We start from the raw sequence: 112,563 nt of genomic DNA on the forward strand, positions 1-112,563 counted from the left end.
CAGCAACGACAGGGTCAGCGCCGCCCACAGGTTGCCCGTGACGGCGTAGGCAACGGCCGCCGCTACCGTGATGTGCAGCACGTAGTAGGTGGCGGTTTTCAGCAGCGCCAAGCGGTGGGTGTGGACGATGCGACGGATGCGTGCCATGACCGTACTCCTCGATGTGCAGGGGATGATGGGGTCATGGTAGCGATTCTCAATACGATTATCAATCGATTCTGTTTAGCCCATCGATAGCGCTTATCACGCAGCCCCTGCCGAGTCCCGCACCAGCCGCCCGTCTTGCAAATACACCTGCCGATCACAGCGAGCCGCCAGCCCCGCGTCGTGCGTGACGATGAGAAATGCCGTGCCTTCGTCGCGGTTGAGCTCGCGCAGCAGGGCAAAGACCTCTTGCGCGGTGCGGGAGTCCAGGTTGCCCGTGGGTTCGTCGGCCAGCACCAATCGCGGGCGGTTCATGAGCGCGCGCACGATGGCCACGCGCTGCTGTTGGCCTCCGGAGAGCTGCACCGGCCGTTTATGCGCGTGCGCCGCCAAACCCGTGCGCTCCAGAAGCAGGCGGGCGCGGCGGCGGTCGTCGGCGTGGATGCGACCGCGCCCGGCCGCCAGCACGGGCATCAGCACGTTCTCTTCGGCGCTGAAAGCGCCCAGCAGATGGTGAAACTGGAAAATGAAGCCGAGGTATTGGTTGCGCCAGGCGGTGCGGTGCGCCTCCGAGGCGGCGTGGGCGGGCTGGCCGGCCAGCCAGATTTCGCCTTCCGACGGCGTCTCGAGCAGCCCGATGAGGTTGAGCAGCGTGGACTTGCCCGACCCCGATGGACCCACGAGCGCGGCAAACGCGCCGTCCGCCAGCGTCAGGTCGATGCCGTGCAGCACCTCGACGATCGGGGACGCGCCCCCGCCGTAGCGCTTGCGCACGCCCTGCAGACGCAGCACGTCAGCCACGGATCGCCTCCACGGGGTCGAGCCGCGCCGCACGCCGCGCGGGCAGCCAGGCGGCCAGTACCCCGACCAGCGTGGCCAGCGCGGCGCTGGAGACGAACAGCTCCGGCTGCAGCACGATCGGAAACAGCGGGCTGCCGTCGGCGTTGCGGGCCACGCGCGTAAATCCCACGGCCAGCGCCGCCCCCAGCGCCGTGCCCAGCAACGACCCGCCCAGGCCCACGATCCCCCCTTGCAGCAAAAAGACGGCCAGGATGCGCTGTCGGGGCGTGCCCATGGCGCGCAGGATGCCGATTTCGCGCTGGCGCTGCACGACCGACACCACCAACACGCTGGCGATGCCCAGCGCCACCGCCAGCGTCACGAAGAACCGGATCATCAGGCCCGACGCGCTCTGGCTGCGCAAGGCGGTCACCAGCTGGCCGTTGGCGGCCTGCCAGCTCTCGGCGGTCAACCCCGTGACCCGCGACAGATCCGCCGCCAGGCGCTGCGCCTCGAACAAGCGCTGCACGCGCACGTCGATTTCGGTGACCTCCAGCCCGTAGCCCAGCAAGCTTTGCGCATCGCGCAGCGGCAGCAACACACGCCGACGGTTGAGATCTTGCACGCCGTAATCCAACACCCCCGCGACGCGCACCGACAGCACCTCACCGGACGCGGACTGCAGCCGCACGCGCGCCCCAGGCGCCAGCCCCAGATCGGAGGCCAGCTCGCTGCCGATCAGCGCCTCGCCCGCGGCGAGCGAGAGCGTGCCCTCGCGGCGTTTGTCGTCCAGCCGGATGACCTGCTGAAAATCCGCCAAATCCACGCCCAGCACGACAATGGCCTTGCGCACCCCGCCCTGCTGGGCCACGCCCGGGCCGGACGCCACCGCTGCGGCGGCTTGCACCCCCGGCACGGCCCGCACGGCGGCGAGCACCGCATCGACATCGCCGATGGTGGCCTCGCGCTGGGTGCGCTTGCGCACGTCGGCCAGCGTGCGCACTTCCGCCCGCGCGTCCCAGGCCCGCTGGTTGAGCCGCTCGGCCGGGCGCAGCACCACGTGCGCCTGCGACGACAGCGTGCGGTCGATGATGTTGGCCTGCAAGCCATCGATGATGGCCGTGATGTAGACCACCACCGCCACCCCGATCGTGACCCCGCCGACGATGAGCCAGGTCTGAAACCGCCCATCGCGTAGCAGCCGCCACGCCACCGTCCAGACGAACCTCACGGCCGCACCTCGACGCGCCCACCTTCGGGCAAGTTCGGCGCGGGATCGATCACCTACACCCCCACGTCAACACCGGCGCGCACAGGCAACGCACCGTCCGTGGGTGCCCGCACGGTCGTCTAGTCCAGGCGAGCGCGCGATTGCCGCAGCGCAGCGTCGGCCTGGGCCACGCGCTGTCGGGCCGCCTGCCGCTCGGCCTCTGCCAGTTGATTGCGCGCGTCAGCCTGCTGCGCCCGTGCTTGTGCGACCGCCGCACGCCATTCGTCGCTGTCGAGCACCACGAGCGGGGTGCCGGCCCGGACCGCTGCCCCCTCGGCCACGGGGGTGGCCCATACCCGTGCGGTCACCGTGCTGGCCAGGGTCGTCTCGCGCGCCGCCGCTACGCGGCCGGCCACGACCACCGACATCTGCACGAGCCACGCCTCCAGGGTCACCACGCGCACCGGCACCGGATGCGTCATCCACCATGCCACGCCCCCATCAGCGCCAGCAAGACGATGACCCCTATCCATCGTTTCGTTCGTTGACCCATGGCCGGATTGTCGTTGATCGTCCGTCTGATGGCGGTATGCCGCAACGCTGGGCCCAAGTCCGCGGGGGCTATACTCGGCCGGCATCGTACCGCCAGCGAGGCACTCGCCGGTCCTGGGAGCTCGAAGGGAATCCCCGTCGAGTCACGCACCGGCACGCAGCTCAGCGGCGGCCGGCAACGATAAGGCTGACCCCGACTGACGACTGACCCGAGTCAAGAGGTCTAGGGTGGCTCGAATGTGTGCCTCCAAGGCCAACGCTGCGCGGGTCTCGTTACCCTCGATCACGGCGTCGTAGATTTGTCGGTGCTCGGCGGCGACGTCGCGCCCCTGAGAGTGGTGACAGGCGATCGCTTGGCTGCGGTACCGCTCGCCGTGACGCGCCAAAATGCGCCAGATGCGCAGCGTCCATGGCGATGGTCGGCCGGAGATCAGCAGTTCGTGAAAGCGCGCGTTGAGCGCCTCCCAGCGCTGTCGATACTGGGGATGGACCGGGCATTCGCTGAGCGCTCGATAGGCCTGCGTCAAGGCGAAACGCCATTGCTCATCGCCATGGCGCATCGATTGGCGCAGGGCATCGAGTTCGATGTGCAGCCGCAATTCGGTCAAATCGGCCAAATCTTCCAGGGACATCGGCGCGACGCGAAAACCCCTTTGTCCCTCGGCTACCACCAAAGCATCGCTGACCAAGCGCGTAATTGCCTCGCGCAGCGTCCCGGCGCCCACGTCATAGCGTTGCCGCATATGCTCGATGCGCAACTTCTCGCCAGGCAGCAACCGTCCCTCCACGATATCGTCTCGCAACCGGACGTACACCTGCTCGATCAGGGTACGCGACCCACCGTCCGGCGAGGGCACCCCTTCGCGTGGCGCGCGGCGCTTACTCATCTTCCCCCCGGACGGGCTGGCCATAGCGGTAGCGCAGCTGTGCGCGCGTCATGCCCAGGCTGCGCGCCGCGGCGGTGAGATTGCCTGCCGCGCGGCGAACCGCCTCCTCAATGAGCGCCTGTTGCAACCGCTCCCAGTCCAGCCCACGCCGCTGGATTTCGTCGAACAAGGCGGCTACGTCTGCGCAGGGGGGCGCCCGAAGTCGCCCGTTCTCACCGACGACGGCCTCGGGCGTGACGGCCAACGATGGAAACAGATGTTCGACATCGATTCGCGTACCCGATGACACGAGGATGACGCCGCGTTCGATCAGGTTTTCGAGCTCGCGCACGTTACCCGGCCAGGCGTAGTGGCGCATGACATCCAGCGCTCGATCCGTAATCCCGATGGTATGTTTGCCGTGCTGCGCGGCGAACCGTCGGATCATGTGCCGTACCAGCGGCTCGATATCCTCGGGACGCTCACGCAGCGGCGGTATGCGGATGGGGTAGACGTTGAGGCGATAGAGCAAGTCGCGCCGGAATCGACCCTGTGCCACGGCTTGTTCGAGGTCGACATTGGTCGCCGCCACCAAGCGCACATCCACCCGCTTGGGCGCAGTGGCCCCCAGCCGCTCGATTTCTCCCTCTTGCAGCACCCGCAACAGCTTGGCCTGCGCCGCGAGCGGCATGTCGCCAATCTCGTCCAGAAACAGGGTGCCGCCGTCGGCGCGCTCGAATCGCCCCGCGCGCGCCGCATGGGCCCCGGTGTACGCGCCGCGCTCGACACCGAAGAGTTCGCTTTCGATCAAGTCGCCCGGCAGCGCGGCACAATTGACGGCGACGAACGGTCCCTCCCGTCGGGAGCTCATGGCATGCAGAGAGCGGGCAAACCGCTCTTTGCCCACCCCCGTCTCTCCAGTCAGCAAAACGGTCACTTGCGTCGCCGCCGCCTTGCGCAACAACTCCAACGCCCGGGAAAAGGCGGGCGATTCACCGACCAGCGCGGCCGTCTCATGGCACTCGCACAGCGACGAGCGCAGCGTCTCGACCTGGCTGTGCAAGTCCTCCAGCCGCAACAGCATGGGGTCGGCATCGTAATCGGCGGCCAGCGCATCTCCATCGGGCCAAGCATCTCGGGGGCGCCCCTCGATACGACAGTGGTCGGCCCCACAGGCGGCGCATTGAACCTCTTTATACAAGATGGGTTGTCCGAAAAACCCACTCGTGTAGCCCGATGCGTATCCGAGCAACATCCAGCATACTGGTTCACGTTGGGGGCCAAAGTCACGCAGGTGGGCATCGACCTCCCAACTGTGATCCCATCGGTAAATACCGAGGTAATGTCCACGCTGGCCATCCCACTCGAACCGCTCGGGGGTCACTTGCACGGCACCTTCGAGCATGTGCAGCTGCGGCCCGACGGCAAACATCGCGAACATATCGGCGCCCGCACGGACTTGGCGCGCAAGCTGGGCATCCGCTTGCCCAGCCGCATACCCGGCGCGCAGCAGCAGCCGTCGGGTCGCATCGCGACCAATGGTCTGAATCAGTTCGCGCCGTAGGGCGCCCAACGCCGCCGCGTGAACGAGCAACATGCGCTGACCAGCCAACCAGATCCGGCCGTCGTGCGCGGAGAAGTGAATCAGGCGACGCAGGTCGTCGTCCTTGGGCAACGCGGGAACGGATGGGCGGCTCACAGCTCGATTATCGATAACCAGTAGACCCCAAGGATCAGGGTTTCCCCGCATTTTCAGTGGCTGATTTCAGCCAGCGCCCCATCACAACCTGGCCACACTCGTCACGCTGCAGTGCAACACAATGGGGTGAGGCGGCGCGCTCTCCACCCACGAAGCGCCATCGAATGGCGCCGACCACGGCTTTCGGCTAGGGAATACCCTAGTTTTATCGATATTTTCTAGCGATGCCGGTGAGCCTGGCATGGATCATGCGTGCTCTGTGGCACCTGTTCCGTGCGAGGTTTGCCATGTTGGTTTCATCGCCACCGCCATCACCGCCCGTCGTTTCGGTCGACATTTCTCGGCGCTTCGTGCGCATCACCGGCGAGCGCCGCGGATGCGTCGAGTTCGATTTCGCCATCGGCTGGCCCGAGCTCAGCGTCGAACTGGTGTTGCCGCGTGCCGCCTTCGATGACTTCTGCCGACGCAATGCCGTGACGTTCCTGGACCCCACACCCGACCCCCCCACCCCCGACGAAGAGGAGACCTGAAGGATGACCATCGACCTCAAAACCCGCAACATCGAACCGCTGCGAACCACGTACGCACACGTGGCGCAGTACATCGGTGAAGGCAAGACACCCAGCCGCTACGAGGAGGCCACCATGGGCGCACAGCCCATGGTCAACTTCCATTACCGACCAACGTGGGATCCCGATCACGAACTGTTCGACGCGTCGCGCACACGAGTCGTCATGAGCGACTGGTACAAGCTGCGCGACCCCCGCCAGTTCTACTACGCCAGCTGGACCATGACCCGCGCGCGGCAACAGGATGCCATGGAGTCCAGCTACCAGTTCGTCGAACAGCGCGGGCTGATCGACAAAATGCCCGCTGAGCTGCGGCAGAAGGTTTGTCGCGTGCTGATGCCGTTGCGGCATGTCGCCTGGGGCGCCAACATGAACAACGCCTCGGTATGCGCCTATGGCTACGGCACCGCCTTTACTGCCCCCGCCATGATGCACGCGCTCGACCACCTAGGCGCGGCGCAGTACTTGACGCGCCTAGGTCTGGCGCTCGAGGGACCCGACGCCTTGGACGAGGGCCGACAAGCGTGGCTCGAAGATCCCATCTGGCAGCCACTGCGTCGTTATGTCGAAGACACTTTTGTCGTCCAAGACCCCTTCGAGCTGTTCGTCGCCCAGAACGTGGCGCTCGACGGCTTGCTGTATCCGCTCATCTATGGCGCCTTCGTCGACGACCACGTCGCCATGCAAGGCGGCACCGCCGTCGCCATGCTGACAGCTTTCATGCCCGAATGGTTCGACGAGAGCAGCCGCTGGGTGGACGCGGTGATCAAGACAGCGGTCGCCGAGTCGGATGCCAACCGCGCCGTCATCACGCAGTGGGCACGTGCCTGGGGCACGCGTGCCCAGGCCGCGCTGCAGCCCGTCGCCGCCCTGGCCCTGGGCGACGCCGCCGACGCCGCGCTGACCGATGCGCGTGCCGAACTCGACACCCGCTTGACCAAGGCCGGTTTGGCCTGATACCCACCGGAGACACTCCATGTCCAATGTATTCATCGCATTCCAAGCCAACGAAGAGGCCCGCCCAATCATCGAGGCCATCCTCGCCGACAACCCAGGCGCTCAAGTTGACCATTCGCCCGCGCTCGTCAAGATCGACGTACCAAAGCGACTGACCATTAAGCGTCAGACCATCGAAAACCTGACCGGCCAGCCATTCGATCTCCAACAAATCCACGTCAATCTAGTGACCCTCTCGGGCCATATCGACGAGGATGACGATCAATTCACCCTGAGCTGGAAACACTGAACCTCACCCCGAGCAAGGAGCACGACATGGATACGCGCGTCAACAAGCGGAAACTGGGTCTCAAGGAACGCTATGCCGCCATGACCCGCGGCTTGGGTTGGGAAACCACCTACCAGCCGATGGACAAGGTTTACCCGTACGACAAGTACGAAGGCATCAAGATTCATGATTGGGATCGATGGCAGGACCCATTCCGCCTGACCATGGACGCCTACTGGAAATACCAGGGCGAGAAGGAACGCAAGCTCTACGCCGTCATCGACGCCTTCGCGCAGAACAACGGCTTCCTCGGCATCAGCGACGCGCGCTATGTCAACGCGCTCAAGCTGTTCATCCAGGGCGTCAGCCCGCTGGAGTACTACGCGCACCGCGGCTTTGCGCACGCGGGCCGCGCTTTCCGCGGCGAGGGCGCGCGCGTGGCCTGCCAGATGCAGTCGATCGACGAGCTGCGCCACTACCAGACCGAGACACATGCCATCAGCACCTACAACAAGTACTTCAACGGCATGCACCACGCGAACCACTGGTACGACCGCGTCTGGTACCTGTCGGTGCCCAAGAGCTTTTTCGAGGACGCCTGCACCGCCGGCCCGTTCGAGTTCCTCACCTCGGTGAGCTTTTCGTTCGAGTATGTGCTGACCAACCTGCTGTTCGTGCCGTTCATGAGCGGCGCGGCGCACAACGGCGACATGTCCACCGTCACCTTCGGCTTCTCGGCGCAGTCCGACGAGAGCCGCCACATGACGCTGGGCATCGAGTGCATCAAGTTCATGCTGGAGCAGGACGAGCGCAACGTCCCCATCGTGCAGCGCTGGATCGACAAATGGTTCTGGCGCGGCTACCGGCTGCTGACGCTCGTGGCCATGATGCAGGACTACATGCTGCCCAAACGCGGGCTGAGCTGGAAAGAGGCCTGGGAGATGTACGCCGAGGCCAACGGCGGGGCACTGTTCAAGGACCTGGCGCGCTACGGGATCCGCGAGCCGCGCGGCTGGGCCGACGCCTGCGACGGCAAACACCACATCAGCCACCAAGCCTGGAACACCTTCTACAACTACAACGCCGCCGCGCCATTCCACACCTGGATACCCAGCGACGAGGAGCTCGACTGGTTGAGCCAGAAATATCCGGACAGCTTCGACCGCTACTACCGCCCGCTGTTCGAGCACTACCGCGAGCAGCAGCAGGCCGGCAACCGCTTCTACAACAAGAACCTGCCGATGCTGTGCACGACGTGCCAGGTCCCGATGCTGTTCACCGAGCCGGGCGACCCGACGCGCATCTGCTACCGCGAATCGCAATATGAGGGTGATACCTATCACTTCTGCAGCGACCACTGCAAGGGCATCTTCGACCACGAGCCCGAGAAGTACGTGCAGAGCTGGCTGCCGGTGCACCAGATCTACCAGGGCCACTGCTTCAAGCCGGGGGTGGACCCGACCGCGCCGGGCTTCGACCCGCTGGCAGCGGTGCTGGACTACTACGAGCTGCAGTTCGGCCGCGACAACCTGGACTTCGAGGGTTCGGAGGACCAGCGCAACTTCGCCCGCTGGCGCGCCGGCGCGGCCTGAGCCCCCACACGACGAGGAGACCCCGACATGAGCGTTGCCGCCGTCAAGGAATACCGATTTCCCGCGCAGGACACGGTGGACAAGTTCCCCGCCCCGCTGCTGTACATCGGCTGGGAGGACCACCTGATGTTCTGTGCGCCGTTTTGCCTGCCGCTGCCGCCGACGATGCCGTTCGGCGCCCTGATCAGCGACGTGCTGCCCGGCCTGTACGGCTACCACCCGGACTTCGCGCGCATCGACTGGACACAAGCGCAATGGTTCAAGTCCGGCCAGCCGTGGACGCCGGATCCAGCCAAGTCGCTGGCCGACAACGGCCTCAAGCACAAGGACGCGATCCGTTTCCGCACGCCGGGCCTTACCGGCATCAAGGGCTCGCACCACTGAAACCGGCCGTGCGCGGTCCCGCGCCGCGCTCGGCCTCCCGACATGATGGCATGACGCACCAACTAACCATCGAGCCTCTGGGCGCGGCGCTGGACGTCGCACCCGGGCAAACGCTGCTGGACGCTGCCCTGCGCCACGGCATCTACCTGCCGCACGCCTGCGGTCACGGCCTGTGCGGCACCTGCAAGGTGCAGGTGCTGGCCGGCGAGGTCGACCACGGCCCGGCCAATCCGTTCGCCCTGATGGACGTCGAGCGCGAGGAAGGCAAGACGCTGGCGTGCTGCGCCACGGCCCTGTCCGACGTCGTCATCGAAGCCGACGTCGACGAGGACCCGGACGCCGAAGTGATCCCACTGCGCGACGTCACGGCCACCGTGGCGCGCGCCGAGATGCTGACCCCCACCATCCGCGGCCTGTGGCTGCGGATGGACGAACCGTTGCCATTCCAGGCCGGCCAGTATGTGCAAGTGCATGTGCCGGGGGTGGAGGGCACGCGCGCCTTCTCGATCGCCAACAGCCCGCAGGAGGTACAGGCCACCGGCCTGCTCGAGCTCAACGTGCGCCGCGTGCCGGGCGGCGCCGCCACCACGTGGCTGCACGAGCGGCTGGCGCCGGGCGACCGGCTGCGCCTGAGCGGCCCCAACGGGCGCTTCTTCGTGCGCCGCTCGGCCGGCAAGCCGCTGATCTTCCTGGCCGGCGGCTCGGGCCTGTCCAGCCCGCGCTCGATGATCCTGGACCTGCTGGCCACCGGCTGGGGTCAGCCGATCACGCTGGTCTACGGCCAGCGCACGCGCGACGAGCTGTACTACCACGAGGAGTTCGTCGCGCTGGCCCGGCGCCACTCTCACTTCCATTACGTGCCGTGCCTGTCGCACGAGCCCGACGGCAGCGGCTGGGACGGCGCACGCGGCTTCGTGCATGAGGTGGCCAAGGCCCACTTCGGCGGGCAGTTCGCCGGCCACCAGGCCTACCTGTGCGGCCCGCCGCCGATGATCGAAGCCTGCCTGGCCACGCTGATACAGGGCCGCCTGTTCGAGCGCGACATCTTCACCGAGCGATTTCTGACCGCAGCGGACGCGGCCAACGCCACGCGCAGTCCGCTATTTCATCGCCTGTGAGTCGATTTCGGAGCCACCGTGCGAGCGCACCGACGCCAAGAAAGCGGCCAAAACGGGGGACGGGTCGTCTCGCCGCCAAAGACAGCACAGTTCCAGCGTACCCAACGCGCGGCTGTGCAGCGGGCGAAAGATTACCCCGGGCAAACGCAGGTTGGTGGCCGAGCGCGTGGTGATCGCAGCACCAAACCCCGCCGCCACCAACGCCACCGCAGTCATGACGTCCTCGACCTCTTGCTCGACGTGCAGCCGCACCCCTTCTACTTGAAATGCCGCGCGCACTTCGTGCGCCAGCCCGTGCAGCGGCAGATTGGGGTAAAGGATCATCGGCACGCCGTCGAGCGCGCTCAGAGAGATGGGCTCTTCGTCGGTGGTATGTCGAACGAGCGGGTGTTGCTGGGGCAGCGCGACCACCAGCGGTTCGCGCAACAAGGTTTCGATGGCGATGTCGGGTTCCGGCGGCACCAGCCGGTTGAAGCCCACCGCGATGCGCCGCTCGCGCAGCGCCTGCAGTTGCTCGGCCTTGGTCAAGTTGTGCAGCACGATGCGCACGTGCGGCCGCTGGCTGTGAAAACGTGCCAGCAATCGAGGAATGACGTCCAGCACACCCGACCCAAACAGCCCCACGTCCAGTCGGCCGGTCATCCCTTGCCCTGCCAAACGCGTTCGCTCGGCGGTCTGCTCGCCCAGCGCGAGGAGATGGCGTGCCCCATCGGCCAGCACGCGACCCGCCTCGGTCAGCTGCATCCCCTTGGGCGTGCGCACGAACAATGCGACACCCAGTTCGTCTTCCAGGGCCTGGATGTGGCGCGACAACGGGGGCTGCGCCATGTGCAAGCGCTCGGCCGCTCGGCCGACATGGCCTTCTTCTGCCACCGTCAAAAACAAACGAAGCCGGCGTCCGTCCTGCAATGCTCGCGCCCATCTTTCCATACCTCAATGGTATCGGATCGGACCGACATGGTATTGGACGGTATCGGATGTCCCACCTAGACTGCTTCGACGATCATGTTCCAGACCCCCAAACCCACCGTTCGTGTCGAGGTCATCGACACCGGCGAGCAGTATCCGTGCGCACTCGACGAGAGCCTGCTGCGAGGCATGTTGCGCTTAGGCCGAAGGGGCATCCCCGTCGGCTGCGTCAACGGGGGGTGCGGCGTCTGCAAAGTCCGCATCCTCAGTGGCGAGGTCCGGCGTCTGGGACCGATCAGCCGCGCCCACGTGTCACAGGAAGACGAGGCCCTTGGGTGCACGTTGGCGTGCCGGGTCGCGCCCACCACGGAAGTGGTGTTGGCCGTCGAAGGCCGCATGAGCAAACCTTTCCGCGCCGGGGCCCTGGCCACCGGATTTTCTTCCCCCCAACCCAACCCTTGATAGGAGACAACCATGGGCATTTTGCGCATCGGACACGCCAGCTTGCGTGTCATGGACATGGCCGCCGCCGTGCAGCACTACGAAAAAGTGGTCGGCATGAAAAAGACGATGGAGGACAAGCACGGCAACGTGTACCTCAAATGCTGGGACGAGTGGGACAAATACTCGCTCATCCTTACGCCGTCCGACCAAGCCGGCATGAACCACGTCGCGTACAAAGTAGAAAAAGACAGCGACCTGGACGAGCTTCAGCGCAAGATCGAAGCCTACGGCATCGCCACCGAAATGCTGCCCGAAGGGACGCTACCCTCCACGGGACGCATGCTCAAGTTCAACCTGCCCAGCGGCCATGAAATGCGTCTGTATGCGTTCAAAGAATACGTGGGCACCGACGTCGGCACGACCAACCCCGACCCCTGGCCTGACGACATCCATGGCGCCGGCGCCCACTGGCTCGACCACTGCCTGCTGATGTGTGAACTCAACCCAGAGACGGGCGTCAACAAAGTCGCTGAAAACACGAAATTCGCGACCGAGGTGCTGGACTTCTTCCTGACCGAGCAAGTCGTGGTGGGGCCGGGGGGCGCCATCCAAGCCGCCACCTGGCTTGCACGCACCACGACCCCGCACGACATCGCGTTCGTCGGCGGTCCGCGCAACGGTTTGCATCACATCTCGTTCTTCCTCGACAGCTGGCACGACATCCTCAAGGCGGCTGACGTGATGGCCAAAAACAAGGTCAAGATCGACGTGGCACCCACCCGCCACGGCATCACGCGCGGCGAGACCATCTACTTCTTCGACCCCAGCGGCAACCGCAACGAGACCTTCGCCGGCTTGGGCTATCTGGCGCAGCGCGACCGGCCGGTCACGACCTGGACCGAAGACAAGCTCTGGAGCGGCATCTTCTACCACACGGGTGAGGCGGTGCCGTCGTTCACGGACGTCTACACCTGATTCCGCCCAGAAGCACGAAGGAGGACCCTCTCATGCAGACTCTCATGCAGAAACACATCGGTATTGCGGCCGTTGCCCTGGCGGGTGCCCTCGTTGGCACGTCGGCGCAGGCCGAAGGCCACTATGTGCCCGGCGTTGAAGGCCTGCAGGCGGCGAGCGTGCCCCCGCCTGGCACCTATTACGTGGCCTACCTCATCAACTACAACATCGACGACTTCCGCGCCCCTGGCACCAGTGACAACCTGCCCGGCCACAACCGTGGCACCGTCACGGCGCTGGCCAACCGCTTGGTGTGGATCTCCGAGCACAAGGTGCTGGGTGCCGACTACGGCGTGGAGGCCATCGTGCCGCTGATGCGCGCCTCGCTCACCATCAACGCGGCGGGCATTTCCGATACCCGCTCGGGCGTGGGCGACGTGTACCTGGGGCCGCTGGTGCTCGGCTGGCACGGCCCGCAATGGGACGCCGTGGCGGCCGCTGGCGTGTGGCTCGACAACGCCAGCACCAGCCACCCGGCCTCTGCGGGCAAGGGCTTTAAGAGCACCATGCTCACTGGCGGGCTGACCTACTACTTCGACACGGCCAAGACCTGGTCGGGTTCGGGGCTGGTGCGTTTCGAGCGCAATGGCAAGAACGACGCAGGCCTGCGCCCCGGCAACCAGGTCAGCCTTGAGTGGGGGCTGGGCAAGTCCTTCGGCGGCTGGCAGGCCGGGCTGGTGGGCTACAGCCAGTGGCAGACCTCTAAAGACAGCGGGCCGGGGGCCAGCAACCAGAAGTCGTCTCGCCACGCGATGGGCGCCGAGGTGGTGTACCCCGTTCCGGGCGCGGGCATGTTCCTGAAGGGCGCGCTCTACAAAGAAGTGAGCGCCGAGGCGGGCACCAACCCGCAGCCCAAGGGCACGCTGCTGCGCTTTACGCTGGTGAAGGCCTTCTGATGGCGCAGCACATGCCGCACCCGGCCTCGGTGCCCCAGCGCGTCATTGACGCGCCGGCCGCCCTACGCGCCATCGAGGCCGCGGTGCGGCATGCCACGGCGCTGGGCGTGCGCGTCAATGTGGCGGTGGTGGATGCGGCGGGCTTGCCCGTGGCGTTCGCCCGCATGGCTGGCGCGCCGCTGCACTCGGTGGACATTGCCAGCGACAAGGCCTACACCGCCGCCAGCTTCGGCCTGCCCACCAGCGCTTGGACGCAGGAGCTGGCATCGCACTCCGAGGCCGTGCGCCAGGGCTTGGTGCTGCGGCCGCGCTTCGTGGCCTTCGGCGGCGGGTTGCCGATCGTGGAGCAGGGCGTGCGAATTGGCGGCATTGGTGTGTCCGGCGGCAGCGAGGCGCAGGACGAGGCCATTGCCCAGGCGGGCCTGGCAGTTCTGGGCCTGGCCGTCGCAGCGGCCTGAGCGCCTACCCATGCCGAGCGACCCAAGCATGCACCGCCGTGGGACATCGCCCTCGCGCACCGGTGCGCTCGGCCGCGAAGGCGCGCACCATGTCCAGAAAAGCGGCGAGCACGGGCGATGGGTCGTCGCTGCGGTACAAGTAGCTGGGCTCGATGTGGTACAGGTGCCGCGAGCGCAAGGGTCGGTAGGTGACGCCGGGCAGGCGCAGACTGGTAGCCGAGCGGGTGGTAATGCAACAGCCAAACCCGCCGGCCACCAGCACCACGCAGGTCAGGACGTCTTCCACCGACTGCGCCACGTTCAGTCGCAGGCCCTCGCGGTGAAAGGTGCGGCCCACTTTCTGGGCCAGCCCGTGCAAGGGCACGTTGGGGTAGAGGATCATGGGCTCGTCGTCCAGCTCATGCGGCGCCACTTCGGTGCGCTCGCACAGGCGGTGGGTTTCCGGCAGGCCCACCACCAGCGGCTCTTGCAGCACCGGCAGCACGGCAAGACCAGGCTCCGGGGGAACTCGGCGGTTGAAGCCAATGGTGATGCGCCGCTCGCGCAGCGCCTGCAGCTGCTCGCTCTTGGTCTGGTTGTGCTGACCGATGCGAACCTCTGGCCGCGCCCGGTGAAACATGGCCAGTAGCCGCGGGATCACGTCGAGCATGCCCGAGCCGAAGGTGTCCACATCGAGCTGGCCGCTCAGGCCTCGGCCGGCGCGCAGCGTGCGTTCACGCGCACGCTCGGTCAGCGACAGGATGTTGGGCACCTCGTCCAGCAGCGCCTGCCCCGCGGCGGGGAGCTCTACGCCCTTGGGCGTGTAGGAACAGCGTGGTGCCCAGCGCTTCCTCAATGCCTCGGATCTGGCGCGTCAGCGGCGGCTGTGCCATGTGCGGGCGCTGCGCGGCCGAAGTTCAGCTCTTCGGCGAGCGCCAGAAAGTACTTCATCTCCCTCAGGTCCGTGGGAGTCCCTTAGCCGACCAATACCTTGGAGGTATTGATCCTAAAAAATTTGGTATTGGATGGTATGAAGCATCCGGTTCTATCATGGTCCCCGAACGTCGCAAGGTGGCAGGGCGCTAATGGGAGAACGGCCCCGCTCGCATCCGTGAAAGAGAAAGAAACCAACATGCTTGCCTCAAAGATCCTCAACTTCATCAACGGAGAATTTGTCGCTACCGACAAATGGTTCGACAACCGAACGCCAACCACCAACGCCGTGATCGGCCAGGTGGCAGAGGCCGGCAAGGCCGAGGTTGATGCCGCGGTGGCAGCCGCGCGCGCGGCGCTCAATGGCCCATGGGGCAGCATGCCGCTGGCCCGGCGCGTGGAGCTGTTGGAAGCCCTGGCGGCCGAGATCACGCGCCGCTTCGACGAGTTTCTAGAGGCCGAGTGCGCCGACACCGGCAAGCCCATGAGCTTGGCCTCGCAGATCGACATCCCGCGCGGTGCGGCCAACTTCAAGGTGTTCGCCGACGTCGTCAAGAACGTGCCTACCGAGTTCTTCGAGATGGCCACGCCCGATGGGCGAGGCGCAATCAACTACGGCTATCGGACCCCGGTTGGGGTGGTGGGCGTGATCTGTCCGTGGAACCTGCCGCTGCTGCTCATGACCTGGAAGGTCGGCCCGGCGCTGGCCTGTGGCAACACCGTGGTGGTCAAGCCGTCCGAGGAAACCCCGCGCACCGCCACCCTGCTGGGCGAGGTGATGAACCAAGTGGGCATCCCGAAGGGGGTCTACAACGTGGTGCACGGCTTCGGCCCCGGCTCGGCCGGTGAGTTCGTCACGACGCATCCAGGGATCAACGCGATTACGTTCACTGGCGAGACACGGACGGGCGAAGCGATCATGAAAGCCGCGGCCAAAGGGGCGCGCCCGGTCAGCCTGGAGATGGGCGGAAAGAATGCCGCGATCGTTTTCGCGGACTGCGATTTCGACGCCGCCATCGAGGGCACGATGCGCTCGGTGTTCGCGAACTGTGGCCAAGTCTGCCTCGGTACCGAGCGGGTCTATGTCGAGCGCCCCATTTTCGAGCGCTTCGTCGAGGCGCTCAAGCGCGGCGCCGAGGGGCTCAAGCTCGGTCGCCCCGAAGACCCGACCACCAACATGGGGCCCCTGATCAGCGCCGAACACCAGGCCAAGGTGCTGTCGTACTACCGGTTGGCGGTTGAGGAGGGGGCGACGATCGTTACCGGCGGTGGCGTGCCCGAGATGCCGGCAGACCTCGCCGGTGGCTCGTGGATCCAACCCACGATCTGGACCGGGTTGCCCGAGACGGCCCGCGTCGTGAAGGAAGAGATCTTCGGCCCCTGTTGCCATATCACACCCTTCGACTCGGAAGAAGAGGTGCTCGCCAAGGCAAACGACAACGACTACGGGCTGGCGTGCGCGATCTGGACCCGTGACGTCAGCCGCGCGCACCGCGTCGCCCAACGCATGGAGGTGGGGCTGAGCTGGGTCAACAGCTGGTTCCTGCGCGACCTGCGCACACCGTTCGGTGGCGCCAAACAGTCTGGCATCGGGCGCGAGGGGGGCGTGCACTCGCTGGAGTTCTACACCGAACTCAAAAACGTCTGCATCAAGCTTTGAACGCAGAATCGATACCTTTCAGGTATCCACGTAGACCCAATCAGTATTGGATGGGTATGACGGAAATCTCTAGGATGCCCCCATGAGTTCTGCACCTGTGAATCCCGAGATCGGCCTCAACATCGTTGCGGCGGGGATCTCGACCAACTACCACGAGGTGGGCCATGGCGACCCCGTGCTGCTCATCCACGGCTCCGGTCCGGGCGTCAGCGCGTGGGCGAACTGGCGCCTGACCATGCCGCGGCTGGCCACACGCTTTCGAGTGATTGCGCCGGACATGGTCGGCTTCGGGTTTACCGAACGCCCCACCGGTGTGCGCTACGACCTCGACACCTGGGTCGGCCACGCGCTGGGGCTGCTGGATGCGCTTCGAATCGACCGCGCCCACATCGTTGGCAACTCATTTGGCGGCGCATTGGCCTTGGCACTGGCAATCCGGCACCCCCAACGCGTGCGGCGGCTGGTGCTGATGGGCGCGGCCGGCGTGCCGTTCACGCTCACGCCGGGGCTCGATGCCGTGTGGGGTTATCAGCCCTCGGTCGAGGCGATGCGCCGTCTGCTCGACATTTTTGCCTACGACCGGCGGCTGGTGAACGACGAACTCGCCGAATTGCGTTACCGGGCCAGCATCCGTCCGGGAGTACAAGAGGCCTTTGCCGCGATGTTCCCCGCCCCCCGCCAACGCTGGGTGGACGCTTTGGCTAGTCCCGAGGAGGCGATCCGTGCCCTGCCCCACGAGACCTTGATCGTGCATGGGCGGGAAGACCGGGTCATCCCACTGTCCAACGCACTGACACTGGCGCGCTGGATTCACCGCAGTCAACTGCACGTCTTCGGCCGCTGCGGCCATTGGACCCAGATCGAGCACGCCGAGCGCTTCGCCACGCTCGTGGGTGACTTCTTGGCTGAAGCCAGCGCCGATGAGCCGCGCCCGCTCGACCCCCATGAACCTCGTATGGAACCACTACTGTGATGCAAGCCACCACGATCCAAACCCTGGGCGACGAGCTCTACGACGCCCTGCTCGGCTGCCGTACGGTCGAGCCGCTCACCAGCCGCTACCCCGACATCACCATCGAGGACGCCTACGCGATCCAGCAACGGTTGACGCAACGGCGTCTGGCCGCGGGACAGCGCATCGTCGGTAAAAAGATCGGAGTTACCAGCCAAGCAGTGATGAATATGCTGGGGGTCGATCAACCCGATTTCGGCATACTGACCGACACCATGGTCTATGACGAGGGCCAGGCCATTCCGGCCAGCGCGCTGATCCAGCCCAAGGCCGAAGGCGAGATTGCCTTTTTGCTCAAACGTGATCTGCAAGGCCCCGGGGTGACTGCGGCCGAGGTCCTGGCCTCTACCGAAGCGGTGATGGCCTGCTTCGAGATCGTCGACAGCCGCATTCGTGACTGGAAGATCCGTATCCAGGACACGGTTGCCGATAACGCGTCCTGCGGCGTCTTCGTCCTGGGCGATCGCCTGGTCGACCCGCGCGCGGTCGATCTGACGACCTGCGGCATGGTGCTCGAGAAAAACGGCGAAATCGTCGTCACAGGTGCCGGCGCGGCGACGATGGGCTCGCCGCTGACCGCCGTGGCATGGTTGGCCAACACCCTGGGCCGCATGGGCGTCCCACTCAAGGCCGGCGAGGTCATTCTCTCTGGGGCGCTCGGGGCGATGGTTCCGGTCACCCGGGGCGACAACCTTCGCGTCACCATCGGCGGTATCGGTAGCTGTTCGGTCCGCTTTGTTTAAGAGGCGTACGCAGTGGACCTCAAACTCCAAAACCGCACCGCCCTGGTGACGGGGTCGTCCGCGGGCATCGGCTGGGCGATCGCCCGCGAACTTGCCGCCGAAGGATGCCAGGTCATCCTCAACGGCCGCAGTGTCACCGGCACCGAAGCCGCAGCCGACCGTATCCGCAGCGAGCTGCCCGAGGCGCGCCTGATGGCCGTCGCCGCCGATCTGGGCACAGCGCAAGGGTGCGAGCAGATCCTCTCCCGGATACCAGCCGTCGACATCCTAGTCAACAATCTGGGAATTTTCGATCCGCGACCGTTCGAGGCCATCGACGACGCGGAGTGGCTGCGGTTTTTCGAGATCAACGTCATGAGTGGCGTGCGCCTCAGCCGTGCCCTGCTGCCGACGATGAAGGCGCGTGGATGGGGGCGAATCATCTTCATTTCGAGCGAATCGGGGATCTGCCCGCCAGCCGAGATGGTTCATTACGGCATGACCAAATCGGCGCAACTCTCGATCGCGCGCGGGCTGGCCGAGACCTGCGCCGGCACGGGCATCACCGTCAACTCTGTACTGCCCGGTCCGACCAAAACCGAAGGGGTGACCGAATTTTTTGCCAAGCTGGCCAAGGAGTCTGGACAGAGTTGGGAGGAGGCCGTGCAAGCCTTTTTCCAGACCGCCCGTCCAACCTCGTTGCTCAAGCGCCTGATTGAGCCCCGTGAGGTCGCAACACTGGTCGCCTACCTGTGCAGCCCACTGAGTGCCGCCACCAATGGGGCAGCCTTGCGCGTCGATGGTGGCGTGGTTCGTTCGTTGCTCTGACGGATCTTGCCGCGATGACTTCGTCGTACACCCACCAAACGCCGGCCCAAAGCGGGCAGGCAGCGATCGTGTCGATGCCTTGGTGAGTCGCAACGACGGCCAGCCGAACCCCGAACGCAAACATCCAACTTGAGTGAAAGGACTCGACATGTCAAAAAAAGTCAAATGCGCCCTCATCGGCCCGGGGAACATTGGTACCGATCTGCTGGCCAAATTGCGCCGCAGTCCGGTGCTCGATCCGATCTGGATGGTTGGCATCGACCCCGAGAGTGATGGACTTAAAAAGGCACGCGAACTCGGCCTCAAAACCACAGCCGAAGGGGTCGATGGGCTGGTGCCGCACATGCGAGAAGACGACATTCAAATCGTCTTCGACGCCACCAGCGCTTATGTACACGCCGAAAACTCGCGCAAGGTCAACGCGTGCGGGGCCATGATGATCGACTTGACGCCGGCGGCCATCGGCCCCTATTGCGTGCCACCGGTCAACCTGAAACAGCATATCGGCAAACGCGAAATGAACGTCAATATGGTGACCTGCGGCGGGCAGGCGACCATCCCGATGGTCTATGCCGTCAGCCGCGTCCAACCCGTGCGTTACGCCGAAATCATCGCCACCGTCTCCAGCCGCTCCGCGGGGCCTGGCACGCGTAAAAACATCGACGAATTCACCCGCACCACTGCTGGGGCCGTGGCCAAAGTGGGGGGCGCCAAGGAGGGCAAAGCCATCATCATCATCAATCCGGCCGAGCCCCCGATCATCATGCGCGACACGGTCCACTGCCTGGTCGAGGGCAAGCCCAAAGCTGCCGAGATCGAGGCATCGGTGCATCAGATGATCGCCGAAGTTCAAAAGTACGTGCCCGGCTACCGTCTGGTCAATGGCCCGGTCATCGATGGTGACCGCGTATCGATTTACCTTGAAGTCGAGGGCCTGGGCGACTACCTGCCCAAGTACGCTGGCAACCTCGACATCATGACCGCCGCGGCCGCGCGCACCGCCGAAATGTTTGCCGAAGAAATCCTGGCGGGTGCGCTCAAGCTGGAACCCGTCGTGGCCCAACCCACCGCCGCTTGATTGGAGAAACACATGAGCGAATCCCCGAAAAGCCCCCTTGCTGGCCGTCGCGTCACGCTGCACGAGATGTGTTTGCGCGATGGCATGCACCCCAAACGCCACCAGATCACCTTGGAGCAAATGACCACGATCGCACGCGCGCTGGACGAAGCCGGCATGCCGCTGATCGAAGTCACCCATGGGGACGGCTTGGGTGGTGCGTCGGTGAACTATGGGTTCCCGCGACACACCGATGAAGAATACCTGCGCGCCGTCATCCCCGTGGTCAAACGCGCCAAGATCTCGGCGCTGCTGCTCCCCGGCATTGGCACGGTAGATCATCTGCGTATGGCTCACGACGTGGGGGTGCACACGATACGGGTCGCCACCCACTGCACCGAAAGCGACGTGGGTGAGCAGCACATCAAGCTGGCACGGCAACTTGGCATGGATACCGTCGGCTTTCTAATGATGAGCCATATGGCCAGTCCGGAGCGGCTCGTCAAAGAAGCGCGACAAATGGAGAGCTACGGCGCCAACTGCGTCTACATCACGGACTCGGCCGGCTACATGCTGCCGCCAGATGTAACCGCGCGCATCCGAGCCGTGCGCGACGCGCTCAAGCCCGAAACCGAAGTCGGTTTTCACGGCCACCACAACCTGGCCATGGGGGTGGCCAACAGCGTGGCGGCGATCGAAGCGGGTGCCAACCGCATCGACGCCGCCTGCGCCGGCTTGGGCGCGGGCGCCGGTAATACGCCCATGGAGGTACTCGTGGCGGTGCTGGATCGTCTTGGCGTGGAAACCGGCGTCGACGTGTGGAAGATCCAGGACGTCGCCGAAGACCTCGTCGTGCCTATGATGGACTTCCCGATTCGTATCGACCGTGACGCCCTGACGCTGGGTTACGCCGGCGTCTATGGTAGCTTCTTGCTCTTTGCCAAGCGCGCCGAGCAGAAGTACGGGATTCCGGCTCGCGAGATCCTGGTCGAATTGGGCCGCCGCGGCATGGTCGGCGGCCAGGAAGACATGATCGAAGACACCGCATTGAGTTTGGCAAAGGCGCGGGGGCTCATCCCGGCCCGTGCCGCCTGAACCTGCCGTCGGGGGCCTGGGGCCCCGACGGCTCGGCAACGTATTTTCCCCAGTGTTGATCACGAATGAACAACCATGAAGCTCTACTACGCGCCCGGCGCCTGCTCCCTCTCGCCCCACATCGCGTTGCGCGAAGCGGGCTTGCCGTTCGAATTGATCAAAGTCGATCTGAAGACCAAACAAACGGAGACGGGCGAGGATTACCGGCGCATCAACCCCAATGGTTATGTGCCGTGCCTGGTTCTCGACGACGGTCGCAACCTGACAGAGGGACCGGCCATCGTGCAGTTCATCGCTGACCAAGCGCCCGAAAAGGGGCTCGCCCCCGCTGCCGGCGATTTCGCCCGCTACCAGCTGCAGCAGTGGTTGAATTTCATCTCGACCGAAATTCACAAATCCTTCAGTCCGCTCTTCAATCCGGCCGCGGGCGATGACGCCAAGGCACTGGCCCGGCAAATCCTGCAGGCTCGTTTGACGACGGTGGCGGAGCACTTGAATCACTCGCCATACCTGCTCGGTGAGCGCTTCAGTGTCGCCGACATTTACCTGTTCGTCACGCTGAGTTGGGCCAGCTACGTGGGCCTCGACCTCGCACCATGGCCAGCGCTGCAACATTTCGCTGCCCGCATCGGGCAGCGCCCAGCGGTTCAGGCGGCCCTCCGCGCCGAAGGCCTGCTGCCAAGAAGCTGAGTCTGTCATTTACCGACACCCCCTTCAAATATCATGACACTGGATCAACCCACGCTCGAGCGCCTAGCGGAGCATTTGGAAACCTGCCAACTCCAGGCGCAGGACACGCCCAAAATCACCGACGACCATCCCGAAATGGATTGGGAGGACGCGTACGCGGTGCAGGATCTCATCTTGGCGCGGAAACGGGCGCGTGGCGCACGCATCGTCGGCTACAAGTGTGGCTTGACCTCCCATGCCAAGATGAAGCAAATGGGCGTCGAGGAGCCCGTTTTCGGTTTTCTGGTGGATGAGTACGCAGTATCGGAGGGGGCCTCCATCCGCTGTGATGCGCTGATCCACCCGAAAGTGGAGCCGGAAATTGCCTTCGTCCTCAAGCACGAGTTGGCTGGCCCGGGCTGCCACGTCGGGGCCGTACTGGCCGCGACGGACTTCGTGTTACCCGGCATCGAGGTCATCGACAGCCGGTATCGCGACTTCAAGTTCGACCTCAAGAGCGTCATCGCGGACAACACGTCGGCGGCACGCTTTGTCGTCGGCGGCCAAGCCTGTGCACCACAGGCCATCGATCTGCGCACCTGCGGCGTCGTGCTCGAAAAAAATGGCCTGCCGGTAGCCCTGGGGGCCGGAGCCGCGGTTCTGGGACATCCAGCCGCTGCCGTCGCGGCGCTGGCCAACCACCTGGGCCGCCGCGGGCAGAAGATCCCTGCCGGCGCGCTCATCCTCTCAGGCGGGGTCACCGAAGCGGTCGCCGTCGCCCCCGGTGACCACGTGTGCCTGCGCATACAGGACATGGGGCATGTCAGCCTGCGTTTCGTCTGAATCTTCCAGAAGGAGCCCCGATGCCGTTCGCTCAAATCTACATGCTCGAGGGTCGCACGCCCGAACAGAAAAAAGCCGTCATTGAGAAAGTCACTCAGGCTTTGCAGGAAGCAACCAACGCCCCCAAAGAGAGCATCCGCGTCTGGATCCATGAGATGCCTAAGGAAAACTGGGGCATCGCAGGCGTCAGCGCGAAAGACCTGGGACGTTGACTTCGCCCGAGAACAGCTCGACAGCCCTGTGCTCGGGCTACCCCCTCACTCCAAAACCACCCACGGCAAATCATGCTGGCGCGCCAGCGCCCGCAGCTGCGCGCGCGTGCGTTGCCCGAACCAGCGCGCCAAGGCTTGCGCGGTGGCTGGCTGCAGGCACGCCTGCGGGGTCAGTGCGCCCAGCCCGGCCAGCTCGCCCAAGCGGTGGGCGAAGTGGGGCTCCAACGCTGCCACCGCCACCCGCCCGTCAGCGCAGCGGTAGATCCGGTACCCGGCGTGGGCACCACCCAGCAGCCCGCCGGGCGTGGTCAGGCCCCAGTCGCGCGGCAACGCCAGCCAGCGGGCGGCATCACTCAGCGCCACGTCATGGATCCCGCCATGACCGGTCCGTTCGCGCACGATGAGTACGGACAGCACCGCTTCGACGGCCAGCAGGGCGCCAGCCATGTCGGCCAGCAGGCTGGGCGGCATCGTCTCGCCATCGATCAGGCCCGCCTCGGCCTGATAGGTCAGATCGTGCCCGGCCTCCTCGGCCCGCGCGCCCGGCCCGCCGACGATGCGCACCACGCACAGGCGCGGCCAGCGGGCGCGCAGGGTATCGGCGTCCAACCCGAGCCGCGCCAGCGCCGACGGGCGAAAGGCCGTGAGCAACACGTCGGCGCGGTCGAGCCGGCGCGCCAAGCGACGCTGGCCGGCCACGCTTTTGAGATCCAGCTCGATCGCGTCCACACCCCGGTGCAGGCGTGCGTAGGCGGCAGCGCTGTAGTGCCGCATGGGATCGCCCGTGGGCGGCTCGATCGGGGTGCAGCGGGCGCCCAGCGCCCGCAGCCGCATCACGGCGGCCGGCCCAGGTAAGTTGAGCGCCAGGCTGACGATGCGCACGCCCGCCAACGGCTTGGCTGGCGGCCGTCGAGTGGGGCGTTCGGCGTTCATGCAGCCACTGTATCAAAGCGCTGTCCCCGGCGGCCACCCAAAGTGCTCCACTTATGGCCACCCAAATTGCTCCACCTGACCAGTGGTGACCTGATGCATTGAGCTTGGCATGTTGGTCGCCCGCTGGCCGACAGGCAGGACGTTACTTTCACCCCCTCACCAACGAGGGGACCACCGGAGTGAACGTCTTGAAGCCACACTTGCAAACCACCATATGGACGCTGCTGGAGGCCAACGCCAGCCAGCGAGAGATCGAGCGGGTCACAGGTATCTCCCGTCACACCATCCGCGCCTACCGGCAACGCTTTGCGGCCGAACGGGCAAACTGCCCCGGGGTGGCCACCGGCTCTGAGGCGGTGGCCAGTCAAACTGCCCCACCCCGGCCACCGGCTCCTGCTGTTGCCCCTGCGCCACTGGCCTCCTCCCTGTGCGAACCCCACCGTGAGTTCATCCAGGCGCAGTTGCGTCTCAAGCGCAACGCCATGGCCATCTTCCAGGACCTGGTCGACCAGCACGGCTTTGCCGGCCAGTACAACTCCGTCAAACGCTTCGTGGCCCGACTGCGCCAGAAGGAGCCCGAGCAGTTCGACCGCCTGAGCTTCCTGCCCGGCGAGGAGATGCAGGTCGACTACGGCGAAGGCGCTCCCACCCGGGTGCCGGGTTCTGATCGGTACCGCAAACCCCGCCTGTTCGTGGCCACGCTGCGCTACTCGCGGGCAAGCTTTCGCTGCGTGGTCTGGAAGTCCAGCCACCAGATCTGGGCCGAGCTGCACGAGCGGGCCTTTCGCTTCTTTGGTGGTTGCCCCCAGTACGTGGTGCTGGACAACCTCAAGGAAGGCGTCATCACGCCCGACCTGTACGAACCCGAACTCAACAAGGTCTACGCTGCCACCCTGGCGCACTACCATGTGGTGGCCGACCCAGCCCGGGTACGCGACCCCAACCGCAAGGGCACGGTCGAGCACGCTATCGGCCACACCCAGGCCACGGCCTTGAAGGGCCGGCGCTTCGAGTCCATCGAGGCCCACAACGAGTTCCTGGCGCACTGGGAGAAGAACTGGGCGGCCAAGCGCATCCACGGCACCGAGCGGCGCCAGGTGCAGGCCATGTTCGAGGAAGAACGCGCCTACCTCAAGGCGCTGCCGCTGTTGGGCATGCAGTATTTCAGCGAGGTCGAGCGCACGGTGTGCGATGACAGTTGCGTGCGCGTCGCGCACAGCAGCTACGCCGCGCGCCCGGCGGCCATCGGATCGAAGGTGCTGGTGCGCATCTACGCCCAGCGCATCGAGATCCGTGAGGCCAGCACGGGCGATCTGCTGCGCACCCACCCCAAGGCCGAGCGTCCTGGCTCTGTCGTGCTGCCCCAGGACGAGCGGGTGTTCAACCCCTCGCGCGAGACCCGCTACATCCTGCGCCAGGCCAGCGAGATCGGCGAACATGCGGCCCGTCTGTGTGAGCTGCTCTTTGCCATCGAGGGGCGGGTCGGGCAGCGCAAGCTCTGGGGCATCGTGGCTCTGGTGCGGCGCTACCCGGCCCACTGCGTCAACGCCGCCTGTGCCCAGGCCCTGGAGCAGGGCATCTACAGCTACAAGCGCGTGCTGGCTTTGAGCGAGGGTCTTTTTGCCCAGGCGCTCGCCGCCATTGAAGCCCATGCCAGCGGTGACAACGGCGCGGTGCTCACCACCCCAGAGCTGACCCAGCAGCACGGGCTCATCCGCGATGTCGATGAGTACGGTGATCTCTTCGCGCACGCCGCAGCCACGGCCACGGCAACCGTATCCAGTACCACCGCTGCCACCACCACCGCACCGGGGAGCCTGGCATGAACCTGGCCGAGATCGAACGCGCGCTGCGCGAATTGCGCCTCTCGGGCATTGCCGAGACCCTGTCGACCCGCGTGATGCAGGCCCAGGCCAGCCAGGAGCCGTTCCTGGAGACCTTCGCCGCCATGCTGCAAGACGAGCTGGACCGGCGCCGAACGCGCCTGATGGAGCGCCGCTACAAGCGCTCGGGGCTGGATGAGAAGGTCACGCTGGCCGACTTTGACTGGCGCTTCAACCCCAAGCTGCCCAGATCGGCCTGCTTTGAGCTGCACACGCTCAAGTTCATCGCAGAGGGCGCCAATGCACTGATCGTGGGCAAGCCCGGCACGGGCAAGAGCCACTTGGCCAAGGCGGTGGCCTACCAGGCCACGCTGGCCGGTCACGATGTGCGCTATCTGGAGGCGGACACCGAGTTTGGCCGCTACGCGCTGGGCAATGCCACCGAGCGGGGCTCACTGCTCAAGGAGTGGGTGCAGCCCGACCTGCTGGTCCTGGATGACCTGTTCCTGGCGCGGCGCATCAGCGAGCACGCCGCCGAGGTGTTGCAGGCCATCGTGCACCAGCGCTACAAGTTGCGCAGGTCGATCGTGGTGACCTCCAACCGGGTGGTGCAGGACTGGGGTAAGTATCTGGGCGACGCCACCATGGCCACCACCATCCTGGACCGCCTGATGCACCGCTGCGCGATGCTGGAATTCGAGGGCAAGAGCTACCGCCTCAAGGAGGCCGCCGCGCGCATCGCCATCAGCCCTGAAGCCTCATAATTCGACCGTCCTGCCTGGAGCAGTTTGACCGGCCACAAGTGGGGCAGTTTGGGGTGGCCATCGGGGGCGCTGTCACGCATGCGTACTACGATAGGGGGTGGAGAATACCCAAATCCGGCGCCACCACCCCCCGCGGGTGGTCCGCCCCAACCTTGCGAGGAGACCCCATGCCATTGCGCGCCACCAAAATCGTTGCCACCCTCGGACCCGCGTCCGATGCCCCCGACATGCTCGAGGCCATGCTGCAGGCGGGCGTCGATGTCGTGCGCCTGAATTTTTCTCACGGCAGCGCCGACGATCACCGCCAGCGTGCCGAGCGCGTGCGCGCCGCAGCACAGCGCCTGGGCAAAGAGGTGGCCATCATGGCCGACCTGCAGGGTCCCAAGATTCGGGTGGGCAAGTTCGCCCATGGCCGTGTCACCCTGCGCGAGGGAGCGCCGTTCGTGCTCGACGCCACCCGGACGGAGCCGGGCGACGAAACCGTGGTCGGCCTGGACTACAAGGAGTTGCCACGCGACGTGGTGCCCGGCGACATCTTGCTGCTCAACGATGGCCTGATCGAGCTGGAAGTGGTCCGCGTGGAAGGCGCGGCCGTGCACACCCGCGTCGTGGTGGGGGGCGAGCTGTCCAACCACAAGGGCATCAACAAGCGCGGCGGGGGGTTGACCGCCCCCGCGCTCACCCCCAAGGACATGGCCGACATCGCCACCGCCATGGCGCTACGGGCCGACTATGTGGCGGTGAGCTTTCCCAAGAACGCCGACGACATGCGCTTGGCGCGCCGCCTGTGCGATGAAGCCTCCACCGATGACCATCGCCCCGGCCTGATCGCCAAAATCGAGCGTGCCGAAGCCATCCCCGAGCTGGAAGCGATTCTGCAGGCCAGCGACGGCATCATGGTCGCGCGCGGCGACCTCGCGGTCGAGGTGGGTAATGCGGCTGTGCCGGCGCTGCAAAAGCGCATGATCGCGCTGGCACGCGAGCACGATCGGCTCGTGATCACCGCCACGCAAATGATGGAGAGCATGATTCACGCACCGGTGCCCACGCGCGCCGAAGTCAGCGATGTGGCCAACGCGGTGCTCGATGGCACCGACGCCGTGATGCTGAGCGCCGAGACCGCCGCCGGCAAATACCCGCTGCAGACGGTACAGGAGATGGCGCGCATCTGCCTGGCGGCGGAGCAAGCGTACCACGACGCGCTCGATGCCGACTTCATCGGCAAGACATTCGCGCGTATCGACCAATCGATCGCGCTCGGCGCGCTGTTCATTGCGTCGCACCTGCAAGCGCGCGCCATCATCGCGCTGACCGAGTCCGGCTCCACGCCGCTGTGGATGAGCCGCCACACGGTGGACATCCCGATCTTTGCCATCACGCCACGCGTGAGCACGGCACGGCGCCTTGCCCTGTACCGCAATGTGCACGCGCTGCGCATCGCGGGCGGCAGTGCCGATCGGGACACGGCGCTGATGCAGGCGGAACAACACCTGAAATCACGCGGACGCCTGCAGACGGGCGACCGGTACGTGATCACCGCCGGCGAGCCGATGGGCACGCCGGGCGGCACCAACATGCTCAAGGTGGGGCAGGTGGGATAAAACTGGAAGCGCACGATGCAGCGACCGCACGACGTCCAGCAACGATATTGGCGTTGCGTTCTGGTCATCACGAGCGCACTGCTGGTGATCTGGTTTGGGGTGACGTTCGTCGTCGCGTACTTCGCGCGCGAGCTGCGCTTCGATTTTTTCGGTTGGCCGTTCAGCTACTGGGTGGCCGCTCAGGGCGCGTTGCTGACCTATGTGGCCATCGTCGTGCTGTACGCCTATGTCATGCATCGGCTCGACGCTGTGCATGATGTCGATGCCGTCGACGATTGACCCGTGGAGACGGACAACGCAGTCACCAGCTGGCCCCGAGTCGAGATGCGCTACCATCGACGGCATGATACAAGCGGTGCACACCACCCAACTCCACTCGCTGCCGCTGCTCGCGCGCGGCAAGGTACGCGACAACTACGCGGTCGGTACCGACCGCATCCTCATGGTGGCCACCGACCGCATCAGTGCGTTCGATGTCATCATGGGCGAGCCCATCCCGGGCAAGGGCGAGCTGCTGACGCGCTTGAGTCTGTTTTGGTTCGACAAGCTGGGGCCCAAGGGGGCCAACCTTTGCCCCATCCACCTGACGGGTGAGGATCCGCTGAGCGTCGTGGCCCCCGATGAGCGCGAGCTGGTGCGCGGGCGCTCGATGTTGGTCAAGCGGCTGCAGCCCATCCCGGTAGAGGCGGTGGTGCGCGGCTACCTGGCCGGCAGCGGGTGGAAGGAGTACCAGCAATCGCAGTCGGTATGTGGCGTGCCCTTGCCTGCGGGATTGCGCCTGGCCTCGCGGCTGCCCGAGCCGATCTTCACCCCGGCGGCCAAGGCGGCCGTGGGCGAGCACGACGAAAACATCACGTTCGACGAAATGGCCGCCCGCATCGGGCCTGATCTGGCCGCGCGTATCCGTGACCTATCGATCCGCCTGTACCAAACGGCCAGCGACTATGCGGCCACGCGGGGTATCATCATCGCCGACACCAAGTTCGAGTTCGGCCTGGATGCGGACGGCACGCTGACGCTGATGGACGAGGTGCTCACGCCCGATTCGTCGCGTTACTGGCCCGCAGAGTCGTATCAGGAAGGCATCAATCCGCCGAGCTTCGACAAGCAGTACCTGCGCGACTGGCTGGAGACGGCACAGGTGGACGGACGGCCGTGGAACAAAACGCCACCGGCGCCGCGCTTGCCACGCGAAGTGATCGAGCAGACTGCGGCCAAATACCGCGAAGCACTCCAGCGCCTGATCGGTTGAGGTCAACGCAGCGGCAGCCGCAACACGAAGCAGCTGCCGCCACCGGGGCGCGGCTCGCAGTGCACGCTGCCGCCGTGCCGCTCGGCGATCTGGCGCACCAGACTCAGGCCCAGCCCCACGCCGCCCGCGCTCTCGCCATGGCCGCGCAGGCGGTAAAAAGGCTCGAAAATCCGCTCGCGCTCGGCCTCGGGCACACCCGGGCCGCGGTCACACACGCGCAGTTCGGCAGCGTCACCCACGCGCCGCAGCTGCACGTCGGGGGGCTGTGGGGGAGCGTGGCGGCGGGCGTTGTCCAGCAGGTTGCGCACCGCGCGCCGCAGCAGTCGCTCGTCGCCCAGAACGGTCAACATCACCCCCTCGACCTCCGCCCCGACAGCCGCTGCTTCCTCAGCGGCCAAGCCGAGTAACTCGACCGGCGCGCGCTCGAAGGCAGGCATCGCCTGCAGGCGGCTGGCCAGCAATACCTCCTCGACCAGCGCATCGAGCTCGGCCAGGTTGCGCTCGATCTCGCGCCAGCGCGCGTCAGCCGCTGCCGGGTCTTGCCGCAGCAGCGACAGCGCTAGGCGCAAACGGGCCAACGGCGAGCGCAACTCGTGCGAGGCGTTGGCCAGCAGCGACCGGTGCGCCTGCACCAGCGTCTCGATGCGCGCCGCGGCGGCGTTGAAGCTGGCCGCCAGTGCGGCCACTTCGTCACGCCCGCTGACGTCCACGCGCTGGCGCAAATCGCCCTGGCCGAACGCTTGCACGCCCGCGCGCAGCCGCTCCAATCGACGCGTGAGTGAGCGCACCACCGGATAGGCGACCAGTCCCACCAAACCCCAGGCGATGGCCAGCGATCCCACCATCCACAGGCCGCGGGAACGCTCGCCGTCGTCGTCGTAGAGCAGGGGGGTCAACAGCGGATCGCCCCAACCACCACTCCAGTCCGTCCACGCAGCCTGGGTCTCGTCGCGCTCGCGTTGCGCGTGGTATTGCGCCACGCCGTAGGCCAGCGTGCCGAACACCAGCAGCACGACCAACACCGCGCCATAGATGCGCCAAAACAACCGCGTCATGCCGCGACTTCGTCCGCGCTGCGCGCCAGCATATAGCCGCAACCCCGCACGGTCAGGATGCGCCGCGGCTGGCGCGGGTCGTCCTCGATGGCGGCGCGGATGCGCGAGATGTGCACATCGATCGAGCGGTCGAACGCCTCTTGCGGATGGCCCTTCAACGCATCCATGATCTGGTCACGCGTGAGCACCCGGCCCGCGTGGCGTGCCAACACGGCCAGCAGTTGGAATTGGTAGGGCGTGAGTTCGCGCGGCTGTCCATGCACACGCACCTGCAGCGCGCCCAAATCCAGCTCCAGCGCGCCCACGCGCAGACACGAATCTGCATCGTCGCGGGCGCCGTTGGCGCGCCGCAGCAGCGCGCGCAGGCGCGCGAGCAATTCACGCGCCTCGAACGGTTTGGCCAGGTAGTCGTCGGCGCCGAGCTCGAGCCCCACGACACGGTCGGCGGCCTCGCCCCGCGCCGTCAGCATCAGCACCGGCAGGGCGCGCGTGCGCGGTGCCTGGCGCAGCTCACGGCACAGATCCAACCCGTCGCCGTCGGGCAACATCAGGTCTAGCACCACGGCGTCGGGCAAGGGATCGGCACGCAAGCACTGGCGCGCTTGCGCCAGCGTCTCGGCATGCCGGGTGCGCAGGCCGGCGCTGCCCAAATAGTCGGCCAGCATGGCGGTCAGCCGGCCGTCGTCGTCAACGATGAGAATGGTGGGGGCGCTCATGCGGGCCCATCCCCGGACGGTGCTTGCCTTCGGCGCGCTGTTGCATGCGTTCGGCCCAGCGTTGCCGCTGCTCCGGCGTCAGCACCTTGGCCGCATCGATCATGAAACGGTTCATGCGCGCCGTCAAGCGGTCGTGCCAGGCCAGTTCGCGCTGGCGCAATGCCTCCAGCGCAGCTTCGTCCAGGGCTGGCGCGGCCAGCAGGCGCTGGCGCTCCTCGCGCAGCGCGCGGCCTTCCTGCCGCAGGGGTTGCATATCGGCGCGGGCCGCTTGGGCCAGGGTCTGCAGTTGTTCGCGCTGCGCCGGCTGGAGGTCGAGCCCGCGCATCCAATGTTCGACCATGCGCTCGCCCGCTCCTTCCATCGGGCCCATGGGCCCGCCCATGCCGTGGGCAGGGCCCGCCGCCCATACGCCAGCAGACGCCGTCACCAGCGCCAACCCCACCAAAACTGGGCGCCAACCGCGCCCCCACTGCCGTTCGTCGTTCATGGTCACACTCCTTCGATACCGTTGCCGGTGCCGAGCCCCCATGGCCCGTCCGACAACAGCAGTGTCGGCGGCCGCTGTCAAGCCCATTTGGCGGCTGCGTAAAGAAGTGTCAACGCGGCGCCCAATGGCCGCCTTCCCGTCATCAGCGTCGTCAGTACTGGCGCGCGGGCAATTCGACGACCAGTCCGTCGAGCGCCGGCCCGAGGCGGATTTGGCAACTCAACCGGCTGCCGGGCTGGCGCTCGACCGCGGTGTAGTCGAGCATGGTGTCCTCATCGGCCGACAGCGGTGGCAGCCGATCGCGCCACGCGTCGGGCACGATCACATGACACGTGGCGCAGGTCAGGTTGCCACCGCAATCGGCGGCAATTCCGTCGATTCCGGCCTCGACGGCGGCCTTCATCAGGCTGCGGCCATCGGCGGCTACCTCGACCTCGCGGTCGTCCACGGGGCCGTGGGGCCCCGGGGTCACGAAGCGCACGGTAATCACGGTTGTCATCAGTTCAACGCCATGCTGAGCTTGCGGCGGTAGCGAGACACCAGTTCGGCCTGCGGGTCTTCCTGTGTCGCCGTGTGGCCGGCGATCTCCAAGCCCGCTGCCGACTTCGGCGACGGTGCTCCATCGCGCCGGGCGGGCGTCAACAGCTCCAGCAGCGCGACCATGGTCTTGCGCGGGGCCTCGTCGGCCCACTTCTTGTCGCGCATGATGATTTCGAGCAGTTCATCCATCGCCGCGGGCCACTCGCCGCGGGCGATCAACACGCGCGCTTTGGCGAATCGGGTTTCGAAATCGCGCTTGTTGGCCGCGATCGCCTCGTCGAACTTCTCGAGCGGCCACTGTCCACGCGGGTCGTTGCGCACAAACTCGAGGGCGTTGAGCCATTGCGCCAGCGCCTCGAAGCGCAGCGGCACTGGAATCTTGCCCAGCGCGGGCGCGAGCGCGGCGGCCGCCTCGTCGAGCTGCCCCGCTTCGATGAGCAGGCGCACCAAATCGTAGCGTACGTCGTCGTTGTCGGGCGCTTGCGCCAGTGCATCGCGCAAGCGCTGCAAGGCCGTGCCCGCATCCCCTTGTGCCGCGGCTTGCTGCGCCTGGGCCAGCTCGGTCTGCGCCATGAGGTCAGCCTCGCTCGGCAAGTGACGGTCCAAGAAAGCCTTGATCTGGCCTTCAGGCAAAGCGCCCATGAACCCATCGACCGGCTGGCCACCGACGAACAGGATACAGGTCGGGATGCTGCGAATCTGGAAGTAGCCCGCGAGTTGCTGCTCCTCCTCCGTGTTGACCTTGGCCAGCACGAAGCGCCCGGCGTAGGCCGCCTCCACCTTTTCCAGTAGGGGGCCCAGCACCTTGCAGGGACCACACCAGGGCGCCCAGAAATCCACCAACACCGGGGTGGTCAGCGAGGCCTCGAGCACCTCGGTCTGGAAATTGGCAAGCGTGACGTCGATCATGTCGGCACCGTCCGATTCTCTAGAATGAAGGGATTTTCCCCGGGGTCGCCATGTCCAGCAGCAACGTCCAGGTCGGTGTCGTCATGGGTTCCAGCAGTGACTGGGAGACCATGCAACACGCGGCTGCCATTTTCCAACAGTTTGGCGTCGCCTTCGAGGCGCGCGTCGTCTCGGCCCACCGCATGCCCGACGATATGTTCGCTTATGCCGAAGCCGCGGAAGGCCGCGGGCTGCAAGCCATCGTGGCCGGCGCAGGCGGCGCCGCCCACCTTCCCGGCATGCTGGCGGCCAAGACCACGGTGCCCGTGTTGGGCGTGCCGGTGCCCAGTCGGCACCTGCAGGGGGTGGATTCGCTGCACTCCATCGTACAAATGCCCAAGGGGGTGCCGGTGGCCACCTTTGCCATCGGTGCCGCAGGCGCGGCCAATGCGGCATTGTTCGCGGTGGCCATGCTGGCGCGCCACGATGCCGCGCTGCGCGAACGGTTACACGCTTTTCGTGCCGAGCAGACCGCGATGGCGCGCGCCATGACGCTGCCGATCGGGGAGGCGTCATGAGCGCCACGCCCATCCTGCCCGGCCCCATGGCCGGTGGTCGCACGGCCACCCTGGGGGTGCTCGGTGGGGGTCAGCTGGGCCGCATGTTCGTGCACGCGGCCCAGGCACTGGGCTACCAAACAGCAGTGCTCGACCCCGATCCCATCAGCCCCGCAGGCCGCGCCAGCGACGTGCACATCGCCACCGCCTACGACGACGAACAGGGCCTGGCGCAATTGATGCAACGCTGTGAGGCCATCACCACCGAGTTTGAAAACGTCCCCGCCGGGGCGCTGGCAACCCTGGCCGCGCAACGGCCGGTCGCCCCCGGAGCGCAGGCGGTGGCCATCGCGCAAGACCGCATCGCGGAAAAGGCCCACTTCGCGGCTTGCGCCCCCTTGGCCGGCGTGGGGCCGGCGCCGTATGCCGTCATCACCGAGGCCGATGATCTGGCGCGCGTACCCGATGCGCTGCTGCCTGGCATCCTCAAGACCGCCCGCCTGGGCTACGACGGCAAAGGACAAGTTCCCGTCGACGACCGAGCGGCACTGGCCGCGGCCTGGGAACAATTGGGCCGCGTTCCTTGTGTGCTGGAGCAGCGGTTGGCATTGCGTGACGAGCTATCGGTCATCCTCGCGCGGGCCGCCGATGGGACCACGGTGCACTTCGAGCCGCAGCGCAACGTGCACCGCCGTGGCATCCTGGCCGTGACCGAAGCCGTCCCCGGTGCCGTGCCTGCTGCCCTGGCGCAACGGGCGGTCGAGGCCACGCGCATCGTGGCCGAGCAGCTGCAATACGTCGGCGTGCTGTGCGTGGAATATTTCGTCATCGACGACAGCAGTGCCGACGGGAGGCTCGTGGTCAACGAGATGGCGCCGCGCCCGCACAACAGCGGCCACTACACGATCGACGCTTGCGACGTGTCGCAGTTCGAGCTGCAAGTACGCACACTCACCGGGTTGCCCCTGCCTGCGCCGCGCCAGCACAGCGCGGCCATCATGCTCAACTTGTTGGGTGACCTGTGGTGGCGCGACGGCCAGCCGTGCACCCCGGACTGGACGGGCGTGCTGGCGCTGCCCGGCGTACACCTACACCTGTATGGCAAGCTCGATGCCCGCCCCGGGCGCAAGATGGGGCACCTCACCGTCACTGCCCCGACGGCAGCGCAGGCGCAAACCACCGCGCTAGCAGCAGCGCAGCGGCTGGGTATCGCACCATGGCGCTGATTCTTCACGCCCAGCGGCCCGAAGCGGACGCGGCCATCGACGACGCGGTGCAGCGGCTGCGCGCCGGCCACCTCGTCGCGCTGCCCACCGAGACCGTCTATGGGCTGGCCGCGGACGCCGACCAGCCCAAGGCCGTGGCGCGCATTTTTGCCGCCAAGGGGCGGCCAGCGGACCACCCGCTGATCGTGCACCTGGCAGGCACCACCCGGGAAGAACGGGCCGCAGCACTCGATCACTATGCGGCGCAGGTGCCCCCATTTGCCCAGCGCCTGATGGAGGCGTTCTGGCCCGGGCCGTTGACGTTGATCCTACCGCGCCGGCCCGGCGTGGCCGACACGGCTGCCGGCGGACAGCCCACCATCGGCTTGCGCTGCCCCGCGCACCCAGTGGCCCAGCGCGTGTTGTGCGCGGCCAAAGCGGCCGGTATCCATGGCCTGGCGGCACCGAGCGCCAACCGCTTCGGCCGCGTGAGCCCAACGACCGCCCAGCATGTGCTCGACGAGCTTGGCCACCTCGACGACGAGGCGCTGTTGATCCTGGACGGTGGCGCGTGCCCCGTGGGGATCGAATCGACCATCATCGACTGCTCGCGCGGCATGCCGGTGCGGCTGCGGCCCGGCACGATCGGCCTCGACGAGTTGCACGCCGCGGCGAGTGTGCCGATCGCCGAGCGCGACGCGCAGGCACCGCGCGCGTCCGGCACGCTGGCGTCGCACTATGCCCCGCGTGCCAAAGTACGGCTGATGGATGCCACCGAGCTGCAAACGGCGCTCGACCTGCTGGGCGGCGAGGCGCGTCAGCTGGCGGTCTATCACCGCACGCCGCTGCGGGTGCTAAGCCCGCATGTCCGCATGGCACGCATGCCCGATGATGCCGCCGCTTGCGCGCGCGAGCTGTTTGCCGTCTTGCGCGCGCTGGATGCGGATGACACGCGCCTGATCTGGGTGGAGCGGCCGCCGGCCGATGCCGCGTGGGACGGGGTACGAGATCGGCTGCAGCGCGCGGCGGCCTGATCAGCGGGTTCGGGCTGAATCGCCTGCGCCACCGTAGCGGATGCGCATCGTCAAAATCGCCAGCGCCAGGCTCAACGTGATGGCGTTGGCGATGATGATGGGCCACGCGCCCAGCAAGATGCCATAGACCAGCCAGCACGCGACCCCGGTGGTGAACGCGCTGTACATCCCTAGCGAGATCCCCGAAACGTCGCGCGTGCGCCACGTCAACCATGCTTGCGGCACGAAGCTGGCCGTGGTCAACACGGCGGCCACGGTCCCGATCGCATCGGCCCACCCTGCCAGCGCGTCAGCGGGCATCGGGCAGCTCGATCTTGACTTCGAGCACCTCCAGATTATCCTGGCGCTCGAGGTGCACCTTGATGTCGTCGGGATTGATCGGGATGTATTTGCCGATCACGGCGACCAGGTCGCGCTGCAGGGCGGGCAGATAGTCGGGCTCCGACGCATTGCGCCCGGAACGCTCATGCGCCAGGATGATCTGCAGCCGTTCCTTGGCGACCGCCGCGGTTTTTTTCTTTTCGCCCAGCAAAAAGGACAGCAAGGACACGGCGCTCACCTCCCGAACAGGCGCTTGAAAAAGCTGGGCTTTTCGGCCTCGATGAAGCGCAGCGGCTTGTCCTGGCCCAAGAAGCGATCGATGACGTCCTTGTACGCCTCCGAGACATCGGTGCCTTGCAGGTGGATGGCCGGTACCCCTTGGTTGGACGCTTGCAACACGGCTTCGCTCTCGGGAATGACGCCGATGAGCGGAATGCGCAGGATGTCTTGAATGTCTTGCAGCGACAGCATTTGCCCGTCCTGCACGCGGTTGGGGTTGTAGCGCGTGATCAGCAGGTGCTCCTTGACCGGCTCGCGGCCTTCGATCGCGCGTTTGGTCTTGGAACTGAGCATGCCCAGGATACGGTCCGAATCGCGCACCGACGAGACCTCCGGGTTGGTCACGACCAGCGCCTCGTCGGCGTAGTGCATGGCCATGAGCGCGCCGGTTTCGATGCCCGCGGGCGAGTCGCACACGATGTATTCGAACCCCATGCCCGCCAGGTCGTGGAGCACGCGCTCCACGCCATCCTGCTTGAGCGCTTCTTTGTCGCGCGTCTGGCTGGCGGCCAGCACGTAGAGGTTGTCGACCTGCTTGTCACGGATGAGCGCTTGGTTCAGATTGGCCTCACCCTGAATGACGTTGACGAAGTCGTACACCACGCGCCGCTCGCAGCCCATGATGAGGTCGAGGTTGCGCAGACCGACGTCAAAGTCGATGACCACTGTCTTGAGCCCCTTGAGGGCCAGACCGGTGGCGAACGAGGCGCTGGTCGTGGTCTTGCCTACGCCACCTTTGCCCGATGTAACGACGACGATTTTGGCCATGGAAACCGCTTTCGATCCAAAAATGGTGTTCAAGAGGACAGGGGTTCGAACAACAGCTTGTCCCCGTCCGGGCCCGTGGACAGCCGCACCTGCGCGGGTTTGCCGCGCACGGCGTCGGGCCAGGGCTTTTCTGCCGTTTGATAAATCCCAGCGATGGAGACCAGCTCGGGCTCCAGCGCCAACGAAAAGATACGCGCCTGGGTGTCACCACGCGCCCCGGCGATGGCCCGCCCCCGCAACGGCGCATAGACGTGGATGTGGCCATCGGCGATGACTTCCGAGCCCGGATTGACCATCGCCAGCACCACCAGGTCGCGGCCGCGCGCATACACCTGTTGACCCGACCGCAAGGGCCGATCGATCACCAGCGCGGAGCTCGGCGCCGCCGGTGCCGTCTCGACGGATACGGTCGGCGCAGCAGCAGGCGCGGCACCACTGCGAACCGCTGCCGCTGGAGGGGCTTCGGCCTCGACGAGCCCTGCTGCCAGGAAGGCGTCTCGCCACATCGGGGGGGCCGCACAAAACGCCAGCGGACGCAACCCTGCCGCACGCAAGCCATCGAGCAAGGCTTGCTGCTCCAGCGGTGTCGGCGCGTTCGCCGCGCCCGCCCAGTCGGCGCAATCGAGCAAGAGCGGCTCATCCTCGAAAAAGCCGGGCGCGCCGCCATAGCGCTGCTCGAGCTCGGCCAACACCGCTGCCACATCTGGCCCGCGCAGACGGGCCACCACCAGCGGCAGTTGGCCGTGGCGAATCTCGAGGGCAACGGTGGGTGGGGCGGACATGGCGTGCATTCGGTGCGCATCTTAGCAGCGTCGCCCCTCCGTGTTGGCGAGGCGCGGTGCGCCATCGTGCCAATGGCGTTTTCCCTGTTTTTCTTCTTTTGAATCGATCACGGTAGTCGTCGTAGCTAGAACATCGGCCTCGGCCGTGGATAAGACCGTGATCTGGCGATGCAACAATGGGTTGCGAGACGCTCAACCCTGTGGGCTGGGTGGCAGAAAGGGGCAGCGCCAACGGGAACAATGTTGCTTGGTGCTCGCCCCTCGGTGGATAACCGTCTCGTTACCCGCTCGATATCCACAGGGTTGTTCGCACGCAAAAAAACCACGGGTTGCCTGCCGCGATGCCATCAAGGCGGCGGGCAACCCGCGGTTGGTGGTCGCAACGCCCCGGGGGGCGATGCCGTCGACGGGCGAGCCGCGTCAGTCGATGACGGTGTAGCCCTCGTCGCGGATGGCTTGGGCCAGTTCCGTGCGGGGCCGCGACGACTCGATCTCGACGCGTTGGGCGTCGAGATCGACGCGCACCGTGGCGTCGGGGTCGAGGGCGCGGACGGCTTGCGTGACCGCGCGCACGCAGTGTTGACAAGACATACCGGTGACGGTGAAGGCGTGTTGCATGGGATGGACTCACAGCAGGAAAAACGACACCTGCATCATAAGTCGCCGCCCATCCGTTGCATACTCGTTGGGTATGACCTCCACCGTTGCGCCTTCCGATGCCGAAACCACGGGCCAGTGCGATCTGGGCATTGGCGGCATGACGTGTGCCTCGTGCGTGGCCAGGGTCGAACGGGCCCTGCAGCGCGTGCCCGGGGTGGTGTCGGCCAGCGTCAACCTGGCCACCGAGTCGGCGCGGGTGCAGTGGCGAGCGGACCCGACACTGGCCGCGGAGTTGCCGGCGCGGCTGCAGCGCGCCATCCGCGATGCGGGGTACGACCCTCTTCCGCTGGACGAGGATACGGACGCTGCGCAGGCCGCGCAGGATGCCGCACTGCGGCGCGAGGGGTGGTGGGTGCTGGCAGGCTTGCTGTTGGCATTGCCGCTGGCGGCCCCCATGCTGCTGCAGCCGTTGGGGGTGCACGCGATGTTGCCGCCGCTGTGGCAGGCCTTGCTGGCGACGCCGGTGCAGTTTGGGCTGGGGGCGCGTTTTTACCGGGCGGGCTGGCAGGCGCTGCGCCATGGCAGCGGCAACATGGAACTGCTGGTGGCGCTGGGTACTTCGGCCGCCTGGGGCATGAGCGTGTGGCTGTGGTGGCGCGCGCCGTCGGGCACCGAGCCGCATTTGTACTTCGAAGCCGCCGCCATGGTGATCGCGCTGGTGCGGCTGGGCAAGTGGCTGGAGGCGCGCGCCAAGCGCCGCACGTTGGCGGCCATTCGGGCGCTGCAGGCGCTACGGCCCGAGCGTGCGCACCTGCTGCCGGACGGCGTGCGACGTGACGCCGTGGTCGATGTTCCCGTTTCCGAGCTGTTGCCCGACGACCGGGTACTGGTGCGCCCGGGTGAGCGCATTCCCGCCGACGGCGTGATCGAGCGGGGCCGCACGCAGGTCGACGAGTCGCTCCTGACCGGCGAACCGTTGCCGGTGGAAAAGGCCGAAGGCGATGCCGTGACCGGCGGCAGCCTCAATGGCGACGGGGCGATCGAGGTGCGCGTGACCGCCACGGGCGCGCAATCGATGCTGCAACGCATCATCGCGTTGGTGCAAGACGCGCAGGCGCACAAGGCGCCGGTGCAGCAGACCGTGGATCGGGTGGCGGCAGTGTTCGTGCCCGTGGTGGTGGTGGTGGCGCTGACCACTGCCGTGCTGTGGGGGACGGTGGGCGGTGCCCCGCTGGAGAGCGCCGTGTTGAACGCCGTGGCGGTGTTGGTGATCGCTTGCCCGTGTGCCCTGGGGTTGGCCACGCCCACGGCGATCATGGCCGGCACGGGAGCGGCGGCGCGCCACGGCATCCTGGTCAAGGATGCGCAAGCGCTGGAGGCGGCACACAAGGTGCGTACCGTCGCGTTCGACAAGACCGGCACGCTCACCCTGGGGCGCCCGCGGCTGCTGGCGCTTGCGCCGGCCGAGGGCGTCGATGAACAGGCCGCATTGCGCACGGCGGCTGCCCTGCAGATGGGCAGCAGCCACCCGTTGGCGCAGGCGGTGCTGGCAGCCATCGGCGAGGGGCAACCAGAGCCGGCCGAGGCGGTGCAGGCGGTGCCCGGCCGGGGTGTACAAGGCCGCGTGCAGGGCGTCTCGCTGGCATTGGGCAGTCCGGGCTGGATGGTGGAGCTGGGCTGTCGCTGGACGGGTGAGGGTCTGCCTGCTCGGTGGGCCGAGTTGCAGGCGCTGGCGCAGCGAGACGGTGCGACGCTGGCAGTGCTGGCCTGGCACGACGATCCCGTGTGGCGGCCGCTGGCGCTACTGGCCTTTGCCGACGAGCCGCGGCCCACCGCGGCCGCCGCCATCGCGGCCCTGCGGGCGCGTGGCATCGGGGTTGTCATGATCTCGGGCGACCAGCGGGCCTCGGCGGAGGCGATGGCGCGCCGCTTGGGGCTGCGGCCGGAAGCGGGCGAGGTACGGGCCGAGGTGCTGCCGGCGGATAAGGTGTCCGTGGTGCGCGAATGGCAGGCCGTCGCTGGCCCGGTGGCCATGGTGGGCGATGGCGTCAACGATGCCCCGGCGCTGGCCGCGGCCGACGTCGGCATGGCCATGGGCAGTGGCACGGACGTGGCGATGCACGCGGCGGGCATCACGCTGCTGCGCGGTGACCCGGCACTGGTGCCCGCGGCGCTCGATATTTCGGCACGCACGGTGCGCAAGATTCGCCAGAACCTGTTTTGGGCCTTCATTTACAACGTGGCGGGGATTCCGCTGGCGGCCTTAGGGTGGCTGGACCCGGTGTTTGCCGGCGCGGCGATGGCCGCGAGTTCGGTCAGCGTCGTGAGCAATGCCTTATGGCTGACGCGTTGGCACCCGGCACCGCTGCCGCCTGCCGCGCCGCATTGACTTGGGTCAACATCGCCCACCGCAGGCTGGGGCATGCTCGCGCTTGGCCCGGCATCTGACAGTGGCGGGCCGTGGCCATTTGGCGGGAGTCCCCCATGCATGCTTCGAGTGCCCTGCGTACCATTCGCGACGAACACGCCGCGCTGGCAGCGATGCTGCAGTCCCTGCTGTGGCTGGTTCGCCGCGGCCCGGGCGATGACCGCGCGCGCTTTTTCGACACGCTGCGCGCGATGCTGTTCTACATCGACGAGTTTCCGGAGCGCTTGCACCATCCGAAAGAGTCCGATCTGCTCTTTCCGCGCGTGGCCAAGCGCGAGCCGGCCGTGCTGCCCGTCATCACCCGGCTGGAGCAGGACCACATGAAGGGCGAGTCGCAGGTGCGCGAATTGCAGCACCGGCTGCTGGCCTGGGAATGGCTGGGCGACGACCGCCAGGCCGCCTTCGTCGAGGCCTGCGAGCGCTATGTCGGGTTTTATCTGGAGCACATGCGGCTGGAGGAGCAGGAAATCCTGCCCGCGGCCCAGCGCGTGCTCGACGAAGCCGACTGGCGGGCGCTGGACGAGGCGTTCGAGGCCAACCGCGACCCGCTGACGGGCCGTTATGCGCCCGATCCGGCCTACGAGCGGCTGTTTCGCCGCATTCTGGAGGTGGCCCCGGCGCCCATCGGCCTCGGGGCGTGACCTCACAAACCCAGGGCGGCCAGCCAGTCGTCGAAGGCGTTCAGCAGGCGATCCACATGCGCCGGGGAGGTGGCCGGCGAGCACAGCATCATGCCGTGGAACGGGGTCAGCAGCACCCCGCGGTTGAGCAGGAACAGGTGCAGGCTGGCTTCCAGCGCCGGCTGGGCATGGCGGCGCACATCGTCGGCGTTGCGCGGCGTCTCGGGCATGAACTGCAGTTCCAACCGGGCGCCCAGCCGTGTCACGGTCCAGGGCAGGGCACGGGCGCGCAAGCGCTCGGTCAAGCCGGCTTCCAGCGCATCGGCGACGCGGTTCATGGCGGCATAGCTGGCTGGCGTGTGCAAATGCTGCAAGGCCGCATCCAGCGCGGCCATGGCCAGGGCGTTGGCCGTGAGTGTGGTGCCGATGCCGCTGTGCCCCTCGGGTGCAGCCTGTTTGACCGCCTGCATGCGGGCCGCCAGATCGGCGGTCACGCCGTACAGTGCGCAGGGCACGCCCCCGGCGACGGCCTTGCCGGCCACCCACACGTCGGGTGCCAGCCCGTGCGCCCGCGCATGGCCGCCGACGCCGCTGGACAGGGTATGGGTTTCGTCCAGCACCAACAGGGTGCCGTAGCGGCGGCACAGGGCCTGAGCCGCCGGCCAGAAGCCGGGCTCGGGCGGCACCAGCCCAAAGTTGGTCAGCGCGGGCTCGGCCAGCAGGGCGGCCACTTGCCCATCGGCCAGCGCGCGCTCCAGCGCGGTCAGGTCGTTGAAGGGGATGACCCGCGTGAAATCGGGGTGGTCGTGCACCGCGCCGAGCACCGATGGCCGGCGCACCGTGCTGCCGGTCGCGGGGTCGCGGTCCACCAGCGTGTCGTCCACCGCGCCGTGGTAGCAGCCATCGAACACCAACAACTGCGGCCGGCCGGTGACCGCGCGCGCCCAGCGCAGCACGAAGCGGTTGGCGTCGCTCGCGGACAGGGCCAACTGCCAGAACGGCAAGCCAAAGCATTGCGCCAGCCGTTCACCGACGCCCGCTGCCGCCTCGGTGGGCAGCATGCAGGTCAGCCCGTGCGCCGCCTGCTCGGCGATGGCGCGCGCCACCGGGGCCGGGGAGTGGCCGAACATCGCCCCGGTGTCGCCCAGACAAAAGTCCGCGTAGCCATGCCCGTCGGCGCAGGTGAGTTCCGCCCCGTGGGCGCTGCGCACGAACAGCGTCACGGGGTTGGGCCAGTCGCGCATCCAGTGCAGCGGCACGCCAAACAGGTAGTGCGCCGCGCTGCGCCCGGCCAGCACGCGCGAGCGGGGGTGTTCGGCCAGGAAGCGCTCGCGCTCGGCGGCTTGCAGCGCCGCCAGGCGCTCGGCGGATACGGGGGCGGAAGGGGAGGGCATTCGGGTGTCGCGCATGGTGTGACAGGATAGAAAGGCCCGCGTTACAATGCGGGGCCATGTCTCGCCTCGAACAGGGATCCGCTTGCCCGGTGCCGTTGCGCCGCGGTCTGGTGCTCGCGCTGTGGCTGTCGCTGGGGGCGGCGGTGTCACTGGGCATCACCCGCTTTGCCTATGGCCTGCTGCTGCCGCCGATGCGCGCGGATCTGGGCTGGAGCTATCTGCTCGCCGGCGCCATGAACACGGCCAATGCGGTGGGCTATCTGGTCGGGGCACTCACCGTCCCTGCGCTGATGCGCCGCCATGGTCCGGCGGCGGTGTTGCTGGGCGGGTCGGCGTTGGCGGCGCTGTTCATGGCGGGCAGCGGTTTTTTGACGGCCGATGGGCCGCTGCTGACCCAGCGTTGGCTGGCGGGCATCGCCAGTGCCTGGGTGTTCGTGGCCGGGGGGCTGCTGGCGGCCCGGCTGGGCAGTGTCTGGCCCCGCCATGCCGGCCTGATGCTGGGCCTGTACTATGGTGGCGTGGGCAGCGGCATCGTGCTGTCGTCGCTGGCGGTGCCGGCCGTGCTGGCTTGGGCGGCGGATCGGCCGCACGCCTGGGCGTGGGCCTGGTGGGCCTTGGCCGTGGCCTGTCTGGCGGCCACCGGGGGCCTGGTCCACGCCTGGCGCGGCCTGGGCACGCTGGGGCTGACGGGCGCCGCCCCGCCGGCGCCGGCCAGTTCGCCGGCGCCCGCCGCTGCCGGGGGGCCGGCCCACACCGGGGCGCTGCTGCGGGCGTTTGCCCCCTCGCTGGCGGGCTACGCCTTGTTTGGGGTGGGCTACATCGGCTATATGACGTTCGTGGTCGCGCTGCTGCGCGACCGCGGCACCCCTGCGGCTGAAATCACGCTGTTCTATGCCCTGCTGGGGGTGGCGGTGATGGCGTCGTCGCGCCTGTGGGCCGGGCTGCTGGATCGGCACCGCGACGGGCAGCCCCTGGCGCGGCTGAATGCATTGCTCGGACTGGCCACGGTGTTGCCGGCCCTGACCCACGCCTGGCCGGTGCTGCTGGCGTCGGGCCTGCTGTTTGGCGCGGTGTTTTTGTCCGTGGTGGCATCGACCACCGCGCTGGTGCGCCACAACCTGCCGCCGGCGCAGTGGGCGCGTGGCATCAGCCTGTTCACCATCGTGTTTGCGCTGGGGCAGATCGTCGGCCCCACGGTGGTGGGTTGGATCGGCGACGGCCCCGGGGGGCTGGAGCGGGGGTTGGTGTTCTCGGCGGGGGCGCTGTGGCTGGGGGCGCTGGCGGCGTGGCGCCAGCGTGCCCTGTCCTGAGAAAAAAAGCGGGCTTTCCGCAGAAAGCCCGTCCCAAGGAGCGTTTTTGGAGAGATCGGGCGGCCCGTCACCGCCCGTGTGCGGACAGGGCCGCGATCAGAAGTCGTGGCGCATGCCGAAGGCGACCAGGCGCTCGTCCTTGGTCTTGGCCCCGACGTTGTTCTTCACCACCACGTCGCGGTAGCCGGCGTACAGGCGCGTGCGCTTGGACAGGGCATAGGTGGCGCCGAGGGCGAAGCCGCTGGCCTTGCCGTTCTTGGCGCCGCCGGCCGAGTCCTTGGTCTTGCTGTAGGCATAGCCGCCGGAGAAGGCCCAGGCCCCGACCGGCACGGTCACGCCCAGCGCGTATTCGCTGTCGTCGCCGTTGGCGGCGCTGCCCTTGCGCTGGTTGTATACGCCCGACACCGAGAAGCTGCCGAAGTCATACATCGCGGCCAGCGCGGTGTACTTGTCGGATTTGTCCTTCTCGTTTTGGTGGGCCAGAGCGACCTCGAATTCCTTTTGCTTGTAGCCGGCCTTGAAGGCGTACTTGTCCTGGGAGACGCCGGCCTTCTCGTCCAGCGAGACGTCGATGCCCGCGTAGAAGCCGCCCATGTTGGGGCTGTAGTAGCTGATCTTGTTGTCGAAGCGCCGGGCATAGTCGCCGCCCGACTTGAACACGCCGTTGCGGGAAGCGGTGAAGGCCGAGCCGAACACATCGCGGCTCTCGCCCAGGGCACGCACGTCGTTGTAGACGGTCGTGCTGCGGCCGAGTTTGACCTCGCCGAAGCCACCCATCAGCGACAGGCTGGATTCGCCTCTGAAGTATGGGTCTTGCGACGCGCCGGTGTCGGGGTTGAAGCGGTTTTCCAGCTTGAAGGCCGCCTTCAGGCCGCCGCCCAGATCCTCGGTGCCGCGCAGGCCCCAGCGCGAGGCGGTCAGACCGCCGTCGCCGCCCTGGAACATCTGGGTGGTGGAGGTGTTCTTGACCTTGTCCTTGAGGTTGCCCACCGACAGGTCCACGCGACCGTACAGCGTGACGTTGGATTGGGCCAGGGCGGCCCCGGTGGTCATCAGGGCGGCCAGGGCGATCAGGGATTTTTTCATCGTCGGATTTCCTAGGGTTGAACCAGAAAGCGGCAGCCCCGGATGGGGGGGCTGCAACTGGGGATGGGCGGCCCGGAGGGCCGAACCACAGGGGCTATTGCACCGGCCCCTGATGACGGTGATGTGAAGTCAATTCGTGATGACCCGAATGTTGTTCATAAACAACGTCATCGGGCTTCACACGCGCCTCAAGGCTGGGCGTCAAAGACCTGGATGGTCCACGGCTGCGACGACGCCGGATCGACGCTCACCTCCACCGCGCGCACGTCGGCCGCGCCCGGCACCTGCAGGCGTGTCAGGTTCAGCACCGGCTTTTTCTGGTGCTTGAAGGGGTTGTCGAAGGCCAGCACATGGCTGTCGCCGTGGATCAGCAGGACCGGACGGCCCCACTGCGCCGCCAGCGGCACCAGCGTGTCGCCGATGCTGGCGGCAAAGCCCGAGTGGCGCGGGAACGTCTCCACCGGCTGCTGGTTGTCGAACGGGTCGGCCTGCATGGCCACCACCATGGCGCGCGCGTTGCGCTGCTGCGCCAGCTCGAAGGCAGCGCGCAGCCAGGCGACGTTGGCGCGGTCGCGCTCGAAAAATTCCGCCACGGCCTTGGGGTCGCGCGTCTCGAAGTTGTTGTTGCTGCCGACGATGTGCACGGCGACGAACAGCACGTCGCCGGCCCACCAGCGCTGGTTTTCCACATAGGGCGCGAAGGCGGGCATGACGGTGGACTGGTTTTCCACCGCGATGGGCTGCTGGCCGAGCGATCGGCCGGGGGTGTAGAAGCGCTGGCGCAGCGTGGCCAGGCGCTCCAGCGGGTCGTAGCCGCCGTTGTTGGCGCGGTGGCAGTCGGTCCACTCGTTGTCGCCCGGGGTATAGACCACGGCACCGCGGTAGCGGCCAAAGTGCTCCAGCTGGGCGGAAAACTCCTCGTTGCTGCACAGCGTGGAGCCGGCTTTGAAGTCGCCGACGTGGACGGTGAAGGCCGGCTGCAGCGCGTTGACGCGCTCGATCAGCGCGCGGTAGGGCGGATAGCTCTTGTCAGGGGGGCCATAGGGCATGTCGCCCAGCGCGACGAAGCGCACGGTCTGGGCCGCGACGGTGCCGGCCAGCAGCACGGCCGTGGCGGCGACGGCGCCGCGCCACGCCCGGGGCAAAAGGGGAAAACGCATGGGATTGGGCTCCTCAACAAAACCGGCCCCGAGGGGCCAGCAGATCGGGGCGAACGGACCGGGTGTCCGCCCGGGGGTCACAGGCCGATGACGCCGCCGTCGTTCTTGGTGATGACGACAGTGGCCGAGCGCGGACGGCCACCGTCCGGCCAGCGCGAGATCTTGGTCGGCGCGTCCGGGTCGCTGCGTTCGCTGGGGCTTTCGCCCGGGTGCTGGATGTTGATGAACATCGTACGCAGGTCCGGCGTCATCGCGATGCCGGTGACCTCGCAGCCGCGCGGGCCGACCAGGAAGCGGCGGATCTCGCCCTTGGTCGGGTCGCAGGCCAGCATCTGGTTGTTGGGCAGGTTGGCATAGTCGCCCTTGCCCAGCGTCGAGGTGGACACGTCGGTCTGGATCCACAGCACGCCGCGCGGATCGACCCACAACCCGTCCGGGCTGCCGAAGATGTCGCCGCGGATGTTGCCCTTGGCCTCGGCGCGCGGCAGCGACGGGTCGCCCGCCATCACGAAGTGGTTCCACGTGAAGCGGGTGGCGTCCAGGTCCCCGCTTTCCTTCCAGCGGATGATGTGGCCCATGGTGTTGTTGGCGCGCGGGTTGGCCGCATCCGCACCGGGGCTCTTGTCGCGGCCGCGGTTGCTGTTGTTGGTCAGGGTGCAATAGACCTCTTTGCTGATCGGGTCCACGGCGGTCCATTCCGGGCGGTCCATCTTGGTGGCGCCCAGGGCGTCGCTGGCTTGCCGCGCCTGGATCAGCACCGCGCCCTGGTTGGCAAAGCCGTTGGCGGCGGTCAGCGGACCGCGGTCGTGCACCAGCGGCAGCCACTCGCCGCTGCCGTCGGCGTTGAACTTGGCCACATACAGCGTGCCGTGGTCCAGCAGGTCGCGGTTGGCCGCAAAGCCGCCCGGCTTGACGCGGTCGCGGCTGACGAACTTGTAGATGTATTCGAAGCGCGCGTCCTCGCCCATGTACACCACGGCGCGGCCGTCGTCGGTCAGCGCCACCGCGGCGCCCTCGTGCGCCGCGCGGCCCAGCGCCGTGCGCTTGATCGGCGTCATGGTCGGGTCCATGGGGTCGATTTCGACCACCCAGCCAAAACGGTTCGGCTCGTTGGGGTGCCGGGTGGCGTCGAAGCGTTCGTCGAATTCGTGCCAGCGGTAGCCGGCGCCGTCTTTCTTCAGGCCCCAGCGCTTGCCGTGCGCATCGGGCTGGTCCGGGCCGTGGAAGTAGTTGATGAAGTTTTCTTCGCAGGTCAGGTAGGTGCCCCAGGGCGTCTGGCCGTTGGCGCAGTTGTTGATCGTGCCCAGCACCCGCGTGCCCGTCGGGTCGGCCGCAGTCTTCATCCAGGTGTGGCCGGCGGCCGGGCCGCTGATCAGCATCGGCGTGGTCGCGGTGATGCGGCGCGCGTACTTGGACGGCAGCACCTGGCGCCAGCCGTTCGGGCCGGCTTCGATCTCGATGATCGACACGCCGTGCGCGGCCTGCGCCTTGCGCACCTTCTCGGCGCTCCAGGTCTTCATGCCGTCCGGGTGCAGCAGGCCGTCATCGGTGTACTCGTGGTTGATGGCCAGCAGCCCGCGCTTGCTGCCATCGAGCGGGAAGTAGCTCATGCCGTCGTGGTGCATGCCGGCCTGCAGGGCTTGTTCGTCGGCGGTGTTCGTCGCGTCCGGCTTGAACGCGGGCATGGCACCGGCGACACCCACCGGGTCGCCCCAGCGGTAGAGCACGCGCGCGGTGTAGCCCGGGGGTACCAGGATGTCGTCCACCGCGCGCATAGGCACGCTGGCAAAGCCGATGTCGCGGCCTAGGTTGGCTGCCTTGGTGGAGCCGGCGCCGGTGGCGCAGCCGGCCAGCAGGCCGCCACCGAACAGGGCCGCGGCTGCGCTGGCGAGCGACCCCTGCACGAACCGCCGCCGGGCGGGGTCGGAGACGTCGTGAATCGACGGATTGTCGCTGCGGTTGGAGTCTTCCATCAACGAAAAATCTTTGGCCATGGTGGGCTAACCTCCGGGTGAGTGTGGTCGAGAAACCCGGGTATGGTTGACGCCAACGATGACAGCGTGATGAAACCGGTGATTGGCGAAGGCGATAGATGGGCGTTGCCCGCGTTGGCGCCCCTGCTCTGCCGTCGATTGGATCCGTTCGGGCGCTCGCTTGAGCGTATCGTTAGGGTCCACGGTGGCGGTCCTCGCCGCCCGTGCAACGCCACGTGTCCCCGCCCCATCGTATGCTGCGCCCCTCCTTGTTGCGCTCCGACACCCAGCGCGATACCCACAGTTATTACGAAGCCAGCGTGGTACGACCGCCAGCGCTGCCGCCCTTGCACGGAACGCAGCGCGCCGACGTGGTGGTGGTCGGCGGTGGGTTTTCTGGCTTGAGCGCGGCGCTCGAATTGGCCGAGCGCGGGCGGCGCGTCGTGTTGCTGGAGGCCGATCGCATCGGCAGCGGGGCCAGTGGCCGCAACGGGGGGCAGGCCATCGTCGGCTACGCATGTGGCATGGCGCCATTCGAGGCGCAACTGGGTCGTGAAGCCGCGCGGCAAGCGTGGGCGCTGTCGCTGCAGGCGGTCGATCTGATCGAAGAGCGCATCCAGCGCTACCGCATCGACTGCGAATGGCGGCGCGGCTACCTCTACGTGGCCGACCGACCGCGCAAGGCGCGCGCGTTACGGCAGGAAATGGAATCGCTCGAACGGGACTATGGTTTTGCCACCACTTGGGTCGAGGGGGACGCGGTGCGCCAGTACGTGGACAGCCCGCGTTACGTGGCGGCGGCCTACGAAGCGGTATCGGGCCATTTGCACCCGTTGCGCTATGCCCTGGGACTAGCCCGGGCAGCCCAGGAGGCGGGGACCTTGCTGCACGAGCACAGCCCCGTGCGGCGTCTGGAGCGTCGCGGCCCGCGCGTGCAGGCGCACACCGACGCCGGCGTGGTGGAGGCCGACTTTGCCGTGGTGGCGGGCAACTGTCTGCTGCCCGAGTATGGCCCGGGGGTGCTGCCCCCGCGGCTGACGGCCCGCATCATGCCGGTGGGGACGTATATCCTGGCCACCGAGCCGCTGTCGCCCGAGCGGGCACAGTCGCTCATTCCGTGCGGGGCGGCGGTGTGTGACAACAACGTGGTGCTGGACTATTTCCGGCTCAGTGCGGACCACCGGCTGCTCTTTGGCGGACGTGTCAGCTACACCACCATGACGCCGCCGCGCCTGCGCGCCACGCTACAGCAGCGCCTGCAAGCGGTGTTCCCGCAGCTGGCTGGGGTGGCGAGCACGCACCTGTGGGGTGGGTTCGTCGATATCACGATGAACCGCGCGCCCGACTTCGGCCGCGTGGACGGCAACGTGTATTACCTGCAGGGCTTCAGCGGCCATGGGGTGGCGCTGACCGGGCTGGCCGGGCGGCTGGTGGCCGAGGCCATCACCGCGCAGTCGGAGCGGTTCGACCTCTATACCCGGCTGCGGCATCAGGCGTTTCCCGGCGGGCCCTGGCTGCGCACGCCGGTGCTGGCGCTGGGCATGGCGTGGCACCGGCTGCGCGACGCGCTGGGTTGAGCCGTGCGCGGGGGCGGCGGGCGGCGACAATCGAGGCCATGAACGTCCTTGCGCCGATGCCGTCCGCCGATACGCCCCCTGCGGGCGACCCCTGGTATCTGTTGCAGGCCTACGAGGCCGAGCGGGCGCTGTGGCCCGCGCTTCCCCGGCTGGCACACCAGGCGCAGTTCGTCGAGGGGCTGGCCGCATTGCGCGATCACTACGATGCCTTTTTGTTCGATGCATTTGGCGTGCTCAACGTCGGCCAGCGGGCGATCGCCGGCGCGGCGCAGGCGCTGGCCACTTTGCGCCGAGCGGGCGTGCCGTTTCGCATCGTCAGCAATGCGGCCAGCATCCCCAAACCGGCGTTGGTGGCGCGCTACCGGGCCATGGGTTTCGATCTGACAGAGACCGACTGGATCACCAGCCGTGACGTGACGGCCGAGGCGCTGCACGCGTGTCCGGGTCACTGGCGCTGGGCGGTTATCGCGCCGCCCGGGGCCGACTGGCACGACCTGCCGCTGGCCCAGGCGCGCCGCTGCGACGGCCCGCTGCGCGACGGCGACGATGCGGTGCTGTTTTTGGCCGCCCAAGGCTGGGATGAAGCGGCGCAAGCCCGGCTGGAGGGCAGCCTGCGCGCCCAACCGCGCCCGGTGTGGGTGGCCAACCCCGACCTCATCTCACCGTGGGAAGGGGGCTGGGTGCGCGAGCCTGGCGGTTGGTGCGCGGGGCTGGAGGCGCGCACCGGCGCCGGGGTGCACCGGGTAGGAAAGCCGTTCGGTGCCATTTTTGAGCACGCGCTGGCCAGTCTGCCGGTGGCGCTGCCGCGCACCCGCGTGCTGATGCTGGGCGACACGTTGCACACCGATGTGTTGGGTGCGCTGGCGGCGGGCCTGCATGCCGCGCTGGTCACGGGTGCGGGCGCGAGCACGGGGCTCGACGTGGCGCGTGCAAGCGACCTGACGGGCATCGTGCCGCATTGGGTGCTGCCCGCCCTGGGAGCGACGAGCGTCCCGGCCGCCTCAGCCGCCCGCCACGCGTAGCGCCTCGCGCACGGCTGTGACGATGCGCTGGGCAGCGGGGGCGATTTGGCTGGGCTGGGCGTAGCCGTAGCCAATCAGCAAGCCGCGCAGGTCGCGCCGCTGCAGGGTGTAGGCCGACAGCGGCCGCACCGAAATCCCCTGTCGGGCCAGGGCCTCGGCGATGGCGGCGTCGTTCAGCGCAGGTGGCAGGCGCACACACAGGTGCAAGCCTTGTGCCGCACCGGTGATGTGCACGCCGGGCTCTTGCAACAGGGGTTCCAGCGCCCGCAGCAATTGGGCGCGCCGGTCGGCGTAGGTCTGGCGCGAGCGGCGCAGCGCCGCGGCGAAGTGCCCCATCTCGATGAACTCCGCCAGCGCCGCCTGCAGCGGGAGTTGGCCTGGGCGGTGCAGGTCGTAATGCGCCTGGCGGAAGGCCTCCACCAAACCCCGCGGGGCGACCAGATACCCGAGCTTGATGCCCGGATACAACACCTTGGAAAACGTCCCCAGGTAGCACACGCGGCCATCGTCGTCCAGCCCCGCGAGCGACGCGATCGGCGCGCCGTCGAAGCGAAATTCGCTGTCGTAGTCGTCCTCCAGTATCCACGCCCCGGCGCGCGCCGCCTGCGCCAGCAGCTCGCGCCGCCGCGCCAGCGACATGACGGCACCCGTTGGGTACTGGTGCGATGGCGTCACGTAAATCAGGCGCGGCGCGGGGCCGCTGGCCGCGGCTGGGTTGAGCCCCTCGCCGTCCACGGGCACCGGCAGCCACTGCAAGCCGCAGGCGGTGAACGCCTTGATCGCACCCCAGTACGCCGGGTCTTCGATCCACACCCCGTCGCCCACATCGGCCAGCAGCCATGCACACAGCTCCAGTGACTGCTGCGTGCCCGTGGTGATGAGCACTTGCTCCGCATCCAGGCGCACGCTGCGCGAGACGCGCAAATAGTCCGCCACCGCGCGCCGCAGCGGCCCGTAGCCGCCGGAGGCGGTGTAGTCCAACATCTCCGGGCGCGCACTGCGCCAGTGCCGGTTTTGCAGCCGCTGCCACAGCGCCACCGGAAAGGCGCTGAAGTCGGCCGGGCCGGGGGTAAACGGTTGGATTTCCAGTTCGCGTGCACCGAAGCGCTCGGCGAGTACCCGCCCGCGCGCCGACAGCCCGGGCAGCCGAGCATCGTCGCGCGTGCGCGCACGCCGGCTGGATGGGGCTGGCGGGGGCAGCTGGTCGTGCACATAAGTGCCGCTGCCCACGCGGCTGACCAAATACCCCTCAGCGCCCAGCTGTTCCAATGCCGCCACCACGGTGTTGCGCGACAGTCCGAGGTCTTGCGCGAGCTCTCGGCTGGAGGGCAGCCGATCCCCCGCCGACAAGCGCCCGTCGAGCATCGCGCGCCGCAGCGCCTCGTACAGGCGGCGATTCAGCGGCAAGCCGCCGTGGGGCCCCGCCGGCCCGTCGGGGCGCGCCATCTCGGTCAACAAAAAATCGGCCAGCAGCGTCGAAGATTGCGTCATGGGGTCGGGGGCGGCCCAGTCACGAAGTGGCACCACGCCATGGGGGCAAGTGGCACCCATTGTGCACCCAATCGGCCCGCAGAATGAACCGTAACATGATCGACATCGCTTCTGATCCCTTCGTTTGGATGCCGGCAGACCACCGTCTGTTGGGTGACCACGGGCGCGCGATGCCGTTTTTGCTGCTCGGCGACAAGTATGCGCGGGCGGTCAAGTTTGGCGCGCAGGCGCAGCCTGTCATGTTTCCGCTCGCCAGTGCGGACGAGGTGCCGGCGCTGCTGTCGCTGGTCGATGGCGTGGTGCTCACGGGCTCGCCGTCCAATGTCCATCCGCGCCACTTCGGCGAAGCGGTCGCCGACCCCTCGCTGCCGCTGGACGAGGCGCGCGACGAGGTGACGCTGGCCGTGGTGCGCCACGCGCTGGCGGCGGGCATCCCGCTGTTGGGCATCTGTCGCGGCTTTCAAGAGATCAACGTCGCGCTGGGTGGCAGCTTGCACCAGGCGGTGCACACCCTACCCGGCCACCTGGACCACCGCGAGCCCAAAGGCGCGCCCATCGACGAGCAGTACGCCCCGCGCCACGACGTCACGCTGCAACCCGGCTCGCTGCTGCACGGCCTGGCGGGGGGCGCCCCGGTAGTGCGCGTCAATTCGCTGCACGGGCAGGGCATCCGGCGCTTGGCGCCGGGGCTGCGTGCGGTGGCACACGCGCCCGATGGGCTCATCGAGGCCGTCGAGTTCACCGACGCGCGTGCCTTTGCGCTGGCGGTGCAGTGGCACCCCGAGTGGCGCTATGGGGACAACCCCGTGTCGAGCGCCATCTTTCGCGCCTTTGGCGAGGCGCTGCGTCAGCGGCGTCAGCGCCGGGCGGCCGACGCGCGCGCGTTTGCTGCCGCCCCGGAACTCCCCTGAGCGGTTGACCAGGGCCCGGGGTTGTGCCCGCCGCGCGTTCGGCGCCAGAATCACCGGGTCATCCCAGCGGGGTGGTGGCCCCTCGACGCGCCGCCACCCGATCCGGGACCACGGAGCAACCCATGAGCAGTTCCAAACACCTCAAATCCTTCAACGAACTCGAACAATGGCTCAACGAGCGCCGCGTTACCGAGGTCGAGTGCCTGGTGCCCGACCTGACCGGTGTGGCGCGCGGCAAGATCCTGCCGCGCGAGAAGTTCACCGAGGACCGCGGCATGCGCTTGCCACAGGCCATCGTGGCCATGAGCGTGACCGGCGAGCAGCCCAAGAGTGGGCCGTACTACGACGTCATCGAGCCCACCGACCGCGACATGCAACTGCGCCCGGATCCGACGACGGCGCGCATCGTGCCGTGGGCCAGTGATCCGACCGCGCAAGTCATTCACGACTGCTTCGACCACAGCGGCAAGCTCATCCCGTATGCGCCGCGTAGCGTGCTGCGCCACGTCTGTGGCCTGTACGAGGCGATGGGCCTAGAGCCCGTGGTCGCACCCGAGCTCGAGTTTTACCTGACCGCGCGCAACACCGACCCCAACACGCTGCTGCACCCGCCGATTGGCCGCAGCGGCCGCGCCGAAACGTCGCGCCAGGCCTACTCCATCGACGCCGTCAACGAGTTCGATCCCCTGTTCGAGGAGATCTACGACTACTGCGACAAGATGGAGCTCAACGTCGACACCCTCATCCACGAGGTCGGCGCGGGGCAGATGGAGATCAACTTTTTTCACTCGCACCCGCTGGCGCTGGCCGACGAGGTATTCTTGTTCAAGCGCACGGTGCGCGAAGCCGCGCTGCGCCATGACATGTACGCCACTTTCATGGCCAAGCCGATCGCTGGCGAGCCGGGCAGCGCCATGCACATCCACCAAAGCATCGTCGACAAGGATACCGGGCGCAACATTTTCAGCAATGAGGATGGCAGCCCCTCGGAGGCGTTCTACCACTACATCGGCGGGCTGCAGCGCTACATCCCGGCCGCCATGGCGCTGGTGGCGCCCTATGTCAACAGCTACCGGCGCTTGGCGCGGCATACCGCCGCGCCCATCAACATCGAGTGGGGGCACGACAACCGCACCGTCGGCATCCGCTCGCCGATCTCGCAGCCGCAGGCGCGCCGGCTGGAAAACCGCGTCATCGGCGCCGACGCCAACCCCTACATCGCCATGGCGATGACGCTGGCGTGCGGCTATTTGGGCCTGGTCAACAAAATCAAGCCCAAGCCCGAGATGCGCGGCGACGCCTATCTGTCGGCCTATGCGCTGCCGCGCAGCCTGGGCGAAGCGCTGGACTGGTTGCGCCGCGAGCCCGACCTGCACCACGTGCTGGGCGAGGACTTCATCACCATCTACACCGAGATCAAGGAACTCGAGTTCGAGGAGTTCATGAAAGTGATCTCGCCCTGGGAGCGTGAGCACCTACTGCTGCACGTCTGAACCACCCGATCCAACGAGGAGCCTGCCGCCATGAACGCCCCCGCCGATACCGCCACCCTCTCGAGCGACCCCACGCGCACGCTGCAGGCCCTCGACAGCGCGCACTACCTGCACCCCTTCACCGACCATCAGGCGCTGGCGGCCAAGGGCGCGCGCGTCATCACCCGCGCCGAGGGCATCTATATCTGGGACTCGCAGGGGCACCGCATTCTGGACGGCATGAGTGGGCTGTGGTGTGTCAACGCCGGCTACGGCCGGCGCGAGCTGGCCGATGCCGCGTACCGGCAAATGCTGACGCTGCCGTTTTACAACACCTTTTTCCAGACCACGACCGAGCCCCCGGTGCGGCTGGCCGCGCGCCTGAGCGAGCTGGCCCCACCGGTGGACGGGCGGCGCTTCAGCCACGTGTTCTTCACCAGCAGCGGCTCGGAGGCCAACGACACCAACGTGCGCCTGGTGCGCCGGTACTGGGACCTGATGGGCCAGCCGCAGCGCAAGGTCATCATCAGCCGCTGGAATGCCTACCACGGTTCGACCGTCGCCGCCGCTTCGCTGGGCGGCATGACCGGCATGCACGAGCAAGGCGACCTGCCCATTCCCGGCATCGTGCACATCCAGCAGCCGTACTACTGGGACCTGCGCGAGCCAGGCGAGACGCCAGCCGACTTTGGCCGGCGCGCCGCGCGCTGGCTGGAGGAGAAAATCCTCGAAGTCGGCCCGGACAAGGTGGCGGCCTTCATCGCCGAGCCGGTGCAGGGCGCCGGCGGCGTCATCATCCCGCCCGAGACGTACTGGCCCGAGATCCAGCGCATCGTCGAGCGGTACGGCATTTTGCTCATCTCGGACGAAGTCATCTGCGCGTTCGGCCGCCTCGGGCATTGGTTTGCCTACGAGCGCTTCGGTACCAAGCCGGACTTGGTGACATTTGCCAAAGGGGTGACCAGCGGCTACATCCCGCTGGGGGGCGTGCTCGTCAATGAGCGCGTGGCGCAGGTGCTGGCCGCCGGCGGCGAGTTCACCCACGGCTACACCTACAGCGGCCATCCGGTGGCGTGTGCCGTGGGGCTGGCCAACCTCGACCTGATGCAGCGCGAGGGCCTGCCCGAGCGCGTGCGCACCGACACCGGCCCCTATCTGGCCGAGCGCTTTGCGACATTGGCCGACCATCCGCTGGTGGGCGTGACCGAGACCTGCGGCATGGTCGCGGGCCTCATTCTGGTGCGCGACAAGGCGACGCTGGCGCGTTTTGCCGAAGAATGGGCGGTCGGCATGACGTGCCGCGGGCATTGTTTCGACACGGGCGTGGTCATGCGCGCGGTGGGCGACCGCATGATCATCGCGCCGCCGCTGGTGATGACGCGCGCCGACATCGACGAGATGATCGGCTTGATCCGCCGTGCGTTGGACGCGACGCTGGCGGATTTGCAACGCCAGGGCAAAATTGGATAGCGTCTGCCCTAGAATCCCCACTCGGCATGGTGGGTCTCGAGGCTGCTGCCGATCTGGCCCGCAATGTGCTTGTTTGGCAAACCCGTCGATCCTTCTCACGAATTCTGGACAGGAGTGTGGACATGAAGAAGCGCTTGTTGGCCCTGGCGATGGCGGCTGCGTTCGTCGCCGGCTGTGGCAAGAAAGAAGAGCCCGTCGCCCAACCGACACCGGCGCCCGCACCCGCGGTGGCCCAAGCGCCGGCCGGCCCCGTGCTCGATGACGAGAAAGTGCTCAACATCTATAACTGGCCGGATTACATTCCGGACGGCATGCTCGAGGCTTTCGAGAAGGAAACGGGCATCAAGGTCAACTACGACACGTTCGAGACCAACGAGGCGCTGCACGCCAAGCTGGTGGCGGGCAACACCGGCTACGACATCGTCGTGCCGGGCAGCGTGTTCGCCAAGCCGCAGATCGAAGCCGGCATGTTCCAACCGCTGGACAAGGCCAAGATCCCCAACTACGGTAACCTCGACGCGGGCGTCATGAAGGTGCTCGAGCGCGTCGATCCGGGCAACCAACACCTGGTGCCGTGGGCGTGGAGTTTCACGACGGTGGGCATCAACAAGCAAAAGGTCGAGAAGGCGCTGGGCGGCATGCCGATGCCAGAGAACGCCTGGGACCTGGTGTTCGACCCCAAGTACACCGCCAAGCTCAAGTCGTGCGGCATCGCCTACCTCGATTCGCCCACCGAAATCATTCCGGTGGCGCTGCACTACATCGGCAAGGATGCCTACTCCAACGACCCGGCCGACTACAAGGCCGCGGTGGACATGCTCATGAAGGTGCGCAAAGACATCCGCATCTTCAGCTCGACCATGATCGACGATATTGCCAGCGGCAAGGCGTGCGCCGTCATCGGCTGGGCGGGTGACATCAACATCGCGGCCGGGCGCGCGGCCGAGACCGGCTCCAAGGACGAGATCGTCGCGCTGCTGCCCTCCACCGGGGCGTTGGCCTTCTTCGACACCATGGCCATCCTCAAGGACGCCAAGCACCCCAACAACGCACACGCGTTCATCAACTTCTTCCTCAAGCCGGAAAACGCCGCTGCCATGGCCAACGAGATGGGCTACAACACCGGCAACACGAAGGGTCGCGATCTGATCAAGCCCGAGGTGGCCAACAACCCGTCGATCTTCCCGCCGGCGGACTACATGCCCAAGTTGATCCAGCCCAGCAGCTTCACCAACGAAGCGCGCGAGGCGATGGCGTCGGCCTACAACGCGTTCAAGCGCGGCAAGTAAACGCGCCCAAACGGTGTGCGGATGCACCACCGATGAGCACCGGGCTGTTCGTGCCGAGGGTATGAACAGCCCGTTTTCTTTCTCTGACCGACCCCTGGGTCGCGTGACCCGCAGGAGTGTGATCCGTCATGGCCGAACCGTCCCGTGCTCCCGCTGAACGGGAAAACTACTTGGTCACCGAAAAGCTCGTCAAGCGCTTCGACGAGGCGCTGGCCGTTGACGAGGTGTCGTTGTCGGTGCGCAAGGGAGAAATCTTTGCGCTGCTGGGCAGCTCGGGCTGCGGCAAATCCACCCTGCTGCGCATGTTGGCGGGGTTCGAGACCCCGACTTCCGGGCGCATCCTGCTCGGCGGGCAGGACGTCGCCGGTCTGCCCCCGTATGAGCGGCCGGTCAACATGATGTTTCAGAGTTACGCGCTCTTTCCGCATCTGGACATCTGGGAAAACGTCGCCTTCGGCCTCAAGCGCGAGGGGCTGCCCAAGGCCGAAATCGACAAGCGCGTGAGCGACATGCTGGCGCTGGTGCAACTGAGCGCGTACGCACGACGCAAGCCGCACCAGCTCTCGGGTGGGCAGCAGCAGCGCGTGGCGCTGGCGCGCAGTCTGGCCAAGCGGCCCAAGCTGCTGCTGCTCGATGAGCCGCTGGGGGCGCTGGACAAAAAACTGCGCGAGCAGACCCAGTTCGAGCTCGTCAACATCATCGAGCAGGTGGGCGTGACCTGCGTCATGGTCACGCACGACCAGGAAGAGGCCATGACCATGGCCAGCCGTATCGCGGTCATGAGCAAGGGCCGGGTATTGCAGATCGGCACCCCGCAGGAAATGTACGAGTTTCCGGCCAATCGCTTCGTGGCCGACTTCATCGGCAGCGTCAATCTGTTCGACGGCACACTCAGCATCGATGAGCCCGACCACTGCGCTGTGTCCACCCCGTTGGGCGTCATCCACGTCGGGCACGGCACCACTGGCACCGTCGGGATGCCCATCAGCGTCGCGGTGCGGCCAGAAAAGATCGAGATCGCCAAGACCCGACCCGAGGGCGTGCCGTGCAACCTGTTTCAGGGCCGGGTCAAAGAGATTGCCTACTTCGGCTCGTACAACAGCTACATCGTCGTCACACCGCAGGGACAAAAAGTCAAGATCACCGAAGCCAATACCTCGCGCCACGACCTGTCCGACATCACCTGGGAGGACGAGGTTTGGTTCTGGTGGAGCGACACCGCTGGTGTCGTGCTGCGCGACTGACCGCGGCGCATGTCCGCATCCCCACTGCCTGCGCCATCATGAGTCACCCCTCCACCCCCGAGCGCGCCGCGCCGCTGCCGATGCCCGGGCGGCGTTTCGTCATTGCCGTGCCGTTTGGCTGGCTGACGGTCTTTTTTGCACTGCCGTTCCTGATCCTGCTCTACATCAGCTTCGTCGACATGGGTGACGGCATCGACCCGTTCCAGCCCTTGTGGGACGCTGAAACCGGCGTGCTGCGCCTGAAGTACGAAAACTACTGGAGCATCTTCAAAGCGCAGTGGGACGGTCCGCTGTTTCAGACGCTGTACGTCGAAGCGTACGCGCGCTCGCTGCTGTATGCAGCCATCACGGCGACGCTGTGCCTCTTGATCGGGTATCCGTTCGCGTATTTCATCGCCCGCAGCGCGCCCGCGGTGCGCCCGGCGCTGCTGCTGCTGGTGATGCTGCCGTTTTGGACCTCTTTTCTGCTGCGCGTCTACGCCTGGAAGGGCATTTTGGCCGACGCGGGCATCCTCAACCGCGCGCTCATGGCGCTGGGCGTGATCGATGAGCCGCTGCACCTGCTCTACACCAACGTGTCGATGCTGGTGGGCATGACGTATGTGTACTTGCCCTTCATGGTGCTGCCGCTGTACGCCAACCTGGTCAAGATGGACTGGCGGCTGCTCGAGGCCGCCTACGACCTGGGTGCCACGCCCTGGAAGGCGTTCTGGTTGGTGACGGTACCGCTGTCCAAGGCCGGCATCATCGCGGGCTTCATGCTGGTGTTCATCCCGTCGGTGGGCGAGTTCGTCATCCCCTCGCTGCTGGGCGGCCCGGAGAACCTGATGATCGGCCGCGTGGTGTGGGACGAGATGTTTACCGCCAACAACTGGCCGCGGGCCGCGGCGCTGGCGGTGGTCATGATCGCGCTCATCGTCGTGCCGCTGGCCATCTACTACCGCTACAGCGGCGAGCGCGCCGCACACTGAAGGGGAGTCGCCATGACGCGTTGGCTCGGACGCCACTTTAGCAAAGGCTGGTTGCTGCTGGTGTACGCGTTTTTGTACGCCCCGCTGCTGTTCATGATCGTCTTTTCGTTCAACAGCACGCGGCAAGACGCGGTGTTCACCGGCTTCTCGCTGCGCTGGTACGAGGCGCTACTGGCCGACACCAAAATCGTCAACGGGTTCTTCGTGTCGCTCAAAGTGGCGCTGACGACCGGCGTGCTGTCGGCGGTGCTGGGCACGTTCGCCGCCTTCGTGCTGGTGCGCTACCGGCGCTTCTGGGGCCGAACGGTGTTTTCGGGCATGGTCAACGCGCCGCTGGTCATGCCAGAGGTGATCATTGGCCTGTCCCTGCTGTTGCTGATGGTGGGCGCGCAAAACGTCTTCGGCTGGCCGCAGCGTGGCATGCTCACCATCGTCCTGGGCCACACGCTCATGGGCATGGCATATGCCATGGTGGTGGTGCAGTCGCGCCTGCTCGAGATGGACCGCCGCATCGAAGAAGCCGCCATGGACCTGGGTGCGCGCCCGCACCAGGTGTTCTTTCTGGTGACGCTGCCCAACATCGCGCCTGCCGTGCTGGCGGCATTTCTGCTGTCGTTTACGCTGTCGTTCGACGACGTGGTGATCTCGGAGTTTTTGTCGGGCCCCGGTGTCAACACGCTGCCGCAGGTCATCTTCGGCTACGCGCGGCGCGGCATCAACCCCACCATCTACGCCGCGGCCACGATCCTGATTGCAGTGGTGACGGCGGTCATCGTCAGCTACGCGTTGTGGGTGGCGCGCAACACGCGTCGGCGCGAGCGCGAGATCGCAGCCGCCACCCGTGCCTGAGCCCCAACCGTCAGCGTGCCGCATCACCGGGAGGGCCGGTGCGCGATAGGGTCTTGACGCGGCCGTCGCTGTGTCGGGCCCCGCTGTCGCTACCCTTGGCGGCATGATCGACGCCATGCCGGGTTTGCAGCACCGCTACGCCACCGAACTCGCCCCGTTGTGCATCCCGTGGCGGGCGGCACCGGTGCCACAGCCCGCGCTCGTAGTCTTCAATGATGCGCTGGCGGCCGAACTCGGTTGGCCTGCCGAACGGTTGCGCGGGCCCGAGGGCGCGGCCTTGCTGTGTGGTCAAGGGTGGCCGCCAGAGGTGCGCACCGTCGCGCAGGGGTACGCCGGCCACCAGTTCGGCGGCTATGTGCCGCGCCTGGGGGACGGGCGCGCCCTGTTGCTGGGCGAGGTGCTCGACCGCCATCGCCGCCTGCGCGACGTGGCGCTCAAGGGCTCTGGGCGCACCCCCTTTGCGCGCGGCGGTGACGGCAAGGCGGCGCTGGGGCCGATGCTGCGGGAATATCTGATCAGCGAAGCCATGCACGCGTTGGGCGTGCCCACCAGCCGGTCGCTCGCCGTCGTCGCCACCGGTGAGACGATCTGGCGCGAGGTGGACGGCTTGCCCCAGCGTGTGCCGGGCGCGGTGCTGGTGCGCGTGGCGGCGAGCCACATCCGGGTCGGCACCTTTCAGTGGGTAGCGGCCAGTGGGGATGTGGAGCTGCTGCGGCGCTTGGCCGACCACACCTTGCAGCGCCACGACCCCGGGCCGCATGAGCAGCCGTATGTGGCGCTGCTGGAAGGCGCGTGCGAGCGGCAGGCGGCGCTGGTGGCCCAGTGGATGGGGTTGGGCTTCATCCACGGCGTCATGAACACGGACAACATGACGCTCTCCGGCGAGACGATCGACTACGGCCCATGCGCGTTCATGGAGGCGTTCGATCCGCAGACGGTGTTCAGCTCCATCGACCATGGCGGCCGCTATGCCTGGGGCAACCAACCGCGCATGGCGCAGTGGAACCTGGCACGGCTGGCTGAGGCCTTGTTGCCACTGCTGCATCCCGACGAAGAGGCCGCGCTGGCCCTGGCTCAGGCCGCGATCGAGCGCTTTGGCGCGCGCTACCGGCACCATTGGCTGGCGATCATGCGGGCCAAACTGGGCTGGCAAGCGGGTGAGGCGCCGCCGACCGATGCCGCGCTGGACGGCGCAGACCAGGCGCTCATCGACGACTGGCTGCACCTGCTGCACGCGCAAGCGGTGGATTGGACGCTGGCGCACCGGCGCTTGAGCGATTTGGCGGCGGCACTCGACACCCAACCGGCGCGCGCGTCGTCGTCAGCGGCGCAGCCACTGGCCGCGCTGTTTGCCGATGTGGCGGCGCTGGATGCATGGCTCGTGCGCTGGCAAGCGCGCCTGCAGCGCAACGCGCACGGGTCCCCCACGGACTGGGCGCACGCCATGCGGTGCGTCAACCCGATTTATATCCCGCGCAACCAGCGCGTGGAGGAAGCGCTGCGCGCCGCCAGCGACGAGGGCGATATGGCCCCGTTCGAGGCGCTGCTGTCCGTGGTGCAGCAGCCGTTTGATGAGCGCCCGGGGCTCGAGCGCTATGCCCAACCGGCCGATCCCATGACTGCTCGCCGCTATCGCACCTTTTGCGGCACCTAGGACGGCAGTGTAGGACGACCTGTCACGGGCGCGAAAGCGGACCACCAGTGCGTGCCGCAAGTGGCTGCGCCAGGCGCGCCCGCGCTGCCGTAGGATAGGACGCACCATCCGAAGGAGCCTTGACCATGCCCGAAACCCCCACCCCCGCTGTCACCCCGGCGCTCGATGGCCGCGCTGTCATCGACGGCCGCCGGGTCGAGGCGGCCGACGGCCGCACATTCGACTGCCTTTCGCCCATCGACGGGCGGCTGTTGACCACCGTGGCGCGCGGCGGCCCGGCCGACATCGACGCGGCGGTGGCGGCGGCGCGGCGCGCGTTCGAGGACCGGCGTTGGTGTGGCCAAGCCCCGGCGGCGCGCAAACGCGTGCTCATCCGCCTGGCCGAGCGGCTGCTGGCCCACGCCGACGAGCTGGCGCTGACCGAGACGCTGGACATGGGCAAACCCATCCGTTACGCCAAGAGCGTGGACGTGCACAGCGCGGCCAATTGCATCCGCTGGTACGGCGAGGCGGTGGACAAGATCTACGACGAAATCGCGCCTACTCCACGCACCGCGCTCGCGCTGATCACGCGCGAGCCAGTCGGGGTGGTTGGCATCATCGTGCCGTGGAACTATCCGCTGTTGATGGCGGCGTGGAAAATCGCGCCCGCCCTGGCCGCGGGCAATTCGGTGGTGCTCAAGCCGAGCGAAAAGTCGCCCCTGACCGCGCTGCGCCTGGCCGAGTTGGCGCTGGAGGCCGGCCTGCCGCCCGGCGTGCTCAACGTCGTACCTGGTTACGGGCCCGAGGCGGGCAGTGCCCTGGCCCTGCACATGGATGTCGACGCCATCGCCTTTACTGGCAGCACGCGGGTGGGCAAGCAAATCCACGTCATGGCGGGCCAGAGCAACCTCAAGCGCGCCTGGACCGAGCTGGGCGGCAAGTCACCCAACATCGTGTGTGCCGACTGTCCCGATCTGGACCGGGCGGTCGAGGCCGCCGTCTCCAGCATCTTTTTCAACCAGGGCGAGAGCTGCAACGCACCGTCGCGGCTGTTCGTCGAGGCCAGTATCAAGGAGGCCTTCCTGGAAAAAGCGCTGGCGCTGGTGCCGCGCTACCAGCCCGCCAACCCGCTGGAGCCACAGACGATCATGGGCGCCATTGTCGACCGCATCCAGCTCGACACCGTGCTGCGCTACATCGAGCAGGGCCAGGCCGAAGGCGCACGCCTGCTTGCCGGGGGGCAGGCAGTCGAGCCAGTGCCGGGCGGCTGCTACGTGCAGCCCACGGTCTTCGACGGGGTGACCAATACCATGACCATCGCGCGCGAGGAGATCTTCGGCCCCGTGCTGTCGGTCATCACCTTCACCGACCTGGCCGACGCGGTACGGCAGGCCAACGACAGCATTTACGGCCTACAGGCGGCGGTGTGGACGCGTGACCTCAATAAGGCGCACGCGGTGGCGCGCGCGCTGCGCGCCGGCACGGTGCACGTCAACCAGTACGACGAGGACGACATCACCGTGCCATTTGGCGGTTTTCGGCAAAGCGGCATCGGGCGTGACAAGTCGCTGCATGCGCTGGATAAATACACCGAACTCAAAACCACCTGGATTCGCATCGACGATCCGCTGTCGGCGTGACAGTCCCGCCCGGGGGTGGGCGCAGTTCGTGTGGGCGTGTCGGCCGCCGCTATCATCCGCAGCGGTCATGACCGACACCGCTGTTGTCCATCACGCCCTCACGCCCGGCCCGTCCTGGTTGCGCTGGGCCGCCCGCTTGCCGCTGCCGCTGCTGCGCACGGTGGGTGCGACCCTGGGCGCGGGGTTGTACCTGTTGGCGCATCGTCGGCGCGCCATCGTGCAGCGCAATCTGGCGTTGTGTTTTCCGCAGGCGTCTGCTGCGCAACGGCGGACCTGGGCGTGGCAGACGTTCATCCATTTCGGCCAGGCGTTTGTGGACCGGGTTTGGCTTTGGCACGCCCCGGCGACGGTCGTGGCGCAGCGCGTGCGGCTGGAGGGGGATTGGGCGGCGCTCGCCGAGCCCGGCCCCCAGTTGCTGTTCGTGCCCCACTTTGTGGGGCTGGATGCGGCGTGGACGCGGCTGACCCAGGCGATCGACCGCCCGTGGGCGGGCTTGTACGCGCCTCAGGTCAACCGCATGCTGGACGCTTGGGTACGCCAAGGGCGCCAGCGCTTTGGCGCGCCGCAGGTCGTCTCGCGCCGCGAGGGGGTACGCGGCCTGGTGCGCGCACTGCGCGCGGGCAGCGCGGTCTATCTGTTGCCAGACATGGATTTCGGCCCGCGGGAGTCGGTGTTCGTGCCGTTTTTTGGGGTGCCGGCCGCCACCGTCACCTCGCTGCCACGGCTGGCCGCGGTGGCCCGCGCCCCCGTGCGGCCGGTGGTGGCGCGGCTGGACCGGCATGGCTATCGCGTCTGGGTGGGCGCGGCCTGGGCCGACTACCCCAGCGGTGACGACGCGGCCGACGCGCAACGCATGAACGCCGAGCTGCAGGCGTGGATCACCGAAACTCCCGGACAGTACCATTGGTTGCATCGGCGCTTCAAGACGCGGCCCACCGGGAGCGCTCCGGTGTATTGACATGTCGCCAGGGGGCTTGGCGGAAGCGGACGACGGGACCACAATGACACCCATGGACACGCGCCACCGGCGATTTACCCCCCCCCCCCCCCCCAAACTCCCGGGGGGTATGTCTCGGAGCGCTGTGGGCATCGTTGACCGGTTGGCGACCCCCATGTGTGACGGCTGTATTCATGCCGCCCGTTGCCTGATCGCGCGCACCCAAACCGCATGGCCGGGCGAGGTCGAGGCGCGCCGGGTTACGGCAGGCCAGACCCTGCTGCGACAGGGTGAGCCCGTGACGCACGTGCTGGTGGTGCAGGTAGGCTTGGTAACGTTGTCCCGCCACAGCGACGGCAACCCTATGCGCGCTGTCGCCATCGTGGGGCCGGTGCAAGCGTTGGGCGTGCGCGCCCTCGCGGGCCACGCCCCCGCAGCCGTCGATGCCACGGCCCTCACCGATGCGCGCGTCTGTCAGCGCCCCGTGCCGCGCGAGGGGGTGCCGCCTGCCGTGCTCAGTGCTTCGCTCGACGAATGCACCCGCTTGGCCGAGACGCTGTCCGATTGGGCGGCCATTGGTCGCCTGCCCACGGCCAGCGAGCGGGTGGAAGCGGTTTTGCGCCGCATGGCGCAATGCACGGGGTCGGTCGAGGTCCCGCTGCCGGAGCGGACGCTGCTCGCCGAACTGGCCGCCTGTGCACCGGAGACGGTCTCGCGCGCCGTCGGGATGCTGGTACGCCAAGGCCGCCTGCGGCGCGGCGGACCGCGGCGCGTCCAGCTCACCGCGGCCGCGCCAGTCACCGCACGCACGCCGCCGCCGTGATGCGGCGCCACCACGCGGCCGCGTGACAAATGTCACGCGAAGCGTTGATTGGTGTCAGTAAACGCACACAGAACCGCCACATCATGGCATGTTTGGGTCTGCCCGTTCGCAAAAGGAAGTTCGTTCGTGCGCCAAAACCTGCCCGTTACCCAGCGAGAGTACGTCATCGATGGCCGTGCCACGCTGCTCTCCACCACCGATCCCAAGAGCCGCATCACGTATGCCAATGCGGCGTTCGTGGCCGTCAGCGGCTTCGAGCGTGAAGAGCTCATGGGCCAGCCGCACAACATCGTGCGCCACCCGGACATGCCACCCGAGGCGTTTGCCGACATGTGGCGTACCATCCAGGGTGGCCAGTCGTGGACGGCGCTGGTGAAAAACCGGCGCAAGGACGGCGACCATTATTGGGTGCGCGCCAACGCCGCGCCCATGGTGCGCGATGGGCAGGTGGTGGGCTACTTGTCGGTGCGCACTGCGCCCGAGCGCACCGAGGTCGAGGCCGCCGAGCGCTTGTACGCCGCGTTCCGCGAGGGGCGCGCACGCGGGCTCGCGTTTTATAAGGGTCTGATCGTGCATACCGGCTGGCAGTCCTGGCGCAGCTGGGGCCAGCGCGCCAGCACAGGGGCCCGGCTGGGCGCGGGGGTGTTGCTGGCCGCCCTGGGGCCAGTGGCGGCCGTGGCAGGCCATGCGGCGTCCACCGGGGCGTGGTTGCCACTCGCCGTCGCCGCCGGTGGCGCGGCCGTGTCGGTGTTGCTGGCGCTGGCGTGGGGCCGGGTGCATATCACGCGGCCATTGGCGCGCATCGCGCAGCATGCGCAGTCCATCGCGGCCGGCAACTTGGTCACGCAACCGCCGCTGAACCGGGTGGACGACATCGGCCTGCTGGCGCGCTCCATCAACCAGGCCGGACTCAATCTGCGCGCTATGGTCGACGACGTCGCGGCGCAGGTGCAGGGCGTCAGCAGCGCAAGCGAGCAGATCGCGCAGGGCAATGGCGACCTTTCGCGGCGCACCGAGCAAGCTGCCGCGAGCCTGGAGGAGACGGCGGCCACCATGGAGCAGGTCACGGCCACCGTGCGCCACAACGCCGACAATGCGCAGTCCGCCACCGGGTTGGCCGAGCAGGCGATGGCGGCCGCGCAGGCAGGCGGCGAGGCGATGCAGACGGTCGTGCAGACCATGCAGACGATTCGCAGTGGCTCGCAGCGCATCGCCGATATCACCGGTGTCATCGACAGCATCGCGTTTCAGACCAACATCCTGGCTCTCAACGCCGCGGTGGAGGCGGCGCGCGCGGGCGAGGCCGGACGCGGCTTTGCCGTCGTGGCGGGCGAGGTCAGGAGCCTCGCGCAGCGCAGTGCCGACGCGGCGCGCGAAATCAAGGCGCTCATCCAGAGCAGCGTGCAACAGGTCGGCGCTGGCGTGGCGCAGGTGGAGCAGACGGGCGAGCAGATCGGTGCCATCGTCGAGCAAGTCAAGCGCGTGGCCGACCTGATCCGGGAAATCTCCGCTGCCAGTCGCGAGCAGTCGGCGGGCGTGGCCCAGATCGGCGAGGCGGTGGCGACGCTGGATCAAAACACGCAGCAAAACGCCGCGCTGGTGGACGAACTGTCGGGCGCGGCGCGCAGCCTGCACGCGCAGGCCGAGCGGCTGGCCGACGCAGTGGCGCTGTGGCGCAGTGGCGCGCGGCGCTGACCCGCTTCAGGCCATGATCCAAGGGAGGCAGGCCCATGAAAACGATGAAAGTTGCCCTGGCCGGATCAGGCAAGCGTGCATACCAGACAAACATTCCGGAACTGTTGATCGAGCAAGCCGAGCAGGCGCTGGCGGCCGAGCTCCCCCCGCTGGAACGTATCGTCTTCGACGCCGCCCCGGACGGGATTTTGGTGGTGGATACGCAGGGCCGCATCCTGGCTGTCAACCCCGCGATGGCGCGACTGTGCGGGCGCGAGCCGTCAGCCCTGATGGGCCAGCCGCTCGATGTGCTGATGCCAATGACCGCGCGCAGCCGCCACCACGCACATCTGCAGCGTTTTTTCGCCGACCCGCACCCGCGCCCGATGGGTGCCGTGGCATCGCTCGAACTGCGCCGCGCCGATGGCGTGCAGGTGCCGGTGGACATCGCACTGGGGGTGGGGGAGTACCACGGGCAGCCGTGTGCGGTGGCGTTCGTGCGCGACGTCACCGAAACCCGGCGCCTGACCGAGCGCTTGCAGCATCTGGCGGCGCACGACCCCCTGACCGGCTTGGCCAACCGGGCCCAGCTGCGGGCGCGGCTGCACGACGCCTTGGCCGCGGCGCAGCGCAGCGGTCACACGATGGCGCTGCTGCTGGTGGACCTGGATGACTTCAAACGCATCAATGACGTCCACGGGCATCCGGTCGGCGACGCAGTGCTGCAGGGGGTGGCCGAGCGGCTGCGCGGCAGCGTGCGCACCGACGACGTGGTGGCTCGCCTGGGCGGGGACGAATTCGCGGTGCTGCTGCCGCGGGTGGATGGCCCGGCCGATGCCCTGCGTGTGGCCGATAAAGTGCTGTTGGCGTTACAGTGCGCACCGGTCACGGTGGGGGATCTGCGGCTGGAGGTGGGTGGCTCGGTGGGGGTGGCCTGTGGTCCGCAAGATGGTGCGGATATCGAGGCGCTGCTGCGCGCGGTCGATTTGGCCCTGTATGCAAGCAAAGCGCAAGCGGCGGGACAGCCCGTGCGTTATGCGCCCGCGCAGGCGCACGCGCTCGATGAACGCGCCCGCATTCACGACCGCTTGCGCCACGCATTGCGCCACGGGGGCTTGAGCCTGCATTACCAGCCGCAGGTGGATGTGCGCACCGGTGCCGTCTCCGGGCTGGAGGCCCTGCTGCGCTGGACCGATGCCGAGCTGGGGTCGGTTCCACCCGCACGCTTCATTCCCGTTGCCGAATCCACCGGGCTGATGCTCGCGCTGGGCGACTGGGTGCTGCAGGAGGCGTGCCGCCAGTGGCGGGTTTGGGCCGACCACGGCTGGCGGGTGCCGATCGCGGTCAACGTCTCCGCGGTGCAGTTGCGCCAGGAGGGACTGGCCGCCCAGGTGCGTGACGTGCTGCAGCGCCACCGGATGGATCCCGCCTGCCTGGAGCTGGAGCTGACCGAATCGGTGGCGATGGCCGACGCCGCGCACGCGCGCCGGGTCATGACGGAATTGGCTGCGTTGGGGGTGCGGCTGGCCCTCGACGATTTCGGCACCGGGCACTCGTCGCTGGCCGTGCTGCGCCAGTTGCCGGTGCACCGGCTCAAGATCGATCGCAGCTTCCTCCAACGCATACCGCAGGACAGTACCGACGTCGTGCTGGTGCGCGGTGTGCTGGCGCTGGCGCGCACGCTCGGGCTGCAAGTGGTGGCCGAAGGCGTGGAGACCGAGGGACAATGGGCGTTTTTGCGCCGCCACCGTTGTGCGGCGTATCAAGGCTGGTGGTTTGCTCCCGCGCTTGCGGCCGACGAGGTGCCGCCATTGTTGGCCAAGGCAGGGGTCCAGGCGGCATAACGGTTGCGCCCGCTGCGCTTGGCCCAGTACATCGCCTCATCGGCCTGGTGCAACAGTGTGTCGGCGTCCACGGGCGGTTCTTGCGGGTAATAGGTGACGCCGACACTGGCCGACACCTGCAGCGCCCCAGCGGCATCATCCACTGGCTGCGCCATCGCTTGCAAGATGCGCTGCAACAACGGCTCGGCATCCTGTGGGCGGATCAGATCCGGCAGCAGCAGCACGAATTCGTCACCTCCCAGCCGCACGACAGTGTCCACCTCGCGTACCAGCGCACGCAGCCGCTGTGCCAGCGCAATCAGCAGGCGGTCGCCCGCGGCGTGACCGTGGGTATCATTGATGGCTTTGAAGCCGTCCAGATCCAGCATCACGACCGCCAGGCACGCGCCGTGACGGGCGGTGCGGGCCATCGCCTGCTGCAGCCGGTCGTGTAGCAGCACGCGGTTCCCCAGGCCGGTTAGCGCATCGGTGAGTGCGGTGCGCTGCAGCTCGGCCTCGGTCTGCTTGCGCTGGGTGATGTCGTGGAAAACACCAACGTAGCCCTGCACCTCGCCGCGCGGGTCGCGCATCACGCTGATGGTCATCCAGTTGGCCATCAACGCACCGTCGCGGCGGCGGTTCCAGATTTCGCCCGACCAGTGGCCTTGCGTTTGCAGGGCGTTCCACATGGCGGCAAAAAACGCGCGGTCGTGCCGGCCGGAGGCCAGCAGCAACGGGTTGCGGCCCAGGACCTCGTCCGGCGCATAGCCAGTCAGCCGCCCGAAGGCGTCGTTGACGCGCACGATACAACCCTGGGCATCCGTGACCAACACGGCTTCGTGCGTGTAGCGAAAGACCTGCTCGGCCAGGGAGGCGGCGCGCTGGTATTCGTGTAGCGTGCTCAGGTCGGCCAGTATGCCCGCCACCCGCCACGGCGTGCCATCGTCGCCGCGCGCCACCACCTGCCCGCGCAAGAGCGCGGGCACCTCATGACCGTCGCGGTGGCGCAGGCGCAGTTCGCACTCCAGTAGCGGCTGTTGCCCGCTGAGGTGGCGCGCCCACGCGTGCTCGAACAGCGAGCGGTCGGCCGGCGCGATCAAATCCAGCCAGCGCGTCATGTTCAGCGTGGGCAGGGTGGCGACCGAGTGACCCAATACCTGCAAGGCTGGTGGGTCGAGCTGCAGGCGATCGAGGCGCAAGTCCCAATCCCAGCTACCCAGGCCAGCACCCTGCAGCGCCAGCTGCATGCCGTGGGCCGATCGTGCAAGGTGTTGGAGCGACGCTTCGCGCATCTTTAACGCCTGTTGAGCTTGCTGCCATTGCGCGGTGGCCCATTGTGCCCGGCGGCGAAGCCCCAGCGCGGCCGTGATCAAGACCGCCACCACCGCGCCGAGTGCCATCACGGCAGCCAGCAGCCACAGCTCTTTGCGCTGCGTTTGTGCCAGGGTGTCGGGCTGGCGTTCTTCGGCCACCCGTCGTTCAGACAGCAGGTTGATGTTCTGAAAGTGCTGCTGCCGCGGCTCGACCACGGAGCGGCCATAGAGCAAGGCGGCCGCCTCGTTGGCATCGACGATGCGCCCGCTGTCGGGTTCGATCCACAGCATGGGCACCCCCTGGTAGCGGAAGACGTCGCCAAAAGCGACCTGATCCGCCGGGGGTGTGCTCGGTCCGCCCAAGGCCGGGGCCAGCACGCCCAGCGTGCCCAAGCAACTCGCGACGGCCAGCCAGCGCCGCAAACGGTGCATAGGCTCTCCAAGATCGGCGCCGCGCACGGCAAGGGCGTGCGGGCTCGGCAGGTTATTCGCCGCTGCGAGTTTTGCAGGTGTTGATGCCAAAAATGGCGTACGGCGGACACCAGCCGATGAGCCCCGTGGCCAGCGGGACGATGCCGATCCAGCCCCAGACACCGACGGTGCCGGTGGCAGCCAGCGCGATCAAGAGGAGGCCAATGGCGATGCGAAGAATGCGGTCGATGCCGCCGACGTTACGGGTCATGATGGAGGCTCCTTTGGGTACGACGGGGTTTAGATAAGCTAACGATACCCCACAATGTACGTCAGCCATTTGACGATTGGCAACTCCCGCAAGTGAGCCGGGTTTCGAAATCGCCAATGATGGTTCCACGTGAAACGCTCGGACCATCTCAGGCAGGCTCAACCTCCCATCCCTCCACATTACGCGTGGTGCTGCTGAACTCCACGCCCAGCAGCCAGATGGGGCGGCCGTCGGCGCGGTATTTGTCGGCGTAGCCCCGCTGCCGCAGCTGCGCCATCGCCTCGCCCGTGGGTTGGTCGCCATCGATGCGCTTGAACTCGATGATGACGATGGCCTGCGGGAGTCTCAGCATCAAGTCGATGCGACCTTGGTTGGTCACATCTTCCGGGGTGAGATCGAGCCCGAGGCTGGCCAGGTGCGAGTAAAAGACACTGGCCCAGTAGCCCTCGTAGTGCAGCACGGGATTCGCCCGGTACCAGTCGGCGGGGATGCTGGCAAAGAGCGACTCGAAGTGCGCGCGCAGGGCAGTCCAATCGAGCGCGAACCACTTCTTCAGAAGCGGCAGCGGCTGCGTGGGCACCTGCGGTGGCACCCACGCGCGCAGCAGCGCCTGGTTGAAGGCGCTTTCCACCTCGCGGTTGGGGTAGCCCAGTTGGTACTGCACGAGTCCCCCGAGCCGCTCCACGCCGGTAATAGTGAGATAGCCCGTCTGCCACAACAGCGCTTCCGTGCCGATGTACTCGACATCGAACGCGCCCAGGAGCTGATCATCGGCCACCAGGGTGTCCAACTGTGGGATAAACGTCTGGCGGCTGCGCAGCAAATCGACCAAGAAGGTGGGTGTGCCGGTCTCGAACCAGTAAGCGCGAAAGGTGCGCTCTTGCAGCAGCAGCAGCACATCGAACGGGTTGTAGACCGACTCGCCCAACCAGCGGTAGCCGTTGTACCAGCGGCGGATGTCGTCGCGATCGAGCCCCTCGAGCTCCGGGGCGAAGACGGTATCGACGTCTGCTTCCGTATAGCCACAGATGGCCGAGTAGGCCGCATCGACCGTGATGTCGTTGAGGTTGTTCAGGCCCGAGAAGATCGACGCTGTTCTGAACTTGGAGACCCCGGTGAGAAAGGCAAACTCAATGTGGCCATCCTGGCCCTTGATCACCGAGTAGAGGTTCATCAGCCCATCGCGCATGGCGCGGGCGACGTCGGGGTCGGTGAGGTTGTCGAGGATGGGCTTGTCGTATTCATCGACCAAGACGACGGCGCGTTGGCCGTATTTTTGCGTGGCCCGCTCGATGAGCTCGCCAAAGCAGCCCGAGATGGAGCGGTGCTCGCAGTGGATTCCAAGGGAGCGCTGGTGGTTGTCGAGCAGTTCGCGGATGCGCTCATCCAGTTGCTCTCGGCTCTCCAGCCGCCCTTCGGCGAAGCTGATCCGAATGACGGGATGCCGCTTGGACCAATCCCGCTTGTCGTGGCAATACAGCCCCCGAAAGAGCGGCTCGTTGGCGGCGAAGAGTTCGGCGAGCGTATCCAAAAAGAGCGATTTGCCGAAGCGCCGCGGGCGCGAGAGGAAGTAGTACTTGCCTGTGGTGGCCAGCCGGTGCGCAAACGCGGTCTTGTCGACGTAGTAGTAGCCCCCTTCGCGGATGTCGCGGAAGGTCTGGATGCCGATGGGCAGTTTGAGCCGCTGCATGACGGACGATTTTGGCAGATGAGGTGGGGTGGGTAAATCGGGGTGATGTGCGCGGCGTGGTCGATCGTGGGAAAATCGCTCCCTTTCATTATTCTTAGGCCGGGCCTTGCAGGCAGCCGGCCTGTCGTTGTTGGAGCGACCAGTCCATGCTGTACCCACAGGAGTTCGATGTCATTGTCGTCGGCGGCGGCCATGCCGGCACCGAAGCCGCGCTGGCGGCGGCCCGCATGGGCTGCCGCACGCTGCTGCTGACACACAACATCGAGACGCTGGGGCAGATGAGCTGCAACCCCAGCATAGGCGGCATTGGCAAAGGACACCTGGTCAAAGAGGTGGACGCGCTGGGCGGCGCGATGGCGCTGGCCACCGACGAGGCCGGGATCCAGTTTCGCATCCTCAATGCGAGCAAGGGCCCCGCGGTGCGTGCCACGCGCGCCCAGGCGGACCGCAAGCTATACAAGGCCGCGATTCGGCGTCGGCTAGAAAACCAGCCCAACCTGTGGTTGTTTCAACAGGCGGTGGACGACCTGATGTTGGAGGGTGACCGGGTGGTGGGCGCCGTGACGCAGATTGGCGTGCGCTTCCGCGCACGCGCGGTGGTGCTGACGGCGGGCACGTTTCTGGACGGCAAAATCCACGTCGGATTGCAGCATTACAGCGCCGGTCGTGCGGGCGACCCGCCCGCGGTCAGCTTGTCGGCGCGCCTGAAAGAACTGCAGTTGCCGCAAGGGCGGCTCAAGACCGGCACGCCCCCGCGCTTGGACGGGCGCACCATCGACTGGTCGCGTTGCACGGTGCAGCCCGGGGACGGCATGCCCGGGTCCGAGACCGAGGGGCGGCCGGTGCCGGTGTTTAGCTTCATGGGGCGGCCCGAGATGCATCCGCCGCAGTTGCCGTGTTGGGTGACGCACACCAACGCGCGCACGCACGCCATCATCCGCAGCGGGTTCGACCGCAGCCCGATGTTCACCGGCAAGATCGAGGGAGTGGGGCCGCGCTACTGCCCGAGCGTGGAGGACAAGGTCAACCGCTTTGCCGACAAGGACAGCCATCAGATCTTTCTGGAACCCGAGGGGCTGGACACGCACGAGGTGTACCCGAACGGCATTTCCACCAGCTTGCCGTTCGACGTGCAGGTGGAGATGGTGCGCTCCATCGCCGGGTTGGAAAAAGCACACATCCTGCGCCCGGGTTACGCGATCGAATACGACTATTTCGACCCGCGCGGGTTGCGGACCACATTCGAGACGAAGGCCATCCGCGGCTTGTTTTTTGCCGGGCAGATCAACGGCACCACGGGCTACGAGGAGGCGGCAGCACAAGGGCTGTACGCGGGCATCAACGCCGCGCTGCAGGTGCTGGAGCGCGAGCCGTGGGTGCCGCGGCGGGATGAGGCGTACCTGGGCGTGTTGGTGGACGACCTGATCACCAAGGGCGTGACGGAGCCGTACCGCATGTTCACCAGCCGCGCGGAGTACCGCTTGCAGCTGCGGGAGGACAACGCCGATGCGAGGCTGACGGAGACGGGGCGTCGCCTGGGGCTCGTGGACGACGCGCGCTGGGATGCGTTTTGCCGCAAGCGTGACGCGGTTTCACGTGAAACCGAGCGCCTCAAATCGACCTGGGTCAACCCGCGCATCGTGTCGGCGGCGGAGGCCGAGCGCGTGCTGGGCAAAGGGATCGAGCACGAATACAACCTGTTCGACTTGCTGCGACGCCCGGGCGTCGGGTACGAAGCGCTGATGTCGCTGGAGGATGGGCGCTATGCCGCACCCGACGTTTCACGTGAAACCTTGGGCGACCTCTACGCCCCCGTGGTGGAGCAAGTGGAGATCGGCGCCAAGTACGCGGGCTACATCGAGCGTCAGCGCGACGAGGTCGAGCGCGCCGCGGCTTACGAGCATTTGCGCTTGCCCCCCGATCTGGACTACATGCAGGTCGCGGCGCTGAGCATCGAGGTGCGGCAAAAGCTGCAGAAACACCGGCCCGAGACGTTGGGACAGGCCGCGCGCATTTCGGGCGTCACGCCGGCGGCGATCTCGCTGCTGTTGATTCACCTCAAGCGCGGCCGCTTCAAGGGGTTTGCCGATACTTCCGTAGGCAGCCCGTCGGGCGTGGCGGTGGATGCCGAGGGCGAGGCGCGCGCGGCATGACGACGGTCGGCGATCTGGAGCCCGCGTTGCGAGCGGGGTTGGCGGACCTCGGGCTGGTGCTGCCGGATAGCGCCGTGCAGTGCCTGTTGGACTACCTGGAAGCCCTGCTGCGCTGGAACCGGGTGTACAACCTGACGGCGGTGCGCTCGCCGACCGAGATGCTCACCCACCATGTGCTGGACAGCTTGGCGGTCGTCCCCCCGCTGCGGCGCCAGTTGGGGCTGCCGCCGATGCCGCCCGCAAGCGTTGCGCCGAGCGCCGCCCGCGTGCTGGACGTGGGGTCGGGCGGTGGTTTGCCTGGCGTCGTGCTGGCCATCACCTGTCCGGACCTCGCCGTGACGTGCGTGGATGCGGTAGCCAAGAAGGCCGCTTTCCTGACCCAAGTGGCGGCCAACCTGACGTTGGCCAACTTGTCCGGCGTGCATGCGCGCGTGGAGGCCGTGGCGGGCGCCTACGATGTGGTGTGCTCACGGGCCTTCGCCGCGCTGGCCGACTTCGTGGCGTGTTCGCGCCACACCTTGGCTCCACGAGGGGTGTGGATGGCGATGAAAGGCCGGGTGCCCCACGACGAGATGGCGGCGTTGCCCGCCACGGTGCAGGTGTTTCACGTGGAACACCTGTCGGTGCCGGGGCTGGGGGCCGAGCGCTGTCTGGTCTGGATGCGGCCCGCAGGCGACGAATGACCGTAAACTCGCACCCTGCCGCCGCCGTGCAGCGCGCGGCCGCAAGCTTGAAGCAATAGCGATTCGATCCGGGGCGCCGGTGACGGCGCCTTTTCCCTGGGGCGGATCGACGCCGATGAACGGAAGGGCTGACGATGGCGCGCGTCTTTTGCATCGCCAACCAAAAAGGCGGGGTGGGCAAGACCACCACCACGGTCAATCTCGCCGCGGGGCTGGCCCAAATCGGTCAGCGGGTGCTGATGGTTGACCTGGATCCGCAGGGCAACGCGACCATGGGCTCGGGCGTGGACAAACGAACGCTGCAACCCACGGTGTACGAGGTGCTGCTGGGCCAGACGACGGTGCCCGCGGCGGCCCGGCGCAGCGATGCGGTGGGTTACGACGTGCTGGGCGCCAATCGCGAGCTGGCGGGTGCCGAGGTGGAGTTGGTGGCGCTGGAGCGCCGCGAGCACCGGCTGCGCGATGCGCTGGAGACCGTACAGGCGGACTACGATTTCGTCCTCATCGACTGCCCCCCGTCGTTGAGTCTGCTCACCCTCAACGGGTTGTGTGCCGCGCACGGCGTCATCGTGCCGATGCAGTGTGAATACTTCGCGCTCGAGGGACTGTCCGATTTGGTCAACAGCATCAAGCAGGTGCACGCCAACCTGAACCGCCAACTCAAGCTCATCGGCCTGCTGCGGGTGATGTTCGACCCGCGCATCACGCTGCAGCAGCAGGTCAGCGAGCAGCTCAAAGGGCACTTTGGCGACAAGGTGTTCGACACCGTCATCCCGCGCAACGTGCGCTTGGCCGAGGCGCCCAGTTACGGCCTGCCGGGGGTGGTGTTCGACCCCTCGGCGCGCGGGTCCAAGGCGTTCGTCGATTTTGCGCGCGAGATGGTGGCGCGCGTCGAGCGTTTGTGACGGCGAGAACCAGCGATGCGCGGGCACACCATGCCGCCCGCCGCGGGGGGCAGTCCCTTGACGCGAACGGGACACGAGGAAAACGAGAGGATAGATCGATGATCCAGAAAAAACCCAAAGGGCTGGGGCGCGGACTGGAGGTGCTGCTGGGCCCGTCGGTCGACGCCGAGGCGCCCGACGCGCCGCGCGAGCTGCGCCTGTGCGATCTGGTGCCCGGTGCGTATCAGCCGCGCACGCGCATGGACGAGGGCGCGCTGTACGAGCTGGCCGAGAGCATTCGCGCGCAGGGTGTGATGCAGCCGGTGTTGGTGCGCCGGTTGGCGGACGACGTTGGTGCGCAGCGGCTGGCGGCATGGCACGCCAGCCCAGCCGGGCGTGCTTTTGCCGAGGGCGCGCCCCCGGGCGAGCGCCCAGTGTACGAAATCATCGCCGGTGAGCGCCGCTTTCGCGCCGCGCGCCTGGCCGGGCTGGATAGCGTGCCGGTGCTGGTGCGCGAGGTGCCAGACGAAGCGGCGGCCGCGATGGCGCTGATCGAAAACATCCAGCGCGAAGACCTGAATCCACTGGAGGAGGCGCAAGGGCTGCAGCGCTTGATCAAGGAGTTTGGGCTGACGCACGAGCAGGCTGCGCAAGCGGTGGGCCGCTCCCGCAGCGCGGCCACCAACCTGCTGCGCCTGCTGCAATTGGCCGAGCCGGTGCAGACCATGTTGATGGCGGGCGACCTGGACATGGGCCACGCGCGCGCGCTGCTGAGCCTGGATCGGGCCAGCCAGATCACCGCGGCCCACCAGATCGCGGCCAAAGGGCTGTCGGTGCGCGAGGCCGAGTCGCTCGTCAAGCGCCTGGCGGCTGAATTTGCCCTCACGCCCCCGCGCCCCAAGGCCGAAAAATCGCGCGACGTGCGCCGGGTGGAGGAGGAGTTGTCCGAGCTGCTGGCGGCCGAGGTAGAGGTGCGCATCAAGAAGCGCGTCAAGCGCCACGGCCGGGTGCAGGAGCAAGGCGAGTTGGCCATCGCGTTCGGCTCGCTCGACGAGCTCAACGGGCTGATCGAGCGCCTGCGCGCGCTGCAGCCGTGACAGCGCCGCGCCGCAACGCCACCCATCGAGCGCCCCCCGAGGCGGCGCGCGACCGCTGGCCACTGCCTGCGCTGGCCTTGTGGGCCGCGGCCTGGGCGGCTTTCGTCGCGCTGCGGGTCGGCCTGCAGCGCCCCCCGGCCGAAGCGTTCGGCATCGTCGTCCTGTTGTCGGTGTTGTGGGCCATCCGCCGCGGCGGCACGGCCGTGCGGCGCGTCATCATGGCGCTGGGTTTTCCGCTGTCGTGGGTGCTGGCCGCCGGCCTGGTGCCCACGCCGCCGGTGTGGGCGTGGGCCGTGCTGGCGCTGGCGTTGCTGGCGCTGTACCCACTGCGCAACTGGCGCGACGCGCCGCTGTATCCGACGCCGCCCGGCGCGCTCGATGGCTTGCGCGACGCGGTCTGGTTGGCGCCGCGCGCGCGCGTGCTGGATGCCGGCTGCGGCACCGGGGATGGGCTGTGCGCCTTGGAGCGCGCCTATCCCGATGCCGAGTTGACCGGTATTGAGCGCGCGTGGCCGCTGGTATGGTTGGCGCGGGCGCGCGCGCCCGTCGGTGCCCGGGTGCGCCAGGGCGATCTGTGGGCTGAAGATTGGTCGGGCTACGATTTGGTGTATCTGTTTCAGCGGCCCGAGACGATGCCGCGCGCAGCGGCCAAGGCGGCGGCCGAAATGCAGCCTGGCGCGTGGCTGGTGAGCCTGGAGTTTGCCGTGCCCGATTGGGCGCCGACCGTGGTCTGGCGCTGCCCTGACGGTCGGCCGGTGTGGGCCTACCGCATGACCGAGGACGGCTCTCCGGCCGCCTCGGTCGCGGAGGTCTCGCCCGCGCAGACCACCTGATTGCGCCCGGCGCGCTTGGCCCGGTAGCAGGCGTCGTCGGCGGCTTTGAGCACCCGTGACCAGTCGTCGTCTGCCGTGTGGCCCGCATCGAAGGCGGCCACACCGATGCTGGCGCCCAAGACAAAGCGCCGACCGCCCCACTCGAACCCCAAGCCCGCGATGGCGTCGCGCAGGCGCTCGGCCACGGCGACGGCCTGCGCCGCGTCGCGCCGATGCAACAGAATGGCGAACTCGTCGCCGCCCAGGCGCGCCACGGCGTCCTGCGGGCGCACATGGTCACGCATCAGGGCTGCGATGCGCCGCAGCGCGGCGTCTCCGGCGTCGTGACCGGCTTCGTCGTTGATCGGCTTGAAGCGGTCCAGGTCGATCAGCAGCAGGGCGTGCACCTCGCCGGGCTGCGCCGTACGCCGCCACTGCTGCTGTGCGCGTTCGAAGCCGCGCCGGTTGAGCAGCCCGGTCAGCGCGTCGGTGTGGGCCGCACGATCGGCGTGCTCGGGCTCAGTGCGCAGCACGTCTTCGGCGCGCCGGATCACCCGCGCCACCACGAAGCCCGCTGCTAGGCCGAAGCCAAAGTGCGAGTTGGGCGGCGGGCAACCAGCGCTCGACGACCGCCTCGAACGCGTGCCCGATGTCACGTACCCGTTCCACGCCACGCGCGATGAGCAGCGCCTGCGCCATCGTGGTCAAGACGAGGATCCAGGTGGCGATGACGCTGGTGCGCCAAGCGCGTCGCGGGGAATGGACCAGTCCGTGCGCACTCACATTAGGAGCACCTTGCCCGGATTCAAGATATCGTGCGGGTCGAGCGCGGCCTTGATGGCGCGCATGACCGCGAGCGCCCCGTCGCCGGCCTCGGCATGCAGAAAGGCCATTTTGTGCAAGCCCACGCCGTGCTCGCCGGTGCAGGTGCCGCCGCTGGCCAGGGCGCGCTGGACCAGCGCCTGGTTCAGGCGCTCGGCGGTGGCGCGCTCGGCCGGGTCGTTGGGGTCGATCAGGTAGCCCATGTGGAAGTTGCCGTCCCCCACGTGCCCGACCATGAAATACGGCAGTCCGGCGGCGTCAGCCTCGGCCACGGCGGCCAGCACGTTGTCGGCCAGCCGGCTGATGGGCACGCAGGCGTCGGTGGTGATGGCGCGGCAGCCCGGGCGGCTTTGCACGCCAGCAAAGTAGGCGTTGTGGCGCGCCGTCCACAGCCGCGTGCGTTCCTCGGGGGTGGTGGCCCACTCGAAGGCCTGTCCCCCGTACTCGTCGGCGATCGCCTGTACCGCCTCGGCCTGCTCGCGCACACCGCTGGGTGAGCCGTGAAATTCCATCAGCAGCATCGGCTCCTCACGCAGGCCCAGCTTGCTGTGCGCATTGACGGCGCGTACCGTGCGCGCGTCGAGCAGCTCACAGCGCGCGATCGGGATGCCCATCTGGATGATGGCGATGGTGGTGCGCACGGCCGCCTCGATGCTGGGGAAGGAGCAGATGGCGGCCGAGACGGCCTCGGGCAAGGGATACAGCCGCACGGTGATTTGCGTCAGGATGCCCAGCGTGCCTTCGCTGCCGACGAACAGGCGCGTCAGGTCGTAGCCCGCGCTGCTCTTGCGCGCGCGCGTGCCGGTGTGGATGACCTCGCCACTGGCGGTGACGACCTCCAAGGCCAACACGTTTTCGCGCATGGTTCCATAGCGCACGGCGTTGGTGCCGCTGGCGCGCGTGGCGGCCATGCCGCCGATCGACGCATCCGCCCCCGGGTCGATGGGGAAGAACAGGCCCAGGTGCTTGACCGCGTCGTTGAGTTGTTTGCGCGTCACGCCAGGCTGGACGGTGGCGGTTAGGTCTTCGGGCTGCACGGCCAGTACCTGGTTCATGCGGCTCACATCCAGGCTGATGCCGCCTTGCACCGCGAGCAGGTGCCCCTCCAGTGAGGAGCCCACGCCAAACGGGATGACCGGCACGCGCCACGCGGCCGCGATGCGCACCGCGTCGGCCACGTCCTGGGTGGATTCGGCAAACACCACGGCAGCGGGCGGCGGGATGTGGGTGTAGGCCGACTCGTCGCGGCCGTGCTGCTCGCGCACCGCCAGCGCAGTCGAGCAGCGCGCGCCAAAGCGCGCTTGCAGCGCGGCCAAGGCGTCGGGCGGCAGCGGCCGCTCGCGCACCTCGGGCAGCAGGGGGGTGGTCAGCGGAGCGTTCATGGGGGGTCTCCTGCGGGGCGGAACGCGGGCCTCGGCGTCGTTGCCGATAATGAGTGGATTATCGGCGCCCCGCGCGCCCTGTCGCTACTGGAGGAACCCCGCATGGGCAACCGTCTCACGCAAATCGCGACCCGCACCGGCGACGCCGGCACCACGGGGCTCGGCAACAACCAGCGCGTCAGCAAGGCCAGCCTGCGCGTGCACGCCATGGGCGACGTGGACGAGCTCAATTCCCACATCGGGGTGCTGCTGTGCGAGGCCATGCCGGCCGATGTGCGCGAGCTGCTGGTCGAGATCCAGCACCAGCTCTTCAACCTGGGCGGGGAGCTGAGCATCCCGGGCTGCGAGCTGCTCCAGCCCGAGGCCGTGGCGGCGCTGGATGCGGCGCTGGAGCGCTACAACGCGCAGCTGCCGCGGCTGCGCGAGTTCATCTTGCCCGCTGGCACGCGCGCGGCTGCCCTGGCGCACGTGTGCCGCACCGTGGCGCGGCGCGCCGAGCGCAGCGTGGTGGCACTGGGCAACGAGGAGGCCATCGGCGACGCACTGCGTCAGTACCTCAATCGGCTCAGTGACCTGATGTTCGTGCTGGCGCGCGTGCTCAATAGGGTCGACGGTGGCGACGACGTGTACTGGAAGAGCGAACGCCTGGCGCGTGGTGACGATTGATGGTGCGCGCCCGACGTGCGTATCGGTATTTGCCTGACACGCACGTCGCCGGCGCGCTGACGGCGCGAACAGACACCTTCGGATTCAAGGAAAGCAGGGCGGTTTTCACAATCCTTTTCAACGAACCAACGCTCCCGGGCTGTGCTAAACCCTGATGCCCGGCAAGCGCCAACCCTGAAAAGGAGTGCTGCCATGACCGCTACCGCCGCCGCTACCCACACCCTCGATGCCGAGCGCGAGCAACTGCTGGCCGAAATCCGCGAGGCGAACCTGACCTACCTGATGCTGGCGCAGCGCCTCATCCGTGCCGACAAGGCGGAGGCGACGTTCCGCCTGGGCTTGAGCGAAACGGCGGCCGATTTGATCGCGGCGCTCACCCCCGCGCAAATCGTCAAGCTGGCCAGCCACAACACGCTGCTGTGCCGCTTCCAGGACGCCGACGACATCGTGTGGAAGTTGCTGACCAGTAGCCACGCCCCCCAGCGCTCGGTGGGCGAGGCTGCCCAGCGCCTGCACGCCAGCATCCTGATGGCCGGTCGGCTGGCCGACACCGCGGCCTGATCCGCCTGCGGCCGCCTTCGCTGAATTGCCCAAGCACCTGCTACCCCCAATGTTGGAGCCTGCCATGACCACCGCCACCGCCAAATCCGCCTCCAAGAGCATCGTCAGCGAAAGCCGCGACATCGAGCGCGCCATCGAGCTCATCGGCCTGGGCGCGCGGCTGCAGGTGCTGGAGAGCGAAACGAACCTGTCGTACGAAAAGCTGCTGCGCCTGTACAAGGAAGTCACGGGGCGTTCGCCCAGCAAGGGGCAGCTGCCGTTTTCCACCGATTATTTCTTGCAGTGGCAGCCCAACATCCACGCGTCGCTGTTCGAAAACATCCGTCAGTCGCTCATCAAGACCGTGGCGCTGGACGACATCGACGCCGTGATGAAGGCGTACCGCCTGTACGCCGAACAGATGCAGGTGTGCGGACTGGAGCCGCTGCTGAGCTTCACGCGCGCGTGGCGGCTGGCGCGCTTCATGGATGCGGGCATGCTGGTGCGCACCCGCTGCACATGCTGTGGTGGTCACTTCGTCGCCGACCCGTACATCAATACCCGCCACTACGTCTGTGGCCTGTGCAAGCCACCGGCGCGTGCTGGCAAGGGACGCGCTGACGGCGCCCTGCGTGCCGACGCTTGACGCGCCGCCGCTGGCCCCGGCGGGGCAGCGCCGCTGGCGCTACCATCGGGGCATGACGCTCACCCGGCCTCTGTCCGTGTCTACTGCCGCCGCGCCGGTCGACGACGGCGCCACTGGCTCGCCGCTGCAGGCGCGCATCGAGGCCTTTGCCCGCCAGGGGCGTGTGCAGGCGGGCTCGCTCATCGTCTCGGTGTTTGGCGACGCGGTGCTGCCGCGCGGGGCGCGGCTGTGGTTGGGCAGTCTGATCCGGCTGCTCGAACCGCTCGGGGTCAACGAGCGCCTGGTGCGCACCGCCGTCTACCGCTTGGTGCAAGAGGGGTGGCTGACCACGCAGGCCCGCGGGCGCCGCACCGACTACATGCTGACCGAGGCCGGTCGTGTGCGCTTCGAGGAAGCCTCGCGCCAGATCTACGCGGCCCGGGCGCCCCGCTGGGACTTACGCTGGCGCTTGCTCCTGTTGACGGGTACCTTGTCGGCGCGCGAGCGCGAGCGGCTGCGTCGCTCGCTGTACTGGCAGGGCTACGGCGAGCTTCCGGGCAGCGTGTTCGTGCACCCGAGTGCCGACCTCACAGCGACGCTGGAGGCGCTGCAGGCCGACGGCTTGGGCAGACACCGCGCCCACGTGCTGCCGCTGCGTGCCGAGCGCCTGCCCCTGCGTGGCACGGCCCCGGATCGCGATCTGGTACGCCAGGCGTGGAATCTAGACGCGCTCGCGCAGGCCTATGTGACCTTCGTCGCGCGCTACGAGCCCATCGGTGCCGAGGTGCAGGCGCACGGTGAGCCACCGCCCGAGCGCGCGTTTCTGGGACGCACGCTGCTCATCCACGACTGGCGCCGTTTGCTGCTGCGCGACCCGCAGTTGCCCGAAGAACTGCTGCCGCGCGACTGGCCCGGAGAGCGCGCGCGCCAGGTCTGCCGCCGCTTGTACCGGCTGCTGCTGGCGCCGGCCGAACGCCACCTGGACGCGCACCTGCGCCTGGCCGACGGCCACGCGCCCGCCGCCGCCCCGTGGCTGTGGCAGCGCTTCGAGCCGCTCGACGACGAGTGCTCGCTCGGCGCGCCCCGGCTGGGCTGAGCCGCTTTCACCAACCCTGCGATGGAGCGCATCGGGAAAACCCTGATGCGCTGCCGCGCGCTTTGCATGATACTGAAACACGTCACAACGCACTTGTTTTTGTATCACGATGAATCCGCAGCGCGACGCCCCCCCCACCGATCCGCAGGCCCTGGCCGAGGCGGTCGCGGCCGCGATGTGGTCGCGCGACCACGCCACGCAGGCGCTGGGCATGCGGCTGGAGGTCATCGCGCCCGGCCGCGCGGTGCTGTCGATGCCGGTGCGGCGCGACATGGTCAACGGCCATGCCCTGTGCCATGGCGGCCTGATCTTCACGCTCGCCGACAGCGCCTTTGCCTACGCCTGCAACAGCTACAACCACAACACGGTGGCGTCGGCCTGTCACATCGATTTTTTGGCTCCAGCGCGCGAGGGCGACGTGCTGGAGGCCGAGGCCGAGGAGCGCTCGCTGGCCGGGCGCACCGGCGTGTACGACATCACGGTGCGCGTGCGCGGTGGCAAGACGGTGGCGCTGTTTCGCGGCAAAAGCTACCGCATTGGCGGTGAGGTGATCGCGGGCTTGCAGCCGACCGCAGCACAACCCAGCCGGGACTGAACGCCACCGAACCGACCCCCAGCAGAGGAGACCCGACCATGCCCGTCAAAGCCCCGCGCCCCGGTGACCTGGAGCCGATCGAGACCGCCAGCCGCGACGAGATTGCGGCGCTGCAACTGCAGCGCCTGCAGTGGAGCGTGCGTCACGCGTACGAGCACGTGCCGCACTACCGCGCCAAGTTCGACGCCGCGGGCGTGCACCCCGACGATTTGCGCACGCTGGCCGACTTGGCCAAATTCCCGTTCACCACCAAGGCCGACTTGCGCGACAACTACCCGTTCGGCCTGTTTGCCGTGCCGCGCGAGCAGGTGGTGCGCGTGCACGCCTCGTCGGGGACGACGGGCAAGCCCACCGTGGTCGGCTACACCCAGCGTGACATCGACACCTGGGCGCAGCTGGTGGCGCGCTCCATTCGCGCCGCCGGTGGCCGCCCGGGCGACATCGTGCACGTCGCGTATGGCTACGGGCTGTTCACCGGCGGTCTGGGCGCGCACTATGGCGCGGAGCGGCTGGGCTGCACCGTGATTCCGATGTCCGGCGGCCAAACCGAGCGGCAGGTGCAGCTCATCCTGGACTTCAAGCCCGACATCATCATGGTCACGCCGTCGTATTCCCTCGTGATTGCCGAGGAGTTTGAGCGGTTGGGCATTGGCCCCGACGAGATTTCGCTCAAAGTCGGCATCTTCGGCGCCGAGCCCTGGGGCGAGGGCATGCGCGCCGAAATCGAGCGCAAGCTGGGGCTGGACGCCATCGACATCTACGGCTTGTCGGAGGTCATGGGCCCCGGCGTGGCCAACGAGTGCATCGAAACCAAGGACGGGCCGGTGATTTGGGAAGACCACTTCTACCCCGAAATCATCGACCCCGACACGGGCGAGGTGCTGCCCGATGGCGAGGAGGGCGAGTTGGTCTTTACCTCACTGACCAAGGAGGCGATGCCCGTCATCCGCTACCGCACGCGCGATCGCACCCGGCTGCTGCCGCCCACGGCGCGGTCGTTTCGCCGCATGGGCAAGATCACTGGGCGCACCGACGACATGATCATCCTGCGCGGCGTGAATGTCTTTCCGACGCAGATCGAGGAGCAGATCCTGCGCGACCCGCAACTGTCGGGCAACTACCTGCTGGTGCTCACCCGCGAGGGGCATCTGGACCATCTGGAGGTGCGCTGCGAATTGCAGCGGGCGGCCAGCGGTCGGCTCAGCGATGCCGAGCGCGCCGCCATCGGCCGCGAGCTGCAGCACCGCATCAAGACCTTCATTGGCGTGAGCACGCGCGTCACCGTGCTCGATGCCGACACGCTGCCCCGCACCCAGACCGGCAAGGCCCGCCGGGTGCAGGACGAACGCCCCCGCGTCATCTGACGCCGCCGCCACCGGAGAGACTGCCATGTACACGCAAGCCCTGAGCATCCCCGACCCAAGCGCCAAGGTCCAGCCGATTCAGCCGGACGAACCGGCGGACAAGCTCGAGGCCTTTCAGGCCCGCATCGACGCCGACGGCCGCATCGAGCCGCAGGACTGGATGCCCGAGGCATATCGCAAAACGCTGATTCGCCAGATCAGCCAGCACGCGCACAGCGAGGTCGTGGGCATGCTGCCGGAGGGCAACTGGATCACGCGCGCGCCGAGCCTCAAGCGCAAGGCCATCCTGCTGGCCAAGGTGCAAGACGAAGGCGGCCACGGCCTGTACCTGTACTCGGCCGCCGAGACGCTGGGTGTGAGCCGCGCCGAGCTGATCGAGCAGTTGCTCACCGGTCGCGCCAAATACAGCTCGATCTTCAACTACCCGACGCTGAACTGGGCCGACGTGGGCGTGATCGGCTGGCTGGTCGACGGCGCTGCGATCATGAACCAGATTCCGCTGTGCCGTTGCAGCTACGGGCCGTATGCGCGCGCGATGATTCGCATCTGCAAAGAGGAGAGCTTTCACCAGCGCCAAGGCTACGAGCTGCTGCTGACCATGATGCGCGGTTCGCAAGCGCAGCGCGACATGGTGCAAGACGCGGTGAACCGCTGGTGGTGGAAGTGCCTGGCGATGTTTGGCCCCCCGGACAGCGCCAGTGTGCACAGCGAGCAGAGCATGCGCTGGGGCATCAAACGCATCAGCAACGACGAGTTGCGGCAAAAGTTCGTCGACGCCACCGTGCCGCAGGCGGAGGTGCTGGGCGTGACGCTGCCCGATCCCAAGCTCAAGTGGAACCCCGAGCGCGGACACTACGACTTCGGCGAAATCGACTGGGAAGAGTTCTGGCAGACCGTCAATGGCCACGGCCCTTGCAACAAGGAGCGCCTGGGCACCCGCATCAAGGCACACGAGGACGGCGCCTGGGTGCGCGAGGGCGCGCTGGCGCACGCGCGCAAGCAGCGCGAGCGTGCGCTGCGGGCGGCGGCCTGAGCGGCCGCACCCGCCGTCATCGACCCGAGCGAGGAAAGGAACCACCGATGAGCAACCCCGCCACCCCTGAGGGCGCGAACGCGCCCACCAAAGCCACCCCGGCGCTGAAGGACTGGCCGCTGTGGGAAGTCTTCGTGCGCAGCAAACAGGGCTTGGAGCACAAGCACTGTGGCAGCCTGCACGCCGCCGACGCCGAGCATGCGCTGCAGATGGCGCGCGACATCTACACCCGCCGCCAGGAGGGGGTGAGCATCTGGGTCGTGCCCTCCAGCGCCATCGTGGCCAGCCGCCCGTCGGACAAGGGCGAGTTTTTCGAGCCTGCGGCGGACAAGATCTACCGTCACCCGACCTTCTACGAGATCCCGGACGAAGTGGGGCACATGTGATGAACGCCGTCGCGATCGACAACGCGCTCGTGGACTACCTGCTGCACCTGGGGGACAACGCCTTGGTGCTGGGGCAGCGCAACAGCCAGTGGTGCGGGGTGGGCCCCGTGCTGGAAGAAGATCTGGCGCTGACCAACCAGACGCTGGACCTGATCGGCCAGGCGCGCCTGCTGTATCAAGAGGCGGCGCGCCTGCAAGGGGGCGATGCCACCGAAGACACGCTGGCGTACTTCCGCGACGCGCCCGACTTTCGCAACTATGTGCTGCTGGAGCTGCCCGCCAGCCTGCCGCGTGTCGGGTATGCGCAGGGCGACATGGACTGGGGCGTGACGCTGGCGCGCAACTTTCTCTACAGCGCGCTGATGGTGCCGCTGTGGGAGGCGCTGCAAGCGTCGGCGCACGCGCCGCTGGCGGCCATCGCCGCCAAATCGCTCAAGGAAGCGCGCTACCACCTGCGCCACGCCAGCGAATGGGTGGTGCGGCTGGGGGATGGCACCGACGTGTCGCACGCGCGCATGCAGGCCGCGTTCGACCATCTGATGCCGTACACGCAGGAGTTCTGGACCGATAGCGACCTCGAGCAGGCGGCCGTCGAGGCCGGTGTTGGCGTGCATCCGACCCAGGTGCGGGACGTCTGGCGTGCCACCGTCGAGGCCACGCTGCAGGAGGCGACGCTGCGCGTGCCGAGCGACGTGGGCTATGTGCCGCAGGGCAAGCAAGGGCTGCATTCCGAGCATCTGAGCTACCTGCTGGGTGAGATGCAGTGCGTTGCGCGCGCCCATCCGGGCGCGGTCTGGTGAGGGTGGCGTGATGACTACCGCGGTCGCTCCCGTCGCTCCCGGGGTGCTCGCCCGTGTGCGCGCGGCGCTCGACGCGCTGACCGACCCCGAAATCCCCGTCGTCACGCTGGCGGAGATGGGTATCTTGCGCGACGTGCGGCCGGCCGCCGACGACCCGTCATTGGTCGAAGTGGTGATCACGCCCACCTACAGCGGCTGTCCGGCCATGGCGCAGATCGCCAATGATGTGCGCGCCACGCTACAACGCTTGGGCGTGCCCGCGCGCGTGACGACGCAGCTGGCCCCGGCCTGGACCACCGACTGGATGAGCGATGCCGCGCGCGAAAAACTGCGCGCCTACGGCATCGCGCCCCCCGGCCGCTGTGGCGTTGACGGCGCGGGCACGGGTGCGACGGCGAGCGAGCACGTCGTGCGCCTGGTGCCCCGCGCGCCCGAGCCCGTCGCGTGCCCGCGCTGCGGCTCGACCCACACGCGCGAAGTCTCGCGCTTCGGCTCCACGGCGTGCAAGGCACTGTACCAGTGTCTCGATTGCCGCGAGCCGTTCGACCATTTCAAGCCCCATTGACCCCTTTAACGACTGCCGAGGGTGGCATGAGCGTTGCCCAATTCCATGAACTCACCGTCAAGCGTGTCAGCCCTGAGGCCGCAGGATCGGTCGCGGTCGCGTTCGACATTCCGCCCGCGCTGCGCGAGACCTTTCGTTTCGAGCCGGGCCAGTACCTGACGCTGCGCACCCGCCTGGACGGCGAGGAGCTGCGCCGCAACTATTCCATCTGCTGTCCGCGCTCGCGCCTGGCGCGCGAGGGCGAGCTGGAAATCGGCATCCGTCCGGTGCAGGGGGGACGGTTTTCCAACTGGGCGGCCACCCAGTTGCGCCGGGGCCAGCGCCTGGAGGTGATGCCGCCGCAAGGGCGCTTTACCGTGCAGCGCCCGCGCGCCTTGCACCGCGTGGGTTTTGCGGCCGGCTCGGGCATCACGCCCATTTTGTCGATCGCCGCCAGCACGCTGGAAGAGCAGCCGCAGGCCAAGTTCACGCTGGTCTACGGCAACCGGCGCACCGCCACCATCATGTTCAACGAGGCGCTGCAGGACCTGAAGGATCGTTACCCGGATCGCTTCACCATGATCCACGTGCTATCGCGCCAGGCGCAAGAGGTCGATCTGCTGCAAGGGCGGCTCGATGGCCCGAAGGTGCGCGCCATCATGGACGCCCTGCTGCCCGCCGCCAGCATGGACGAAGTGTTCATCTGCGGCCCCGAGGCCATGATTGAGGCCACCGAGCAGGCGTTGCTCGCCGCCGGGGTGCCGCCGCAGCGCATCCACACCGAGCGCTTCACCACCGGTGCCGCGCAGGCCGCCAAGGTGCAGGCCGACATCGACGCGGCGGGCCAGCGCCGCCCGCAGCACGCCGCGGCGCACGCCACCATCGTGCTCGACGGCAAGCAGCACGAGGTGCCGATCGCCGCTGGTGAGGCCGTGCTCGACGCCGCACTGGAGGCGGGGCTCGACCTGCCGTATTCGTGCAAGGGCGGCGTGTGCAGCACTTGCCGCGCGCGGGTATTGGAGGGCCGCGTGACCATGGACAAGAACTTCGGCTTGACCGATGATGAGGTGGCGCGCGGCTTCGTGCTTACCTGCCAGGCGCACGCCGCCACCGAGCGGCTGGTGCTGAGTTTCGACGAGCGCTGATACCCGACCGTTTTGACCCCACCCCAACCAGAGGAGACCTCCCATGCTTTTGCCCAAACGCTTGTTGACCCTGCTGACTGCCGTCGGCCTGTCAGCGGCCGCCTGGGCCGACATCAACGTCGGCGTCACCGTCTCGGCCACCGGCCCCGCGGCCTCGCTGGGCATCCCCGAGAAAAATACCTTCAGCCTGCTGCCCAAAACCATCGCCGGACAGAAGGTCAATTACATCATCCTCGACGACGCGAGTGACACCACCGCGGCCGTCACCAACACGCGCAAGCTCATCAGCGAGAACAAAGTCGACATCGTCATCGGCTCGACCATCACGCCCAACTCGTTGGCCATGATCGACGTGGTCGCGGAGGCGCAGGTGCCCATGATCTCGATGGCTGCGTCGGCGCGCATCGTCGAGCCGGTCGACGCCAAGCGGCGTTGGGTGTTCAAGACGCCGCAAAACGACATCCAGATGGCGCTGGCGATCGCCAGCCACATGGCCGACAACGGCGTGCGCACGGTGGGTTTCATCGGCTTTGCCGACGCGTATGGCGAGGGCTGGTATCAGGAGTTCGTCAAGGCCGCAGGTTTGAAGAAGCTGCAGATCGTGGCCAACGAGCGCTACAACCGCGCCGACACGTCGGTGACGGGCCAGGTGCTCAAGATCGTCGCGGCACGCCCGGATGCCGTGCTGATCGCGGGCTCGGGCACGCCGGCGGCGCTGCCGCAAAAGACGCTCAAGGAGCGCGGCTACGGCGGCAAGATCTACCAGACGCACGGCGTGGCCAACAACGACTTCCTGCGCGTGTGCGGCAAAGACTGCGAGGGAACCTTCCTGCCCGCAGGCCCGGTGCTGGTGGCGGAGCAGTTGCCCAACGACCACCCGGTCAAGAAATCGGCGCTGGCCTACGTTCAGGCGTATGAGGCCGCCTATGGCAAGGGAACGGTCAGCACGTTTGGTGGCCATGCCTGGGATGCCGGCTTGCTGCTGGCCGCGGCGGCGCCCGAAGCGCTGAAAAAAGCCCAGCCCGGCACCCCGGCCTTCCGCGCCGCCCTGCGCGATGCGCTGGAAAACGTCAAGAACGTGCCCGGCGCGCACGGCATCTTCAACATGTCGCCCACCGACCACCTGGGGCTGGACCAGCGTGCCCGTGTCATGGTCAAGGTGGAAAACGGGACCTGGAAGTACCAGCCCTGACGCTCGCCGGCCGCACCGGGCGCGCGCCACGCGTCCGGTGCGGCCCTCCTCGTTATCGCTGACCAAGCCGACGCCGCGCGCGTCCGGTGGTGGGGTATGACCGCATGGATGGGCAAATCGCGCTCTTTCTGGCACAAGACGGCATCATCAATGGCGCCATCTACGCGCTCATGGCGCTGGCGTTGGTGCTGGTGTTTTCCGTCACGCGGGTGATCTTCGTGCCGCAGGGCGAACTCGTGGCCTATGGCGCGCTGACGATGGCGGTGCTGCAGGCCGGCGGCACCCCGGCCACGCTGTGGCTGCTGTGGACGCTGGCGGCCGTGACGCTGGTGCTGGAGCTGTGGCGCCTGCAGCGCGGTGCGGCGGTGGACTGGTGGTCTACCGCCTTGTGGTGCGGGGTGTTGCCCGTGCTGGCAGCGCTGGCGGTGTGGTGGCGGCCGGAGTCGCTGCTGGGCAAGGCGCTGACCGTGCTGTTGGTCGTCACGCCACTGGGGCCACTGATTTACCGCCTCGCGTTTCGGCCGCTGGCGCACGCCACGGTGCTGGTGCTGCTGATCGTGTCGGTGGCGCTGCATGGTGTGCTCATGGGGCTGGGGTTGTGGTTTTTCGGTGCCGAAGGCTCGCGCACGCCAGCGTTTTCCGAGGCGCGCTTCGAGCTGGGCGGCATTCCCGTCAGTGGCCAGTCACTGGTCGTGCTGGGGGTGACGGTCGCATTGGTGGGGGCGATGTTCGTTTTCTTCGAACGCACGCTGCTGGGCAAGGCGCTGCGGGCCACCGCCATCAATCGCGTCGGCGCCCGCCTGATGGGCATCCCGACCGAGCTCTCGGGCGACGTGAGCTTTGCGCTGGCGGCGCTCATCGGCGCGGTCTCGGGCCTGCTCATCGCGCCCATCACCACGATCTACTACGACACCGGTTTTCTGATTGGCCTCAAGGGGTTCGTGGCCGCCATCATCGGCGGGCTGGCCAGCTACCCCGTGGCGCTGCTGGGGGCGGTGCTGGTGGGGCAGCTCGAGGCCTTTGCGTCCTTTTGGGCCAGCGCGTTCAAGGAGGTGCTGGTGTTCACGCTGATCATTCCGGTGCTGCTGTGGCGTTCGCTGCGCAGCCACCATGTGGAGGATGAGGAATGAGTGCGCCCCAGTCCACCACGACCACCACCGGCGCGTCGGTGCCGACGTCCGCGCCTCTGCTCACCCCGCGCCGGGTCACGGTCGGCTTCGTGCTCGCGCTGGCCGCCGCTTGGGGAGCGCTGCCCGACTTCACGGTCACGCTGCTCAACTACATCGGTCTGCACGCGCTGGTCGCGCTGGGGCTGGTGCTGCTGACCGGGGTCGGGGGCATGACCTCGTTTGGCCAAGCCGCGTTCGTCGGGTTGGGCGCCTACGCCACCGCCTGGGTGTGCACCGCGCCCGAGGTGGCGGCGGCGTTGTCGGGCGTGCCTGCCGAGGCGCTGCCCTGGGTCGGGCTGGCGCTGGGCTTGGTGCTCACGCTCCTGGTGGCGTGGGGGTTGGGGGCGGTCACGCTGCGCCTGGGCGGGCACTACCTGCCGCTGGCCACCATCGCCTGGGGCTTGAGCCTGTATTTTTTGTTCGGCAACCTCGCGTTTCTGGGGGGGCACACCGGGCTGACCGGCATTCCGCCGCTGACGGTGATGGGTTGGTCGCTGGCCGACCCGCGGGCGCTCGGGATCGTCATTTGGGCGGTGCTGTTGCTGGCGATTTGGGCGGCGCACAACCTGCTCGACTCGCGTCAGGGGCGCGCCATCCGTGCCCTCAAGGGCGGGCGCCTGATGGCCGAGTCGATGGGCGTGGATACCGCATGCCAGCGCATCCGGGTGTTCGTGCTGGCGGCGCTGCTCGCCGCCCTGTCGGGCTGGCTCTACGCGCACCTGCAGCGCTTCGTCAACCCGACGCCGTTCAACCTCAACATCGGCATCGAATACCTGTTCATGGCCGTGGTCGGCGGATCGGGCCACCTGTGGGGCGCGGTGCTGGGCGCGACCCTGATTGCGCTGCTCAAAGAGCAGTTGCAGGACTGGCTGCCCAAGTTGTTTGGCATGAGCGGCAATTTCGAAATCATCGTCTTTGGCCTGCTGATGATGCTGGCGCTGCAGCGCTACGCCGACGGGCTGTGGCCGACGCTCGCCGGTTGGGCGCAGCGCCTGGGGGTGCGGCCGACACCGCGGCGGCTTCCTGCGCCCACGGCCTTGCCGAGCCGGGCACTGCCGCCGCCCGGCACCGTGCTCATCGAGGCGCGCGAGGTAACCAAGCGCTTCGGTGGCCTGGTGGCCAACGCGCAGGTCTCGCTCGATGTGCGCGCCGGCGAGGTGCACGCGTTGATCGGCCCCAACGGCGCGGGCAAGAGTACGTTTTTCAACATGATCTCGGGCGTGGACGATCCGACCGAGGGCGAGGTGCGACTGTTGGGCGAGCCGATGACGGGGCAGCCCTCGCGGGCCTTCGCCGCGCGCGGGCTGGGCCGCACGTTTCAACACGTGCGGCTGTTGGGTCAGCGCAGCGTGCTCGACAACGTGGCGCTGGGTGCCCATCTGCGGGGCCGAAGCGGTTGGCTGGCGAGCATGCTGCGTCTGGATCGGCGTGAGGAGGCCGCGTTGCTGGCCGAGGCGATGCGCCAGATCGAGCGCTGCGGCTTGGCCGAGCATGCGGAGACACCGGCCGGCTCGCTGCCGCTGGGGCAGCAGCGCATCGTCGAGATTGCGCGCGCGCTGGCGGGGCAGCCTGCGCTGCTGTTGCTCGACGAGCCGGCAGCCGGCCTGCGCCATTTGGAGAAGCAGGCGCTGGCGCGCCTGCTCGACCAGTTGCGCCGTGAGGGCCTCGGCATCCTGATCGTGGAGCACGATATGGAATTCGTCATGAACCTGGCCGACCGCATCACGGTGCTGGACTTTGGTACCGTGATCGCGCGTGGCACCCCGGCCGAGGTGCAGCGCGACCCGCGCGTATTGGCGGCCTATCTGGGTGACGATCTGCCCGCGGGAGATGCCGCATGACCGCGCTCAGGACCCCACTGTTGCAGCTGCGCGGCTTTTGCGTGTCCTACGGCCCGGTAGAGGCGCTGCACCAGGTGGACCTGGATGTGCACGAGGGCGAGATCGTTACCGTCATTGGCCCCAACGGTGCGGGCAAGACCACGCTGCTCAATGCCGCGATGGGGCTGCTGCCTTCGCGCGGCACGCTGGCCGTCGAGGGTACGGTGGTGTCCCGCCCCAGCGTCGAGCGCATGGTCGCGCGCCAAGTGGCGCTGGTGCCCGAAAAGCGCGAGTTGTTTGGCGAGATGTCGGTCGAGGACAACCTACTGCTGGGCGGATTCGCGCGCTGGCGCCGTGGCGACCGCACCCAGCGCGAGCGCATGGAAGAGGTGTTTGCCATCTTCCCGCGCCTGCGCGAGCGCCGTGCCCAGATGGCAGCCACGTTGTCGGGTGGGGAGCGCCAGATGCTGGCCATCGGCCGTGCGTTGATGGCCAAGCCGCGGCTGCTGATGCTCGACGAGCCCTCGCTGGGGCTGGCGCCGTTGATCGTGCGCGAGGTGCTCAGCACCGTCGCGCGTCTGCGCGAGGTGGGTGTGTCGGTGCTGCTGATCGAGCAAAACGCGCGCGCGGCGCTGCAGATCGCCGACCGGGGCTACGTGCTCGAGATGGGCGCCGTGGCGCTACAAGGCGACGCGGAGGACCTGTTGCACGACCGCCGCATCATCGAAACCTATCTCGGACTCGGTGGCCAGCGCGCCGCCGCGCCCGCCGCTTCCTGAACCTTTCGTTGCCGCTGTCCATGAACCCTCCCGTTTTGCAAAGCCACATCGCCGGCCGCTGGATCGGCCAGTCTCCCAGCCAAGTGCTGCGCAGTGCCGTCAACGGCGCGCCTGTGGCCGCCACCCATGCCGAGGCGATCGATTTTGCCGAAGCGCTCGAGCACGGCCGCCGCGCCGTGCCCGCGCTGCTTCGGCTTGACTTCCAGCAGCGCGCGGCGTGTCTGAAGGCGCTGGCGAAGTTTCTGACCGAGCGCAAGGAGCAGCTCTATGCCTGGTCCGCCCACACGGGTGCCACGCGCGCCGACGGCTGGATCGATATCGAGGGCGGGATCGGCACGCTGTTTGCCTACGCCAGCCTGGGCAGCAACGAACTGCCCAGCGGCAATCTTTGGCACGAGGGGCCGGTGGTGCCACTGGGCAAGCAGGGGCATTTTGCCGGTACCCACATTCTGGTGCCGCGCGGTGGTGTGGCGGTTCACATCAACGCGTTCAACTTCCCCGTCTGGGGGTTGCTCGAGAAGTTTGCGCCAACGTTTTTGGCCGGTATGCCTTGCATCGCCAAACCGGCCACCGCGACCAGCTACCTGGCGGAAGCGCTGGTGCGCCTGATCATGGACAGCGGCCTACTGCCCGCGGGTGCGCTGCAGCTCGTCATCGGCGCCACGGGTGATCTGCTCGACCGCCTGCAAGGCTGCGACGTGGTGACGTTTACCGGCTCGGCCGATACGGCAGCGCGGCTGCGCGCCAACCCCCACTTGGTGCAGCATGCCGTTCCCTTCAACGCCGAGGCCGATTCGCTCAACTGCGCCATCCTGGCGCCCGACGTGACGCCGGACGACGAGGAGTTCGACCTCTATGTCAAGGAAGTGGTGCGCGAGATGACGGTCAAAGCGGGGCAGAAGTGCACCGCCATCCGCCGTGCGCTGGTGCCGCGGCGGTATTTGGATGCGGTGGCCGAACGCCTGTGCGCGCGCTTGGCCAAGGTGGTCGTTGGCGACCCGGCGTTGGAGGCGGTGCGCATGGGTGCGCTGGCGTCACACGCGCAGCAGCGCGACGTGGCCGAACGCGTGGCGCTGTTGCGCCAAGGTGCCGAGGTGGTGTGGGACGGTGGGCCGAACTTTGCGCCCGTGGGCGAGGGCACCGAGCAGGGGGCGTTTTTTCCGCCCACGCTGCTGTGCAGCCGCGACCCGCACCGCCACGACGCGGTGCACGACGTGGAGGCCTTCGGGCCCGTGAGCACGTTGCTGCCCTACGATGACCTCGACGAAGCGTTGGCGCTGGCCGCCCGCGGGCGCGGCAGCCTCGTCGGCACGCTGGTCACGCGCGACCCCCAGATCGCCGCCCGGGCGATTCCCGTGGCGGCCGCCTGGCACGGCCGCTTGCTGGTGCTGGATCGCGAGGCTGCGCCGGAGTCCACCGGCCACGGCTCGCCGCTGCCGCACCTCAAGCACGGTGGCCCCGGGCGTGCCGGCGGCGGCGAGGAGCTGGGTGGCCTGCGTGCCGTCAAGCACTATCTGCAGCGCGCCGCGGTGCAGGGTTCGCCCACCATGCTGGCCGCCATCAGCGGCGAGTACGTGCGCGGCGCGGCGCGCATCGAGACCGATGTGCACCCGTTCCGCCGCCATTTCGAGGACCTGCGCGTGGGCGAGAGCCTGCTGACCCACCGGCGCACCGTCACCGAGGCCGACATCGTCGCCTTCGGCGGCCTGTCGGGCGACTACTTCTACATGCACTTCGACGACATCGCCGCCAAGGATTCGCCGTTCGGCCAGCGCATCGCGCACGGTTATTTCGTGCTGTCGGCGGCGGCGGGCCTGTTCGTCTCCCCCGCGCCAGGGCCGGTGCTGGCCAACTACGGGCTGGACACGCTGCGCTTCGTCAAGCCGGTGGCGATCGGCGACACGATCCAGGCGCGCCTGACCTGCAAGCGCAAGATCGACCGCCAGAAAACCGACGCGCAAGGGCGCGGCCAAGGCGTGGTGGCCTGGGACGTCGAAGTGACCAACCAGCGCGGCGAGCTGGTGGCCAGCTACGACATCCTGACGCTGGTGGCCAAGCGCGCGTGATGCGCGCTGGCCTCGGTCCCCTTGCCTGACCGCCGTTCGGGCGTTTTTCTGCCTTCGGGAGTCCCGCATGACCCATGCCTTTATTTGCGACGCCGTTCGCACCCCCATCGGCCGCTACGGCGGTGCCTTGTCCAGCGTGCGCACCGACGACCTGGCCGCCATCCCCATCGCGGCGCTCATGGCGCGCAACCCTCGGGTCGATTGGGGTGCCGTCGGTGACGTGATCCTGGGCTGCGCCAACCAAGCCGGTGAGGACAACCGCAACGTTGCGCGTATGGCGGCGCTGCTGGCTGGCCTGCCGCTCGACGTGCCGGGGGCGACGGTCAACCGCTTGTGTGGTTCCGGCCTGGACGCCGTGGGTACCGCCGCGCGTGCCATCAAGACCGCAGAAGCCGAGCTGATGATCGCCGGCGGCGTCGAGAGCATGAGTCGCGCGCCGTTCGTCATGCCCAAAGCAGAGACCGCTTTTTCGCGCCAGAACGCGATCTACGACACAACGATCGGCTGGCGCTTCATCAACCCGCTCATGAAGGCACGCTACGGTGTCGACTCGATGCCCGAGACGGCCGAAAACGTCGCCGCCGAATTCGGCATCAGCCGCGCAGATCAGGACCGCATGGCACTGGCGTCGCAGCACAAGGCACTCGCCGCGCAGCGCGCGGGTTTCTTTGCACAGGAGATCGTGCCCGTCACGATCCCACAGAAAAAAGGCGAGCCGATCGTCGTCGACCGCGACGAGCATCCGCGCGAGACGACGCTGGAGGCGTTGGCCCAGCTCAAGGGCGTGGTGCGACCGGACGGCACGGTGACCGCCGGCAACGCCTCGGGCGTCAACGACGGCGCTTGTGCGCTCATCCTGGCCAGCGAAGCGGCCGCGGTACGCCACGGCTTGACGCCGCGCGCGCGCGTGGTGGGCATGGCGGTAGCCGGTGTGCCGCCGCGCATCATGGGTATCGGACCCGCCCCGGCGACGCGCAAGGTCCTGGCCCTCACCGGTCTCACGCTCGATCAAATGGACGTCATCGAGCTCAACGAGGCGTTTGCCGCGCAAGGGCTGGCCGTGCTGCGCCAATTGGGCCTGGCCGACGACGACCCGCGCGTCAACCCCAACGGCGGCGCGATCGCGCTCGGCCATCCGCTGGGGGCCAGCGGTGCGCGGCTGGCGACGACGGCGGTCAACCAACTGCACCGTATCGGCGGCCGCTACGCCCTGTGCACCATGTGCATCGGCGTGGGGCAGGGCATCGCGCTGGTGCTGGAGCGGGTCTAAATGCCGAATGGCACGCCGGTTGCTTACTCACCGGTGTGCCATCACCCGATCACGAACCGTTTTTCTTGCGTTGCTGCGAGCGGATGCACGCAGCGCAGCGGGCCCATTTGCACTGGATCGGCCACGTGCTGCAGGCCATCGGCGTCTCGGCGCAATGGGTCCATCATGCGCAGCGCGAGCGGGGCTGGAGCAATCGCTGGCTCACCGTGGCTGACCCGGAGGCACGAGCGGGCGTCCGCCGTGCCCGCATCGATGCCGATGCCCGTTGGCGGGAGTGGCAACAGGCGATCGACGCGCTGGCCGAGCAGCCAGTGGCGGCGGCGTGGCCGGCCCTTTGGGGGGCGGTGGCCGATATCGCGCGCGCGCAAGCGGCCCTGCAAGGGCTTCGCTTGCAGATTGACGACCGTGCGCTGGGTTGGCCAGCCGCGACGTCGCGTTGGACCAGCGCCATTGCGTCCATGCTGCACGTCCAGGCCGAGCTGGGCTGGGTGCTGGGTGAGACGGCCGATGCCGCACGCGTCGCGATTTGGTTGACCCTCATCCGGTACAAGGAGCTGTGCGGCCAAGAGCGCGCGGTGGGCAGCGCATTGTTGGGGGAGTGTCCCGTTGATGACAGCCAGCGTCAGTGGCTAGCGGCGCTGATCGAGCGCCAGGACGAGCTGCGCGCTGCACTGGTGCGCACACAAGCGCTGCCCGCCAGGGAAGACGGCCCGTGGACGGCCGACTTGCAACGTTGGCGTGCGTTACTGCTCAGCGTCGGCGGCTGCCCGCGCGAGCCCGCGCGCGCCATTCAGTCGTGGTTCGAGGCGTGTACGCAGCGCATCGATGCGCTTCACGAAGAAGAGTTGCGTTGGCATGCCGCTTGGGGCAACGCAGAGGAGCCGACGGAGAAGGCGGCGCCGCGCTCCGTGCCCGCGTCAGCGCCTCAAGCGCGGCGACCGGCTGCGCCCTCGGCCCCCATCGAGGACCTGCGGACCCTTCGCCAGCGTTTGGCAGACCAACATTGGATCGATCATGCAAAGGCGGTTTTGATCGATCAAGGGGCCACCGAAGCGCAGGCGCACCAAGCGCTACGACGCTTGGCCATGGACCGACGCATTTCGCTGGCCGCGGCCGCGCGCTGGATTTCGGCGTCGGGTGGTGCCTAACTAGGGGGACCCGCTGCACTGCGTTGGTGCTTATGTTGCACCGCAGCAGTGCCGCCGGCGGCGACGGACGAGCGCACGACAAAACCGCCGCGCAGTCTGTCCTCTGAGCGGGGGGGCATGCATCGGTTGGCACGCTTTGTGCTAATTCTCAAACGAACGCAAAACCCGTCAATGCCGACGGACGCTTTGCGAGTGTGGCGTTCGATCGAGAGGACAACGGCGTCCCTCGCCCTGGCAGTGGCCCCTGCCTGAGGGGACGGACGCCGTTCGTGTTTTGGGTGCCAATTTTTTGATCAGTGATCAGGAGCCGTAACCATGACATCCCCTTCCCGCGACTCGTCTTCAGCGTTGTCGTCCGTCACCTGTCGCGAGGTCGCCGACGGTGCCACGCAAACCCAGGGTGTCACCCGGCGCCGCTGGCTCGGCCAAGGCGCAGCGTTGACCAGCGCCCCTCTATTTACCGCTTTGGGCCATCTGCCGGTGTGGGCTGCCGGCTCGGATGCGCCGGAAAAAACCGAAGTCAAGATCGGTTTCATCCCGCTCACCGACTGCGCCAGTGTCGTCATGGCCAACGTGCTGGGCTTTGACAAGAAGTACGGTGTCACCATCGTTCCCACCAAAGAGGCAAGCTGGGCAGGCGTGCGTGACAAGCTGGTCAACGGTGACCTGGACATGGCCCACGTCCTCTATGGATTGGTCTATGGCGTCCACCTGGGCGTCGGCGGCCCCAAAAAGGACATGGCCGTTTTGATGGGGCTCAATCACAACGGCCAGGCGATCACGCTATCCAAGGCGTTGGCCGACAAAGGCGCGATCGATGGTCCGTCCTTGGCCAAATACATGGCCACCAATAAACGTGAATATACCTTTGCGCAAACCTTTCCGACCGGTACCCACGCCATGTGGATCTATTACTGGTTGGCGACGTATGGCATCCATCCGTTTCGGGATGTCAAGACGATCACCGTGCCCCCGCCGCAAATGGTTGCCAACATGCGCGTGGGCAATATGGATGGCTTTTGTGTCGGCGAGCCATGGAATCATCGCGCCATCATGGATGGCATTGGTATCACCGCCAACACCACCCAGGATGTTTGGCCCGATCATCCCGAGAAGGTGTTGGGAACGACGGCGGAGTTCGTAAAAAAATACCCGAACACGACACGCGCAGTGATGATGGCGGTGCTCGAGGCCAGCCGCTGGATCGACGCTAGCCTGTCGAACAAGCTGAAGATGGCGGAAACGATTGCCCAAAAAGCGTATGTCAATACCAGTGTCGACACGATCAACCAGCGCATACTTGGGCGTTATCAAAATGGGTTGGGAAAAACCTGGGACGACCCGAACCACATGAAGTTCTTCAACGATGGCAAGGTCAATTATCCGTATTTGTCGGATGGCATGTGGTTCTTGACGCAACACAAGCGCTGGGGCTTGCTCACCAGCCATCCCGATTACCTCGCGGTGGCCAAGCAGGTCAACCAAATCGAGCTCTATCGTTCGGTGGCTTCCGCCATGGGTATCAGCGTACCCAAAGACACATTGCGCAGCAGCAAATTCATCGACGGCAGGGTATGGGATGGCAAAGACCCTGCCAAGTACGCCGATAGCTTCGCCATCAAAGCCTGATTTCACCGGGAGCACGTCATGGTTGCCGCCATTTTTCATTTGCCTCTGGATGAGGCGCCCACAGAAGACCGCAGCGAGGTTCGCCAGACGGTCCCATCGCACACGCTGCCGAAAGGCCCGGCCATGGGTCGTGCGCCTCTGCGGCCGCGGCTGGCTGGGTTTTGGGGGCGTGGGTTCGCTGGCCTGGCCGGCCTCGCATTGGTGGTCGGTATCTGGGCTTTGTTGACCAAAGGGGATCAAGGCCCCTTTCCCTCGCCCGCTTCGACCTTCGATGCCGCCGCGAAGTTATTTTCCGACCCGTTTTACCGCAATGGTCCCAATGACCAGGGGATTGGATGGAATGTCTTGAGCAGCTTGCAGCGCGTTGGGACGGGGTTCGGGCTGGCAGCATTGGTGGGTATTCCTTTGGGATTCATGATCGGGCGTTATGCGGTGCTCAGCGCAATGCTCAACCCGCTGATCGCCTTGTTGCGGCCCGTCAGCCCGCTGGCTTGGTTGCCGATCGGTCTGCTCGTTTTCAAATCGGCCAACCCGGCGGCGATCTGGACGATTTTTATCTGTTCCATCTGGCCAATGATCATCAATACGGCGACGGGCGTGCAGCGTGTGCCCCAGGACTATTTGAACGTGGCACGCGTGCTCAACCTGTCCGAATGGAAGGTGGTGACGCGAATCCTCTTGCCGGCCACGCTGCCCTATGTGTTGACCGGTGTGCGCCTGTCGGTCGGAACCGCGTGGCTGGTCATCGTTGCCGCTGAGATGTTGACGGGTGGCGTCGGCATCGGATTTTGGGTGTGGGACGAGTGGAACAACCTCAACGTCGAACACATTATCATCGCCATCGTCGTGATCGGATTCGTCGGGTTGGTGTTGGAGGCCTTGCTGATCCGTCTGGCACGACTGCTGACGCACGAGGAGGTGCGGACATGAACGAGACTCGCTATATCCAAATCCAGGGTGTTGAGCAAACGTTCAACACGCCACGTGGACCTTTCACCGCCTTACGGGATATCGATTTGACGATTGCGCGAGGGGAGTTCGTGGCCCTAATTGGGCACTCGGGCTGTGGCAAATCGACCTTGCTGAATCTGATCGCCGGTTTGACGCGGCCGACCCAAGGCGTCTTGTTGTGCGACAACCGTGAAGTCGTTGGCCCGGGACCCGAGCGGGCGATGGTGTTCCAAAACCACTCTCTGCTGCCGTGGTTGACGTGCTGGGGTAACGTTTATTTGGCGGTCGAGCGGGTCTTTGGCCAGCAGGAGCCCAAGCGTCGGCTTCAGGAGCGAACCCAGGCCGCACTGGATTTGGTGGGGTTGGCTCATGCCGCGTCAAAGTACCCTGCTGAAATCAGCGGGGGCATGAAGCAGCGCGTGGGGATTGCGCGCGCGTTGTCGATGGAGCCCAAGGTGCTGCTGATGGACGAGCCGTTTGGGGCGCTGGACGCGCTGACCCGTGCCCGTCTGCAGGACGAGCTGATGCAAATCGTGGCCCAGACGCACAGTACGGTGGTCATGGTGACGCACGATGTGGATGAGGCCGTGTTGTTGGCCGACCGAATCGTCATGATGACCAATGGCCCGGCGGCCACGATTGGCGAGGTGTTGCCGGTGCCCTTGCCCAGGCCGCGTGACCGGCTGGCGTTGGCCGACGACCCCGCGTACCAGCGCTGCCGCAAGGCGGTGCTGGACTTCCTCTACGCCCGCCACGCCCAGCCCGTGGCCGTGGCCCATTGAACATGCAGGAGGCCTTCGTATGGACATGCGGGTACACCCCCTTCGCCGACAGCGCCTGGTGCTGGTGGGCAACGGCATGGCCGGCGTGCGCACCCTGGAAGAGTTGCTGAAGATCGCGCCCGATCTCTACGAGATCACGGTCTTCGGTGCCGAGCCGCACCCGAACTACAACCGCATCGCGCTGTCGCCGGTGCTCGCGGGCGAGCAGACGCTGGAGGAGATCATTCTCAATCCGGTGTCGTGGTACGAGGACAACGGCATCACCCTGCATCTGGGCAAGAAGGTGGTGGAAGTCGATCGCAGCCGCCGCATCGTGCGTGCAGAGGACGGCACCGAGGCCGCCTACGATCGCCTGCTGCTGGCCACCGGCTCCAACCCCTTCATCCTGCCGGTGCCGGGCAGGGATCTCGATGGCGTGATCGCCTACCGCGACATCGCCGACACCAACGCGATGATCGAGGCGGCTGCGAAGTACCGGCATGCCGTGGTGATCGGCGGCGGCCTGCTGGGCCTGGAGGCGGCCAACGGCCTGATGCTGCGCGGCATGCAGGTCAGCGTGGTGCACATCGCGCCCTGGCTGATGGAGCGTCAGCTCGATGAGGTGGCCGGCAAAATGCTCCAGAAGTCGCTGGAGGAGCGGGGGTTGAAGTTCCTGATCGGTGCCCAGACCCAGGCCCTGATCGGCGGCCCCGACGGGCGCGTCATGGCCGTGCAGTTCAAGGACGGCTCGGAGGTGCCGGCCGACCTCGTGGTCATGGCCGCAGGCATCCGACCCAACACCGAACTGGCCGAGCGGATCGGCCTGCACTGCCACCGCGGCATCGTCGTCAGCGACACGATGCAAACCGTCACCGACCCGCGCATCTACGCAGTGGGCGAATGCGCCTCGCATCGCGGCGTCGCCTATGGTCTGGTGGCCCCGCTGTTCGAGCAGGCCAAGGTGTGCGCCACCCATTTGGCGCAGTTCGGTATCGGACGCTACCTTGGCTCGCAGGTCTCGACCAAGCTCAAGGTTACCGGTATCGATCTGTTTTCGGCCGGCGACTTCATGGGCGGCGAGGGCACGGAAGAGATCGTGCTGCACGACCCCTATGGCGGGGTCTATAAAAAGCTCGTGCTCAAGGATGACCGGCTCGTGGGTGCCTGCTTGTATGGGGACACGGTGGATGGCGCCTGGTACTTCAAGCTGCTGCGCGAGGGGCGGCCCGTCCACGACATCCGCGACCGGCTGATGTTCGGCGAATCGAACATCGGCGACACCGGCCACGAAGGCCACAACAAGGCCGCAGCCATGGCCGACAGCGACGAGGTCTGCGGCTGCAACGGTGTGACCAAGGGCACTATCTGCAAGGCCATCAAGGACAAGGGCCTGTTCACGCTAGAGGAGGTGCGCAAGCACACCAAGGCCAGCGCCTCCTGCGGCTCGTGCACCGGGCTGGTGGAGCAGCTGCTGATGTTCGTTGCCGGCGGTGACTATTCGGCGACGCCCAAGCAGAAGGCGATGTGCGGCTGCACCGACTACAGCCATGAGGAGGTGCGCCAAGCCATCCGCACGCCGCTGGCCGATGGCCGCAAGTTGCTCACCATCGACGCGGTGATGCGCCACCTGAACTGGCGCACGCCCAACGGCTGCGCCACCTGCCGACCGGCGTTGAACTACTACCTGATCTCCACCTGGCCGAAGGAGGCGCAGGACGACCCGCAGTCGCGCTTCATCAACGAGCGCAGCCACGCCAACATCCAAAAGGACGGCACCTACTCAGTGGTGCCGCGCATGTGGGGCGGCGAGACCTCGGCCGACGAGCTGCGCCGCATCGCCGACGTGGTGGACAAATACCAGATCCCCACCGTCAAGGTCACGGGCGGCCAGCGCATCGACCTGCTGGGCGTGAAAAAGGAAGACCTCGTCCACGTTTGGCGCGATCTCGGTATGCCCTCGGGCCATGCATATGCCAAGGCGCTGCGCACGGTCAAGACCTGCGTGGGCAGCGAATGGTGCCGCTTCGGCACCCAGGACAGTACCCAAATGGGCAAGGACCTGGAGCGCGCGCTGTGGCGCATGTACGCCCCGCACAAGGTCAAGCTCGCCGTCAGCGGCTGCCCGCGCAACTGCGCCGAGGCGGGCATCAAGGACGTGGGCGTGATTGGCGTTGACTCGGGCTGGGAGATCTACATCGCCGGAAACGGCGGCATCAAGACGGAGGTGGCGCAGTTCTTGGTCAAGGTGCGCACGCCCAGTGAGGTGCTGGAGTACGCCGGGGCGTTCTTGCAGCTCTACCGGCTCGAAGGCTGGTATCTGGAGCGCACGGTGCACTTCGTGCAGCGCGTCGGCGTGGATTACGTCAAGCGTCGCATCGTGGACGATGCCACAGGCCGCAAAGAGCTTTGGGCGCAGCTGCAATATGCGCTGGACGGCGAACCCGATCCCTGGTTCGAGTTCGAAAAGGCGCGAGTCGATCTGCGGCAGTTTGAGCCGTTGAGCGCGTGATGCCGAAAAGGAGCGCTTCCATGACCGAATGGAAACCTGTCTGTCGTATCGAGGACATCCCGCGCCTGGGGGCGCGCCGTGTGCAAAGGGCCGTGGGCGGTGCGGTGGCGGTCTTTCGCACCGCCGATGATCAAGTGTTTGCGTTGCTCGATCGCTGCCCGCACCGGGGTGGGCCGCTGAGCCAGGGAATCGTTTTCGGTACCCATGTGGCCTGCCCGCTGCACAACTGGACGATCGGTTTGGCTGATGGCTGTGCGGTTGCGCCCGACGAGGGATCGACCCCTGTGTTCCAAGTGCGTGTGGAAGATGGGCGGGTTTTTCTGGACGCCGGCGAACTGGCCTCACTGGGGCTCGAACCGTCGGCGGCGGCGGCCAGTTCCCGATGCGATTGCCCAGAGGCGTTGCAGCCATGACGCAAACCCGCTCGACCTGTCCCTATTGCGGGGTTGGCTGCGGCGTGATCATCGAGTCCGACGGCGGTCGCATCACCGGCGTGCGCGGCGACCCTGAGCATCCGGCCAACCATGGCCGCCTGTGTACCAAGGGCAGCACGCTGCACCTGACGGCCGATCCGGCGGTGGCCGCCGCCACGCGGCTGCTCTACCCGATGCGCCGCGCGGTGCGGGGTCAGCCGCCGCAGCGCATTGACTGGGAGACAGCGCTGGACGAAGCGGCCACCCGCTTTGGCGACATCGTCGATCGCCACGGCCCCGATGCCGTGGGCTTCTACATCTCGGGGCAGCTCCTCACCGAGGACTACTACGTCTTCAACAAGCTGGCCAAGGGCCTGATCGGCACCAACAACATCGACACCAACTCGCGTCTGTGCATGAGCAGTGCGGTGGCGGCCTACAAGCTCACACTGGGCGCCGATGCGCCGCCCAACTGCTACGAAGACGTCGACCATGCCGAGGTGATCTTCATCGCGGGCTCCAACACCGCCTACGCCCACCCCATCCTGTTCCGGCGCATCGAGGACGCCAAGCGCGCCAACCCCCATCTCAAACTGATCGTCGCCGACCCGCGCCGCACGGAAACGGCCGAAGTCGCTGATCTGCATTTGCCGCTGCAACCCGGCACCGACGTGGCGCTGTTTCACGCGATGTTGCATGTGCTCATCTGGGAGGGTCTGATCGACCCTGCCTTCATCGCCGCCCACACCGACGGCTTCGAGGCATTGAAGAAGCGCGTGGCCGAGTTCACGCCGGGGGCGGTGGCCACGCTGTGTGGGCTGCCGGCCGAGGCGATCGTGCAGGCGGCGCGCTGGTTTGGTCAATCGCGAGCGACGTTGTCCCTCTACTGCCAGGGCCTGAACCAGAGCAGCAGCGGCACCGCCAAGAACGCCGCCCTCATCAACCTTCACCTGGCCACTGGCCAGATCGGCCGCCCCGGGGCCGGGCCCTTCTCGCTCACCGGCCAGCCCAACGCCATGGGCGGCCGCGAGGTCGGCGGCCTGGCCAATCTGCTGTCGGCGCACCGCGACCTGTCCAACCCGCAGCACCGTGCCGAAGTCGCCCGCCTGTGGGGAGTGGCCGACGTGCCGGCCACGCCGGGCAAGACAGCCGTCGAAATGTTCGAGGCCGCCGCCCGCGGCGAGATCAAGGCGCTGTGGATCGCTTGCACCAATCCGGCGCAGTCCCTGCCCGACCAGGCCACCGTGCGTGCGGCACTGAAGCGCTGCGAGTTCGTCGTGGTGCAGGAAGCCTTTGCCACCACGGCCACCTGCGCCTACGCGGATCTGCTGCTGCCTGCCAGCACCTGGGGCGAAAAAGAAGGCACCGTCACCAACAGCGAGCGCCGCATCAGCCGCGTGCGCTCCGCCGTGGCGCCGCCCGGCGAGGCCCGTGCCGACTGGCGCATCGCGGTCGAGTTCGCACACCGGCTCGAAGCCCGCTGGAGCGCGCGCCGCAACGGCCAGGCCACGCTCTTTCCCTACGACACTCCCGAAGCCATCTGGAACGAGCACCGCGAATCCACCCGCGGGCGCGACCTGGACATCACCGGCCTGAGCTATGCGCGGCTGGAGCACGAGGGCCCGCAGCACTGGCCCTGCCCCGAGGGCCAGGCCCCGCGCGCGCGGCTGTACGAGGACGGGCGTTTCCCCACGCCCGATGGGCGTGCGCGCTTTGCCGACGTGCCCTACACCCCCCTGGCCGAGCCGCGCGATGCCCGCTACCCTTTCAGCCTGACCACCGGCCGGCTGCGCGACCACTGGCACGGCATGAGCCGCACCGGCCTGCTCGGGCGGCTGTTCGGTCATGTGAGCGAGCCCGCCGTGCAACTGCACCCGCAGGACATGGCGCGGCGTGGCCTGAAGGACGGCGACCTCGTCCATCTCACGTCCCGGCGCGGCTCCATCGTGCTGCCGGTCCAAGGCAGCGAGCAGGTGGGCCTGTCCCAGGCCTTCCTGGCCATGCACTGGGGCGAGGAGTTCCTCTCCGGTGCCAGCAGCACCGGCGAGCGCCTGGCCGGCGTCAATGCCCTGACCACCCCCGCCTTCTGCCCGACATCCAAGCAGCCCGAACTCAAGCACGCGGCCGTCAAGGTGCTCAAGGCCGAACTGCCGTGGACCCTGCTCGCGGCCGCCTGGCTGCCGGTGGGCCAGGCCCATCGCGCCATCGCGGCCCTGCGCGAGCTGATGCCACGCTTCGCCTACGCCAGTTGCGTGCCTTTCGGGCGCGAGCCCAGCGAGCGCGGCGTGCTGGGGGTGCTCTTTCGGGCGGCCGCCGTCGAGCCCCCCGGCGACGAGTGGCTCGCGCACATCGAGGAGGAGCTCGGCCTGGCCGGCGCCGAGGTGCTGCGCTACGCCGACCGCCGCCGGGGCCAGCGCCGTGCGATGCGCCTGGTGCCCCGCGGGGACGGCCGCCAGGACGCCCGGCTCGAAGCCTTCGTGCTGGCCGGCGACACCCGCGCCGAATCCTGGGTACGCGCCCTGCTGCAAGACGAAGGGCCCGCCCAGGCCTATGGCCGCGCCCTGCTCGCGCCCGGCGCCAAGCCGCCGGCAACGCTGGCCCCGCGCAGCCGCCAGGTCTGCACCTGCCTGAACGTCACGGAAGGCGAGATCCTCGCCACCCTGGCGCAATGCCAGGGCAGCGCCGAAGACCGCCTGGCCCGTCTGCAGGCCGAACGGCGCTGCGGCACCCAGTGCGGCTCCTGCGTGCCCGAACTGCGCCGGCTGGTGCGCACCAGCCTGCAGGCCGCGTGACAATGGGGCCCCTGCCTGGATCGGACACCCGACGCACGACCTCATGAGCATCGCCCCCTACATCAAGGAGATCGGCCGCGGCAAGGAAGGCGCCCGCTCGCTGAACCGCGAGCAGGCCCACGATCTGATGTGCCAGGTCCTCGACGGCCGGGTCAGCGACCTCGAGCTCGGCGCCTTTGCCATCGCGATGCGCATCAAGGGCGAATCGGTCGAGGAGCTGGCCGGCTTCTTGCAGGCCACACGAGACCGCTGCCTGCCCATCGCCCCCGGCCGCCCCCTGGTCGTGCTGCCGTCCTACAACGGCGCGCGCAAGCTGCCCAACCTCACCGCGCTGCTGGCACTGATGCTGTCGCGCGCGGGTGTGGCCGTGCTGGTGCATGGCATGCCCGACGACCCGGGCCGCGTCACCACCGCCGAGATCTTCAGCCACCTCGGCCTGGCGCCGGCCGAAACCCCCGGCGATCTGCAGCAACGCTGGGCCCGTGGCGAGCCTGCCTACATCCGCACCGGGCATCTGTGCCCGCCGCTGGCGCGATTGCTCGACGTGCGCTGGGTCATCGGCCTGCGCAATCCCGGTCACACCGTGGCCAAGCTGCTCGACCCGGGCGAAGGCCTGCGTGTCGTGAACTACACCCACCCCGAGTACGGGGCCTTGCTGACGCAGTTCCTGCAGGCCACCGCCGCCCACGCGATGCTGCTGCGGGGCACCGAAGGCGAGCCCTTCGCCGACCCGCGCCGCACACCGCGCATGGACGTCTTTCTGTCCGGGCGGCGTCTCAGTGCATGGTCGGTGCCGGCGAAAGACGGGGTGCTGGACAGTATTCCCCCTTTGCCCGCAAGCCGCGATGCGCGTGCCACGGCGGCGTATATCCAAGACGTCCTCGATGGGCGTATGCCCGCACCGGATCCGCTGAGGCAGCAGGTGTGGGCGCTGCAACGGGCGGTGCAGTCGTTTTGTCAACCCGAGGAGTCAGGCCATGCAGCCACACACAGTCCATGAGAAGCCGACAGTCTTTCTGGTGGGGGCGGGTCCGGGCGACCCGGAGTTGCTCACGGTCAAAGCGGTCAAGGCGATCGCACAGGCCACGGTGTTGTTGGTCGATGACTTGGTGGGCCGGGGTGTGCTGGCATACGCTCAACCCGGAGCGCGCCAGATTTATGTCGGCAAGCGTGGCGGATGTGCGTCCACGCCGCAGCACTTCATCGAGCAGCTGATGATCCGTGAGGCGCGCCGCGGAGAGCGCGTCGTTCGCCTCAAGGGAGGCGATCCGTTTATCTTCGGCCGCGGCGGCGAGGAGGCGGAGCGCTTGCGTGCTGCAGGGCTGCAGGTCGAGGTCGTCAGTGGCATCACGGCGGGCTTGGCTGCGACGACCAGCCTTGGCGTGCCCTGGACGCATCGCGCCCATGCGCACGGTGTGGTGTTGGTCACGGGACATGCGCACCCAGGCAGTTCGGGGCCGGATTGGCGTTCGTTGGCGAAAACCTGCGTGTCAGCCCGCTTGACGTTGGTGATTTACATGGGAGTGGCGTTGGCGCGCTGCTTACAAGAGGAGCTGTTGGCCGGGGGCTTGCCCGCCGACACACCGGTTGGCGTGATACAACACGCCTCGTTGCCCCAGCAGCGCCACGTCGTGACCACACTCGACGCCCTGGCCCTGGCGATCGAGCGCGAGTGCCTGGGCAGCCCGGCCGTGATCATTGTGGGCGACGTGTTGCGTGGCTTGCCGACCGCCCAATCCTGCCTATCCGAGAAAGGCCAAGCCCTGGCATAGCACGCTTGCGCAAAAAAAGAACCCCGACCTAAAGGGCCGGGGTTGCAAGCCTTATGCTGTCACACACAAAGGCACCCGCTCAGGGAGGAAAAGCGGGGAGCCGCAAACGGCTCAAGCGAAACTTTACCACAAACTGACGAGCTGGGTGTTCGGAAAGTCGCAAAAAAGTGACAGCGCCTCTCAGGTCTCGTCGTTTTGAGCAGTTTTGCGGTTTCTGGGCTGCAGGTCGAAGCGCAGCAACCGGCACTCGATCGGCCCGTTGAACAGCGGCACGCGCCGGCTGGCCTGCAGGCGCAGCCGGCGTGGCAGTTCGCGGTCGGGCGTGAGCACCCAGGCGGTCCAGCCGCCGAAGTGGGTCTTCCAGTGCGCGGCCAGCCGCTCGTAGAAGACGTCCGCTCCCAAGCCGCCGACCACGCCGGCGGCTTCTATGCGTTCTCCATACGGGGGATTGAGCAACAGCACGCCAGGCCACGGGCTAGGGGGCAGGCGTTGCAGGGCGTCGCCGCCGCGGAACTCGACCGCTGCGCCGACACCGGCACGTTCGGCATTGCGGCGGGCGAAATCGACCATGCGGAAGGAGACGTCGCTGCCGTAGGCGATGGCCGGTCCGCCGGTGGGCCAGCGCCGCTCGGCGGCGCGCGCCTGCTCGCGCAGCGCGGCCCAGCGCGCCGCGTCGTGTGGCAGCAGCCGCTCGAAGGCGAAGCGCCGCTGACGCCCCGGTGCCTGCCGCAGCGCGATCTGCGCGGCCTCGATGACCAGCGTGCCGCTGCCGCAGCAGGGGTCGAACAGCGGCACCGGCGCGCCGTCGGCGTCGGTGCCGGTCCACCCGGTGGCGGCAATCATCGCGGCCGCCAGCGTCTCTTTCAGCGGCGCGTCGCCCTTGTCGGTGCGCCAGCCGCGCTTGAACAATGGCTCGCCGCTGGTGTCGAGCGACAGCGTCAACGTGTCGGCGCTCAGGTGGGCATACACGCGCACATCGGGTTGGGCCGTGTCGACGCTGGGGCGCGCGCCGCGGCGTGCGCGCAGGCGGTCGCAGACGGCGTCCTTGATGCGCAGCCCCGCAAAGTGCAGGCTGCGCAGCGGACTGCGCTGGGCTGTGACTTCGACCTTGATCGTATGCCGTGGCGTGAACCAGTCTTCCCAGGCGATTTCGGCAGCCGCGCCGTAGAGGTCGTCTTCGCTGCGGTACGGGCCCTCCCATAGGCGCAGCAGCACGCGCTGGGCGATGCGGCTGTGCAGGTTCAGGCGCAGCACGGTATCCCAGTCGCCGCGCAGGCCGACACCCGCGCGGCCCAAGGTCAAGGCGTGGTCGGGCACGGCGCACAGGCGCTGCACTTCGGTGGCCAAAAACGGGGGACAGCCGCCCGCGCAGGGCAGAAAGAGGTCGACGGTGGACATGGTCAGGCGTGGCGGGTCTTGCGCAGGGTGGCCGTGGGGATGCGCAGCGCCTCGCGGTATTTGGCGACGGTGCGGCGCGCGCACTCGATGCCCTGTTCGCGCAGCAAGTCGGCGATCTGGCCGTCGCTGAGCGGCTGGCGGGGATCTTCGGCGGCGATGAGTTGTTTGATGAGGGCGCGCACGGCGGTGCTGGAGGCGTTGCCGCCGGCGTCCGTGGCCAAGCTGGAGCCAAAAAAATATTTCAGCTCGTAAGTGCCGAAAGGGGTGGCCATGTACTTGGCGTTGGTGACGCGGCTGATGGTCGATTCGTGCAGGCCCAGCTCGTCGGCGATGTCACGCAGCACCAATGGTCGCATGCCGACCTCCCCGTGCAGAAAAAAGTTGCGCTGTCGCTCGACGATGGCGCGCGCCACGCGCAGGATGGTGTCGAAGCGCTGCTGCAGGTTTTTGATGAACCAGCGCGCTTCTTGCAACCGTTGTTGCAGATCGCCACTGCGGTGCTGGCGCAGGGCCTGGGCATAGATATCGGTCACGCGCAGGCGCGGAAGCACCGCGGGGTTGAGTTGGACGTCGAACTGCGTGCCGCGCACGGTGACGATCACATCGGGGACGATCACTTGCCGTTCGGCGTCGGCGAAGCGGCGCCCGGGCTTGGGTTCAAGGCGCGACAGCAGCGCAAGCGCCGCGCGCACGGTTTCCTCGTCCAGCCCGGTTGCCTGGCCCAGCCGCCGCACGTCGCGGCGCGCGATCCACTCCAGCGGCTGCCCGCACAGCGCGTCGGCCGCGCGGGCCGTGGGGGTGTTGGGCAGTTCGCCGATTTGCAAGCGTAGGCACTCGGCCAGGTCGCGCGCGCCCACGCCCGCGGGCTCCATGTGCTGCAGCCAGCCGAGGGCGCGGCGCAGCAGCGAGGCGATCTCGTCGCGCCGCTCGGCATCGACCGACTCGCCGGCGGCCTGGCACTGCTGGCACAAAGCGTCCGTCAGCTGCTCGAGCGAATCGGGCAAATAGCCGTCGTCGTCGAGCGACTCGATCAAAAAAAACAGCGCGGCGCGTTCGTCGTCGCTGAGGTGCAGTGCCAGGGCTTGCCGGTGCAGGTGGTCGGCCAGCCGCTCGGGCGGATGGGCCAGTTGACGGGTGAGCTGCCGCTCGTCGTCGTCGCCGTCTGCGCCGCGCTCGACGCCGGGACCTTCCCAACACCACTCCGCCGGTGACTCGTCGGCAGTGGGCCCATCGTCGGCCGCCCAGCCCCCGGCGTCTTCGTCCAGTCGAGCCCCCCACTCGGTCTGCGCCAGCGCCGCCTCGCCGTC

At 67.5% G+C, this 112,563-nt stretch carries 107 protein-coding genes and 1 pseudogene (2 of these 108 cut by a window edge); 76 read left to right on the forward strand and 32 right to left on the reverse strand.

Annotated features, from left to right (window positions below):
* From ACPP3B_RS05680 to ACPP3B_RS05705, 6 genes are all read right to left on the reverse strand, one after another.
* On the reverse strand, positions 1-147 hold the 5' portion of the coding sequence (locus ACPP3B_RS05680) for a DUF2061 domain-containing protein (protein WP_299022013.1). Its footprint begins 132 nt before the window's first position; the window shows 147 of its 279 coding nt (coding positions 1-147); it begins with the start codon at positions 145-147; the stop codon falls past the left edge of the window.
* A 96-nt stretch (positions 148-243) separates the two neighbouring features.
* Positions 244-945 (reverse strand): ABC transporter ATP-binding protein, encoded by a 702-nt coding sequence (locus ACPP3B_RS05685; RefSeq protein WP_424859989.1) that lies wholly within the window; start codon positions 943-945, stop codon positions 244-246.
* A complete protein-coding gene (locus ACPP3B_RS05690; RefSeq protein WP_424859990.1) occupies positions 938-2,155 on the reverse strand; it encodes an ABC transporter permease in 1,218 nt (405 codons plus the stop codon). The genes ACPP3B_RS05685 and ACPP3B_RS05690 overlap by 8 nt, the downstream gene beginning before the upstream one ends.
* A 119-nt stretch (positions 2,156-2,274) precedes the next feature.
* Positions 2,275-2,628, reverse strand: a complete 354-nt coding sequence (locus ACPP3B_RS05695) for a biotin/lipoyl-binding protein (RefSeq protein ID WP_424859991.1) — start codon at positions 2,626-2,628, stop codon at positions 2,275-2,277.
* Positions 2,629-2,829: 201 nt separating this feature from the next.
* Positions 2,830-3,573, reverse strand: coding sequence for a GntR family transcriptional regulator (locus tag ACPP3B_RS05700; RefSeq protein WP_424859992.1), 744 nt, complete (start codon positions 3,571-3,573; stop codon positions 2,830-2,832).
* On the reverse strand, positions 3,566-5,251 hold the full coding sequence (locus tag ACPP3B_RS05705; RefSeq protein ID WP_424859993.1) for a sigma 54-interacting transcriptional regulator: 1,686 nt from the start codon (positions 5,249-5,251) through the stop codon (positions 3,566-3,568). The genes ACPP3B_RS05700 and ACPP3B_RS05705 overlap by 8 nt, the downstream gene beginning before the upstream one ends.
* A gap of 287 nt (positions 5,252-5,538) precedes the next feature.
* Here ACPP3B_RS05705 and ACPP3B_RS05710 point away from each other — a divergent pair, with 287 nt between their 5' ends.
* The 6 genes from ACPP3B_RS05710 to ACPP3B_RS05735 are packed head-to-tail and all read left to right on the forward strand — an operon-like array spanning position 5,539 to position 10,139.
* Positions 5,539-5,781, forward strand: a complete 243-nt coding sequence (locus ACPP3B_RS05710; protein ID WP_424859994.1) for a phenol hydroxylase subunit — start codon at positions 5,539-5,541, stop codon at positions 5,779-5,781.
* A gap of 3 nt (positions 5,782-5,784) precedes the next feature.
* Positions 5,785-6,777 carry an aromatic/alkene monooxygenase hydroxylase subunit beta gene (locus tag ACPP3B_RS05715; RefSeq protein ID WP_424859995.1) on the forward strand — a complete coding sequence of 331 codons (993 nt, stop codon included), beginning with the start codon at positions 5,785-5,787 and terminating at the stop codon, positions 6,775-6,777.
* A gap of 19 nt (positions 6,778-6,796) precedes the next feature.
* Positions 6,797-7,066, forward strand: coding sequence for an MmoB/DmpM family protein (locus tag ACPP3B_RS05720; protein ID WP_424859996.1), 270 nt, complete (start codon positions 6,797-6,799; stop codon positions 7,064-7,066).
* Positions 7,067-7,092: 26 nt separating this feature from the next.
* Entirely contained in the window at positions 7,093-8,637 is a 1,545-nt protein-coding gene (locus ACPP3B_RS05725; protein ID WP_424859997.1) for an aromatic/alkene/methane monooxygenase hydroxylase/oxygenase subunit alpha, read from the forward strand.
* A gap of 27 nt (positions 8,638-8,664) precedes the next feature.
* Positions 8,665-9,021 (forward strand): phenol hydroxylase subunit P4, encoded by a 357-nt coding sequence (locus tag ACPP3B_RS05730; RefSeq protein ID WP_144325930.1) that lies wholly within the window; start codon positions 8,665-8,667, stop codon positions 9,019-9,021.
* A 50-nt stretch (positions 9,022-9,071) separates the two neighbouring features.
* Positions 9,072-10,139 carry an NADH:ubiquinone reductase (Na(+)-transporting) subunit F gene (locus ACPP3B_RS05735; RefSeq protein WP_424859998.1) on the forward strand — a complete coding sequence of 356 codons (1,068 nt, stop codon included), beginning with the start codon at positions 9,072-9,074 and terminating at the stop codon, positions 10,137-10,139.
* On the opposite strand, the gene ACPP3B_RS05740 is transcribed toward ACPP3B_RS05735, so the two are convergent.
* On the reverse strand, positions 10,122-11,069 hold the full coding sequence (locus ACPP3B_RS05740; protein ID WP_424859999.1) for a LysR family transcriptional regulator: 948 nt from the start codon (positions 11,067-11,069) through the stop codon (positions 10,122-10,124). The genes ACPP3B_RS05735 and ACPP3B_RS05740 overlap by 18 nt on opposite strands.
* Before the next feature lie 75 nt (positions 11,070-11,144).
* Here ACPP3B_RS05740 and ACPP3B_RS05745 point away from each other — a divergent pair, with 75 nt between their 5' ends.
* The 4 genes from ACPP3B_RS05745 to ACPP3B_RS05760 are packed head-to-tail and all read left to right on the forward strand — an operon-like array spanning position 11,145 to position 13,860.
* Entirely contained in the window at positions 11,145-11,510 is a 366-nt protein-coding gene (locus tag ACPP3B_RS05745) for a 2Fe-2S iron-sulfur cluster-binding protein (protein ID WP_424860000.1), read from the forward strand.
* 12 nt (positions 11,511-11,522) lie between these two features.
* Complete coding sequence (locus tag ACPP3B_RS05750; RefSeq protein WP_424860001.1) at positions 11,523-12,467, forward strand: catechol 2,3-dioxygenase; 945 nt, start codon at positions 11,523-11,525, stop codon at positions 12,465-12,467.
* Positions 12,468-12,499: 32 nt separating this feature from the next.
* Positions 12,500-13,402, forward strand: a complete 903-nt coding sequence (locus ACPP3B_RS05755; protein WP_424860002.1) for a SphA family protein — start codon at positions 12,500-12,502, stop codon at positions 13,400-13,402.
* A complete protein-coding gene (locus ACPP3B_RS05760; protein WP_424860003.1) occupies positions 13,402-13,860 on the forward strand; it encodes a GlcG/HbpS family heme-binding protein in 459 nt (152 codons plus the stop codon). Before ACPP3B_RS05755 ends, ACPP3B_RS05760 begins: the two co-directional genes overlap by 1 nt.
* A 4-nt stretch (positions 13,861-13,864) precedes the next feature.
* Here ACPP3B_RS05760 and ACPP3B_RS05765 read toward each other — a convergent pair.
* Positions 13,865-14,790: pseudogene (locus ACPP3B_RS05765) on the reverse strand (LysR family transcriptional regulator).
* A 181-nt stretch (positions 14,791-14,971) separates the two neighbouring features.
* Between ACPP3B_RS05765 and ACPP3B_RS05770 the strand changes: the two are divergent.
* From ACPP3B_RS05770 to ACPP3B_RS05810, 9 genes are all read left to right on the forward strand, one after another.
* Positions 14,972-16,432 carry a 2-hydroxymuconic semialdehyde dehydrogenase gene (locus ACPP3B_RS05770; RefSeq protein ID WP_424860152.1) on the forward strand — a complete coding sequence of 487 codons (1,461 nt, stop codon included), beginning with the start codon at positions 14,972-14,974 and terminating at the stop codon, positions 16,430-16,432.
* A gap of 82 nt (positions 16,433-16,514) precedes the next feature.
* Positions 16,515-17,405 carry an alpha/beta fold hydrolase gene (locus ACPP3B_RS05775; protein WP_424860004.1) on the forward strand — a complete coding sequence of 297 codons (891 nt, stop codon included), beginning with the start codon at positions 16,515-16,517 and terminating at the stop codon, positions 17,403-17,405.
* Positions 17,405-18,187, forward strand: coding sequence for a 2-oxopent-4-enoate hydratase (gene dmpE, locus ACPP3B_RS05780; RefSeq protein ID WP_424860005.1), 783 nt, complete (start codon positions 17,405-17,407; stop codon positions 18,185-18,187). The genes ACPP3B_RS05775 and dmpE overlap by 1 nt, the downstream gene beginning before the upstream one ends.
* Before the next feature lie 12 nt (positions 18,188-18,199).
* Positions 18,200-18,994, forward strand: coding sequence for an SDR family NAD(P)-dependent oxidoreductase (locus ACPP3B_RS05785; RefSeq protein WP_424860006.1), 795 nt, complete (start codon positions 18,200-18,202; stop codon positions 18,992-18,994).
* A gap of 148 nt (positions 18,995-19,142) precedes the next feature.
* A complete protein-coding gene (locus tag ACPP3B_RS05790) occupies positions 19,143-20,072 on the forward strand; it encodes an acetaldehyde dehydrogenase (acetylating) (protein WP_424860007.1) in 930 nt (309 codons plus the stop codon).
* A gap of 12 nt (positions 20,073-20,084) precedes the next feature.
* Positions 20,085-21,146 carry a 4-hydroxy-2-oxovalerate aldolase gene (gene dmpG / locus ACPP3B_RS05795; protein ID WP_424860008.1) on the forward strand — a complete coding sequence of 354 codons (1,062 nt, stop codon included), beginning with the start codon at positions 20,085-20,087 and terminating at the stop codon, positions 21,144-21,146.
* Between the two features lie 75 nt (positions 21,147-21,221).
* A complete protein-coding gene (gstA, locus tag ACPP3B_RS05800; protein WP_424860009.1) occupies positions 21,222-21,836 on the forward strand; it encodes a glutathione transferase GstA in 615 nt (204 codons plus the stop codon).
* A gap of 33 nt (positions 21,837-21,869) precedes the next feature.
* A complete protein-coding gene (gene dmpH / locus ACPP3B_RS05805; RefSeq protein WP_424860010.1) occupies positions 21,870-22,658 on the forward strand; it encodes a 2-oxo-3-hexenedioate decarboxylase in 789 nt (262 codons plus the stop codon).
* A 20-nt stretch (positions 22,659-22,678) separates the two neighbouring features.
* Entirely contained in the window at positions 22,679-22,870 is a 192-nt protein-coding gene (locus tag ACPP3B_RS05810; protein ID WP_424860011.1) for a 2-hydroxymuconate tautomerase, read from the forward strand.
* 45 nt (positions 22,871-22,915) lie between these two features.
* Here ACPP3B_RS05810 and ACPP3B_RS05815 read toward each other — a convergent pair whose 3' ends face one another.
* Positions 22,916-23,803: a CoA transferase gene (locus tag ACPP3B_RS05815; RefSeq protein ID WP_424860012.1), complete on the reverse strand. Its 888-nt coding sequence runs from the start codon at positions 23,801-23,803 to the stop codon at positions 22,916-22,918.
* Positions 23,804-23,982: 179 nt separating this feature from the next.
* Here ACPP3B_RS05815 and istA point away from each other — a divergent pair, with 179 nt between their 5' ends.
* From istA to ACPP3B_RS05840, 5 genes are all read left to right on the forward strand, one after another.
* Complete coding sequence (istA, locus tag ACPP3B_RS05820; RefSeq protein ID WP_045786200.1) at positions 23,983-25,629, forward strand: IS21 family transposase; 1,647 nt, start codon at positions 23,983-23,985, stop codon at positions 25,627-25,629.
* A complete protein-coding gene (gene istB, locus ACPP3B_RS05825) occupies positions 25,626-26,390 on the forward strand; it encodes an IS21-like element helper ATPase IstB (protein ID WP_045786199.1) in 765 nt (254 codons plus the stop codon). The genes istA and istB overlap by 4 nt, the downstream gene beginning before the upstream one ends.
* Before the next feature lie 167 nt (positions 26,391-26,557).
* Entirely contained in the window at positions 26,558-27,991 is a 1,434-nt protein-coding gene (gene pyk / locus ACPP3B_RS05830) for a pyruvate kinase (RefSeq protein ID WP_424860013.1), read from the forward strand.
* A 15-nt stretch (positions 27,992-28,006) separates the two neighbouring features.
* Positions 28,007-28,270 carry a DUF4212 domain-containing protein gene (locus ACPP3B_RS05835; protein WP_299022025.1) on the forward strand — a complete coding sequence of 88 codons (264 nt, stop codon included), beginning with the start codon at positions 28,007-28,009 and terminating at the stop codon, positions 28,268-28,270.
* Between the two features lie 64 nt (positions 28,271-28,334).
* Positions 28,335-29,243, forward strand: coding sequence for a phosphoribosylaminoimidazolesuccinocarboxamide synthase (locus tag ACPP3B_RS05840; protein WP_424860014.1), 909 nt, complete (start codon positions 28,335-28,337; stop codon positions 29,241-29,243).
* Positions 29,244-29,245: 2 nt separating this feature from the next.
* Here ACPP3B_RS05840 and ACPP3B_RS05845 read toward each other — a convergent pair whose 3' ends face one another.
* The 5 genes from ACPP3B_RS05845 to trxA all read right to left on the reverse strand — a co-directional run bounded on the left by ACPP3B_RS05845 (position 29,246) and on the right by trxA (position 32,950).
* Positions 29,246-30,298, reverse strand: a complete 1,053-nt coding sequence (locus ACPP3B_RS05845; protein ID WP_424860015.1) for an ATP-binding protein — start codon at positions 30,296-30,298, stop codon at positions 29,246-29,248.
* Positions 30,295-31,014, reverse strand: a complete 720-nt coding sequence (locus ACPP3B_RS05850) for a response regulator (RefSeq protein ID WP_424860016.1) — start codon at positions 31,012-31,014, stop codon at positions 30,295-30,297. Before ACPP3B_RS05850 ends, ACPP3B_RS05845 begins: the two co-directional genes overlap by 4 nt.
* Positions 30,986-31,501 (reverse strand): Spy/CpxP family protein refolding chaperone, encoded by a 516-nt coding sequence (locus tag ACPP3B_RS05855; protein WP_299022031.1) that lies wholly within the window; start codon positions 31,499-31,501, stop codon positions 30,986-30,988. The genes ACPP3B_RS05850 and ACPP3B_RS05855 overlap by 29 nt, the downstream gene beginning before the upstream one ends.
* A 151-nt stretch (positions 31,502-31,652) precedes the next feature.
* Complete coding sequence (locus ACPP3B_RS05860; RefSeq protein WP_299022034.1) at positions 31,653-32,000, reverse strand: 2Fe-2S iron-sulfur cluster-binding protein; 348 nt, start codon at positions 31,998-32,000, stop codon at positions 31,653-31,655.
* Positions 32,000-32,950 (reverse strand): thioredoxin, encoded by a 951-nt coding sequence (gene trxA / locus ACPP3B_RS05865; protein WP_424860017.1) that lies wholly within the window; start codon positions 32,948-32,950, stop codon positions 32,000-32,002. Before trxA ends, ACPP3B_RS05860 begins: the two co-directional genes overlap by 1 nt.
* 50 nt (positions 32,951-33,000) lie before the next feature.
* Between trxA and purE the strand changes: the two genes are divergently transcribed.
* Genes purE through ACPP3B_RS05880 form a run of 3 tightly spaced genes read left to right on the forward strand, consistent with a single transcriptional unit; the run spans position 33,001 to position 35,725 of the window.
* Positions 33,001-33,507 carry a 5-(carboxyamino)imidazole ribonucleotide mutase gene (purE, locus tag ACPP3B_RS05870; RefSeq protein WP_299022038.1) on the forward strand — a complete coding sequence of 169 codons (507 nt, stop codon included), beginning with the start codon at positions 33,001-33,003 and terminating at the stop codon, positions 33,505-33,507.
* Positions 33,504-34,712 carry a 5-(carboxyamino)imidazole ribonucleotide synthase gene (locus tag ACPP3B_RS05875; RefSeq protein ID WP_424860018.1) on the forward strand — a complete coding sequence of 403 codons (1,209 nt, stop codon included), beginning with the start codon at positions 33,504-33,506 and terminating at the stop codon, positions 34,710-34,712. Before purE ends, ACPP3B_RS05875 begins: the two co-directional genes overlap by 4 nt.
* Complete coding sequence (locus ACPP3B_RS05880) at positions 34,709-35,725, forward strand: L-threonylcarbamoyladenylate synthase (RefSeq protein WP_424860153.1); 1,017 nt, start codon at positions 34,709-34,711, stop codon at positions 35,723-35,725. The genes ACPP3B_RS05875 and ACPP3B_RS05880 overlap by 4 nt, the downstream gene beginning before the upstream one ends.
* On the opposite strand, the gene ACPP3B_RS05885 is transcribed toward ACPP3B_RS05880, so the two are convergent.
* The 5 genes from ACPP3B_RS05885 to ACPP3B_RS05905 all read right to left on the reverse strand — a co-directional run bounded on the left by ACPP3B_RS05885 (position 35,726) and on the right by ACPP3B_RS05905 (position 38,493).
* Positions 35,726-36,025, reverse strand: coding sequence for a SemiSWEET transporter (locus ACPP3B_RS05885; RefSeq protein WP_299019699.1), 300 nt, complete (start codon positions 36,023-36,025; stop codon positions 35,726-35,728).
* Positions 36,015-36,275, reverse strand: coding sequence for a cell division topological specificity factor MinE (minE, locus tag ACPP3B_RS05890; RefSeq protein ID WP_299019702.1), 261 nt, complete (start codon positions 36,273-36,275; stop codon positions 36,015-36,017). Before minE ends, ACPP3B_RS05885 begins: the two co-directional genes overlap by 11 nt.
* A 5-nt stretch (positions 36,276-36,280) precedes the next feature.
* Positions 36,281-37,093: a septum site-determining protein MinD gene (minD, locus tag ACPP3B_RS05895; protein WP_299019704.1), complete on the reverse strand. Its 813-nt coding sequence runs from the start codon at positions 37,091-37,093 to the stop codon at positions 36,281-36,283.
* Positions 37,094-37,122: 29 nt separating this feature from the next.
* Entirely contained in the window at positions 37,123-37,875 is a 753-nt protein-coding gene (gene minC, locus ACPP3B_RS05900) for a septum site-determining protein MinC (protein ID WP_424860019.1), read from the reverse strand.
* A gap of 420 nt (positions 37,876-38,295) precedes the next feature.
* Complete coding sequence (locus ACPP3B_RS05905; RefSeq protein ID WP_299019708.1) at positions 38,296-38,493, reverse strand: heavy-metal-associated domain-containing protein; 198 nt, start codon at positions 38,491-38,493, stop codon at positions 38,296-38,298.
* 73 nt (positions 38,494-38,566) lie between these two features.
* Between ACPP3B_RS05905 and ACPP3B_RS05910 the strand changes: the two genes are divergently transcribed.
* Complete coding sequence (locus tag ACPP3B_RS05910; protein WP_424860020.1) at positions 38,567-40,864, forward strand: heavy metal translocating P-type ATPase; 2,298 nt, start codon at positions 38,567-38,569, stop codon at positions 40,862-40,864.
* A gap of 95 nt (positions 40,865-40,959) precedes the next feature.
* A complete protein-coding gene (locus tag ACPP3B_RS05915; RefSeq protein WP_424860021.1) occupies positions 40,960-41,544 on the forward strand; it encodes a hemerythrin domain-containing protein in 585 nt (194 codons plus the stop codon).
* A 2-nt stretch (positions 41,545-41,546) separates the two neighbouring features.
* Here the strand turns inward: ACPP3B_RS05915 and ACPP3B_RS05920 are convergent, their stop codons facing one another.
* Positions 41,547-42,917, reverse strand: coding sequence for an aspartate aminotransferase family protein (locus ACPP3B_RS05920; RefSeq protein ID WP_424860022.1), 1,371 nt, complete (start codon positions 42,915-42,917; stop codon positions 41,547-41,549).
* 56 nt (positions 42,918-42,973) lie between these two features.
* On the opposite strand from ACPP3B_RS05920, the gene ACPP3B_RS05925 reads away from it, so the two are divergent.
* On the forward strand, positions 42,974-44,227 hold the full coding sequence (locus ACPP3B_RS05925; RefSeq protein WP_424860023.1) for a YbfB/YjiJ family MFS transporter: 1,254 nt from the start codon (positions 42,974-42,976) through the stop codon (positions 44,225-44,227).
* A gap of 96 nt (positions 44,228-44,323) precedes the next feature.
* Here ACPP3B_RS05925 and ACPP3B_RS05930 read toward each other — a convergent pair whose 3' ends face one another.
* The 3 genes from ACPP3B_RS05930 to ACPP3B_RS05940 all read right to left on the reverse strand — a co-directional run bounded on the left by ACPP3B_RS05930 (position 44,324) and on the right by ACPP3B_RS05940 (position 48,467).
* Entirely contained in the window at positions 44,324-45,313 is a 990-nt protein-coding gene (locus tag ACPP3B_RS05930; RefSeq protein ID WP_424860024.1) for a porin, read from the reverse strand.
* Between the two features lie 188 nt (positions 45,314-45,501).
* Positions 45,502-46,473, reverse strand: coding sequence for a metallophosphoesterase (locus tag ACPP3B_RS05935; protein ID WP_132963157.1), 972 nt, complete (start codon positions 46,471-46,473; stop codon positions 45,502-45,504).
* A 77-nt stretch (positions 46,474-46,550) separates the two neighbouring features.
* Positions 46,551-48,467, reverse strand: a complete 1,917-nt coding sequence (locus ACPP3B_RS05940; protein WP_424860025.1) for a PhoX family protein — start codon at positions 48,465-48,467, stop codon at positions 46,551-46,553.
* 233 nt (positions 48,468-48,700) lie between these two features.
* Between ACPP3B_RS05940 and ACPP3B_RS05945 the strand changes: the two genes are divergently transcribed.
* Complete coding sequence (locus tag ACPP3B_RS05945) at positions 48,701-50,023, forward strand: NAD(P)/FAD-dependent oxidoreductase (RefSeq protein ID WP_424860026.1); 1,323 nt, start codon at positions 48,701-48,703, stop codon at positions 50,021-50,023.
* A 38-nt stretch (positions 50,024-50,061) separates the two neighbouring features.
* Positions 50,062-51,045, forward strand: coding sequence for an HAD-IIA family hydrolase (locus ACPP3B_RS05950; protein WP_424860027.1), 984 nt, complete (start codon positions 50,062-50,064; stop codon positions 51,043-51,045).
* Here ACPP3B_RS05950 and ACPP3B_RS05955 read toward each other — a convergent pair.
* Entirely contained in the window at positions 51,025-52,518 is a 1,494-nt protein-coding gene (locus ACPP3B_RS05955) for a PLP-dependent aminotransferase family protein (protein WP_424860154.1), read from the reverse strand. The genes ACPP3B_RS05950 and ACPP3B_RS05955 overlap by 21 nt on opposite strands.
* 113 nt (positions 52,519-52,631) lie before the next feature.
* On the opposite strand from ACPP3B_RS05955, the gene ACPP3B_RS05960 reads away from it, so the two are divergent.
* From ACPP3B_RS05960 to ACPP3B_RS06020, 13 genes are all read left to right on the forward strand, one after another.
* Positions 52,632-53,447: a gamma-glutamyl-gamma-aminobutyrate hydrolase family protein gene (locus tag ACPP3B_RS05960; RefSeq protein ID WP_299021144.1), complete on the forward strand. Its 816-nt coding sequence runs from the start codon at positions 52,632-52,634 to the stop codon at positions 53,445-53,447.
* Between the two features lie 122 nt (positions 53,448-53,569).
* Complete coding sequence (locus ACPP3B_RS05965; RefSeq protein WP_299021147.1) at positions 53,570-54,940, forward strand: glutamine synthetase family protein; 1,371 nt, start codon at positions 53,570-53,572, stop codon at positions 54,938-54,940.
* Between the two features lie 30 nt (positions 54,941-54,970).
* The gene (locus tag ACPP3B_RS05970; RefSeq protein WP_299021153.1) at positions 54,971-56,389 is read left to right on the forward strand and encodes an aspartate aminotransferase family protein; all 1,419 of its coding nucleotides are present in this window, start codon (positions 54,971-54,973) and stop codon (positions 56,387-56,389) included.
* Positions 56,390-56,511: 122 nt separating this feature from the next.
* A complete protein-coding gene (locus ACPP3B_RS05975) occupies positions 56,512-57,678 on the forward strand; it encodes an extracellular solute-binding protein (RefSeq protein WP_299021156.1) in 1,167 nt (388 codons plus the stop codon).
* Positions 57,679-57,806: 128 nt separating this feature from the next.
* Complete coding sequence (locus ACPP3B_RS05980; protein ID WP_424860028.1) at positions 57,807-58,922, forward strand: ABC transporter ATP-binding protein; 1,116 nt, start codon at positions 57,807-57,809, stop codon at positions 58,920-58,922.
* Between the two features lie 38 nt (positions 58,923-58,960).
* On the forward strand, positions 58,961-59,893 hold the full coding sequence (locus tag ACPP3B_RS05985) for an ABC transporter permease (protein ID WP_424860029.1): 933 nt from the start codon (positions 58,961-58,963) through the stop codon (positions 59,891-59,893).
* Between the two features lie 12 nt (positions 59,894-59,905).
* A complete protein-coding gene (locus ACPP3B_RS05990) occupies positions 59,906-60,742 on the forward strand; it encodes an ABC transporter permease (RefSeq protein ID WP_424860030.1) in 837 nt (278 codons plus the stop codon).
* A 103-nt stretch (positions 60,743-60,845) separates the two neighbouring features.
* Positions 60,846-62,396 carry a protein adenylyltransferase SelO gene (locus tag ACPP3B_RS05995; RefSeq protein ID WP_424860031.1) on the forward strand — a complete coding sequence of 517 codons (1,551 nt, stop codon included), beginning with the start codon at positions 60,846-60,848 and terminating at the stop codon, positions 62,394-62,396.
* A gap of 125 nt (positions 62,397-62,521) precedes the next feature.
* Entirely contained in the window at positions 62,522-64,018 is a 1,497-nt protein-coding gene (locus ACPP3B_RS06000) for an aldehyde dehydrogenase (RefSeq protein ID WP_424860032.1), read from the forward strand.
* A 67-nt stretch (positions 64,019-64,085) separates the two neighbouring features.
* Positions 64,086-64,976, forward strand: a complete 891-nt coding sequence (locus ACPP3B_RS06005) for a lysophospholipid acyltransferase family protein (protein WP_424860033.1) — start codon at positions 64,086-64,088, stop codon at positions 64,974-64,976.
* A 154-nt stretch (positions 64,977-65,130) separates the two neighbouring features.
* On the forward strand, positions 65,131-65,778 hold the full coding sequence (locus tag ACPP3B_RS06010; protein WP_424860034.1) for a Crp/Fnr family transcriptional regulator: 648 nt from the start codon (positions 65,131-65,133) through the stop codon (positions 65,776-65,778).
* A 126-nt stretch (positions 65,779-65,904) separates the two neighbouring features.
* Complete coding sequence (locus ACPP3B_RS06015) at positions 65,905-67,473, forward strand: methyl-accepting chemotaxis protein (protein ID WP_424860035.1); 1,569 nt, start codon at positions 65,905-65,907, stop codon at positions 67,471-67,473.
* 35 nt (positions 67,474-67,508) lie between these two features.
* Positions 67,509-69,296, forward strand: a complete 1,788-nt coding sequence (locus ACPP3B_RS06020; RefSeq protein WP_424860036.1) for a putative bifunctional diguanylate cyclase/phosphodiesterase — start codon at positions 67,509-67,511, stop codon at positions 69,294-69,296.
* On the opposite strand, the gene ACPP3B_RS06025 is transcribed toward ACPP3B_RS06020, so the two are convergent.
* The 3 genes from ACPP3B_RS06025 to ACPP3B_RS06035 all read right to left on the reverse strand — a co-directional run bounded on the left by ACPP3B_RS06025 (position 69,215) and on the right by ACPP3B_RS06035 (position 72,960).
* Positions 69,215-71,020 (reverse strand): diguanylate cyclase domain-containing protein, encoded by a 1,806-nt coding sequence (locus tag ACPP3B_RS06025; protein WP_424860037.1) that lies wholly within the window; start codon positions 71,018-71,020, stop codon positions 69,215-69,217. The genes ACPP3B_RS06020 and ACPP3B_RS06025 overlap by 82 nt on opposite strands.
* Before the next feature lie 52 nt (positions 71,021-71,072).
* Positions 71,073-71,270 (reverse strand): YgaP family membrane protein, encoded by a 198-nt coding sequence (locus ACPP3B_RS06030; protein WP_299021180.1) that lies wholly within the window; start codon positions 71,268-71,270, stop codon positions 71,073-71,075.
* Positions 71,271-71,418: 148 nt separating this feature from the next.
* Complete coding sequence (locus ACPP3B_RS06035) at positions 71,419-72,960, reverse strand: ATP-binding protein (protein ID WP_424860038.1); 1,542 nt, start codon at positions 72,958-72,960, stop codon at positions 71,419-71,421.
* Positions 72,961-73,106: 146 nt separating this feature from the next.
* Between ACPP3B_RS06035 and mnmG the strand changes: the two genes are divergently transcribed.
* The 5 genes from mnmG to ACPP3B_RS06060 all read left to right on the forward strand — a co-directional run bounded on the left by mnmG (position 73,107) and on the right by ACPP3B_RS06060 (position 78,610).
* A complete protein-coding gene (gene mnmG, locus ACPP3B_RS06040; protein WP_424860039.1) occupies positions 73,107-75,113 on the forward strand; it encodes a tRNA uridine-5-carboxymethylaminomethyl(34) synthesis enzyme MnmG in 2,007 nt (668 codons plus the stop codon).
* Entirely contained in the window at positions 75,110-75,796 is a 687-nt protein-coding gene (gene rsmG / locus ACPP3B_RS06045; RefSeq protein ID WP_424860040.1) for a 16S rRNA (guanine(527)-N(7))-methyltransferase RsmG, read from the forward strand. The genes mnmG and rsmG overlap by 4 nt, the downstream gene beginning before the upstream one ends.
* 134 nt (positions 75,797-75,930) lie before the next feature.
* The gene (locus tag ACPP3B_RS06050) at positions 75,931-76,701 is read left to right on the forward strand and encodes a ParA family protein (protein WP_299020303.1); all 771 of its coding nucleotides are present in this window, start codon (positions 75,931-75,933) and stop codon (positions 76,699-76,701) included.
* Between the two features lie 98 nt (positions 76,702-76,799).
* A complete protein-coding gene (locus ACPP3B_RS06055) occupies positions 76,800-77,777 on the forward strand; it encodes a ParB/RepB/Spo0J family partition protein (protein WP_424860041.1) in 978 nt (325 codons plus the stop codon).
* A complete protein-coding gene (locus ACPP3B_RS06060) occupies positions 77,774-78,610 on the forward strand; it encodes a class I SAM-dependent methyltransferase (RefSeq protein ID WP_424860042.1) in 837 nt (278 codons plus the stop codon). Before ACPP3B_RS06055 ends, ACPP3B_RS06060 begins: the two co-directional genes overlap by 4 nt.
* Here the strand turns inward: ACPP3B_RS06060 and ACPP3B_RS06065 are convergent.
* The 3 genes from ACPP3B_RS06065 to ACPP3B_RS06075 are packed head-to-tail and all read right to left on the reverse strand — an operon-like array spanning position 78,541 to position 80,793.
* On the reverse strand, positions 78,541-79,155 hold the full coding sequence (locus ACPP3B_RS06065; protein WP_424860043.1) for a GGDEF domain-containing protein: 615 nt from the start codon (positions 79,153-79,155) through the stop codon (positions 78,541-78,543). The two genes, ACPP3B_RS06060 and ACPP3B_RS06065, sit on opposite strands and share 70 nt — an antisense overlap.
* Positions 79,109-79,372, reverse strand: a complete 264-nt coding sequence (locus tag ACPP3B_RS06070) for a hypothetical protein (RefSeq protein ID WP_424860044.1) — start codon at positions 79,370-79,372, stop codon at positions 79,109-79,111. Before ACPP3B_RS06070 ends, ACPP3B_RS06065 begins: the two co-directional genes overlap by 47 nt.
* On the reverse strand, positions 79,369-80,793 hold the full coding sequence (locus ACPP3B_RS06075; protein ID WP_424860045.1) for an FAD-binding oxidoreductase: 1,425 nt from the start codon (positions 80,791-80,793) through the stop codon (positions 79,369-79,371). The genes ACPP3B_RS06070 and ACPP3B_RS06075 overlap by 4 nt, the downstream gene beginning before the upstream one ends.
* Positions 80,794-80,895: 102 nt before the next feature.
* Between ACPP3B_RS06075 and ACPP3B_RS06080 the strand changes: the two genes are divergently transcribed.
* The 26 genes from ACPP3B_RS06080 (at position 80,896) to cobA (ending at position 109,858) form a co-directional block, all read left to right on the forward strand.
* Entirely contained in the window at positions 80,896-81,459 is a 564-nt protein-coding gene (locus ACPP3B_RS06080) for a cob(I)yrinic acid a,c-diamide adenosyltransferase (RefSeq protein WP_424860046.1), read from the forward strand.
* Between the two features lie 192 nt (positions 81,460-81,651).
* Positions 81,652-82,020 carry a flagellar transcriptional regulator FlhD gene (gene flhD, locus ACPP3B_RS06085; protein WP_299020289.1) on the forward strand — a complete coding sequence of 123 codons (369 nt, stop codon included), beginning with the start codon at positions 81,652-81,654 and terminating at the stop codon, positions 82,018-82,020.
* Positions 82,021-82,084: 64 nt separating this feature from the next.
* On the forward strand, positions 82,085-82,645 hold the full coding sequence (flhC, locus tag ACPP3B_RS06090; protein ID WP_424860047.1) for a flagellar transcriptional regulator FlhC: 561 nt from the start codon (positions 82,085-82,087) through the stop codon (positions 82,643-82,645).
* Complete coding sequence (gene paaX, locus ACPP3B_RS06095; RefSeq protein ID WP_424860048.1) at positions 82,632-83,720, forward strand: phenylacetic acid degradation operon negative regulatory protein PaaX; 1,089 nt, start codon at positions 82,632-82,634, stop codon at positions 83,718-83,720. The genes flhC and paaX overlap by 14 nt, the downstream gene beginning before the upstream one ends.
* A gap of 109 nt (positions 83,721-83,829) precedes the next feature.
* On the forward strand, positions 83,830-84,315 hold the full coding sequence (gene paaI, locus ACPP3B_RS06100; protein WP_299020283.1) for a hydroxyphenylacetyl-CoA thioesterase PaaI: 486 nt from the start codon (positions 83,830-83,832) through the stop codon (positions 84,313-84,315).
* Positions 84,316-84,353: 38 nt separating this feature from the next.
* Positions 84,354-85,679, forward strand: a complete 1,326-nt coding sequence (gene paaK / locus ACPP3B_RS06105; protein WP_299020281.1) for a phenylacetate--CoA ligase PaaK — start codon at positions 84,354-84,356, stop codon at positions 85,677-85,679.
* Positions 85,680-85,704: 25 nt separating this feature from the next.
* Positions 85,705-86,712, forward strand: a complete 1,008-nt coding sequence (gene paaA, locus ACPP3B_RS06110; RefSeq protein ID WP_299020279.1) for a 1,2-phenylacetyl-CoA epoxidase subunit PaaA — start codon at positions 85,705-85,707, stop codon at positions 86,710-86,712.
* Between the two features lie 47 nt (positions 86,713-86,759).
* On the forward strand, positions 86,760-87,098 hold the full coding sequence (gene paaB / locus ACPP3B_RS06115) for a 1,2-phenylacetyl-CoA epoxidase subunit PaaB (protein WP_299020277.1): 339 nt from the start codon (positions 86,760-86,762) through the stop codon (positions 87,096-87,098).
* Complete coding sequence (paaC, locus tag ACPP3B_RS06120) at positions 87,098-87,898, forward strand: 1,2-phenylacetyl-CoA epoxidase subunit PaaC (RefSeq protein WP_424860049.1); 801 nt, start codon at positions 87,098-87,100, stop codon at positions 87,896-87,898. Before paaB ends, paaC begins: the two co-directional genes overlap by 1 nt.
* A 10-nt stretch (positions 87,899-87,908) precedes the next feature.
* Positions 87,909-88,463 (forward strand): 1,2-phenylacetyl-CoA epoxidase subunit PaaD, encoded by a 555-nt coding sequence (paaD, locus tag ACPP3B_RS06125; protein WP_299021695.1) that lies wholly within the window; start codon positions 87,909-87,911, stop codon positions 88,461-88,463.
* Between the two features lie 26 nt (positions 88,464-88,489).
* The gene (paaE, locus tag ACPP3B_RS06130; protein WP_424860050.1) at positions 88,490-89,587 is read left to right on the forward strand and encodes a 1,2-phenylacetyl-CoA epoxidase subunit PaaE; all 1,098 of its coding nucleotides are present in this window, start codon (positions 88,490-88,492) and stop codon (positions 89,585-89,587) included.
* A 43-nt stretch (positions 89,588-89,630) separates the two neighbouring features.
* Complete coding sequence (locus tag ACPP3B_RS06135; protein WP_299021710.1) at positions 89,631-90,779, forward strand: ABC transporter substrate-binding protein; 1,149 nt, start codon at positions 89,631-89,633, stop codon at positions 90,777-90,779.
* A gap of 104 nt (positions 90,780-90,883) precedes the next feature.
* On the forward strand, positions 90,884-91,909 hold the full coding sequence (locus ACPP3B_RS06140) for a branched-chain amino acid ABC transporter permease (RefSeq protein ID WP_424860051.1): 1,026 nt from the start codon (positions 90,884-90,886) through the stop codon (positions 91,907-91,909).
* The gene (locus tag ACPP3B_RS06145) at positions 91,906-93,789 is read left to right on the forward strand and encodes an ABC transporter permease subunit (protein WP_424860052.1); all 1,884 of its coding nucleotides are present in this window, start codon (positions 91,906-91,908) and stop codon (positions 93,787-93,789) included. Before ACPP3B_RS06140 ends, ACPP3B_RS06145 begins: the two co-directional genes overlap by 4 nt.
* Positions 93,786-94,547, forward strand: coding sequence for an ABC transporter ATP-binding protein (locus ACPP3B_RS06150; protein WP_299021716.1), 762 nt, complete (start codon positions 93,786-93,788; stop codon positions 94,545-94,547). The genes ACPP3B_RS06145 and ACPP3B_RS06150 overlap by 4 nt, the downstream gene beginning before the upstream one ends.
* Positions 94,548-94,567: 20 nt before the next feature.
* Complete coding sequence (gene paaZ, locus ACPP3B_RS06155; RefSeq protein WP_424860053.1) at positions 94,568-96,613, forward strand: phenylacetic acid degradation bifunctional protein PaaZ; 2,046 nt, start codon at positions 94,568-94,570, stop codon at positions 96,611-96,613.
* A 67-nt stretch (positions 96,614-96,680) separates the two neighbouring features.
* Positions 96,681-97,883: a 3-oxoadipyl-CoA thiolase gene (gene pcaF, locus ACPP3B_RS06160; protein ID WP_299021719.1), complete on the forward strand. Its 1,203-nt coding sequence runs from the start codon at positions 96,681-96,683 to the stop codon at positions 97,881-97,883.
* 83 nt (positions 97,884-97,966) lie between these two features.
* Positions 97,967-99,031, forward strand: coding sequence for a nitrate- and nitrite sensing domain-containing protein (locus ACPP3B_RS06165; protein ID WP_424860054.1), 1,065 nt, complete (start codon positions 97,967-97,969; stop codon positions 99,029-99,031).
* A gap of 315 nt (positions 99,032-99,346) precedes the next feature.
* Positions 99,347-100,660 (forward strand): CmpA/NrtA family ABC transporter substrate-binding protein, encoded by a 1,314-nt coding sequence (locus ACPP3B_RS06170; protein WP_299018889.1) that lies wholly within the window; start codon positions 99,347-99,349, stop codon positions 100,658-100,660.
* Positions 100,661-100,678: 18 nt separating this feature from the next.
* Positions 100,679-101,590 carry a nitrate ABC transporter permease gene (gene ntrB, locus ACPP3B_RS06175; RefSeq protein WP_299018891.1) on the forward strand — a complete coding sequence of 304 codons (912 nt, stop codon included), beginning with the start codon at positions 100,679-100,681 and terminating at the stop codon, positions 101,588-101,590.
* Positions 101,587-102,393, forward strand: a complete 807-nt coding sequence (locus ACPP3B_RS06180; protein WP_424860055.1) for an ABC transporter ATP-binding protein — start codon at positions 101,587-101,589, stop codon at positions 102,391-102,393. Before ntrB ends, ACPP3B_RS06180 begins: the two co-directional genes overlap by 4 nt.
* A gap of 19 nt (positions 102,394-102,412) precedes the next feature.
* Entirely contained in the window at positions 102,413-104,881 is a 2,469-nt protein-coding gene (nirB, locus tag ACPP3B_RS06185) for a nitrite reductase large subunit NirB (protein ID WP_424860056.1), read from the forward strand.
* 20 nt (positions 104,882-104,901) lie between these two features.
* Entirely contained in the window at positions 104,902-105,294 is a 393-nt protein-coding gene (nirD, locus tag ACPP3B_RS06190) for a nitrite reductase small subunit NirD (RefSeq protein WP_299018897.1), read from the forward strand.
* Entirely contained in the window at positions 105,291-108,086 is a 2,796-nt protein-coding gene (locus tag ACPP3B_RS06195; protein WP_424860057.1) for a molybdopterin-dependent oxidoreductase, read from the forward strand. The genes nirD and ACPP3B_RS06195 overlap by 4 nt, the downstream gene beginning before the upstream one ends.
* 43 nt (positions 108,087-108,129) lie before the next feature.
* Positions 108,130-109,086: a DNA-binding protein YbiB gene (ybiB, locus tag ACPP3B_RS06200; protein WP_424860058.1), complete on the forward strand. Its 957-nt coding sequence runs from the start codon at positions 108,130-108,132 to the stop codon at positions 109,084-109,086.
* Positions 109,064-109,858, forward strand: a complete 795-nt coding sequence (gene cobA / locus ACPP3B_RS06205) for a uroporphyrinogen-III C-methyltransferase (protein ID WP_424860059.1) — start codon at positions 109,064-109,066, stop codon at positions 109,856-109,858. Before ybiB ends, cobA begins: the two co-directional genes overlap by 23 nt.
* A 180-nt stretch (positions 109,859-110,038) precedes the next feature.
* Here cobA and ACPP3B_RS06210 read toward each other — a convergent pair whose 3' ends face one another.
* Together ACPP3B_RS06210 and rpoN are read right to left on the reverse strand one after the other, a co-directional pair.
* On the reverse strand, positions 110,039-111,256 hold the full coding sequence (locus ACPP3B_RS06210) for a THUMP domain-containing class I SAM-dependent RNA methyltransferase (RefSeq protein WP_424860060.1): 1,218 nt from the start codon (positions 111,254-111,256) through the stop codon (positions 110,039-110,041).
* Positions 111,257-111,258: 2 nt separating this feature from the next.
* On the reverse strand, positions 111,259-112,563 hold the 3' portion of the coding sequence (gene rpoN / locus ACPP3B_RS06215) for an RNA polymerase factor sigma-54 (RefSeq protein ID WP_424860061.1). The gene runs 249 nt beyond the window's last position; only the last 1,305 of its 1,554 coding nucleotides appear in the window; its start codon lies beyond the right edge, outside the window — the gene reads right to left on this strand; its stop codon occupies positions 111,259-111,261.

Source organism: Tepidimonas sp. HKU77 (assembly GCF_049728535.1).
Classification (GTDB): Bacteria; Pseudomonadota; Gammaproteobacteria; order Burkholderiales; family Burkholderiaceae_C; genus Tepidimonas.

Bases quoted from the DNA above. Each gene is read 5' to 3' on its own strand.
- ACPP3B_RS06030 (WP_299021180.1), bottom strand. From the start codon at position 71,270: ATGACCCGTAACGTCGGCGGCATCGACCGCATTCTTCGCATCGCCATT.
- paaI (WP_299020283.1), top strand. From the start codon at position 83,830: ATGAATCCGCAGCGCGACGCCCCCCCCACCGATCCGCAGGCCCTGGCC.
- istB (WP_045786199.1), top strand. From the start codon at position 25,626: ATGAACCTGGCCGAGATCGAACGCGCGCTGCGCGAATTGCGCCTCTCG.
- paaC (WP_424860049.1), top strand. From the start codon at position 87,098: ATGAACGCCGTCGCGATCGACAACGCGCTCGTGGACTACCTGCTGCAC.
- paaA (WP_299020279.1), top strand. From the start codon at position 85,705: ATGTACACGCAAGCCCTGAGCATCCCCGACCCAAGCGCCAAGGTCCAG.
- ACPP3B_RS06180 (WP_424860055.1), top strand. From the start codon at position 101,587: ATGAACGAGACTCGCTATATCCAAATCCAGGGTGTTGAGCAAACGTTC.
- ACPP3B_RS05775 (WP_424860004.1), top strand. From the start codon at position 16,515: ATGAGTTCTGCACCTGTGAATCCCGAGATCGGCCTCAACATCGTTGCG.
- ACPP3B_RS06020 (WP_424860036.1), top strand. From the start codon at position 67,509: ATGAAAACGATGAAAGTTGCCCTGGCCGGATCAGGCAAGCGTGCATAC.
- ACPP3B_RS06000 (WP_424860032.1), top strand. From the start codon at position 62,522: ATGCCCGAAACCCCCACCCCCGCTGTCACCCCGGCGCTCGATGGCCGC.
- ACPP3B_RS05970 (WP_299021153.1), top strand. From the start codon at position 54,971: ATGAACGCCCCCGCCGATACCGCCACCCTCTCGAGCGACCCCACGCGC.
- pcaF (WP_299021719.1), top strand. From the start codon at position 96,681: ATGACCCATGCCTTTATTTGCGACGCCGTTCGCACCCCCATCGGCCGC.
- trxA (WP_424860017.1), bottom strand. From the start codon at position 32,950: ATGATCGACGTCACGCTTGCCAATTTCCAGACCGAGGTGCTCGAGGCC.
- ACPP3B_RS05875 (WP_424860018.1), top strand. From the start codon at position 33,504: ATGAGCGCCACGCCCATCCTGCCCGGCCCCATGGCCGGTGGTCGCACG.
- ACPP3B_RS05860 (WP_299022034.1), bottom strand. From the start codon at position 32,000: ATGACAACCGTGATTACCGTGCGCTTCGTGACCCCGGGGCCCCACGGC.
- paaZ (WP_424860053.1), top strand. From the start codon at position 94,568: ATGAACCCTCCCGTTTTGCAAAGCCACATCGCCGGCCGCTGGATCGGC.
- ACPP3B_RS05920 (WP_424860022.1), bottom strand. From the start codon at position 42,917: ATGCCCTCCCCTTCCGCCCCCGTATCCGCCGAGCGCCTGGCGGCGCTG.
- ACPP3B_RS05840 (WP_424860014.1), top strand. From the start codon at position 28,335: ATGATACAAGCGGTGCACACCACCCAACTCCACTCGCTGCCGCTGCTC.
- pyk (WP_424860013.1), top strand. From the start codon at position 26,558: ATGCCATTGCGCGCCACCAAAATCGTTGCCACCCTCGGACCCGCGTCC.
- flhC (WP_424860047.1), top strand. From the start codon at position 82,085: ATGACCACCGCCACCGCCAAATCCGCCTCCAAGAGCATCGTCAGCGAA.
- ACPP3B_RS05845 (WP_424860015.1), bottom strand. From the start codon at position 30,298: ATGACGCGGTTGTTTTGGCGCATCTATGGCGCGGTGTTGGTCGTGCTG.
- ACPP3B_RS06035 (WP_424860038.1), bottom strand. From the start codon at position 72,960: ATGCAGCGGCTCAAACTGCCCATCGGCATCCAGACCTTCCGCGACATC.
- nirB (WP_424860056.1), top strand. From the start codon at position 102,413: ATGGACATGCGGGTACACCCCCTTCGCCGACAGCGCCTGGTGCTGGTG.
- ACPP3B_RS05935 (WP_132963157.1), bottom strand. From the start codon at position 46,473: ATGCGTTTTCCCCTTTTGCCCCGGGCGTGGCGCGGCGCCGTCGCCGCC.
- ACPP3B_RS05770 (WP_424860152.1), top strand. From the start codon at position 14,972: ATGCTTGCCTCAAAGATCCTCAACTTCATCAACGGAGAATTTGTCGCT.
- ACPP3B_RS05700 (WP_424859992.1), bottom strand. From the start codon at position 3,573: ATGAGTAAGCGCCGCGCGCCACGCGAAGGGGTGCCCTCGCCGGACGGT.
- paaD (WP_299021695.1), top strand. From the start codon at position 87,909: ATGACTACCGCGGTCGCTCCCGTCGCTCCCGGGGTGCTCGCCCGTGTG.
- ACPP3B_RS06025 (WP_424860037.1), bottom strand. From the start codon at position 71,020: ATGCACCGTTTGCGGCGCTGGCTGGCCGTCGCGAGTTGCTTGGGCACG.
- ACPP3B_RS05980 (WP_424860028.1), top strand. From the start codon at position 57,807: ATGGCCGAACCGTCCCGTGCTCCCGCTGAACGGGAAAACTACTTGGTC.
- ACPP3B_RS05760 (WP_424860003.1), top strand. From the start codon at position 13,402: ATGGCGCAGCACATGCCGCACCCGGCCTCGGTGCCCCAGCGCGTCATT.
- ACPP3B_RS05715 (WP_424859995.1), top strand. From the start codon at position 5,785: ATGACCATCGACCTCAAAACCCGCAACATCGAACCGCTGCGAACCACG.
- minC (WP_424860019.1), bottom strand. From the start codon at position 37,875: ATGTCCGCCCCACCCACCGTTGCCCTCGAGATTCGCCACGGCCAACTG.
- nirD (WP_299018897.1), top strand. From the start codon at position 104,902: ATGACCGAATGGAAACCTGTCTGTCGTATCGAGGACATCCCGCGCCTG.
- ACPP3B_RS05930 (WP_424860024.1), bottom strand. From the start codon at position 45,313: ATGAAAAAATCCCTGATCGCCCTGGCCGCCCTGATGACCACCGGGGCC.
- ACPP3B_RS06055 (WP_424860041.1), top strand. From the start codon at position 76,800: ATGATCCAGAAAAAACCCAAAGGGCTGGGGCGCGGACTGGAGGTGCTG.
- ACPP3B_RS05985 (WP_424860029.1), top strand. From the start codon at position 58,961: ATGAGTCACCCCTCCACCCCCGAGCGCGCCGCGCCGCTGCCGATGCCC.
- ACPP3B_RS05990 (WP_424860030.1), top strand. From the start codon at position 59,906: ATGACGCGTTGGCTCGGACGCCACTTTAGCAAAGGCTGGTTGCTGCTG.
- paaB (WP_299020277.1), top strand. From the start codon at position 86,760: ATGAGCAACCCCGCCACCCCTGAGGGCGCGAACGCGCCCACCAAAGCC.
- ACPP3B_RS05750 (WP_424860001.1), top strand. From the start codon at position 11,523: ATGGGCATTTTGCGCATCGGACACGCCAGCTTGCGTGTCATGGACATG.
- ACPP3B_RS05905 (WP_299019708.1), bottom strand. From the start codon at position 38,493: ATGCAACACGCCTTCACCGTCACCGGTATGTCTTGTCAACACTGCGTG.
- cobA (WP_424860059.1), top strand. From the start codon at position 109,064: ATGCAGCCACACACAGTCCATGAGAAGCCGACAGTCTTTCTGGTGGGG.
- ACPP3B_RS05835 (WP_299022025.1), top strand. From the start codon at position 28,007: ATGCAGCGACCGCACGACGTCCAGCAACGATATTGGCGTTGCGTTCTG.
- ACPP3B_RS05945 (WP_424860026.1), top strand. From the start codon at position 48,701: ATGCTGCGCCCCTCCTTGTTGCGCTCCGACACCCAGCGCGATACCCAC.
- ACPP3B_RS05810 (WP_424860011.1), top strand. From the start codon at position 22,679: ATGCCGTTCGCTCAAATCTACATGCTCGAGGGTCGCACGCCCGAACAG.
- flhD (WP_299020289.1), top strand. From the start codon at position 81,652: ATGACCGCTACCGCCGCCGCTACCCACACCCTCGATGCCGAGCGCGAG.
- paaE (WP_424860050.1), top strand. From the start codon at position 88,490: ATGAGCGTTGCCCAATTCCATGAACTCACCGTCAAGCGTGTCAGCCCT.
- ACPP3B_RS06195 (WP_424860057.1), top strand. From the start codon at position 105,291: ATGACGCAAACCCGCTCGACCTGTCCCTATTGCGGGGTTGGCTGCGGC.
- ACPP3B_RS06050 (WP_299020303.1), top strand. From the start codon at position 75,931: ATGGCGCGCGTCTTTTGCATCGCCAACCAAAAAGGCGGGGTGGGCAAG.
- ACPP3B_RS06140 (WP_424860051.1), top strand. From the start codon at position 90,884: ATGGATGGGCAAATCGCGCTCTTTCTGGCACAAGACGGCATCATCAAT.
- dmpG (WP_424860008.1), top strand. From the start codon at position 20,085: ATGAGCGAATCCCCGAAAAGCCCCCTTGCTGGCCGTCGCGTCACGCTG.
- ACPP3B_RS06080 (WP_424860046.1), top strand. From the start codon at position 80,896: ATGGGCAACCGTCTCACGCAAATCGCGACCCGCACCGGCGACGCCGGC.
- ACPP3B_RS06210 (WP_424860060.1), bottom strand. From the start codon at position 111,256: ATGTCCACCGTCGACCTCTTTCTGCCCTGCGCGGGCGGCTGTCCCCCG.
- ACPP3B_RS06150 (WP_299021716.1), top strand. From the start codon at position 93,786: ATGACCGCGCTCAGGACCCCACTGTTGCAGCTGCGCGGCTTTTGCGTG.
- purE (WP_299022038.1), top strand. From the start codon at position 33,001: ATGTCCAGCAGCAACGTCCAGGTCGGTGTCGTCATGGGTTCCAGCAGT.
- ACPP3B_RS05915 (WP_424860021.1), top strand. From the start codon at position 40,960: ATGCATGCTTCGAGTGCCCTGCGTACCATTCGCGACGAACACGCCGCG.
- gstA (WP_424860009.1), top strand. From the start codon at position 21,222: ATGAAGCTCTACTACGCGCCCGGCGCCTGCTCCCTCTCGCCCCACATC.
- ACPP3B_RS05940 (WP_424860025.1), bottom strand. From the start codon at position 48,467: ATGGCCAAAGATTTTTCGTTGATGGAAGACTCCAACCGCAGCGACAAT.
- rsmG (WP_424860040.1), top strand. From the start codon at position 75,110: ATGACGACGGTCGGCGATCTGGAGCCCGCGTTGCGAGCGGGGTTGGCG.
- ACPP3B_RS05910 (WP_424860020.1), top strand. From the start codon at position 38,567: ATGACCTCCACCGTTGCGCCTTCCGATGCCGAAACCACGGGCCAGTGC.
- ACPP3B_RS05735 (WP_424859998.1), top strand. From the start codon at position 9,072: ATGACGCACCAACTAACCATCGAGCCTCTGGGCGCGGCGCTGGACGTC.
- dmpH (WP_424860010.1), top strand. From the start codon at position 21,870: ATGACACTGGATCAACCCACGCTCGAGCGCCTAGCGGAGCATTTGGAA.
- ntrB (WP_299018891.1), top strand. From the start codon at position 100,679: ATGGTTGCCGCCATTTTTCATTTGCCTCTGGATGAGGCGCCCACAGAA.
- ACPP3B_RS05960 (WP_299021144.1), top strand. From the start codon at position 52,632: ATGATCGACATCGCTTCTGATCCCTTCGTTTGGATGCCGGCAGACCAC.
- ACPP3B_RS05885 (WP_299019699.1), bottom strand. From the start codon at position 36,025: ATGCCCGCTGACGCGCTGGCAGGGTGGGCCGATGCGATCGGGACCGTG.
- dmpE (WP_424860005.1), top strand. From the start codon at position 17,405: ATGCAAGCCACCACGATCCAAACCCTGGGCGACGAGCTCTACGACGCC.
- ACPP3B_RS06010 (WP_424860034.1), top strand. From the start codon at position 65,131: ATGTGTGACGGCTGTATTCATGCCGCCCGTTGCCTGATCGCGCGCACC.
- ACPP3B_RS05975 (WP_299021156.1), top strand. From the start codon at position 56,512: ATGAAGAAGCGCTTGTTGGCCCTGGCGATGGCGGCTGCGTTCGTCGCC.
- ybiB (WP_424860058.1), top strand. From the start codon at position 108,130: ATGAGCATCGCCCCCTACATCAAGGAGATCGGCCGCGGCAAGGAAGGC.
- ACPP3B_RS05815 (WP_424860012.1), bottom strand. From the start codon at position 23,803: ATGAACGCCGAACGCCCCACTCGACGGCCGCCAGCCAAGCCGTTGGCG.
- ACPP3B_RS06165 (WP_424860054.1), top strand. From the start codon at position 97,967: ATGCACGCAGCGCAGCGGGCCCATTTGCACTGGATCGGCCACGTGCTG.
- ACPP3B_RS05995 (WP_424860031.1), top strand. From the start codon at position 60,846: ATGATCGACGCCATGCCGGGTTTGCAGCACCGCTACGCCACCGAACTC.
- ACPP3B_RS05965 (WP_299021147.1), top strand. From the start codon at position 53,570: ATGAGCAGTTCCAAACACCTCAAATCCTTCAACGAACTCGAACAATGG.
- ACPP3B_RS05850 (WP_424860016.1), bottom strand. From the start codon at position 31,014: ATGAGCGCCCCCACCATTCTCATCGTTGACGACGACGGCCGGCTGACC.
- ACPP3B_RS06075 (WP_424860045.1), bottom strand. From the start codon at position 80,793: ATGAACGCTCCGCTGACCACCCCCCTGCTGCCCGAGGTGCGCGAGCGG.
- ACPP3B_RS05790 (WP_424860007.1), top strand. From the start codon at position 19,143: ATGTCAAAAAAAGTCAAATGCGCCCTCATCGGCCCGGGGAACATTGGT.
- ACPP3B_RS05710 (WP_424859994.1), top strand. From the start codon at position 5,539: ATGTTGGTTTCATCGCCACCGCCATCACCGCCCGTCGTTTCGGTCGAC.
- ACPP3B_RS05745 (WP_424860000.1), top strand. From the start codon at position 11,145: ATGTTCCAGACCCCCAAACCCACCGTTCGTGTCGAGGTCATCGACACC.
- ACPP3B_RS05730 (WP_144325930.1), top strand. From the start codon at position 8,665: ATGAGCGTTGCCGCCGTCAAGGAATACCGATTTCCCGCGCAGGACACG.
- ACPP3B_RS06135 (WP_299021710.1), top strand. From the start codon at position 89,631: ATGCTTTTGCCCAAACGCTTGTTGACCCTGCTGACTGCCGTCGGCCTG.
- ACPP3B_RS06170 (WP_299018889.1), top strand. From the start codon at position 99,347: ATGACATCCCCTTCCCGCGACTCGTCTTCAGCGTTGTCGTCCGTCACC.
- minD (WP_299019704.1), bottom strand. From the start codon at position 37,093: ATGGCCAAAATCGTCGTCGTTACATCGGGCAAAGGTGGCGTAGGCAAG.
- ACPP3B_RS05725 (WP_424859997.1), top strand. From the start codon at position 7,093: ATGGATACGCGCGTCAACAAGCGGAAACTGGGTCTCAAGGAACGCTAT.
- ACPP3B_RS06145 (WP_424860052.1), top strand. From the start codon at position 91,906: ATGAGTGCGCCCCAGTCCACCACGACCACCACCGGCGCGTCGGTGCCG.
- ACPP3B_RS05720 (WP_424859996.1), top strand. From the start codon at position 6,797: ATGTCCAATGTATTCATCGCATTCCAAGCCAACGAAGAGGCCCGCCCA.
- ACPP3B_RS05950 (WP_424860027.1), top strand. From the start codon at position 50,062: ATGAACGTCCTTGCGCCGATGCCGTCCGCCGATACGCCCCCTGCGGGC.
- ACPP3B_RS05740 (WP_424859999.1), bottom strand. From the start codon at position 11,069: ATGGAAAGATGGGCGCGAGCATTGCAGGACGGACGCCGGCTTCGTTTG.
- ACPP3B_RS05925 (WP_424860023.1), top strand. From the start codon at position 42,974: ATGTCTCGCCTCGAACAGGGATCCGCTTGCCCGGTGCCGTTGCGCCGC.
- paaK (WP_299020281.1), top strand. From the start codon at position 84,354: ATGCCCGTCAAAGCCCCGCGCCCCGGTGACCTGGAGCCGATCGAGACC.
- ACPP3B_RS05855 (WP_299022031.1), bottom strand. From the start codon at position 31,501: ATGAACGACGAACGGCAGTGGGGGCGCGGTTGGCGCCCAGTTTTGGTG.
- mnmG (WP_424860039.1), top strand. From the start codon at position 73,107: ATGCTGTACCCACAGGAGTTCGATGTCATTGTCGTCGGCGGCGGCCAT.
- ACPP3B_RS06005 (WP_424860033.1), top strand. From the start codon at position 64,086: ATGACCGACACCGCTGTTGTCCATCACGCCCTCACGCCCGGCCCGTCC.
- ACPP3B_RS05755 (WP_424860002.1), top strand. From the start codon at position 12,500: ATGCAGACTCTCATGCAGAAACACATCGGTATTGCGGCCGTTGCCCTG.